Consider the following 115,343-nt stretch of genomic DNA (forward strand, 5'->3'; position numbering starts at 1 on the left):
ACAGCCGCGCGCCGTCGAGGTGGGTGGCCGCGCCGTGCTCGTGGGCCCAGCCGGTGTGCGCGACCAGCTCGTCCCAGGCGGGCAGCAGGCCGCCGAGGTCGCGTTGCGGGAGTTCGAGCAGCAGCGCGGCGAGCGGTTCGCCGATCTGCCGCAGGTCGTCGAGGGTGATCGGCCGGTGGTGGTCGCCGACCGGGCGGTGCACCAGGTGGTGCACGGCGGCGAAACCCTGTTCCTCCCACTTCGCGAGGTGGCTGTGCGGGTGGGCGGCGAACGTGCGGCGGTTGCGGCGGTCGGCGTGCACCCGCAGCGCGGTCTGCTGCGCCATCGTCCCGCTCGGGAAGTACAGGGCGGCGGGCTTGCCGAGCAGCCCGGCGATCCGCTCCTCCAGTTCGGCGACCGGCTCGGTGAGCTCCGTGCCGGGCGGCACCCGGTCGAGCATCCGGCGCAGCACCGCGTGCGGGTCGCGGCGCACCGAGGAGTGCAGGACGAGGGAACGACGGATCTCGGGGGCCATGGGCCGGAGTCTCGCCCGGTGGCGGTGCGCCCGGCAACGGGTTTCCGGTCACGTGCGTCCAATGATTGGGATTTCCTGTCCATCTTCCGGGAGCGGTGTCGATACTGGGGTCATGGGGAAGGTCTACGAGCGGATCGACGGTCGGTTGCGGGCGTTCATCGAGGCGCAACCGGTGTTCTTCACGGCGAGCGCGCCCCTGGCGGCGGACGGGCACGTGAACGTCTCGCCCAAGGGTCGCGCCGGGTCGCTGCGGGTGCTCGACGACCAGCGGGTGGCCTACCTCGACTTCGGCGGCAGCCACGCCGAGACGATCGCGCACCTGAGGGAGAACGGCCGCGTCACGCTGATGTGGTGCGCCTTCGACGGGCCGCCGAAGATCGTGCGGGTGCACGGCACCGGTGAGCCGGTGTTCCGCGACGACCCCCGGTTCGCCGACCTGGTGTCCGGCTTCGGCGACGCGGACGGCCCGGGGCTGCGCGCGGTCGTGGTGGTGACGGCGAAGCTGATCAGCGACACGTGCGGGTACGCGGTGCCGTTCATGGACTACCGGGAGGAGCGGACCTTGCACGCGGACTACTTCGGCCGGAAGTCGGAGGGGGAATTCGCCGAGTACTGCGAGAAGAAGGACCACAACCAGGAGAGCATCGACGGCCTGCCCGCCCTGCCCCTCCCCCTGCCCCGGCGTCCTCGCGGCTGACCCGGGGGCGCGGTCTGCAATCCTGGGCGGGTGACGCAGTTCGTGTTCTTCTGGGGCCACACGCCGCGCGCGGCCGACACCGTGGGCAAGGAGTGCCTGAGCCAGTGGTGGGAGGGCGACTTCGCGGTGGACGGCCGGACCTACCGCACCGCCGAGCACTTCATGATGGCGGCCAAGGCGGACCTGTTCGGTGACGCCGAGGCGGCCGGGCGGGTGGTGGCCGCGCGCACGCCGGGCGAGGCCAAGGCCCTCGGGCGGCAGGTCCGGGGCTTCGACGCGGAGACCTGGGCCGCGCACCGGCTCGACGTCGTCGTGCGCGGGAACCTGGCCAAGTTCGCCGCGCACGACGCCGCCCGGACCTTCCTGCTGGGCACCGGCGACCGGGTGCTGGTGGAGGCGAGCCCGACGGACCGGGTGTGGGGCATCGGGCTCGCCGCCGACGACCCCCGGGCCACCGACCCGCACGCCTGGCTCGGGCTGAACCTGCTGGGCGAGGCGCTGATGGAGGTGCGCCGCCGGCTCGCCGGGTGAGCGCGCGGCGGGTCCGGGCGGCCTCAGGGCACGACGCGGTAGTGCGTGGTGAGCCGCCCGTCGGCCAGGACGTGGAACGCCAGCGCGGGCGGCAGGTCGCGGTCCATGACCCGGTCGGACTCCCACGGCAGCGACAGGGTCGACACGACACCGGGCGCGACCAGCACCGGGCGGCCCGCGAAGGTGGTGGCCGCGCCGGTGTGGGCGTGACCGCACAGCACGGCCACCGCGTTGCCGTGCCGGGTCAGCACCTCGGCCAGCCGGTCGGCTTCGGTGAGCCGGATCCGGTCGAGGGTGGGCTCGTGCAGCGCGACCGGCGGGTGGTGCAGGCACACCACCGTGGGCGCGCCCTCGGCCAGCACGGTCTCCAGCCAGGCCAGCGTCGTCTCGTCGAGCAGTCCGTCCGCACGACCCGGGATGCTCGAATCGCACAGCGCGAACACCACCTCGCCCACCCGCGCCACCTGGTTGACCGGACCGTCGTCGGGCTCCTGGCCGAGCAGGGCTTCCCGGAAGTTTCCGCGCGCGTCGTGGTTGCCCGGGAGCAGCAGCACGGGGACCTTCGTGGACACCAGGTGTGCGCGGGCCAGTTCGTACTCGGAGGTGAGGCCGTGGTCGGCGATGTCGCCGGTGACCAGGATCGCGTCCAGCGGTCCGGGCAGCGCGTCGAGGTAGTCCACGACCCGGCGGGCCCGCTCGGTGGCGCGCGGGTCGCCGTCGAAGTGGGTGTCGCTGAGGTGGGCGATGACCATCATGGCGTCGAGCGTAGGTACGCGCCCGACCGGACGCGGCGGGACTCGCGCGAACGGCACCACCGCGCCCCTCCGACGATCTACGCTGACGGGGCGGCGAGTGGTGCCGATCACTCCGGAGAGGGGGCGGTCGTGCTGGCCGAAACGCAGCGCAACCGGGGAGCCGTGGGCCGGGTCACCGGGCTCGCCCGCAGCACGCCGGGCCGGTTGAGCCTGCTCGCGCTGCTGCTGATCGCGGCATCGCTGCTGGTCGGGGCGTTGACGGCGGTATCGGTGCAGCGCCGCTCGGACGCGCTGGAGGCGTTGGCGGACCGCAGCGAACCGCTCGCCTACGCCGCCCAGGAGGTCTACCGGTCCATGGCGGACGCGGACGCGACGGCGGCCAGCGCGTTCCTCTCCGGCGGCGTCGAGTCCCCGGGGCTGCGCGGGCGGTACGAGGCGGACGTGGCCAAGGCCGCCGCCGCGCTGTCCACCGCGACCGGCGAGATCACCCGCTCCCCCGAGCTCGCCGGGCCGCTGTCCACGCTGTCGGGTCAGCTCCCGGTGTACACGGGGCTGGTGGAGACCGCGCGGACGCACAACCGGCAGGGCAACCCGGTCGGCGCGGCCTACCTGCGCGAAGCCTCGCACCTGATGCGGTCGGCGCTGCTGCCCGCCGCGCAGGAGCTCTACCGGGCCGAGACCGGCAACGTGCTGCGCGACCTGTCCGGCGCGGGCACGTGGCCCTGGTCGGAGTTCCTGCTGGGCGCGGCGCTGATCGCGGCGCTGGTGCTCGCGCAGCGGTACCTGACCCGCAAGACGAACCGGGTCTTCAACGTGGGGTTGGTGGCGGCCACGGCGGCGTGCGCGGTGTCGTTGCTGTGGGTGGTCGTCGCGTCGTCGATCGTGGTCGCGCGGGCGTCCACGAGCGAGGACGACGCCAAGGTGACCGACATCGTCGCGCGGGCCCGGATCGCGACCCTGACCGCGCGCGGCGACGAGACGCTGACGCTGGTGGCGCGCGGCAGCGGCAAGGTCTACGAGGACCGGTTCGCCCAAGCCTCGCAGGAGCTCGACCGGCTGCTGGGCGAGGCCGCCGGGTCGGACGCGCCCCCGGTCGTGGCGGCGGCGACGACCCACCTCGGGCAGTGGCAGCAGGCCCACGCGCGGGTCCGCCAGGCCGACGACAGCGGGGACTTCACCGGCGCGGTGGAGTTGGCGCTGGGCGGTGGTGAGGCCGCCGTCGCGTTCGACGCGTTGGAGAAAGAACTGGTGGAGGCGCTGGACCGGTCTCGCGGCGAGCTGACGGACACCATCGCGGGAGCGCGTGGCGCGCTGTCGGGGGCGGTGCCGGCGGTGGTGCTGCTGGCGCTGATCGCGGCGGTGGCGTCCACGGCGGGGCTGTGGCAGCGGCTGAAGGAGTACCGGTGACGAAGCGGTTCGGACGGGGTCGGGGTGCGGTCGTCGGGGCGGCGGCGGTGCTCGCGCTGCTGGCGGGGTGCGGCGCGGTGCCGAGCAGCGCGCCGGAGATCGGCGGGGGCTCGGCGGTGCCGCCGCGACCGACCGGGGTGGAGGAGCTGACCGCGCCGCCGAGCGCACCGGCGGTGGCCGCCCCGTCCTGCGACGCGACGGCGAGCCTGCGGCCCTCCGGCCCGCTGCCGGCGGCGGGCCGGATGCCCGGGGGGTCGACCATGGCGCGGATCGCCGAGCGCGGCCGGCTGACCGTCGGCGTCGACCAGAACACCTACCTGATGGGGTTCCGCAACCCGTTCTCCGGCGAGCTGGAGGGGTTCGACGTCGACATGGCGCGGGAGGTCGCGCGGGCGATCTTCGGCGACCCGACTCGAATCCAGTTCAAGGTGCTGACCTCCGAGGAGCGGATACCGGCGCTGGAGAACCGCGAGGTGGACGTCGTGGTGCGCACGATGACGGTCAACTGCGAGCGGTGGCAGAAGGTCGCGTTCTCGTCGGTCTACTACCAGGCCGGGCAGCGGGTGCTGGTGCCCAGCACCTCGGACGTGACCGGGATCGAGTCGCTGGGCGGGCGGAAGGTGTGCGCCACCAAGGGTTCCAGCTCGCTGGCGAACGTGGCCGGCGCGCCGGCCGGGCCGATCGCGGTGTCGGTGCCGAACTGGACGGACTGCCTGGTGCTGCTCCAGCAGGGCCAGGTGGACGCGATCTCCACGGACAACACGATCCTGGCCGGGTTCGCCGCGCAGGACCCGTACACCAAGGTGGTCGGCCCGCAGTTCACCGCCGAGCCGTACGGGATGGCGTTCCCCCGGCCGGACGAGGACTTCGTCCGGTTCGTCAACGCGCTGCTGGAGCGGCTGCGGTCGGACGGCACGTGGGCGTCGATCCACGGCCGGTGGCTGGGCGCGCCGCCCGCGCCGCCCGTCGCGGCCTACCGGGACTGAGCGTGGACGCGGGTTCCGACGACGGCGCGGAGCTGGCCCGGCTCCGCGCCGAGAGCGACCGGGTGGCCCAGTCGCTGCTGGCCATGGACGACCACCCGGGCCACCGGCTGCTGCGCGGCACGACGCCCACCGGGGAGACCGCGCGGCGCTGGGAGTCGGCGAACACCGCGATGGTGGGGCTGTGGGAGTGGTTCGACGCCTACCGGGCGGTGCTGGCGCAGGCGACCGCGACCCGGGACGCGGCCGAGCGGCGACGGCTGCTGACCGGCCCGGAGGTGGTGCTGGCGGCGGCGGTGCCGGCGCGCACGCTGACCAGTCCGGCGGTGGTCGCGGAGCGGATCACGCTGACCGAGCTGGTGACCCGGATGAAGCACCGGTACGCGGAGTTGATGGCGTTGTTCGACGAGGTGCACGCGGCCTGGTCGACGCGGCTGGCGGTGCTCGACCCGGTGGCGGACCGGCTCGCCGGGCTGGCCGACTCCGCCTCGGTGCGGGCGTTGCGGGCGGAGGTGGCGGCGGCGCACGCGCGGGCGGTCGCCGACCCGCTGACCCCCGACCCGGCCGCCGCCGGGCTGCCCGACCGGGTCGCCGAGGCCGCCGCGCTGCTGGAGGGGTTCGCGGATCGGGTGGCCGAGGTGGTGGCGACGCTGGCCGAGGCGGGCGCGCTGCGCGCGGACGTGGCCGCGTTGCGGGCCGTGGCGGTGGCGCAGATCGCCGGCGAGCACCCCGGGACACCGGAACTTTCCGGTGCCTCGGCGGCACTGGCGGGGCTCCGGGTGCGTTTTCCTGATGTGCGGGAGCGGGAGCTGGCCGAGGTGGAGGCCGCGTCGGTCGCGGTGCTGGAGCGGATGAGGGCGGTGTCGGCGCAGTTGGCGGGGTCGGTGGAGCGACGGGCGGAACTGCGGGGGCGGTTGGACGCCTACCGAGCGAAGGCCACCGCGCGCGGGCACGCCGAGGACGCGGAGCTGGCGGCGCTGCACCGGGCGGCGCGGGACGTGCTGCGCGCCGTGCCGTGCGACCTGCGGGCCGGCACGGTGGCGGTGGCGCGCTACCAGCGCGCGGTGCTGGACCGGACGGAGGCTGTGCGATGAGGACGTGTGCGCGGGCGGCGTGCGGCGGCACGATCGAGCCGGACGGGTTCTGCGACCGGTGCGGGATGGAGGCCCCGGTGCTCGCGGGCACCGCCGCCACCGGACCGGGCGCGGCCCCCGACAGCGGCCGTGACACCGGCCGTGACACCGCTTCGGGCACGGCTCCGGATACCGGGCCGGGTACCGCGCCGTGGACGGCGTTGACGTCCTCGGGCGGGCGGTCGCGGCGCTCGTCGACCCGCTCGTCGGGGCGCGGCCGGCTGGGCGCGGGCCTGGTCGAGGTGCCGAGGGTGCCGGCCCGGGACCCGAAGACGGCGGTGCTGGTCGACCCGGAGGTGCCGGAGGCCAAGCGGTTCTGCTCCCGGTGCGGCAAGGAGGTCGGGCGCGGCCGGGACGGGCGGCCGGGCCGCGTGGAGGGGTTCTGCGCGCACTGCGGCCACCACTACTCGTTCACGCCGAAGCTCGCGCCCGGCGAGGTGCTGCACGAGCAGTACGAGGTGCTGGGGTGCCTGGCGCACGGCGGCCTCGGCTGGATCTACCTCGCGCTCGACCACGCGGTGAGCAACCGGTGGGTGGTGCTCAAGGGCCTGCTGGACTCCGACGACGCGGACGCCGTGGCCGCCGCGATCGCCGAGCGGCGGTTCCTGGCCGAGGTGTCGCACCCGAACATCGTGGAGATCCACAACTTCGTGCGGCACGCCGACCGGCAGTCCGGCGAACTGGTCGACTACATCGTGATGGAGTACGTCGGCGGCACCTCGGTCAAGGACATGATCAAGGCGCTGCGGGCGGAGGGCGCGGGCCGCGAGTCCCTGCCCGTGGCGCAGGCCATCGCCTACGCGCTGGAGGTGCTGCCCGCCCTGGGCTACCTGCACGGGGTGGGCCTGCTCTACTGCGATTTCAAACCGGACAACGTGATCCAGACCGAGGAGCAGTTGAAGTTGATCGACCTCGGGGCGGTGCGGCGCATCGACGACCGGCACTCCGCGATCTACGGCACCATCGGCTACCAGGCACCCGAGATCGGCACGGCCGGGCCGTCGGTGGCCTCGGACCTCTACACGGTGGGCCGGGCGCTGGCGGTGATGAGCTTCCCGTTCGACTTCCGCCGCGCCCACCGGGAGACGCTGCCCGCGCCGGCGGACCAGCCGGTGCTGGCCCGGCACGACTCGTTCCACCGGTTCCTGCGACGGGCCGCGCACCGCGACCCCGACCAGCGGTTCGGCTCGGCCGAGGAGATGGCCGAGCAGCTCACCGGAGTGCTGCGGGAGGTGCTGGCGCAGCTCGACGAGGTGCCCCGGCCGGGTCTGTCCCGCCAGTTCACGCCCGAGCGGCGGGCGTTCGGCGTGACCGGCGCGCCGGACGCGCAGTCCGCCGCCGCCGGTCTGCCGGTGCCGCAGGTCGACACCGCCGACGCGGCGGCCGGGTTCCTGGCCACGGCCACCACCGGTGACCCGGACCAGCACGTGGCGGCGCTGCGGGCGGCCCCGGTGCAGACCGTCGAGGTGCGGTTGCAGGTGGTGCGGGCGCTGATCGAGGGCGGCCGGGTGGGCGACGCGGAAGCCGAGCTGGAGGCGCTGGCGACACCGTCGGCGGCCGACCCCGACGACCCGCTGCTGGCCGCGCCCGACGACTGGCGGCCCGGCTGGTACCGGGGTCTCGCGGCGCTGGTGCAGGACCGCCCGGCGGACGCCCGCGCGGCCTTCGAGCAGGTGTACGACGTGGTGCCGGGCGAGACCGCGCCGAAGCTGGCGCTGGCGGTGTGCGCGGAGCTGGCGGGCGACCTGGACGCGGCGGCCCGGTTCTACCGGGTGGTGTGGCGCACCGACCACGCGTACGTGAGCGCCGCGTTCGGGCTGGCGCGGGTGCTGTTGGCCACCGACGGGCGCGACGCGGCGGTGCGGGTGCTGCACTCGGTGCCCGACACCTCCAGCCACCACCTGCCCGCCCAGGTGGCGGCGGTGCGGGCGCAGGCCGGTGGCGCGTTGGACGACGTGGTGGCGGCGGGCGTGCGGCTGTCCGGGCTGGCGCTGGACGTGGCGCGCCGCGCGGAGCTGACGGCGGAACTGCTGCGCACGGCGCTGGCCGCGTTGCCCGCCGGCGGTTCCGGCCCGACCGGCGGGCTGCTGGGCTGCGAGGTCAGCGAACCCGGGCTGCGGTCGGGCCTGGAGCGCTGCTACCGCCAACTGGCGCGGCTGGCGGACACCCCCGAGGAGCGCATCGCTCTCGTCGACCGCGCGAACGCGGTCCGGCCCAGGACGTTGGTGTGATCATGGAATCGTCGCCGCTGGAACCGATGCCGCTGGAGCCGATGTCCGGTGAACTGCCGACCGAGGGGATTTCGCCCGGGGAGGCCCTCTCCGGGGAGCTCCCGCTCGGGGGGAACCCGGTCGGGCGGGTGCCGGTCCGGGAGGTCCTGTCGCGGGAGTCGTGCCCGGCGTGCGCGTCCCCGGTGTCGGCGCAGGACCGGTTCTGCGAGGAGTGCGGTCGCAACCTGCGGGTCCAGCGGACCCCGCTGGGCGGGCCGGAGGCGGTGGCGGCCCCGGGGTGCGGCTGCGGCGGGGAGGTCGACGCGGACGGGTACTGCGGGCGGTGCGGCCGGGCCCGCCCGTCGGTGCGCGACCGGGTGGAATTCGTGCTGCCCGGCCTGGCCGGGGTGAGCGACCGGGGCCGGCGGCGGCAGCGCAACGAGGACTCGATGGCGTTCGGGCGGGCTCGCGGCCGGGGGGTGGCGGCGGTGGTGTGCGACGGCGTGGCGTCCTCGGAGCGCGCCGAGCAGGCCTCCCAGCTCGCGGTGGACGTCGCGCTGGACGTGCTGCTGACGGCCGTGCAGTCCGGCGGTGACCTGGAAGCGGCGACGGCGGACGCGGTGCTGGTCGCGGACGGCGCGGTGGGCCGGCTCGCCCGGCCCGGCGCGGAGGAGGTCGCGCCGTCGTGCACGTTCGTCTCCGCCGCGGTGACCGACGAGGTGGCGACGGTCGGCTGGGTCGGCGACTCGCGCGCCTACCTGGTGGGCGAGACCGGCGCGGCGCGCCTGACCAAGGACGACACCTGGGCGGCGCAACTGGTCGCCGAAGGGGTGCTGACCGAGGAGGAGGCGCTCACCGACCGCCGCGCGCACGTGCTGTCGCGGTGGCTGGGCGCGGACTCCGGGCTGGACGCGCCGCAGGCGGTGACCTTCCGGGTGGAGACGCCGGGGTTGCTGGTGCTGTGCAGCGACGGGCTGTGGAACTACCTGCCGGAACCGGAGGACCTGCTGGCCGTGCTGCCGCGCGGGGTCGCCCCGGTCGAGGTGGCGCGCGAGCTGGTGGAGGTCGCGTTGAAATCCGGTGGGCACGACAACATCACGGTCGTCGTCCTTCAACTGCGGGGTGGGCATGGCGCTTGAGTTCGCCGTCGAGGTGTTCCAGAACGAGTTCCTGCCGGAGGGCGCGGCGGAGGTGAACGCCATCCTCACCGTGTCGGCGTCCGGCGAGGCGGCCTCGGCCGCCGCGCCCGACGCCGCCCAGGTGGTCATCGTGGACACCTCCGGGTCGATGCGGTACCCGCCGACCAAGCTGGCCGCCGCGAAGCGGGCCACCGAGGCGGCCGTGGACACCCTGCGCGACGGGGTGAAGTTCGCCGTGATCGGGGGCACCGACCAGGCCGCGATGGTCTACCCGGCCTCGCCGGGGCTGGTGGAGGCGACGGCGGCGACCCGGTCGGCGGCCAAGCGCGCGGTGGCGCGGCTGCAAGCCGACGGCGGCACGGCGATGGGCCAGTGGCTGCTGCTGGCCGAGCGGGTGTTCGCCGGGCACGACAGCGGGCCCCGGCACGCGATCCTGCTGACCGACGGGCAGAACCAGCACGAGACGCCGCACCAGTTGACCAGGGTGCTGGACCAGGTCTCGGGCCGGTTCGCGGTCGACTGCCGGGGCGTGGGCACCGACTGGCAGGTGGCCGAGCTGCGCCGGATCTCCGAGGCGCTGCTGGGCACGGTGGACATCGTGGCCGAGCCGGAGGGGCTGGCCGAGGACTTCCGGGCGATGACGGCGACGGCGATGGACAAGGCGGTGGCGGACGTGTCGCTGCGGCTGTGGACGCCGGAGGGCGCGCGGGTCAGGTTCCTCAAGCAGGCGTCACCGGGCCTGCTCGACCTGACCGACCGCCGGGTGGAGGCCGCGCCGCGCACCGGCGACTACCCGACCGGGGCGTGGAGCGGCGTGGAGAGCCGCGACTACCACCTGTGCGTCCAGGTCAAGCCCGCCAACGTCGGCGACCGGATGCTGGCGGGCCGGGTGGGCCTGGTGGGTCCGGGCGGCGACGTGCTGGGCCAGGGCCGGGTGCTGGCGGTGTGGACCGACGATTCGGCGCTGTCCACCCGGATCAGCCCGGAGGTGGCGCACTACACCGGGCAGGCCGAGCTGGCGGGTGCGATCCAGGAGGGCCTGGAGGCGCGCAAGTCCGGCGACGTGGAGACCGCGACGGCCCGGCTGGGGCGGGCGGTGCGGCTGGCGCACGAGTCGGGCAACACCGGCACCGCGAAGCTGCTGGCCAAGGTCGTGGAGGTGCAGGACCCGGCGACCGGCACGGTGAAGCTGCGGGCGCGGGTCGCGGACGTGGACGAGATGACCCTGGACACCCGGTCGACGATGACCAAGCGGGTCGGGAGGGACCGGTGACGACGACCTGCCCGGCCGGCCACGCCTCGGCCACCGACGACTACTGCGACGTCTGCGGCACGCCGCTGGACGAGGCGGGCACGCCGGCCGCCGCCCCTGCCGCGTCGCCTGCCACGCCGGTGGAGGAGACGTGCGGTGCCTGCGGCTCGGCGCGGTCGGGCCGGTTCTGCGAGGAATGCGGGCACGATTCGCTGGCCCCGGTGTCCGCCGCGCCGGCGGTCCCTGTCGCGGCTCCTGTCGCCACCCCGGCCGGGGCGCGGTGGCACGCGACGGTGGAGGCGGACCGGGCGTACCACCGGCGGGTGGTGTCGGCGGGCGGACCGGACGCGGCGGCGGTGGAGTTCCCGGAGTTCTGCCCGCCCCGCCGGTTCGACCTGGTGGGACCGCAGGTGACGATCGGGCGGCGCAGCCGCTCACGGGGCGTCTTCCCGACCGTGGACCTGGTGGGGCCGCCGGAGGACCCCGGGGTGTCGCACAGCCACGCGCTGCTGGTGGTGGCCGACGGCGAGTGGTCGGTGGTGGACCTGGGGTCGACCAACGGCACCACGGTCAACGGCGAGGACGAGGTGCTCAAGCCGAACAAGCCCCGCCGGGTGGTCGACGGCGACCGCATCCACGTGGGGGCGTGGACGACGATCACGGTGCACCACTCGGCCTAACCGCGGTGACCGTCCGGTGCTCGCGACCGGGCCGGCGTTCACCTGGGAAGGTCATTTCCCGGCGCGGGGCGACCCCACGGGGTGATCGGGGTTTCCCCAGGTCATCGGCGCTGCCAGCCTGAGGGGTATGAGGAACGCCGCGTCGGTGCTGATCGCGCTGCTGGCACTGCTCGGGTCGACGGGCAGCGCCGCAGCGGACCCGCGCATCATCGGGGGTCGCGCGTCGACCGCCGCCTACCCGTTCATGGTGGCGCTGGACAACGGGTGCGGTGCCGCCTTGGTGTCGCCGTCGTGGCTGGTGACGGCGGCGCACTGCGGCCCGGCGGGCGCGGCCCGGATCGGGTCGCCGCGCACCGACTCCGGCGGCGAGGTGATCAGGATCGCCCGCAGGGTGACCCGGTCGGGCACGGACCTGACGATGATGAAGCTCTCCCGGCCGTCGACGCACCTGCCGGTGACGCTCTTCCCGGGCGTGCCCGGTGCGGGCACGCGGGTGCGGCTGCTGGGGTGGGGCTGCACGTCGTGGCCGGACTGCGTGACCCCGGCGACGTTGCAGGAGATCGACCTGACCGCGGTGGACCGCGCGCAGTGCGCGGGCGCGGGAGCGCGGGACGTGTGCGTGTCCGGCGACGCGGAGCACTCGGCGTGCCACGGCGATTCGGGCGGCCCGGCCCTGCTCTGGTACCAGGACGAGTGGCAGTTGGTGGGCGAGACGCGCGGCGCGGGCGACTGGAACGCCGAGTGCGCGGGCACCACCACCTACACCGGCACCCACCAGCACCGGTCGTGGATCGACGCGCAGGTGGCGACCTGATCGCCCTGTTCTCCGGTGCCGTGCGGTTCCCCTCCCGCACGGCACCCTTCGGGCGGGAGGCGGCGACCCGGCGACCAGGGAACCGGCCGGCGGCGAACTTACCCGCCATCGTCCACCGCACCGCCGGTCGGAGTTCGTGGCGGTGCGGGTGCCGCCGACCAAGGTCGCCTGACCGCGATCCGGTAGCGCGCGATCCGGACGGCTGGACCGGGCAGAGTGGTCGGCATGAGCGACGATCACGACATCATCGCCCGGCTGGAACGGGTCGAGGCCGAGTTGGCGTTGCGCAGGCTGGTGTCCGAGTACTGCGTGGCCGCCGACCACCGCGACCTGGAGCTGTGGCGCGCGGTGTGGACGCCGGACGCGGTGTGGGCGACCGGCTCCGCACCAGAGCGCGTCTTCAGCGGCACGGACGCCATCTGCGCGGCGGTCCGGTGGCAGTGGCGGGCGTACCCGGTCATGCAGCACGGCACGGTCAACCACGTGGTCGACCTCGACGGCGCGGCGGAAGGCACCGCGACCGGCCGCAGCGACGTGATCGTGCACGTCCGACTGGCCGACGGCACGTGGGTGACCGGCGGCGGAACGTACCTCGACCAGTACCGCCGGCACGACGGCCGGTGGCGGATCGCCCGGCGGACCGTGCACCGGCCGTTCGAGGTGGGCCCGCTGCCGAACTGGGTGCCCGAGCCGCCGGCCGACTAGCCCGGCGTCTCACACGTCCTGGTCTCCCGCCCGGGGTTCGTCGGGTCAGGTCTTCGTGGCGGTGACCCAGCGGTTGGCGGCCAGCGCGTCGTGGGGTTCGGGGAGTGGTCCGCGCCCGTACCGGCGGGTGAATTCGAACGGGGTGTGGACCCGGGTGTTCCAGCCACGGGCGGTGAGGGTGGCGGCCGAGTCGGGGCGGGGTTCGTGGTCGAACAGGGCGAGCAGGTCGATGCCGGTCTGGGCCTTGGTCGAGGCGTAGACGGGGTTGTCGCGCACCGCAGGATCTTCCCGGACCGGTTTGACCTCGTAGGCCAGCGTGCTGCCGGGTGCGGACAGGCGGTCCGCGGTGTCGATCAGTCGGCGCTCGACGTCTCCGGGCAGGTACAGCAACAGGCCCTCGGCCAGCCAGGTCGTGGGTTCGTCCGGTCGGAACGCGGGCAGCAGTCGCGCCCAGTCGTCGCGGAGGTCCGCGATCACCGCGTGGCGGGTGGCGCGGGGATGCGCGCCGAGGCTGTCCAGGACCTGTTGCTTGAAGGCCAGCACGGGGGCCCGGTCGAGTTCGAAGACGACGGAGTCCGGTGGCCGGTCCAGGCGGAACGCCCTGGTGTCCAGACCGGCACCCAGCAGCACGGCCTGGCGGTTGCCCGCGGCGAGCACGACGTCGTCCAACATCCTGGTGCGCAACCCGAAGTAGCGGGCGAGCCTGCCCCACAGGGGGTTCGCGTCGCCGTCCGGGACGTCGCGCGGGTGCACGGGCCAGTCGGCGGACGCGGGTGCGGCTCGCACGAAGTGCTCGGCGTAGTCGTCGCGGGCCAGGGAGTCCGGGCGGTGGGTCTCGATCGCGCGGGCCGCCGCGACCATCAGGGCGGTCAGCGCGACGCCGTCACCGAGCACCGTTCGTCCTCTCGTCCGAGCGGATCGCACCAGGTGTCGAGGCGGTCGTGGGTGGTGGTGCGGGCCCCGTACAGCTCGGTCATGAACCGCACGGTGTCCTCGTCACGTTGCAGCAGGCTGGTGGTGCAGTCGACCAACAGCGTGATGTGCCAGCCCTTCTGGAAGGCGGTGCGGGCGGTCGAGTCCACGCACACGTCCGCGTACACCCCGGCGAACACCAGGTGCCCGATGCCGCGTTCCAGCAGGTGTTGCTCGAAACCGGCGGCGAGGAACGCGTCGAAGCACGCGTGCTTGGTGACCACGACCTCTCCCCGCTTCGGTGCCACCTTGTGGAACTCCGCGCCCCAGGTGCCTTCGAGGCAGGTCGGTGTCCGGCCGTCACGTTCGTTGCGCCTGCGCCAGCCAGGGCCCTGGTGCTCGACGTCGCCGACGAAGCGGACGAACACCACCTCGACGCCGCGATCCCGGGCCAGTTCGACCGCGCGGGCGGCGTTGGTCGTCACCGAGTCGAGGCGTGCGGGGTCCTGGCGGTACCGGGCTGTGGCGACCGGTCCGGTGCAGAAGTCGTTCTGCACGTCCACGACGATCAACGCCGTCCGGGTCACGAACCGACCTCCAGCCTCGCCGACCGCCGGCGCGGGAGCTCGGTGAGCAGCGCGTCGACCACGGCGGTGGTCGAGTGCTCGCCCCCGAGGTCGGGCGTGCGCACGCCGCGTTCGGTCACGGCGGTGAGCGCGCGTTCGGTCGACTCGATCGCGCCCGTGCCGCCGCAGTGCCGTTCGACGATGACCGCCGCGGCCCGCACGGTGGCCGTCGGGTTGACGGTGTCGCGACCGGCCAAGTCGTCGGCGGAGCCGTGCACGGTCTGGTACTCCACCAGCCCGGCCAGGTCGGGGTGCAGGTAGACGTTCTCGGTGCAGCGGTTCTCCTGCCTGTCCGCGCCGTAGCGGTCCAGCAGGACGACGTGCATGATGTCGCCCACTCGTTGCCGGCCACGACGACCGTCCGCCTCGGCAACCCGTGCTGGATCAGGTTCCTGTTCACGGTGTCGGGTTGGCTCAGCTCGATCCGCACGCGGTGGTGTTCGGCCGCGATGTGCACCCAGTCGTCGAGGGCACCGTCGAGCAGGTGGTGCTTGTAGGCCATGACGATCCGGTCGGGACCGCCGTCCGGCCACTGCTGCCGGCCTCGTGCCAGGGCGTGGGTGATGACGGCGTCGGTGATCTCCTGGCTGAACTGCATCGTCCGGGTGAGCACCCCCGGCGTGTGCCGGTTCTCGCCGGTGTAGAAGCCCTGGGCCTCGTCCCGGACGAGCAGCAGCGCCGCGTCGGGCGACGACCCCGGTGCCGAGAGCACGTCGACCTTCACCGCCCGCAGGCGTTGCCTGACCAGGTAGAGCGACTGCGCGTTGACTGCCGTGCGGAACACCGCGGTGGTACCCCGCCGGGCCGAAGCCCGGCAGAACCGCTCGTAGTGCCCGGCGTCGTCCCCGGTGAGCCGACGCATGTCCGCGATCCCACCGGCCTCGGCGCGTAACGAGTGGTAGGAGTGGTAGACCCGGGGCGAGCGGGTGATGGCCGGCTCGACGCCGTGCAACCGGCCGAGCCGGTCCACCACCCGTTCGAAGACGGCCGCGAGTTCGGGACCCGTGCCCCGTCCCACGGCGAGCCCGATGTCCGCTGTCATCCGGCGACGCTCGACACCAGGTGGTCGCCCGGGATGCCGGCCGCGTCCGGTCGGTAGAAGTCCTTGATGCCGTCCACCCAGTTCGACACGGAGATCCGGCCGGTCCGGTCGGGCTCCAGGGCGTCGAAGAGCGTGTCGATGTTCTGCCGCTCGAACCCGATGGCCGACATCAGCGCGGTGAACACCGGCCGCTCGATCAGGCCGTCACCGTCCGGGTCGCCCAACCGGGCCAACGACCGGGCGAAGTCGTCGATCGTGGACTCGAACCGCTCCGGGGACAGCACGCTGTCCTCGAACTCCTCCCGGTTGATGCGGCCGTTGCGGTCGTCGTCCAACTCCTCGGCCAGCGTCTTCCAATAGCGGTGGAACGCCGCGGTCAGCGCTTCCTTCGCCTTCGCGTCGGACTGCGGTGCCGCCTCGACCACCCGGCGCGCCATGACCTCGAAGTCATGCGCGTCGATCGCACCGGAGTCGTTGGCGTCGAACAACTTGAAGATGAGATCGACCCGACCCAGCGCAGCCTGCGGATGATTCATGTTCCTTCTCTCCTCCATTGGCGACGCGACGTCGACTGAAATGTCGCCGTTGTCCCGTCGCCGTGTACGGTGCCAGACTTCCCATGATGTCGAAGGCCATGCCCGTTTGGCCGAAGGATTCGCGTGTTCACTGAAAAGTGTGAATTACCGGACGTTATGTGAAGCTATCCGCTGTACGGCTGTCGTCACCCGTTGGGGGTTGCCGTGGCAGGTCGGCGCGGCAGAGGGCACAGCGAGTCAGGAGCACCCGACCAGGAGGCGGCGGCTACAGCGGCGGCCGTGGGGCGTCGAGCCCAGGTCGGGTCGGGTCGATCGGGCGGTTGTCCGAGCGTCGAGTGGCAGGCAGGGCCGGAGTCCGGCCCACCGGCATCGGACAGTTCGACTGTCGCCGTTTCGCGCACGGCATTCTGTCATTTATTTCATCAAGCCGTCGATGCATTCTGGCACTGTTTTCGCCGACCGGGTCGGTACTTGCCCGACCGATCTCCGGTGGTTGTCGATCTTCAGGCGGTAGCTGTCATGTTCACTCCCCAGGGCGCGACGACCACCACGTACATCCCGCGCCATATCCGGGTACCGAGGAGGCAGACTCTTCCACCTCCACGCGCGCCGCTCCCGAACGTGCAACCGACCACATCGCCAGGTGAACTCCGAAGTGATCTTCCGCCCCAGTCCGGGCAGGGTGGTGACGAGCCACCATGTCGCGTGATCCTGCCCCGCCACCTTCGTTGAGAATCCGCCACATTCACCGCCACGTGCTGAATCGTCAGGTCATCGGCGAACCGACAGCGGCCCCTCTGGGCTTTTCGATAGCGCAGGCGGTGTGGATCGCCGTGTTCATGCCCGCCCAGGTGCGATCAGGGCGGCGGGGGTCAGCGGGCGACGCGCCCGCCCCTGCTGGTGACGCGGCGCAGTTCGGTCACCGCCGCGCGGGGTTGTCCGACGTGGTTGAAGACGAAGTTGCCCACCACCGCGTCGAAAGACTCGTCGGCGAACGGGAGATCGGGCAGGGCGGACACCCACACGTCGACTCCGGGCGCTGTCCGGGAGGCCGCCCCGCGACCATGCCCGGCTCGGCATCCACCGCTGTCACCAGCGCGCCCCGGTCGGCTGCGGCGGCTAACCCGCAAACGTGCGGTACTCGGCTGGACGGTCGGCCCGGCTGCGCCTTTCAGTGGTGAATCCCACATCTTGTCGACCGGTATTCGGCCGAATGCCTCCATTTGTCCCACGCCGAACGTCGTAGTCGCGTCGGCGGGCGCACCATCTGCGGGAAAACGGCCCGCGTGGACCCTTCTGATTGGAGCATGGGTGGGCGTCCGAATGGGTTTTCGCGCTGGCGCGGACGGGGAGGCCGGTGTCGGTCCGGTGGTAGTTTCGTGCGAAACTCACCGTGCCGATCCCATTCGACGTCGAATGTTGGGGCCACGGGGAGGGGTTTCGCGGTGGGCGACGCGGTCGATCTGGTGTTGGCGCAGTGGCGGGTGGAACGGCCGGACGTGGACACGTCCCCGGTGGCCGTCCTGGGGCGGGTGGCCCGGCTGTCGCGGCTGGTGGAGCGGGAGGTCAAGGAGTTCCTGGCGCACTTCGACCTGGAACCGGGCGAGTTCGAGGTGCTCACCGCCCTGCGGCGCGCGGGCGGTGAACACGGGCTGACCGCGGGCGCGTTCCTCGATGACGCGCTGGTCACGGCGGGTGCGATCACCAACCGCCTCGACCGGATGGCGACCAAGGGACTGGTGCGGCGGGTGCCGGACACCGAGGACCGGCGGGTGGTGCGGGTCCGGCTGACCGACGAGGGGCGGGCGCTGGTGGATTCGATGCTGGCCGCGCACATGGCGCGCTGCGCGACGGTGCTGGAGCCGTTGGACCCCTCGTCGCGGGAAACGCTGGCGGACGCGCTGCGGGTGCTGCTCGAACGGTTCGAGTAGCGGCCACCGACCCGAACACAGAACCTCCACCTGATCTCCACAGGGCGCACGGCAACGTCCCGCCGGCTCCACCCGTCCCCACAACAGGACGAGAGGAGCGAACGTGAACGCGTTCACCGAATGGGTGCGGGACTTCGAGGACCAGGAGCGCCGGCGGCGCGAGACCGGCGACCCGGATTTCGCGCGGGGAGCGGTGCTGCCGCCGGCCGTGGTGGCCGGTGTGCAGCGGTTCCAGGTCGGGGAGGCGGGCGACGGGGCGAACCTGATCGCCAAGGCGACCCGGGCCGGTGACGGCGAGTACGCGGCGGCGGTGCGGATGTTCGTCGCCGAGGAGCGCAACCACGCCCGGATGTTGGCGCTGCTGCTGCGGTCGGCCGGTGCGGAGACCATCGACGGCCACTGGAGCGACGCGGTGTTCGTGCGGCTGCGGCGGGCCTTGGGGCTGCGGCTGGAGCTGATGGTGCTGCTGATCGCGGAGGTCGTCGCGCTCGGCTACTACCGGGCGTTGCGCGACGGGACCGCCGACCCGCTGGTGTCCGACGTCGCCGGGCGCATCCTGGCCGACGAGCGCCGCCACGTGCCGTTCCACTGCCTGCGGTTGCGCGGGGAGCTCCCCCGCCCGGTGCACGGCGTCTGGTGGGTGCTGCTGGGCGGGGCGCTGGCGGCGGTGTGCTGGGACCACGGTCCCGCGCTGCGCAGCCTCGGCGTGACCCGGCGCGGGTTCGCCGTGGAGGTGGCGGGCCTGTTCAAGGCCGCCGTCGCCGCGACCCGCGACCACCGCGACGACCTGCTGCCCCGCCGCCCCGCCAAGCCGGGCGGGACCGTCAGCGGGGCACCGCGTCGAGCGCCTTGAACACCCGCTTGTCCGACACCGTGCCGCGAGTGGGGATGGTCTGGGCGAAGTAGCTCAGCCGCAGCTCCTCGATCATCCACCGCACCTCGTCCAGCTCGGGGTGCGGCTCGTCGGCGGGTAGTCGCGCCCGCAGGTCGCGGTACTCGGCGTGGACCTGGTGGACGCGGTCCATCCAGTCCCGGTCGCGGCGCACGTTCTCGGGCAGCTTCGCCACCCGCCGCGCGATCCCCTGGAGGTAGCGGTGGATGTCGGACAACCGCGCCGCGCCCGCCGCCGTGACGAACCCGTCGTGCACCAGGCCGGCGAGCTGGGCCCGGATGTCGGCCACGGAGTCCTCGTAGACCGCGCCGCGCACCCCGGCCAGGCTCAGCTCGACGTCCTGGGCGGCGTCGAGCACGTTGCGGACCTCGCGGACGACCTCGAAGACCGTCTCCCCCAGGTACTTGCGCACGTACTCGGTGAGCCGGGTGAAGCCCTTGGCGTTCCACGCGGGCCCGCCGGCCGAGGTGACCAGGTGGTCGACGGCGGCGGCGATGCAGTCGGCGAGCAGCGGGGCGACGCCGCCGTGCGGGTTGCGGGTGAGGGTGAGCTTCTCGGCGTTGCTCAGGCCGCGCTGGAGCAGCTTCACCGGCGACGGCACGGCCAGCAGCAGCAGCCGGCGGGTGCCCCGGCGCATCGCCGCCTCCTGCCGGCCGGGGGTGTCCAGGATCTCCACCGCGACGCTGTCGCCCTGGTCGACCAGCGCCGGGTAGGCGGTGACGACGATCCCGGACTGCCGGCGCTGCACGGTCCGGGGCAGCTCGTCGAGGTCCCAGGTGGTCAACCCGGTGCGGGCGAGGTTGGCCGCCGCCGCGGCGAGGGTCTCCCGCAGCCGCCCGCGCAACTGCTGCTTGAGCGCGGCGAGGTCCTTGCCCTGCGCGAGTTCCCGGTTGTCCTCGTCCACCACCTGGAAGGTGAGCTTGAGGTGCTCGGGCACCTGGTCGAGCTGCCACTCCTCGCGCGGCACGACCACGCCGGTCAGCGCGCGCAGCTCCCGTTCCAGCGCGGGCAGCAGCGGCTCGTCGGGGTCGATGCGCGACAGCGCGGCGGCGGCCACGTCCGGCACCGGCACGAAGTTGCGCCGCACCGGCTTGGGCAGCGACCGGATCAGCGCCACCACGAGTTCCGTGCGCAACCCCGGCACCTGCCAGGAGAGCGCGTCGTCGGGCACGGTGGTCAGGGCGGGCAGCGGCAGCCGCACGGTCACCCCGTCCACGGCCGCGCCGGGCTCGAACCGGTAGGTCAGCGGCAGCGCCACGCCGCCCCGGGTCAGCTCGTCGGGGTAGGCGTCGGGGCTCACCTCGGCCCGGTCGTTGACCAGCATCCCCTTGTCGAAGGTGAGCAGGTCGGGTTGTGCGTGCCGGGTCTTCTTCCACCAGGTGTCGAAGTGCCGGGTGGACACCACGTCCGCGCCGACCCGCCGGTCGTAGAACTCGAACAGGGTGTCGTCGTCCACCACGATGTCGCGGCGGCGCGCCCGGTTCTCCAGCTCGGCGACCTCGTCGAGCAGCGCCCGGTTGTGGTGGAAGAACCGGTGGTGGGTGGTCCACTCCCCCTGCACCAGGGCGTGCCGGATGAACAGCTCGCGGCACAGCTCGGGGTCGATCCGCCCGTAGTCGACCTTGCGCGCCGCGACGATCGGCACGCCGTAGAGCGTCACCCTCTCCAGCGCCACCACCGCGCCGCGCTTGAGCTCCCAGTGCGGCTCGCTGTAGGTGCGCTTGACCAGGTGCCCGGCGAGGCCCTCGACCCACTCCGGTTCGATCCGGGCCACGATCCGGCCCCACAGCCGGGAGGTCTCGACCAGCTCGGCGGCCATCACCCACTGCGGCGGCTTCCGGAACAGCGCCGACCCGGGGAAGATCGCGAACTTGGCGCTGCGCGCGCCCAGGTACTCGGTGGACTGCCGCTTGCCCGCGTCGCGCTTGACCACGTCCTTGAGCCCGACGTGGGACAGCAGCCCGGACAGCAGCGAGAGGTGCACGTTGCGCGGCTCGGCGGGCTGCTCGTTGACGTGCACGCCGAGGGTCTTCGCGACCTGCCGCAACTGGGAGTAGATGTCCTGCCACTCCCGCACCCGCAGGTAGTTCAGGAACTCCGCCCGGCACAGCCTGCGGAACTGGTTGGACGAGAGCGCCTTCTGCTGCTCGCGCAGGTACTGCCACAGGTTGAGGTAGGCCACGAAGTCCGAGTCGGGGTCCTTGAACCGGGCGTGCTGCTCGTCGGCGGCCTGCTGCTTGTCCGACGGGCGCTCGCGCGGGTCCTGGATGGACAGCGCGGAGGCGATCACCATCACCTCGCGGACGCACCCGTTGCGGTCGGCCTCGATCACCATCCGGGCCAGTCGCGGGTCGACCGGCAACTGGGCCAGCTTGCGGCCCAGCGGGGTGAGCTCCTGCTCGGCGGCCACGATCGCGCCCAGCTCTTCGAGCAGTTGCACGCCGTCGTTGATGTTGCGCGCCTCGGGCGGGTCGATGAACGGGAACGCGGCGATGTCGCCCAGCCCGATCGCGGTCATCTGGAGGATCACCGACGCCAGGTTGGTGCGCAGGATCTCCGGGTCGGTGAACTCCGGCCGGGCGTCGAAGGAGTCCTCGCTGTAGAGGCGGACGCAGATGCCCGCCGACACCCGCCCGCAGCGGCCCTTGCGCTGGTTGGCCGACGCCTGCGAGATCGGCTCGATGGGCAGCCGCTGCACCTTGAGCCGGTTGCTGTAGCGGGAGATGCGCGCGGTGCCCGGGTCGACCACGTACTTGATGCCGGGCACGGTCAGCGACGTCTCCGCGACGTTGGTGGCCAGCACGACGCGGCGACCCCGGTGCGCCTGGAACACCCGGTGCTGCTCGCCGAAGGACAACCGCGCGTACAGCGGCAGGATCTCGGTGTCCGGCAGACCCGACGCGGCCAGCGCGTCGGCGGTGTCGCGGATCTCCCGCTCGCCGGAGAGGAACACCAGCACGTCACCGGGGCCCTCGGCTTGCAGCTCGCGGACCGCGTCGCAGACCGCCTGGGTCTGGTCCCGGTCCGGGTCGGCCTCCGGGTCGTCGGGGTCCACGATCGGCCGGTAGCGCACCTCGACCGGGTACGTCCGGCCGGAGACCTCGATGATCGGCGCGTCGGAGAAGTGCCGGGAGAACCGCTCCGGGTCGATGGTGGCCGAGGTGATGACGACCTTGAGGTCCGGCCGGCGGGGCAGTAGCTGCTTGAGGTAGCCGAGCAGGAAGTCGACGTTGAGGCTGCGCTCGTGCGCCTCGTCGATGATGATCGTGTCGTAGCGCGACAGCGTCCGGTCGGTCTGGATCTCGGCCAGCAGGATGCCGTCGGTCATCAGCTTGACCAGCGTGCCGTCACCGGAGTGGTCGGTGAACCGGACCTTGTAGCCCACCGCCTGGCCCACCTCGGTGCCCAGCTCCTGGGCCACCCGCTCGGCGACCGTGCGGGCCGCCAGCCGGCGCGGCTGGGTGTGCCCGATCTGGCCCAGCACGCCCCGGCCGAGCTCCAGGCAGATCTTGGGTAGCTGGGTCGTCTTGCCCGACCCGGTCTCGCCCGCGACGATCACCACCTGGTGGTCGCGGATCAGCGCGGCGATGTCGTCCTTGCGCGCGCTGACCGGCAGCTCACCCGGATAGGTGATCTTGGGCACGGCGTCGCGGCGCAGGGCGACCCGCAGCTCGGCCTGCTCGATCTCGGCGGCGATCTCGGCGTGGACGGCGGCGCGGGCCTGCTCGTCGCGGACCCTGCGCGCCCCGTCGAGCCGACGGCCCAGCCGCCGCTGGTCCCCGGACATCAGGTCGGACAGGCGTCGGTGCAGGTCGGAGTGCGCGGTGGTGTTCATGCTGCCGACCAGAATAGTGGTGCGCCGCGCGCGGGGCCGCCGAATATCCGCCCGCCCGCGGCGCACGTCACGGCTCGTAGGGCGAAGCACCCTCCCGGATGGCCGCCACCAGCACCTCCAACCGGGCGGTGAGCAGGCGTTGCAGACCCGGCCCGAAGCTCACCCGCGCCACCCCGAGCGCACCCAGCCCGCCCGGCGCGGGACCACCGGGACCGTGCCCGACGTTCACCGGGCCCCCCACCGCCCGGCAGTACTCGGCGATCCCGTCGCCGGCCAGCCCGATCGGGTACACGCAGTCCGCGCCCGCCGCGAGGTAGGCCCGGCCGCGCGCCACCCCGTCCTCGAACGAGCCACCGGGACGCAGGAACACGTCCACCCGCGCGTTGAGCACCAGGTCCGGGTCCGCCGCGCGCACCGCCCCCAGGAACTCCACCTGCTCGGCCACCGGCACCAGCACACCGCTCGCCGGGTCGGAGTCCTCCAGGTTGCAGCCCACCGCCCCCGCGTCCGCCACCCGCGCGGCGATCTCGGCGGGCGGCAGCCCGTAGCCGCGCTCCACGTCGGCGGTGACCGGCACGTCCACCGCGCGCACCACCCGGGCCACCGCGGCGAACGCCTCGTCGACCGGCACCCCCTCGCCGTCCGGGTGGCCCAACGACGCGGAGACCGCCGCGCTGGCCGTGGCCACGGCCGGGAACGCGGCGGCGACCACCCGCGCGGACACCGCGTCCCACACGTTGGGCAGCACCACCGGATCACCCGGCACGTGCAGGGCGCGCAGCGCGGCGGCGAGTGCGGCGCGGTTCACCGGGCCACCTCCCAGGCGCGGGTGGTGGCGACCACCCGGTTCCAGGTGTTGACCGTGGCCACCACCCACAGCAGCTCGGCCAGCTCCCGCTCGTCGAACCACCCCGCCGCCGCCTCCCACACCTCGTCGGGCACCCCGGCGGACAGGTTCGTCACCGCCTCGGCCAGCGCGAGCGCGGCCCGCTCCCGGTCGCTGAAACCGGGTGCCTCCCGCCACACCGGCAGCAGGTCCAGCCGCCGCTGGTCCTCCTCGGCCGCCCGCGCCCGGCCGGTGTGCAGGTCCACGCAGTAGGCGCAGCCGTTGACCTGGGAGACCCGCACCTGCACCAGTTCCTGCAACCTCGGGTCCAGCGAGTTCTTCTTCGACGCGTTCGAGAGGCCGTACATCGCCTCCAGCGTCGTCGGCGTCAGGTCCGCCACCGACAGTCGGATCGTCATGCCCGCACCCTACGAAGCCGTTGGCACCTCGTTAAGGTCCAAACCCGTGACAGAACAGTGGGCCAACCTCGGCGTGGACCTCCACCTCGACCTCGACCCGACCACCGGCCGCCGCACCGGACTGGAGCACGCGCTCCGCGACGCCATCCGCACCGGACGGCTCACCCCCGACGCCCGACTGCCCGCCACCCGCCGGCTCGCCGTCGAACTCGGCCTGGCCCGCAACACCGTCGCCGCCGCCTACGGACAACTCGTCGCCGAGGGCTACCTCACCGCCCGGCGCGGCGCGGGAACCCGGGTCGCACCGCTGAGCCGACCCCGCACCACCACCCCCGTGACCGGCCCCGACGACACCACCCCGCGCTACGACCTGCGACCCGGCAGCCCCGACGTCACCACCTTCCCCACCGCCGACTGGCTGCGCTCCGCCCGCCGCGCCCTCACCTCCGCACCCGCCGAGGTCCACGGCTACACCGACCCGCGCGGCCGGATCGAACTGCGCCGCGCCCTCGCCGAGTACCTCGGACGCACCCGCGGCGTCCAGGCCGACCCCGCGCACATCGTCGTCACCGCCGGGTACGTGCAAGGACTCGCGCTGCTCGCGGGCGTGCTCGACGGCCCGATCGCGATGGAAGACCCCGGCCTGGCGTTCCACCGCGACGTCGTGCGCCGCGCCGGCCGCCACGTCGTGCCGCTGCCGGTCGACGGCCACGGCGCGCACTCGTTCCCCGACGTCGCCGCCGCCGTCGTCACACCCGCCCACCAGTACCCCACCGGCGTCACCCTGCACCCCGCACGCCGGCACGCCCTCGTGACCTGGGCGCGGACCACCGGCGCGATCGTCGTCGAGGACGACTACGACGGCGAGTACCGCTACGACCGCCAACCCGTCGGCGCGGTCCAGGGCACCGCCCCCGACCACGTCGTCTACGCCGGCAGCGCGTCCAAGACCCTCGGCCCCGGCGTCCGGCTCGGCTGGCTGGTCCTGCCGCCCCGGCTGGTCGACCCCGTCGCCGACGCGAAGCGGCACGCCGACCACCAGACCGAGGCGCTGGGCCAGCTCACCCTCGCCGACCTGATCACCCGCCACGGCTACGACCGCCACATCCGGGCCGGCCGCCTGCGCTACCGCCGACGCCGCGACCTGCTCGTCGACTGCCTGCGCGGACACACCCCGCACGGCGTGTCCGCCGGCCTGCACGCCCTGGTGCACCACCCCGACGAAGCCGCCGCGACCGCCGCCGCGACCGGGCACGGCCTCGCCTTCGGCCGGCTGGGCGACCACCGCCACCACCCCGACCCCACCGCCCCGCAGGGCCTGATCATCGGCTACGGCACCCCCGCCGAACACGCCTACCGGCCCGCCCTGCGGGCCTTGGCGCGGGTGCTCCGGACCTGAACCCCCGCAACACCCCTCTTCGCCCCAACCACAAACCGCCATCCAGCGGATACCGAAATCCCGAGGGACTGGTGAGGTGGAGCCTGCGAGGCGTCGGGGGGACACGTCGAGGGGGGACGAGCTTGTTCCGACCCGTGCCGGTGCCGGCACTGCCGCCCAGCACCGCACTGGCCGACCTGGCCACCACCGGGTCCGACCACGCCTGGCTCGCCGGCACCACCGGCGTGTTCACCAGCCGGCCCTCCACCCCCCTCGTGCTGCGCTGGACCGGCGTCGCCTGGACCGAGGAAACCCTCCCCGACCTCACCACCGCCGCCAGCCTCGCCGGCATCTCCGCCACCGCGCCCGACGACGTGTGGGCCGTCGGCAACAGCGCCGGCCACCCCCTCGTCCTGCACTACGACGGCACCCGCTGGCACACCGTCGACACCCCCGCCATCCCCTGGGCCAAGGCCGTCACCGCCATCACCCCCGACGACGTCCACGTCGTCGGCGCGGGCCGCGACACCCTGCACTGGGACGGCCACGAGTGGACCCGCACCACCACCCTCACCTCGGCGCGCGAAACCCTCCACACCATCACCGCCACCGCACCCGACGACGTGTGGGCCGGCGGCGGCGGGCTCACCGGGTCCGGAGCCGCCACCTACGAGTACCCCGTGCTCCTCCACTGGGACGGCGACACCTGGACCGACCTGCACGGACCCCGCCCCGACCACGGCCACGTCACCGGCCTCGCCGCCACCGCACCCGACGACCTGTGGCTCGCGCACACCCACGACACCGACGGCCTGCACATCCACCACCACGACGGCCGCCACTGGCACGCCGTGCCCCCACCCGACGACCACGACCGGCTCAGCCTGCACGGCGTCGCCCCCGGCTGGACCTGGGGCGTGCGCGCCGGCCGCCGCAGCTTCGAGACCCGCCCCTCCTACCACCGCTGGACCGGCCGCGACTGGACCCGCGTCCCGCTGCCCGACACCCTCGCGCGCACCTCCGCCTCACACGTCGGCCTCGCCACCGACGGCACCACCACCTGGGCCTACCTCAAGACCGCGGCGGGCGTCCACGTCCTGCGGCACACTGCCCCGTGACCTTCACCCTCACCGTCCTGGGCACCGCCACCCCCTACCCGCGGCCCGACCACGCCTGCTCCGGCTACCTGCTGCGCACCCCCACCACCGAGGTCTGGGTCGACGCCGGCCCCGGCAGCCTCGCCAACCTGCAACGCCACACCACCCCCGACCGGCTCGACGCGATCTGGATCTCGCACACCCACGCCGACCACGCCGCCGACCTGCTGCCCGCCTACTACGCCCTGCGCTACGCCGACCTGCGCCCCGCCCGGCCGATCCCGCTCTACGGACCACCCGGCCTCGCCGGACGCCTGGAGACCTTCCTGGCCGGCACCGGCCCCAACCCCGCGCACGCCGCCTTCGAGGTCCACGAGCTGCACGACGGCCACCGCGCCGACGTCGGCGACCTGACCCTCACCAGCCACGCCGTCGAACACGGCCTGCCCGCGTTCGGCCTGCGCGCCACCCACGGCGGCTCGACCTTCGCCTACTCCGGCGACACCGGCCCCTGCCCCGCCCTGCACGCCCTGGCCGCCGACGCGGACCTGTTCCTCTGCGAGGCCGACGGCACCCGGCCCGACGCCGCGCACTGCACCCCCGAGGACGCCGCCGACGCCGCCCGCGCGGCCGGCCGCCTCCTGCTCACCCACCTCGGCCACACCCTCACCGAAGCCGAGGCCACCGAGCGCGCGGGCGCACCCGCCGCGCACGACCACGAAACCCACCACATCGGCTGACCATCTCGCCGGGGTCTCCGCGTTGTGGCGTTGTAGAGGAGTTCTTGAGCTGGATCGTGACCATAGTAGATCATTGATTCCAGTTTGCACTGAAGGAATTTATTCCACTGATACTGATAGGATGATCAGCGTGACCCTGCCGGAACCGGTACGTGCCGAGCTGGACCGCGTCACCCACCCGGCCCTGGTCGACGTGGCCGCGCTGGAGCAGGTGCGCCGCCGCTTCGACGACGAGCAGGCCGCCGCGCTGGCCGGGTACCTGCACGCCGCCCAGTCCCCCAACACGCTGCGCGCCTACCGCTCCGACTGGGTGGCGTGGGCCGCGTGGTGCGACCGGGAGGGCCGCCAGGCGCTGCCCGCCGACCCGGTGGACGTCGCGGTGTACCTGGCCGTGGCGGCGCGGGGCGTCAAGCCCGACGGCTCCCCCGCGTTCAGCCCGTCCACGTTGGAGCGCAAGGCCGCGGCGATCGCGGCCGTGCACGCCGCCGGCGGCCTGCCCTCCCCCACCCGCTCGGACGTCGTCCGGCTGACCCTGCGCGGCATCCGGCGGACCCGCCGGGAGCAGCCCCGCCGCAAGCGCCCGGTGCTGCTGGACACGCTGGAGGCGCTGCTCGCCGAGCGCCCCGCGCCGGGCTGGCCGACCGGTCCCGCCCGGCGGCGGGACGCGCTGCTGCTGCTCGTGGGGTTCGCGGGCGCGTTGCGGCGCAGCGAGCTCGCCGCGTTGAGCCTGGAGGACGTCGTGGTCGACCTCGACCCGCGCACCCACGAACCGCTGCTGCTGGTCGAGCTGGGCGTCACCAAGACCGACCAGACCGGCGTGCACCGCCAGCGGGTGGTGCTGCCGCGCGGCGCGCGGCGGCCGACGTGCCCGGTGTGCGCGTACGCGGACTGGGTGGACGTGCTGGCCGCGGCCGACCCGAGGGCGCTGCTGGAGGACGAGCCGGACACCCCGCACACCCACCGCTGCCACTCCTACCGGCCCGGCCGGTCGACCGGGCCGCTGTTCCCGTCGGTGAGCCGGCACGGCCGGCTGGGCACCCGGTCGATGTCGGACAAGGCGGTCTCGGACCTGGTGAAGCGGTACGCGTCGAAGGCGGGGCTGGACCCCGCGCTGTTCGGCGGCCACTCGCTGCGCGCCGGGTTCGCGACCCAGGCCGCGCTGGGCGGGGCGAGCGACCGGGAGATCATGCGGCAGGGCCGGTGGACCAACGCGCGGACCGTGCACCGCTACATCCGGACGGCGAACCCGTTGGAGGACAACGCTGTCACCCGTCTCGGACTGTGACGCACAGCGCACGGGCGGTCGTTAACTGTAAACACGCCCCCTGCGTCCGGACGCAACCGGACGGCGTAGTGGAATACACCGTTGGAGCTCTTGCCAGGTTTTGTTTCCGTGGTGTTTCCACAGGGTTTGAGCTGCGGTTTTGCTGAATTTGCGAGTGATCCGCAGATGTCTGACCTGCGCGACCGGGCTAAACGCGAAATCGTCTCGTGTCTAAAGAGAGCATTTACCCCCGCGTTAACGCCCATACGATCAGTTCACTTGGTCGACCGCCCCGGCCGATGGCGTTCCGCCGCCCGACCGGTGGCCCCCGGACTACCCTGCACTGTCCGGGGGCCACACGTGAGTTCCTGTCGGGCGCGACGGAGGCCGCACGGCCCGGCCGAGCGCCCCGGGACGATCATGTGGTAGCCCCTGGGTTCCCCCTCAGGCACCCGTGGTGCCGCCGACCACCGCGTCGGAGGACGGCGGGTCCTGGCCGTGGGCCGGTGCCGGCACCACGCCGGACAGGTCGCCGCCGTTGTCGTTGACCCGCAGCACGAACGGCCGGGTCTCGGTGTACTGGACCACCGACACCGACGCCGGGTCGACCACGATCCGCTGGAAGCCGTCCAGGTGCACGCCGAGCGCGTCGGCCAGCACCGCCTTGATCACGTCGCCGTGGCTGCACGCCACCCACACCGCGCGCGGACCGAACTCGGCGGCGATCCGGGCGTCGTGGGCCCGGATCGCGGCCACCGCGCGGGCCTGCACGGCGGCCAGGCCCTCACCGCCGGGGAACACCGCGGCGGACGGGTGCTGCTGCACGACCTGCCACAGCGGCTCCTCGACCAGTTCCCGGAGCCCCCGGCCGGTCCACTCGCCGTACTCGACCTCGGCCAGCTCCGGCTCGATCGCGGCCTGGAGGCCGCGATCGGCGAGCAGCGGGGCCAGGGTCTGCCGGCAGCGCTCCAGCGGCGAGGTGACCACCGCGTCGACCGGCACCCCGGCCAGGCGGGCGACGAGCGCCGCCGCCTGCTCCTCGCCGCGCTCGGCGAGCCGGACACCGGGTTGGCGACCGGCGAGCACGCCCGATCCGTTGGCGGTGGAACGGGCGTGTCGGAGCAAGATCACGGTGGCCACCACCCCACCTTAGGTGGGGTTGAGCAGTCCCATCGACAGCAGGCCCATGAGCATGATGCCCAGCAGCAGCCGGTACCAGACGAACGCCGAGTAGCTGTGCTTGGAGACGTAGCGCAGCAGCCAGGCGATGGTGGCGTAGCCGACCCCGAACGCGACGATCGTCGCCACGATCATCTGCGGCACCGACGCGGCGTTCGGCTCGGAGCGGTCCAGCACGTCCGGGATGGAGAAGATGCCCGCGCCGAACACCGCCGGCAGCGCCAGCAGGAACGAGTAGCGCGCGGCGGCGGCCCGGTCCAGGCCGAGGAACAGGCCCGCGGTGAGCGTGCCGCCGGAGCGGGACACGCCCGGGATCAGGGCCAGCGCCTGCGCGAGGCCCATGCCGATCGAGTCCTTGAGCTCCAGCTTGGTGCGGAGGTGCTTGGCGAAGTGGTCGGCCAGACCCAGCAGCAGGCCGAACAGCACCAGCACGGTCGCGGTGATCCAGAGGTTCCGCAGCGAGCTGCGGATCTCGTCCTTGAAGATGTAGCCCAGCACGCTGATCGGGATCGACCCGATGATCACGTACCAGGCCATCCGGTAGTCCTCGGACCGCCGCGCGGCCTTGCTGAACAGGCCCTTGAACCACGCGGCGATGAAGTTTCCGATGTCCTTGGCGAAGTAGATCAACACGGCCAGCTCGGTACCGAGCTGGATCACCGCGGTGAACGACGCGCCGGCGTCATTGCCGAAGAACAACGTCGACACGATCCTGACGTGTGCCGACGAAGAAATAGGCAGGAATTCCGTCAGTCCTTGGACCAGTCCGAGAACCAGGGCCTGCAACCAGCTCAACTACCCACTCCTGCCAGATCCAGAGCTTCGGTCGCGGTACGGAGCGCCGCGATCCCCTGATCGAGATCTTGCAGCATGGGCGAAAGGGTGAGTGTGGTGACCCCCGCTTCGGCGTAGGCCCGCATCCGCTCGGCGACCCGCTCCCGGGGGCCGAGCAGCGACGTCGAGTCCAGGAAGTCGACCGGGAGGGCGGCCATCGCGCCGTCGTAGTCGCGGGCCAGGTACCTGTCCCGCACCTCGGCGGCCTCGGCGGCGAAGCCCATCCGGACCGCGAGATCGTGGTAGAAGTTCTTCTCCCGGCTGCCCATGCCGCCCACGTACAGCGCCGCGTACGGGCGCACGCGGTCCGCGCAGGCCCGCCAGTCCTCGCCGAAGAACAGCGGCACGGTCGGCACGACGTCGAACCCGTCGAGCGTCTTGCCCACTTTTCGCCGGCCCCGCCGCAGCGCGTCCAAGGAGGCCGCGGAGTGCTCCGGGGAGAAGAAGACGCCCAGCCAGCCGTCCGCGATCTCCCCGGTCAGCTCGACGTTCTTCGGCCCGACCGAGGCCAGGTAGACCGGGATGTGCTCGCGCACCGGGTGCACGGTGAGGGTGAGCGCCTTGCCGGGGCCGTCGGGCAGCGGCAGCGTGTAGTGCTCGCCGTCGTAGCGCAGGCGTTCCCGGCGCAGCGCGGTGCGCACGATGTCGACGTACTCGCGGGTGCGGGCCAGCGGCTTGTCGAAGCGGACGCCGTGCCAGCCCTCCGAGACCTGCGGCCCGGACACGCCCAGGCCCAGCCGGAACCGGCCGCCGGAGAGCGAGTCCAGGGTGGCGGCGGTCATCGCGGCCATCGCCGGTGTCCGCGCCGGGATCTGGAGGATCGCGCTGCCGACGTCGATGCGCTCGGTCTGCGCGGCCACCCAGGCCAGCACGGTCGGCGCGTCGGAGCCGTAGGCCTCGGCGGCCCACACCACCGAGTAGCCCAGGCGGTCGGCTTCCTTGGCCAGTTCGAGGTTCGCGGCGTCGTTGCCCGCGCCCCAGTACCCGAGGTTCAGTCCCAGTCGCACGGGACCGGACCCTACCGGCGGGTAACCGAGTGCGCCAGGCCGGTCGGGCCGCCGGTCGCCGTGCTCGCCGCCGCGACCGCGACCGGCGGCCACCGCGACCGACCGCACCTCCTGCGGCCCCGGTGCTCCCATTCTGTTCGCCGGGTTGTTCCACGGAATTCCCCTCGCGATTTCGGCGCGCCCCCGCCCGCCGCCCGCGAGGGTGCGGCAGGACCACCACTCCCCGGGCGACACCGGGAATAGCGGTGGACCGTCGTCGCTTTTCCGGGGAATACCGGAAATGTTTTCCGGGCCTACCCGTGCGGGTGAACCCGGCGGGGCCCCGGGCCACCGCGCGCCGCCGCCGAGTCGATCACCCTTTAGGCTCCCCCGTGTGGAACAGCGATACCTCGGCCGCAGCGGACTGCGGGTGTCCCGGACCGCCCTGGGGACGATGACCTGGGGCCGCGACACCGACGCGGACGAGGCCGCCACCCAGTTGCTGGCGTTCACCGAGGCCGGCGGCACGCTCGTGGACACCGCCGACGTGTACGTGGCGGGCGAGAGCGAGCGCATCCTGGGCGGTCTGCTGGGCGAGGTCGTGCCGCGCGAGGAGCTGGTCATCGCCACCAAGGCGGTGGCCCGGCGCAACGACGGCCCGTTCGGCGGCGGCGCGTCGCGCGGGGCGCTGCTGGGCGCGCTGGACGGTTCGCTGCGCCGGCTGGGCGTGGACCACGTCGACCTGTGGCAGCTCCACGCGTGGGACCCGGCGGTACCGCTGGAGGAGACGCTGTCCGCGCTGGACACCGCCGTGGCCTCGGGCAAGGTGCGCTACGCGGGCGTCTCGAACTACTCGGGCTGGCAGTTGGGCACGGCCGCCGCGCTGCCCGGCCACACCAGGATCGTCTCCACGCAGGTGGAGTACTCGCTGTTGGAGCGCGGCGTGGAGCGGGAGGTGGCACCGGCCGCCGAGCACCACGGGATCGGCCTGCTGCCGTGGGCCCCGCTGGGGCGCGGCGTGCTGACCGGCAAGTACCGCAACGGCACCCCGTCGGACTCGCGGGGCGCGTCGGCGCACTTCGCCGGGTACGTCGAGCAGCACCGCACGGAGCGCGCGGCGCGGATCGTGCAGGCCGTGGCGACGGCGGCGGACGGCCTGGGCACCTCGCCGCTGTGCGTGGCGCTGGCGTGGGTGCGCGACCGGCCGGGCGTGGTGGCCCCGGTGGTGGGCGCGCGGGACACCAACCAGCTCCTGGGTTCGCTGGCCGCCGAGGACCTGACCCTGCCGCCGGCGATCCGGGCGGCGCTGGACGACGTGAGCGCGGTCGAGTTCGGCTACCCGGAACGCCCGCTGGGCTGACCCGCCCCGGTCCCGCCCCCGATCGGCTCCTGTCACCGGGGGTAGCCGTTCGGGTGAGGTGCGTGGCCTCGCGCGGTCACCCGGCGACGGCGGGTCTAACGTTCGCCGACGTGCGCGATTCGAGTGACACCGCGTCGGTCTCCCGGCGGCGGATGTTCGGCATCACCGCCGCCGCCGGCCTCCTGGCACCCGCCTCGGCCGGGGCCGGTCGGCACGGCGAGGAGTCGTGGCACCGGCTCGTCGCGGGCAACCGGCGGTTCGTGGACGGCGGGCAGACCCACCCGCACGAGTCCCTGCGGTGGCGGGAGTCGCTGGTGCGCGGGCAGCGGCCGTTCGCGTGCGTGGTGGGCTGCGCGGACTCCCGGGTGCCGCCCGAGCTGGTGTTCGACGAGGGCTTCGGCGCGCTGTTCACCATCCGCGCGGCGGGCCAGGTGCTCGACAGCAGCGTGCTGGGCAGCGTCGAGTACGCCGTGGAGCACCTGGGCGTGCCGCTGGTGGTGGTGCTGGGGCACGCGGGCTGCGGCGCGGTGTCGGCGGCGATCGACGTGGTGCACGGCCGGGCGGCGGTCTCCGGCGACATCAGTTGCCTGGTCCGGGCGATCGAACCCGCCGTGCTGTCCACTCCCCCGGACCGCGACGACCGGGAGTTCCTGGCGCGCTGCGTCGACAGCCAGGCCCGCCGCACGGCGGCGCTGGTGGTGGAGCGCTCGGTGACCACCCGCACCGCCGTGCGCCACCACGGCCTGCTGGTGGTGGCCGCGAGCTACCGCCTCGACACCGGCGAGGTCACCCGGCTCGGCTGACCGGGTGCCGGCCGGCGGCGGCGAACACGCGGATGCCGTTCGCGGCGGCGGGCGCGCCGGTCGGCACGCGCAGCTCGTCGGCGAGCTGTTTCCGCCCGGTCCGCGACTCCTCGACCGTCCTCCGCGCCGCCTCCCCGGCCACCCGGGACAGTCGCGAGGAGGCCGGTGGGGGTACGGGTGGCGGCCGACTACCACCCTCCCGGGCCAACGACAACACCCTCCCCCCTGCGTGACGATGGTGGATTGGTGATGGATGCTGGGAGGACGATTCGCGTTCGGGTTAGCTGGAGGTTCGACGTTGCGCCGACTGGCCGCGGTAGTGCTCACCGGAACCGCGCTGCTCTCCGGCTGCTCCACCGAGGGGAACTCCGCCGACCCGCTCCAGGTGGCCAACTCGCTGGAACCGGCCCGGCCCGCGGCCTCCCCCGCGCAGCCCGGCACGCCCGAGGGGACGGTCCTGCCGCTGGGCCGCGCCACCGCGATCGCGGTGGCCGGGAACCAGGTGGCGGTGGCCGTCGCCGAGCCGCCCTCGGTGCTGCTCTACCCGCTGGACACCCTGGCCGGCCCGACGGTGGTGCCGCTGCCCGGCCCGGCCGAGCGGTTGACCGCGCGCGGTGACGGCGTGGAGGTCCCGGTGCCCGGCAGCGGGGTCGTGGTCACCGTCCGCGCGGACGGCACGACCGCCGAGCGCGCGGTCGACGGCGGTCCGGTGGACGTGGCCGTGGTGGACGGCAGGACCGTGGTGGCCCGCCGGGACGCGAAGCTGGTCGGCGTGGACGACCGGGTGGTGACCGGGGTGTCCAGCCCGGACCAGGTGGTGGGCGTGGGCGGCGAGGCGGTGGTGCTGGACCGGCCGCGCAGCGCCGTGTTCGACCTGCGCCTGTCGGCCGATCCCGACCCGGACCGCAGCGGCCCGCGCCTGGGGGCGGGGCTGCGCGCGGGCGACGGGGCGACGTCGATGGTGGCCGACCGGTACGGCCGGGTGCTCGTGGTGGACACCCGGGGCGGCGAGCTGCTGGCGTTCTCGGTGAACCCGCTGATCATGCGGCAGCGCTACCCGGTCCCGGGAGCGCCCTACGGCATCGCCTACGACCCGCGACGCGACCTGGTGTGGATCACGCTCACCGAGCTCAACCAGGTGGTGGCGTTCGACGTCGCGGGCGGGGAGCCGGTGGAAGCGCACCGGTTCGCCACGGTCCGCCAGCCGGATTCGGTGGCGGTTGATCCAGCCAGCGGGCGCGTGTTCGTCGCGTCCGGGGACGGCCAAGGGATGCAGGTGATCGGGATATGACCGATGGGGTGGTCGACGGGGATTGGGAGTACCGGCCGCTGCGGCTGCCGGCCGGCATCTCCCGTCGCACGGCGACGACGCAGCTCGCGATCCACGCCGAGTTCTCCGGGTGGGAGCTGTCCAGGACGCTGCTGTTCGGCGACGGCTCGCGGAAGGTGTGGCTGCGCCGCAAGCGGACAGCCGCCGTCCTACCGGACGTGATCACCTAGTCACCCGACGTCAGGATTCACCACGCCCGTGGTACCACAGGCGTGGTGGTGCTCAGCCGAGTTCGGCGAACGCGACCGCCGGGTCGCGTCCGGCGGAGCCGGCGGGCTCCCACCCGTCCGCCCGCGAGCGGTACGGGTACCAGCGGCCGTCGCGGCCGTAGCGCAGTTGCCGGTCGCGCACGGTCCACCGGTTGCGCCAGGTCTTCGCCTCGGGCAGGGCCCCGTCCCGCCACGCGGTGTGCGCGCGGTTCACCTCGGCCTTCGCCGGCGTCCACGCCTCCTCCAGCACGTCCAGCCCGGTCGGCCCGCCCTGCCGCCACGCGCCCACCTCGCGCGCGGTGACCGGCAGCCGGGCCGCGAGACCGGGGTGGCCGGCGGCCATCCGGATGCGGTCGCGGCGGTCGTCGAGCACCGGCAGGTGCCCCACGGCCAGCAGCTCCCGAGCCTTCGCGGCGGCGTCGGCCACGAGCAGGGACAGCGCCTCGACGTCGAGCCCCGGCGCGGGCTCGAACTCCGGCAGCGGGCCCAGCTCGCCCAGCGGCGGGTCCTCGGGCAGGTCGGCCGGCGGCGCGGCGTGGGCGTCGACCGCGCGGACCCCGGCGGCGGGCCGCGCGCCCGCGACCACCTCGTCCTGGTCCCGGCCGCGCAGCAGGAGCAGCACCCACGGGTCGGCGTCGAGCAGCCAGGCCGCCTGGTGGCACAGCGCGGCGGCGTGCCGGCAGGGCAGCTCCCACCCCGGGCAGGTGCACTCCGGGTCGAGGTCGCCGATGCCGGGCAGCAGGTCCAGGCCCGCGTCGGCGGCGGTCTCGGCGAGCTCGCGAGGCATCTCCCGGTCGAGCAGGGCGGCCAGGTGGCCCGCCTTGGCGGCGACCTGGCCGAGGAAGCGCCGCCACTCGGCGTCGGTGAACGGGGTCAGCCGCACGGTGGTGTGGTAGGTGTCCCCGGTGTCGTAGACGGTGGCCGAGAGCAGGCCGGGGCTGACCGTGATGGTGCCGACCAGCCCGGCGTGCGCGTACTTGCGGCCCTGCCGCAGCGGGGCCTGGTCCAGCGAGGTGTCCTCGACGGCCCGCACCCACGCCCGCCCCCACCAGGAGCGGGCCTGGCGCACGCCCTTGCCGAACGCCGGGAACCCCTTCACGCGCTCGGTCACGCCCCACCCCTCAGTTCGACCAGGTTGGCCAGTTCGTCGTCGGTGAGCTCGGTGAACGCGGCCTCGCCCCGGGTGAGGACGGCGTCGGCGAGGTCGCGCTTGGCGCGCAGCATCTCCGCGATCCGGTCCTCGATCGTGCCCTCGGCGATCAGCCGGTGCACCTGGACCGGCCGGGTCTGGCCGATGCGGTAGGCGCGGTCGGTGGCCTGGTCCTCCACGGCCGGGTTCCACCAGCGGTCGTAGTGCACGACGTGGTCGGCCCGGGTGAGGTTGAGGCCGGTGCCGGCGGCCTTGAGCGAGAGCAGGAAGACCGGGTCCTCCCCCGCCTGGAAGCGGCGCACCATCTCCTCGCGGGCGGGCACGGGCGTGCCGCCGTGCAGGAGCCGGCTGGGCACCCCGCGCGCGGTGAGGTGCTTCGCGATGAGCCGGGCCATCGCCACGTACTGGGTGAACACCAGCACCGCGCCGCCCTCGGCGAGGATCGTGTCGACGAGTTCGTCGAGCAGTTCGAGCTTGCCGGAGCGCCCGGCGAGGGTCGGCTCGCTCTCCTTGAGGTACTGGGCGGGGTGGTTGCACACCTGCTTGAGGGCGGTGAGGAGCTTGACGACCTTGCCGCGCCGGGCCATGCCGTCGGCTTCGGCGACCTCCGCCATCAGCTCGCGCACCACGGCCTCGTACAGCGCGGCCTGCTCGCGGGTGAGCGAGACCGGCTGGTCGGTCTCGGTCTTGGGCGGCAGCTCGGGTGCGATGCCGGGGTCGGACTTGCGCCGGCGCAGCAGGAACGGCCTGATCAGCGCGGCGAACCGGGCGGCGGCGGCCTGGTCGTGGTCGGCTTCGATCGGTTTGGCCCACCGGGCCTTGAAGCTCGACAGGGTGCCGAGCAGGCCGGGGGTGGTCCAGTCGAGCACCGCCCACAGCTCGGTGAGGGTGTTCTCCACCGGTGTGCCGGTGAGGGCGACGCGGGCCCGCGCCGGGATGCGGCGCAGCGCCTTCGCGGTGTCGGAGGCGGGATTCTTGACGTGCTGGGCCTCGTCGGCGACGACCAGGCCCCACTCCACCTCGGCGAGCCGGTCGGTGCTCACCCGCATGGTGCCGTAGGTGGTGAGCACGAACCCCTCGTGGGCGACTTCGCGGCCCGCGCCGTGGTAGCGGCGCACGGGCGTGCCGGGCGCGAAGCGCTCGATCTCGCGCTGCCAGTTGCCCAGCAGCGACGCCGGGCACACCACGAGGGTCGGGCCGGCCCCCAGAGGATCGCACGCAGTGGGATCGCCCGCCGGAGGATCACCCGCTGCGGGCTCGCCCGCCGGCGGGGCGGTGTGGCGCAGCAGGTGCAGGGCGATGAGCGTGATGGTCTTGCCCAGGCCCATGTCGTCGGCCAGGCAGCCGCCCAGGCCGAGCGAGGTCATCCGGTCCAGCCAGCGCAGGCCGCGCACCTGGTAGTCGCGCAGGGTGGCCCGCAGCGCGGCGGGCTGCTCGACGGGTTCGGTGTCGAGCAGGGACAGCTTGGCGCGCAGGTCGTCGAGCCACCCGGTCGCGGCGACCGGGACCTGTTCGCCGTCGATCTCGGTGACGCCGGTGAGGGCCGCGCCGAGCGCGTCGATGGCGGCCACCGGCTTGAGGTCGCGCTCCCGGGCCTTGCGGGCCAGCTCGGGGTCGACCAGGGTCCACCGGTCGCGCAGCCGCACGACGGGCCGGTGCGCTTCGGCGAGCTGGTCGAGCTCCTCGGGGGTCAGCGGGTCGTCGCCGAGCGCGAGCTGCCAGTTCACGCTGGTCAGCCGGTCGGGTCCGAAGAACGAGGGCCGGTCGCCGGTGTCGCCGCCGAGCACCACCCTCGCGGACAGGTCGCGCACCAGGTCCTTGGGCCAGTGCACGTCGACGCCGACGGCGGCCAGCCGGACCGCGCCGTCGCGCAGCAGGTGGTCCACGTCGGAGTCCAGCAGCGGCACCTCGTCGGGCACCGGCAGGTCGAGCAGGCGTTCCAGCGGCGGCCAGGCGCGGGCGGCGCGGCGGATGCCGACCATGGCGTCGGACCGCGCGCGGCGGTCCGACCCGGCCCACAGCCGCGCGGCGTCGAGCACGCTGGTCGGGTCGGCGAGGCTGTGCACCTGGACGACGGCGCGGAAGGACTCCAGGCCCTCCAGCCGCAGCGAGACGCGGACGCCCTGGTCGGCCCACTCGCGCAGGTGCGGCACCTGCTGCGGGGCGGTGGCGGCGAACGCGGGCCCGCCGGCGGCGCGCACGGCCGCCGCGCCGCGCGGCAGGGTGTCGGCGACGGCGTCGAGGAAGGCGCGCAGCAGCGGTTCGGCCTCGGCGAGTTCGAGCGGGTCGCGGCCGGGCAGCGGCACGGCGCGGGCGGGCGCGGGCATGGCGGCGGCGAGGTCGCGCACGCGGCGGGTGTCGTCCGGGTCGAACGGGCCCAGCCGCCACGCGTCGAAGTCGCCTTCGGTGACGGCGGGCCGCACCCGGCCGCGCGCGACCAGGTGCAGGGCCAGGACGACCGCCGCGCCCCAGAACGCGGCGGCGGGGTGGGCGCGCGGGTCGCGGCGCGCCCGCGACAGCAGCGGCACGGCCTCGCCGACCGGCAGGCGCAGGGCCGCGACCCGGTGCCCGGTGCCGTCGGGCGCGGCGGTCCGGAGCTCGCCCAGGACCTGCCCGGGACCGGGTTCGGGCAGGTCGTCACCGTAGAAGGCCATGGTCGAGGTGCGTGGCGGGTCGGCGGGTTCGAAGACGACCGCGCACCGCTCGAAACCTGTGTTCAGCACTCCCCCTCAGCTACTCAAGTTTGAGTATAGCCCAGGTGCCGGGCAGGCCGGGCGAGTTCCGCTCGCCCGCCATCGGGTACGCGCCCCCCTCCAGGCGCTCCACCAGCCCCCGGGTCCAGGTCACGCCGCTGTCCGCGGTGTGCTCCCACAGCCCGAACAGCTCCCGCACGTGCGGCGGCTCGGCCCACCCCGCCGCCTCCTCGCGCGCCTCGGCGCGCCGGACCTCCAGCGCGGCCAGCCGCTCGCGCAGCAGCGCCACGGCGTCCTCGCGGGTCAGCGACGGCAGCAGCGCCAGACCGGCGGCGAGGGTGTCCGGGCGGGTCTCCGGGCGGCGCAGCGCGTCGCGCAGCAGCCGCTGGAACTCCTGCTCGCCCTTGGCGGTGAGGGTGTAGTCGGTGCGCGCCGGCGGCACCGTCTCGTCGGTCAGGCAGCCGTCCTTGGTGAGCTGCTTGAGCGCGTGGTAGAGCGAGCCCCACTTGACGTTGGCCCACTCCCCCGCCCGCCACGACATCAGGTCGTTGCCGATCAGGTAGCCGTGCGCGCGGCCGTACCCGCGCACCACCCCGAGGACCAGCAGCCTCGTCGCCGACATGGGGTTCCTGTCCTGCCGTATTCCGTTTCCGCGATCAGGGTAGGCCGGGCGAGGATGACCGGGTGACCCTCGCCGTGCTCTCCGACGACCAGCGGCGCGCCCGGCTGGGCGCACGACATCTTCTCGCCGCCCCCGCCGCGACCGTGGAGGAGGTCGCCGACGCGGTGGTCGGCTTGCACGCCTCCGACCCCGCCTCGGTGTTCCTGTCCGCCCGCGCCCGCCTGGCCGAGCCGTCCGTCCAGGCCGTGGACGACGCGCTCTACCGGGACCGCAGCCTGGTGCGGCTGCTGTGCATGCGGCGCACGATGTTCGTCGTGACCGCCGCGTCCGCACCGGTCGTCACCGCCGCCGCCGCGCGGCAGGTCGCCGCCCGGGAGCGCGCCGGGCTGCTGAAGTACCTCGCCGAGGGCGTGGGCTGGGACGCGGCGCGGCTCGCCGAGGTCGAGCGGGCCGCGCTCGCCGCGCTGGCCGCCCGGGGCGAGGCCACCGCCGTCGAGCTCGGGCAGGACGTCCCGGCGCTGCTGGAGCAGGTGGTGGTCTCCCCCGGCAAGCCCTACGAGACGCGGCAGAACGTGTCCGGCCGCGTCCTGCGGGTGCTGGCCGCCGAGGGCCTGATGCGCCGAGGTCGCCCGCGCGGCACGTGGCTCAGCAGCCAGTTCCGGTGGGCTCCGGCCACCCCGTGGCCCGTGCTGGACGAGGCGGCGGCGCGGGCCGAGCTGGTGCGGCGGTGGCTCGCCGCCTACGGCCCCGGCACCGAGGCCGACCTGAAGTGGTGGACCGGGTGGGCGCTCGGCCCGGTCCGCAGGGCGCTCGCCGAGGTCGGCGCGCAGCAGGTGGCCCTGGCCGGGGGCACCGGGTACGTGCTGCCCGGCGACGTCGACGTGCCGGAGCCCGCGCCGTGGGTGGCGCTGCTGCCCGCCCTGGACCCGACCGCGATGGGCTGGCAGGCCCGCGACTGGTACCTCGCCCCGGAGCTGCGGCCCGCGCTGTTCGACTACTCCGGCAACGTCGGCCCCACCGCGTGGGCGGACGGGGTCGTCGTCGGCGGGTGGGCGCAGCGCGCGGACGGCGAGGTCGTCTGGAAACCCCTGGTCGACGTCGGTCGCGAGACGACCGCCGCGCTCGACCGCGAAGCCGCCCGGCTGACCGGGTGGATGGCCGGGACCCGCGTGGTGTCGCGGTTCCCCGCCCCGCTGGAGAAGGAGCTCATCCGATGATCACCGTGCGCCCGCTCGACGACGCCGGGCTGGAACGCCTGCTCGCCGTCGCCGCGACCGACACCGACCCGGCCGACGTGATGCCGCCCGGCTGGCGACCGGACCGCGCCGACGAGTTCCGCGCCTTCTACCGGGGCTTCCTGCGGCACGCCTACGAGATCACCGACGGCGACCGCACCGTGGGCATGATCCGGCTCACCGACGACGGCGAGACCGGCCTGTGGGTGGCCCGGTCGGCACGCGGCCGGGGCGTCGGCCTGACCGCGCTGTGCCAGGTCGTCCAGGAGGCACCGGGCCGGGGGATCACCACCGTCCGCGCCGAGACCACCACCGCCAACACCGCCGCCCTGGCCGTGCTCCGGCGGGTCGGCGCGGTGATCACCGCGACCGGCGACCGGGTGACCGCCGAGATCCGGGTGCCGGCCGAGCCGCCCACCGACCTCGCCGACCCCGCCCGCCTGGTGCTCGACTACCTGGACTTCTACCGCGACACGGTGCTGCGCAAGCTCGACGGCATGTCCGAGGAGGACCTGCGGACCAGCCGGGTGCCCTCCGGCTGGACCCCGCTCGTGCTGGTCAAGCACCTGGCCTACGTCGAACTGCGCTGGCTGCGGCTGCGCTTCGCCGGCGAGGAGGTGGTGAACCCGCGCGGCAACCCCGAGGTGCGCGACGCCGAGTGGGTGCTGGAAGAAGACGACACCGCCGAGGACATCCGGGCGTTCTACCTGGAGCAGTGCTCCCGCTCCCGCCGGATCGCGGCCTCCCACGACCTCGCCGACGTGGCGGAGTTCTGGGAGGACGTCCCCACCCTCCCGCCGCCCACGCTCGCGTGGATCCTGTTCCACCTGCTCCAGGAGTACGCCCGGCACGTCGGCCAGCTCGACGTGGTGCGCGAGCTCAGCGACGGGGTGACCGGGGCGTAGCCCGCCCCACCACCACCGTCGCGTCGACCTCGGCCGACCGCCGCACCTCCGCGTCGAACCCGGCCGCCCGGAACGCCGCCAGGGTGCCGGCGGCCAGCCGCTCGCCGGTCTCCACCAGCAGCGCACCGCCGGGCGCGAGCCACCCCGGGGCGTCCGCGACCACCCGCCGCTGCACGGCCAGCCCGTCGTGGCCGCCGTCCAGCGCCACCAGCGGCTCGTGGTCGCGCGCCTCGGGCGGCATGGTGCCGATCACCGAGGTCGGCACGTAGGGCGCGTTGGCCACCACCACGTCCACTCGGCCGCGCAACCGGTCCGGCAGCGCCGCGAACAGGTCGCCCTCGAACACCCGGGCCGGGTCCACGTTGCGCCGCGCGCACCGCACCGCCACCGGGTCCAGGTCCGCCGCGTACAGCTCCACCGCCGCCTCGGCGACCAGCGCCGCGCCGACCGCGCCCGACCCGCAGCACAGGTCCACCACCACCGCGCCCGGCCGCGCGACCGCCGCCGCGCACGCCACCAGGAACCCGGTCCGCCGGCGCGGCACGAACACGCCCGGCTCGACCGCGACCCGCAGCCCGCGGAACTCCGCCCACCCGAGCACCTGCTCCAGGGGCAGACCCGCCACCCGCCGCCGCACCAGCTCCGCCACCGCGCCGGGCGCACCGGCGGCGGCCAGCAGCAACCGGGCCTCGTCCTCGGCGAACACACAACCGGCGGCCCTCAGCCGCGCGACCACCAGGGGAAAATCGTCAACCGACAAGGGAACGCCTTCCGAACGTCCACGGGCGTCCGGCGCTCAGCGCGATTCCGGCACCGAGGGGGACGACCCGACCACCACCACGAAAATCGGTCCCACCTCCCCGCACCCGGACCCGACAGGCCCGGGAACCCTATCCCACCGACCGCGCGACGCTCGCCGCGATGCCGTCGAGCAGCACCCGCAGGCCCACCGCGAACGTCCGCTCGGCGTCGCGCTCCAGGTAGGGCGTGCGGTCGTCGGCGGCGGGCGGGTCGGCCTCACCGATCCACGCGGCCATCGGGTACCGCTCGTCCAGCCCCCCGGCGAACTCCTCCAGCAGCGGCGACCGGGTGAACCACCACTCTTCGTCGGACACCCCGGTCTCCCGCGCGGCCCGCCGGACGTCCGCGACCGCCCCGGCCGCGCCGCGCACGAACTGGGTGACCGCGCCGACCACCCCGCGCAGCTCGGCCGCGTCCAGCCCGGTCCCGCGCAGGATCCGCACCAGCGTCTCCAGCATCGCGAACTCGTGGGGCCCGAGCACCGGCCGCGCCTGCGACACCTGCAACACCCACGGGTGGCGCAGGTAGAACGCGCGCACGTCGGCCGCCCACGACGCCAGCGCCGGCCGCCACCCCGCGTCCGACGGGTACCCGCCGGGCAGCTCCCCCAGCACGTCGTCGTACATCAGGTCGACCAGCTCGGCCTTGTTCGGCACGTAGGTGTAGAGCGCCATCGCCGTGCGCCCCAGCCGCTCCCCCACCGCGCGCATCGACAGCGCCGCCATGCCGTGCTCGTCGGCGACCGCCACCGCGGCGCGCACGATGGCGTCGACGGTCAACCCCGGCTTCGGCCCCGGCCGGGCCGCCCCGCCCCCGGCCGAGCGCCACAGCAGCGACATCGACCGGCGCGCGTCCCCCTGTCCGGCGAAGACCACCACTTGCCACTCCTTACGCCATAAACTAATCTATCCGACTTTACGGCATAAACAAACCAGGGGGAAGTACGACATGGGCACCGCCGCCGACAGCCACGACATGATCCAGGTCCGGGGCGCTCGCGCGAACAACCTCAAGGACATCAGCGTCGACATCCCCAAGCGCCGCCTCACCGTCTTCACCGGCGTGTCCGGCTCCGGCAAGTCCTCGCTCGTGTTCGGCACCATCGCCGCCGAGTCGCAGCGCCTGATCAACGAGACCTACACCGCGTTCCTCCAGTCCTTCATGCCCAGCATCGGCCGGCCCGACGTCGACGGCCTGCGCAACCTCAGCGCCGCCATCGTCGTCGACCAGGAACGCATGGGAGCCAACTCCCGCAGCACCGTCGGCACCGCCACCGACGCCCACACCATGCTGCGCATCCTGTTCAGCCGCCTCGGCACACCCCACGTCGGCACCTCCGGCGCGTTCAGCTTCAACCTCCCCGAGGGCATGTGCGCCGAGTGCGAGGGGCTCGGCCGCGTCTCCACCATCGACCTCGACGAACTCGTCGACCGGGACAAGTCCCTCAACGAGGGCGCGATCAAGGTCCCCGGGTTCACCCCCGACAACTGGTACGTCCAGGTCTACGCCGCCTCCGGGTTCGTCGACCCCGACGCCAAGCTGCGCGACTACACCGACCAGCAGTGGGCCGACTTCCTGCACCGGGAGAACACCAAGGTCAAGGTCGGCAAGAACAACCTCAGCTACGAAGGTCTCGTGGTCAAGGTCCAGCGCCTCTACCTCGGCAAGGACCGCGAATCCCTCCAGGCCCACATCCGCGCCTTCGTCGACCGCGCCGTCACCTTCACCGCCTGCCCCTCCTGCGGCGGCGCGCGCCTCAACCAGGCCGCCCTGTCCTCCCGCATCGGCGACGCCAACATCGCCGACTGCTCCGCCATGCAGATCAGCGACCTCGCCGACTGGGTCGCCAAGATCGAGGACGAGTCCGTCGCACCCATGATCGCCGGCCTGCGCGACACCCTCGACTCCCTGGTCGAGATCGGCCTGGGCTACCTCAGCCTCGACCGCCAGTCCGCCACCCTCTCCGGCGGCGAGGCCCAGCGCGTCAAGATGGTCCGCCACCTCGGCTCCGCCCTCACCGACGTCACCTACGTCTTCGACGAACCCACCGTCGGCCTGCACCCCCACGACATCCAGCGGATGAACGACCTCCTCCTGCGCCTGCGCGACAAGGGCAACACCGTCCTGGTCGTCGAGCACAAGCCCGAGACCATCGAGATCGCCGACCACGTCGTCGACCTCGGCCCCGGCGCGGGCCGGCACGGCGGCGAGATCTGCTTCACCGGCGACGTCGCCGCCCTCCGCGCCGCCGACACCCCCACCGGCCGCCACCTCGACCACCGCGCCCGCCTGCGCCCCGAGACCCGCACCCCCACCGGGCAGCTCACCATCACCGACGCCACCCTGCACAACCTGCACAACGTCTCCGTCGACATCCCGCTCGGCGTGCTCACCGTCGTCACCGGCGTCGCCGGCTCCGGCAAGAGCTCCCTCATCCACGGCTCCGTGGCCACCCGCGACGACGTCGTCACCGTCGACCAGTCCGCCATCCGGGGCTCCCGGCGCAGCAACCCCGCCACCTACACCGGCCTGCTCGACGCCGTCCGCGCCGCCTTCGCCAAGGCCAACCGCGTCAAGCCCGCCCTGTTCAGCGCCAACTCCGAAGGCGCGTGCCCCGCCTGCAAGGGCCTCGGCGTCATCTACACCGACCTCGCCATGATGGCCGGCGTCGCCACCACCTGCGAGGAGTGCGGCGGCAAGCGGTTCACCGCCGAGGTCCTCGGCCACAAGCTGCGCGGCAAGGACATCAGCGAGGTCCTCGCCATGCCCGTCGCCGAAGCCCGCGACTTCTTCACCGAGAAGCAGGCCAGGACCGTCCTGGACCGGCTCGTCGACGTCGGCCTCGGCTACCTGTCCCTCGGCCAGCCCCTCAACACCCTCTCCGGCGGCGAGCGGCAGCGCCTCAAGCTCGCCATCCACATGGGCGAGAAGGCGTCGACCTACGTCCTCGACGAACCCACCACCGGCCTGCACCTGGCCGACGTGGACAAGCTCCTCGCCCTGCTCGACCGCCTCGTCGACGACGGCAACACCGTCATCGTCATCGAGCACCACCAGGCCGTCATGGCCCACGCCGACTGGATCATCGACCTGGGCCCCGGCGCGGGCCACGACGGCGGACGCGTCGTGTTCACCGGCTCGCCCGCCGACCTCGTCGCCGACGCCGATACCCTCACCGCCCGACACCTGCGCGCCTACGTCACCCGCCCCTGACCGGACCCGTGAGGAACACCCGAACCCGTGCCGCTCCTGCACGTCACCGCCGTCCACCCGGTCACGCCGCACGCCCTGCGCGTGCGGTTCACCGGTGACGGCCTCGACGACTTCACCACCTGGCCGGACCAGCAGCTCAAGCTGCTCTTCCCCCGGCCCGGCCACCAGGTCCCCGACCTGCCCGACACCCGGAACGACAAGTACGGCATGGGCTGGTACCAGGCCTACCGCGCGCTGCCCGAGGCCGAACGGCCCTGGCTGCGCAGCTACACCGTCCGCGCCCACCACCCCGACACCCGGGAGATCGACGTCGACTTCGTGCTGCACCCCGACGCCGGACCCGCCACCCGCTGGGCCGAGACCGCGAAACCCGGCGACACCCTGGGCCGCTACGGACCGTCGGCGGTCTACCGCAAACGCCTCGGCAGGTCCGACTGGCTGCTCCTCGCGGGCGACGAGACCGCGATCCCCGCCATCGCGACCCACCTCGCCGCACTCCCCGCCGGCCTCCCCGTCACCACCTACGTCGAGGTCCACGGTCCCGCCGACGAGCAGCACCTCGACACCGCCGCCGACCTCGACGCGCACTGGGTGCACCGCGCCGGCGTCCCCGCCGGTCGCGGCACGGCCCTGCTCGACGCCGTGCGCGCCGCCACCCTCCCCGAGGGCGTCGCCTTCGCCTGGCTCGCCGGCGAAGCGGGTGTGGTCCGCGCCCTGCGCCGCCACCTGATCGACGACCGGGGGGTCGACAAGCGCCGGATCGACTTCACCGGCTACTGGCGACTCGCCCTCGCCCAGGACGACGCACCCACCGACGACGACCTGGCCGAAGCCCAGGAACGCGTCGCGACCGACTGAGCGGACCGGGCGACCGCGTCCGGGCTGTGGGACGCGGTCGCCCCGCCGTGACGCGTCTTGGCGATCCTGGTGAGTTGGACCGGGCGTCGTGCGGGTCGATCACCAGGCGGAATGAATTCTTTTATTCCACACTGAAGTAATAAAGATCACTATTCCCCATATGATCAGCGGGCCGGCGGCCAAGGCGGACGTACCGCTCGTGAGGTAGGTTTTCGGGCGGGAGGCGCTCATGGCCGGACGTTCGACGCAGCCGGGGCGCGGGGTGATGGCGAAGGCGCTGGACGTGCTGACCGCGTTCGACGGCTCCCGCGACGGCCTCCCGCTCACCGACCTGGCCCGGCGCAGCGGCCTGCCGCTGTCCACCACGCGCCGGCTCGCCGAGGACCTCGTGGCCCAGGGCGTGCTGGAACGCCTCCCCGACCGCCGGTACGCGGTGGGCCGCAGGCTGTGGCGGCTCGGGCTGCTCGCGCGCGTGCAGGGCGACCTGCGGGACGTGGCCCAGCCGTTCCTCCAGGACGTCTACGAGGCGACGCGGGAGAACGTGCACCTGGCGGTGCGCGACGGCGGTGCCGCCCTGTACCTGGAACGCCTGCACGGGCGGTCGTCCGTGCCGCTGGTCAGCCGCGCGGGCAGCCGGTTGCCGCTGCACGCGACCGGGGTCGGCAAGGTGCTGCTGGCGCACGCGCCGCCGGAGGTCGTCGCCGACGTGGTGGCGGGCGCGGCGAAGGTGACGGCGTACACGATCACCGAGCCCGGCCGGCTGGCCCGCGAGCTGGCCGAGGTGCGGCGGCGCGGTTACGCCCGGACCGCGCAGGAGATGACGCTGGGCACCTGCTCGGTGGCGGTGCCCGTGGTCGACGCCGGAGGCGCGGTGGTCGCGTCGGTCGGCCTGGTGACGGCCACCCGCGCGGACCCGGTCCGGCACCTCGCCCCGCTCCGCGTCGCGGCCGGTGGCATCTCCCGCTCCCTGTGCTGACGGCCGGTCCGCCGGGGGTGCCGTCCGGACGGGTGCCGGCCAGGAGATTGCCACTCAGTGGCAGCGGGTGCTGTTCGTGACGCCGCCGCTCCAGCACGCTTCTCCCATGCGCACACAGGTCGCCATCGTCGGTGCCGGGCCGGCCGGGTTGTTGCTGTCCCACCTGCTCTCGCTGCGGGGCGTGGACTCGGTCGTGGTGGAGAACCGCTCGCGGGAGTACGTCGAGGCCCGGATCCGGGCCGGCGTGCTGGAGCAGGACACGGTGGACCTGCTGGTGGCGGCCGGGCTCGGGGACCGGTTGCGGGAGCACGGGATGCGGCACGACGGCATCCACCTCCAGTGGCCCGGCGAGCGGCACCGCATCGACTTCCGGGCGCTCACCGGGCGGTCGGTGTGGATCTACGGGCAGACCGAGGTGGTGAAGGACCTGCTGGGGGCGCGCGGCGACGCGGTGTGGTTCGAGGTGTCGGACACGGCGCTGCACGACGTCGACACCGATCGGCCGCGCCTGTCGTTCGTGGACGGCGACGGCGTGGCGCGGGTGGTGGAGGCGGACGTCGTGGTCGGCGCGGACGGCTTCCACGGCGTCAGCCGGCCGACCATCCCGGCGGGGCGGACGTGGGAGCGCGACTACCCGTACGCGTGGCTGGGAATCCTGGCCGAGGTGCCGCCGTCGACCGACGAGCTGATCTACGCCTGGCACCCGCGCGGGTTCGCGATGCACAGCATGCGGTCGCCGCGGTTGAGCAGGCTCTACCTCCAGGTGGACCCGGGCGAGCGGGTCGAGGACTGGTCGGACGACCGGATCTGGGACGAGCTCGGGGTGCGGCTGGGGCTGCCCGGCTGGTCGCTGGGCACCGGGCCGATCGTGGACAAGGGCGTCACGCCGATGCGGAGCTTCGTCAGCACGCCGATGCGGCACGGGCGGCTGTTCCTGGTCGGCGACGCCGCGCACATCGTGCCGCCGACCGGCGCGAAGGGGCTGAACCTGGCGGTGGCGGACGTGGCGGTGCTGACCGAGGCGCTGGGCGCGTTCTTCGCGGAGGGGCGGACCGACCTGCTCGACGGCTACGAGGAGCGGGCGTTGCGCCGGGTCTGGCGGTGCACGCACTTCTCGTGGTGGATGACCTCGATGCTGCACACGTCGGGCGACGAGCTGGACCGGCAGTTGCAACTGGCCCAACTGCGCTACGTCTGCTCCTCGGAAGCCGCCGCGACCAGCCTCGCGGAGAACTACGTCGGCCTGCCCCACGACACCGGCCGCACGCCCTGACACCGTGGTCAGCCGGCTTCGGCCAGGAGCTCGGGGCCGTGGCCGGCGAGGTTGGTGCCCTTGGGTGAGTACTGGCGCAGCAGCTAGCGGGTGGTGCGTTCGACCAGGGTGCCGATCGCGGAGCCGTTGTCCTCGCCGATGATCGGGTCGCCGTCCCGGTGGCCGGGGACGTCGCTGTCCGGCACGTCGTTGCGCGGAATGCGGCCGGCAGGCCCGGCGCGAGGCGTCGCCGCGCAGCGCCATGCCGTTGCGGCGGATCTCGCGGCTGACCGTGGACGGCGCGCGGCCGGTCGGCGATGTGGATGCGCTCCTCTTCGCCCAGCCAGCGGCCCGAGCCGGAGGCCGACACCCGCCTGAGCCGGCGCGCGGGGGCGTGTCCCGTCCCCACGCGCCGGGAGGGGTCACAGGCCGGCGGTGAACAGCAGGCGGTTGACCGTGCCGCCGGTCGTGCCGCCGCTGACCGCGTTCGGCGTGGCGTTGGCGTTGAGCCAGTTGTGGACGGTCGCCGGCGGCTGGTCGCCGTAGCGGGACTTGTAGAGCGCGGCGACGCCCGCGACGTGCGGGGTGGCCATGGAGGTGCCGCTCATGGAGCCGTTGCCGCCGCTGCGCAGGGTCGAGACGACCACGCCGCCGGGTGCGTAGAGGTCCACGCAGGCACCGGTGCTGGAGAACGACGAGCGGGCGTCGGTGCGCTCCGAGGAGGCGACCACCGTGGCGGTCTCCACCTTGCGGGGCAGCCGGTCGCAGGAGTCGCCGCCGGTGTTGCCCGCCGAGGTGGCCAGGAAGACGCCGGACGAGATCATGTTCCGGATCGCGGTCTCCAGGCCGGCGCTGGCCGGGTAGTTCCACGAGGTGTTGGCCACGGCGGGCTTCTGGGCGTTGCGGGTGACCCAGTCGATCGCGCCGATGGCGGCGCTGGTGGTGGTGCTGCCGGCGCAGTTCATCATCTTCACGCCGTGCAGCCGGACGCCCTTGGCCACGCCGTAGGACTTCGAGCCGATGATGCCGGCGACGTGCGTGCCGTGACCCTGGCAGTCGGTGTCGTTCGTGTCGACGGCGTTGTGGTCGAAGGTGGCCCGGCCGCCGTAGTCGGGGTGGTCTGGTGTGATGCCGGTGTCGATGACGTAGGCGTGCACGCCGGCACCGGTGGCGTGGTAGGTGAAGCCGGCCGACAGCGGCAGGGCCTTCTGGTCGATGCGGTCGAGGCCCCACGACGGCGGGTTGGCCTGGGTGATGTCGAGGGCGTCGGTGACGGCCACGTCCTGCTCGATGGCCCGCACCGACGGGTCGCGGCTGAGCGTGCGGAGCTGGGCCGGGGTGAGCTTCGCGGAGAACCCGGTGAACGCGGAGTCGTAGACGCGGGTCGGGGTGACGCCGGCCGCTGCGGCGGCGGTGGTCGCGCCGCGGGTCCGCCGGTCGAGGGTGACGATGTAACTCCCGGGGACGGGGGTGGCGGTCGCGGTGACCGCCGGGGTGGTGACCCGCACCTGGTGGGGCGCTGCGGACGCGACTCCCGCGGTGACGCCGGCCGTCGCGAGGACGGCGGCGAGCACAGCGGAGGTCGTGGGGAGAGGACGCACGGACGGCTCCTTCGGCGAACCCGGACGAGCGCGCCCCGGCGCAGGGTTGGCGGGGCGAACAGTCACTCGAACGGGTTCCACCCAGAAGCCTGACCAGCGGTTATGCCATGGTCAACAGGGGTCGGCCGATTGGCCGCGCGGTCCGTCACGCTCGGTGGACAAAACCGGCAACGGGCAAGGGCCGGACCCGTCTTGTGGCGGCTTGGCGGCGGCCGACCGGGTCATGGCGACGCCGACCAGCACCACGGCCATGCCGGCCACGACCCGGGGCGTCAGCGGCTCGCCGAGCACCAGAGCGCCGAGCCCGACCGACACGACGGGCAGCAGGTAGCCGACGGTGGCGGCGCTGGTGGCCCCCTCCTCCTCGATGATCCGGTAGTTCAGGACGAAGGTGAACCCGGTGCCGAAGATCCCGAGGACCACCACCGCGATCAACGCCGTGGGGTTCGGGTGGGCCGGACCGGACAGCGGCAGGCCGAGCGCGCTCAACCCGGTGGCGGCGGCGAGCTGGGACGCGGAGATCGCCATCGGCCCGGCCCGGCCGACCAGGGTGCGCCCCATGTAGGCGAACGCGAAGGCGTAGCTGGCCGCCGCGCCGAGCAGGGCGAGCGCGCCCCAACTGGCCAGGCCGTTGCGCTGCCACGGCGCGAAGATCAGCACGACGCCGGCGAAGCCGAGGACGAGTCCGCCGACGCGGACCGGGGTGAGCCGGCGTTCCGCGCGCAGGGCCAGGCCGATGAGCACCGACCACAGCGGGGTGGTGGCGTTCAGGACGCCCGCGACGCCGGAGTCCACGGTCTGCTGGCCGATGCCGAACAGCAGGAACGGCAGGGCGTTGCAGAACAGCGCCGCGACGACCAGGTGCCCCCAGGTCACCCGGTCGCGCGGCAGTCGCTGGCGGCCGAAGCCGGCGAGGACGAGCAGCACGGCCGTGCCGAGCGCGCACCTGATCACGGTGAGCTGGACGGGGGTCAGGCCGGTGAGGGCGAGCTTGATCCACAGGAAGACCGATCCCCACAACAGGGCCAGGAGTCCCATCCGCACCACGGAACGGTTCAGCACGCCTCCACCGTGCCCCACAGCTCTGTTTAAGAAAAGTGAATGATTGTTCACCTGCGTTAAGCAGAGCTTCATGGTTGAGGATGGGGGCATGCGCATCGTGTCCCTGCTGCCCGCCGCCACCGACCTGGTGGCCGAACTGGGGTTCGCCGGCTCGCTGGTCGGGCGGACCCACGAGTGCGACTGGCCCGCGTCGGTGGCGGCGGTGCCGGTGGTCACCTCGACCGGCGTCGACCAGGACCGGATGGGCAGCCGGGAGATCTCCGACGCGGTGCGCGGCGGGTCGCCGCACCGGGGGTCCTCGCTCTACGGGCTGGACGAGGCGCTGCTGGCCGACCTCGCGCCGGACCTGGTGCTGACCCAGGACCTGTGCGCGGTGTGCGCGGTGTCCTACCGGCGGGTGTCGGAGGCGGTGCGGGTGCTCGACGCCGGGCCTCGGGTGCTGAGCCTGGAGCCGGCCACGGTGGACGAGGTGCTGGACTGCCTGCGCCGGGTGGGCGACGTGCTGGGCGTGCCCGAGGTCGCGGCCCGCCGGGAAGCGGCGCTGCGGGACCGGCTGGCGGCGGTGCGCGCGGCGGTCGCCGACCGGGACCGGCCGCGAGTGGTGGCGATCGAGTGGCTGGACCCGGTGTGGCCGGCCGGGCACTGGGTGCCCGAGCAGATCGCGTGCGCGGGCGGGGAGCCGCTGCTCGCCGCGCCCGGCGAGCACACCTCGGCGGTGGCGTGGCAGGCCGTCGTGGACGCGCGGCCGGACGTGGTGCTGGTGCTGCCGTGCGGGTTCCCGCCGGACCGGACCGAAGCGGAACTGCACGTGCTGACCGCGCGCCCGGGGTGGGCCGCGCTGGGCGCGACGACGTGGGTGCTGGACGGGCCGTCGTACTTCAACCGGCCCGGCCCGAGGGTGGTGCGCGGCGCGGAGGTGTTGGCGCACGTGCTGCACGGGGTGCGGGTGGGCGCGCCGGTCGACCGCACGGAGGCCCGCCGGGTCGGGTGACTCCCCCGCCCGCCGAACCCGCCCGCCGAGCCCGCGCGTCGAACCCGCCCGCCAACACTGGCCGGTGGTCCGCACCGCCGTGTCCGGGCCGGAGCGGACCGGCCCGGACACGGCGGGAGGAGGTCAGCGGGTGTGGACCATGAGCGCGTCCACGCCGTGCACGATCGAAGCCGTGCGGTAGGTCGGCTTCTCCTCGGCGAAGCGCAGGTCCGGGAACCGGCGCAGCAGCGCCGGGTAGGCGGCGCGCAGCTCCAGGCGGGCCAGTTCCGCGCCGACGCAGCGGTGCGCGCCGTGCCCGAACGCCAGGTGCGTCGAGACCTTGCGGGCCGCGTCGAAGTCCATCCGGTCCAGGCCCTCGCGGTTGGCGGCGCTGAGCGAGACCGCCAGCACGTCGCCCTCCTTGATCTCGGTGTCGGCGATCACCAGGTCGCGCTTGGCGAACCGGGGGAACGCGACCTGCACCACGCTCAGGTGGCGCAACAACTCCTCCACCAGCGGAGCGGCGGCCTTGTCGTCGTCCTTCATCGCGGCCCGCGCGGCGGGGTCGCTCATCAGCACGATCGCACCGAGCGTGAGCATGCTCGCGGTGGTGTCGAACCCGCCGGTGAGCACGCCGTCGGCGAGACCGGCCAGCTCCGCGTCGGTCACGGCGTCGCCGTGCTCGCGGATGATCATGCCGATCAGCCCGTCGCCGGGGTCGCGGCGTTCCCGGCGGACGATCTTCTCCATGTACTTCAGCGATTCGGAGATCGCGCCCAGCGCCGAGTTCGCGCCGCCGAACAGGTCGAACCGGGCCACCGCGAGTTCCTGGAACCGGTCGCGGTCGGCGTAGGGCACGCCGAGCAGCTCGCAGATCGTCAGCGACGGGATCGGCAGCGCGAACTCCCGGACCAGGTCCACCGGCCCGTCGACGGCGGCCATCGCGTCCAGCCGCTCGGTGACGATCTCGTCGATCCTCGGCACCAGCCGCGACAGCCGGCGCATGGTGAACTCGGGCGTGAGCAGCTTGCGCAGCCGGGTGTGGTCGGGCGGATCGGCGAACCCGAGGCCACCTGGGGTCTGCTCGATGCCGACCGCCGCGCCGAGCCGCGCGTAGTCGTTGCTGAACGCATCTGTGTCGGAAAGCACTTTTTTCGCCTCGGGTTGGCCGGTGACCAACCACACCCGCACGCCGAACGGCACCGGCAGCCGGTGGATCGGACCGGCCTCCCTCATCCGCTCCAGCTCGACGCCCGGCTCCACCCCGTCCCGCTTCAACGGGACCAGCGCCCGGTCCGGGAGCAGCGACAACGCGCGCGAACCGACCCTCCCCATGAGCCAACGCGTGACCGAACGCCGTGCGACCCACGCCACCAAGCCGTCGCGCACCGACGCCAGAGTCGCCATTCCACACCCCTCTTCCCCAGGTTGATCTGATCGACGGTAACCGTAGGTACGCGTGAGGAGCATCGCGCCACAGGCGGATTGACACCTCAGGTCAGGTGACAGACGATCGGCTGCCGCGCCCGGTTCGGGGTGACGCCGGTCGGTACCCGGTGTCGACCCGCAACGGTAGCCCCCTCGCCGGGGCGGACCACACCGCCCGACGCGCGCGCACCGCTCCTGACAACCGTCGAGGTCAACGGGTCGGAGCCCGGGGGAGGTCGGTCACGGCTGCCCGGGGTTCGGCGGTGACCCCGCGCCCCCGGAAGGCTGTCGCCATGCCCACGAGACGGACCGCCGTCGCAGTCGCCGTCGCGCTGTCCGCGCTCCTCGCGGCACCCGCCGCCCAGGCCGCCCCGGTCACCGCGGCACCGGCCGAAGCCGCCGCCGGCTGGCTGTCCGGCCGACTCGTGGACGGCGAGCGGTTCGAGGCCGAGTTCGGCGGTGTCGTCTACCCCGACCAGGGCCTGACCATCGACGCGCTGCTCGCCTTCGACGCCGCCGGCGTGGCGCAGGACAGCGCCGCGAAGGCCCTGGCCTGGCTGAGCGAACCCGAGACCGTGGCCGGCTACACCAGCGACCCGCTGGGCGCGAAGTACGCCGGCTCGCACGCGAAGCTCGCCCTCGCCGTGCTCGCCCAGGGCGGCGACCCGACCAGCGTCGGCGGCGTGGACCTGATCGCCGGGCTCACCGCCCTCCAGACCGCGTCGGGCCGGTTCTCCGACACCTCGCGGGACGGCGACTTCAGCAACAACTTCTCCCAGTCGCTCGCGGTGATCACGCTGGCCCGGCACGGCGACGCGCCCGCCAAGGCGGTCGACTTCCTGGCCGGCACCGCGTGCCCGGACGGCGGATTCCCGCTCCAGATCGCCCAGCCGACCTGCACGTCGCAGGCGGACGCCACCGGGATGGCCGTCCAGGCGCTGCTCGCCGCCGGCCGCACCGCCGACGCCGCGAAGGGCCTGGGCTGGCTGACCGGGCGGCAGCTCGCCGACGGCGGCTTCCCCGACGACTCGCGGCCCGACCAGGGCGGCCGGGCCAACGCCAACAGCACCGGCCTGGCCGCGCAGGCGCTGCGCGTCGGCGGGCGGGACGCCGCCGCCGACCGCGCCGCCGACTACCTGACCGGTCTCCAGGTCGGGTGCGGCCACGCCGCCGCCGGGGCGATCGCCCAGGACGCCGGGGGCTTCGACGCCGCCACCGCCACCCGCGCCACCGCCCAGGCCGTGCTCGGCATCGTCGGCACCGGGCTCGCCGAGATCTCCTCGGCCGGCGACAAGCCCGCCGCGCCGGTCCTGGACTGCCCCACCGCGACCACGACCACGACGGTGACCACCACTGAGCCGACCACCACTGAGCCGACCACCACGACGGCCACGCCGCCGACCACGACCGCGCCGCCCGCCGAGGACACCGCGACGACCACGCCGACCCCGGTCGCCGGGTTCGTCGTGACGGGCTCGGGCACCCTGGCCCGCACCGGCGTGGAGGTCGCGCCGGCGCTGTGGATCGGCGCGCTGCTCGTCCTCGCCGGAGCGCTCACGCTGGTGGTGGCGCGCCGGCGGTTCGCGGCGGTGCGCCGGTGACCGGCCGCACCCGGCCCACGTCGTGAAGGCCGCCGCACTGCTCGCCGCCGCCGGTCTCGCGCTGGTCGGCGCGGCCGTGCCCGCGTCCCCCGCCCGAGCGGCCGACTGCCCGGGGGTGACCGTGGTCGTGGACTTCGGCGCGCTCGGCGGCGGGGTGCGCACCGGCTGCGCCGCCGGCGACCCGGCCAGCGGGCTCGCGGCGCTCGGCGCGGCCGGGTTCGGCTACCGGTCGGCGAGCCGGTCCGCCGGGTTCGTCTGCCGGATCGACGACCTGCCGGCGTCCGACCCGTGCGTGAACGCCGCTCCCACCAACGCCTACTGGTCGTACTGGCACGCCCAGCCGGGCGGGTCCTGGGTGTACAGCGCCGCCGGTGCCGGCGGTCGCGACCCCGCGCCCGGCAGCGTCGAGGGCTGGGCGTTCGGCGCGGGCGGGCGACCCGGCACCGCGCCGCCCGCACCGGTCCGACCCGAACCGCCCGCGCCACCGCCGGACCCGCGCCCGGCCCAGCCCGGCACGCCCGTCCCCCCGGGTCGACCCGCGCCGACCGGGCAACCCGGGCAGCCCGCCGCGACCACGACCGGCGGACCCGTCACGACCGACGCGGCCACGCCGACCAGCACCGCCGGCAGCACGACGGCGTCCGCGCCCACGTCCTCGTCCGCGCCCTCCGCACCGGTGTCCCCGTCCGCAGACGCGCCCACGACGGCCGCCACCACGCCGGTCGCCGAGCGGACCCCGACCTCGGGCGGCACCGCCGGGCTCGTCATCGGCGTCGCGGTGATCGCCGTGCTCGCCGCCCTCGGCCTGTGGACGGCCCGCCGCCGCGCTGCCGGGTGAAGGTCGCCGGGGGAAGGTCACCGGGTGAGGGCGGGCGCGCGGTGACGGCGGGACGGGCACCCCACCCCGGCGCGTGGTGGCTGTGGGCGCTGGCGCTCGCGGTCGTCGCGGGCCGCACCACCAACCCGGTCCTGCTGGGCCTGGTGATCACCGTGGCCGGGCTGGTCGCGGTCACCTGCCGCGACGACACCCCGTGGGCGAACTCCTACGGCGTGTTCCTCAAGTTCGGGCTCGTCGTGATCGGCATCCGGGTGCTGTTCCACGTGCTGCTCGGCGGGGTCGGCGGGCCGACCACCCTGATCACGCTGCCCGAGGTGCCGTTGCCCGGCTGGGCGCGCGGCATCCGGCTCGGCGGCCCGGTCACCGCCGAGGGCCTGGTGTTCGCGCTGTGCCAGGGCCTCCAGCTCGCGACCCTGCTGTGCTGCGTCGGCGCGGCGAACGCCCTGGCCAACGCCAAGCGGCTGCTCCGGTCCCTGCCCGCCGCGCTCTACGAGGTCAGCGTCGCCGTCGTGGTCGCCATGACCGTCGCGCCGCAGCTCGTCGCGTCCGCCCGCGCCGTGCGGCGGGCCCGCGCCCTGCGCGGCGACGTCCCGCGCGGCGTGCGCGCGGTCAAGGTGCTCATGGCCCCGGTCCTGGAGGACGCCTTCGAGCGGTCGCTGGTGCTCGCCGCCGCCATGGACTCGCGCGGCTACGGCCGCCACGCCGGCCTGCCCGCGCCCGCCCGGTTCCTCACCGGCGCGCTCGTCCTCGGCGGGCTCGTCGGGCTGTGCGTCGGCGCGTACGGACTGCTCGACAGCACGGCACCGCCCCTGGTCGGCACGCCGGTGCTGGTCCTCGGCGCGGCCCTCGCGGTCGCCGGGCTGCGGACGGGGTCCCGGCGGGTCCGGCGCAGCCGCTACCGGCCCGACACGTGGGGGCCCCGCGAACTGCTGATCACCGCCTCCGGCGTGGTCGCCACCCTGGCCACCCTGCTCGCCCCGGCCGACCTCGGCGGCACCGCGCTGATCCCGAGCACCGTCCCGCTGGAAGTGCCGACCCTCCCCGCGCTGCCCGCGCTCGGCCTGCTGTGCGCGCTCGCACCCCTGCTGGTCGTCCGACGGAAGAAGCCATGATCCGGTTCGAGAACGTCACCGTCACCTACCCGGACGCGCCCGCACCGGCGCTGGCGGGCGTGGACCTGCACGTGCCCGAGGGCGAGCTGTGCCTGGTGGTCGGCCGCACCGGGGCCGGCAAGTCCACCCTGCTGCGCGCCGTCAACGGCCTGGTCCCGCACTTCACCGGCGGCACCCTCACCGGCCGGGTCCTGGTGGCCGGCCGGGACACCCGGACGAACCCGCCACGTGAGCTCGCCGACGTGGTCGGCCTGGTCTCCCAGGACCCGCAGGCCGGGTTCGTCACCGACTCGGTGGAGGAGGAGCTCGCCTACTCCATGGAGTCCCTCGGCCTGCCCAACCCCGTGATGCGCAAGCGCGTCGAGGAGACCCTGGACCTGCTCGGGCTCGCCGACCTGCGCGACCGCCCCCTGGCCACGCTGTCCGGCGGCCAGCAGCAGCGCGTCGCCGTCGGCGCGGCCCTCACCGCGCACCCGCGCGTGCTGGTGCTCGACGAACCGACCTCGGCGCTCGACCCGGGCGCGGCCGAGGACGTCCTCGCCGCCCTGCACCGCCTCGTCCACGACCTCGGCATGACCGTCCTGATCGCCGAGCACCGCCTGGAGCGCGTCGCCCAGTACGCCGACCGCGTCGTGTGGCTGCCCGACGACGGGCCGCCCGTCGCCGGCGACCCCGGCGCGGTCCTCGCCGACGCCCCCGTCGCCCCGCCCGTCGTCCGGCTCGCGCGGCTCGCCGGCTGGCAGCCCGTCCCGGTGTCCATCCGCGACGCCCGCCGCCGCGCCGCGCCGCTGCGCGACCGGCTCGGCGAACCCACCCCCACGCCCGCCCCCGACCTCGGCCCCGACCTCCTGCACGCCCGCGACCTGCGGGTCCGCTACGGCGGCGTCGACGCGCTGCGCGGCGTCTCCCTGCACGTCCACGCCGGCGAACGCGTCGCGGTGATGGGCCGCAACGGCAGCGGCAAGTCCAGCCTCCTGTGGGCGCTCCAGGGCACCGGCACGCGGTCCGGCGGCACCGTCACCGTCGACGGCAGCGACCCCGCCGGCCGCAAGCCCGCGGCGCGGCGGCGGGCCGTCGGACTCGTCCCGCAACAACCCGCCGACCTGCTCTACCTGCACACCGTCACCGCCGAGTGCGAGCAGGCCGACCGCGAGGCCGAGCGCCCCGCCGGCACCTGCCGCGCCCTGCTCGACCACCTGGCACCCGGTGTGCCCGGCACCCGCCACCCCCGCGACCTGTCCGAGGGCCAGCGGCTCGCACTCGTCCTGGCGGTCGCCCTCACCCCGGAACCCCGCGTGGTCCTGCTCGACGAGCCGACCCGGGGACTGGACTACCCCGCCAAGACCCGCCTCGCCCAGGCGTTGCGCGACCTCGCCGACGACGGCCACGCCATCGTGCTCGCCACCCACGACGTCGAGTTCGTCGCCGAGTACGCCACCCGCGTCGTCGTCCTCGCGGCCGGCGAGACCGTCGCCGACGGCCCCACCCTCGACGTCGTCACCGCCTCCCCCACGTTCTCCCCGCAGGTCGCGAAGGTGCTGGGCCCGTGGCTCACGGTCGCCGACGTCGCCGCCGCCCTGGCCGGCCGATGACCCCGCCGACCCCCGGGCGGACCACTGGGCGGACCACCGCGCCGATCCGGCTGCGCCCCCGCGCCACCGCCGCCCTGATCGCGTCGGGCGTCCTCGGGGTGGCCGCGTTCGGCTGGCCCCTGCTGGTCGACCCGGACGCCGGCATCGCCCACGGCACCGACGCGCCGTGGACGTTCGCACTGCTGCTGCCCCTCGTGCTGGCCGTGGTGCTGGCCGAGATCAGCGAGGACGGCCTGACCGCCAAGGCCATCGCCGTGCTGGGCGTGCTGTCCGCCCTCGGCGCGGCCATCCGGCCGCTCGGCGCGGGCACCGCCGGCATCGAGACCGTGTTCTTCCTGCTGGTCCTCGGCGGCCGGGTGTTCGGGCCGGGATTCGGCTTCGTGCTGGGCAACACCATGCTGTTCGCGTCCGCGCTGCTCACCGGCGGCATCGGGCCGTGGCTGCCCTACCAGATGCTGGCCGCCGCCTGGGTCGCCCTGGGCGCGGGCCTGCTCCCCCGGCTGACCGGGCGCGCCGAACTCGCCCTGCTGGCCGGCTACGCCGCCGTCGCGTCGCTGGTCTACGGGCTGCTGCTCAACCTGTCGTTCTGGCCGTTCGCGCTGTCCGCCGGCAGCACCGGCCTGTCGTTCCAGCCCGGCGGTCCGATCGCGGACAACCTCGTCCGGCTCGTCGCGTTCAGCCTCGCCACCTCGTTGGGCTGGGACATCGGCCGCGCCATCACCACCACGGTCCTGGTGGTGGTCACCGGCCCCGTCCTGCTCCGCACCCTGCGCCGGGCGGCCCGCAAGGCCGCGTTCGACACCGCCTGAACCGCGTCCCGGGGGCCGGGCCGGTCAACCGACGACGAACGGCAGCTTCGCGGCGAGCTCACCCAGCGCGGCGGTCTCCGCGCCGGTCGGCGGACGGCGTCCGGTGCCGACCAGCAGCGCCTCCCGATCCGAGAACGAGCCCGGGAACACGACCCCGGCGACCTCCTCCAACGACCCGCGCGCCGCCGCGAGCGCCTCCACCGGCGGTCCGGCGGGCGAGGGCAGGTGCGCCACCAGGTCGAGGTGGTGCACCGTCCATTCGAGCACGTACGCCGACAGGTAGTCCCCCACCGTGAGCACCACGTCCCGGGTGCCGACGCGAACCGCCGGATCGGCGAGCACGGCCGCGCGTCCCGCCGCCGCGCCGACGTCGGCCAGGTGGGACTTCAGCAGCCCCGGATCGCCGTAGGCCGCCGCCAGCCGGGGGATCAACGCGTCCAGCGGGTCCTCGCCGGTCGGCGGGTCCACCAGGTTCCAGTAGGTGACCGCGTCCACCGTCGGCTCGGCGTCGACGGGCGTGACCAACGTGATCAGCACGTCCTGGGCGTCGACCACCAGGTGGCACACCAGGTCCCGGACGAGCCGGCCGGCGCAGCCGGAGGGGCGGTCGAAGTCCTCGTCCGGGGTGGCCGCCACCGCCGCGAGCAACGCCGTCCACGAGCGCGAGAAGAGGTCCACCCCGGCACGGTATTGCCGGGGTGGCCGGCGGACAACCGCAGGCACGACGGCCCCGGTTGGGCAGCACCGGTTCGAGCAGCACCGGTTCGAGCAGCACCGGTTGGGGCGGCACCGGTCAGGGCGGGGGCAGGTACGAGGCCACTTCCGCCAGCGCGTCCAACGTCTCCGCGTCCACCGAGCCCCCGATCCGCTCGGCCTCCGCGATCACGACCGTGTTCCCGTCCCGGTCCGACCCGTAGTTCAGGCCGCTGAACGACACGTCGGCCAACCCCAGCAGCGCGCCGCCCAACGGCGTCACGTCACCACTGCCGTGCCGGTCGATCAACGACTTGAAGTCCGCCGCGTCCCCGCGCGCCGCGAACCCCACCCACACCACCGACACCACCGCCGAGTTCCCGGCACCGTCCCCCACCGCGAACAACACCCGGTCCAGCGACGCGCACCGCGTTCCCTGGAAGAACTCCCGCACCCGCCCGAACGACGACACCACGCACTCGGCCTGCTGCTCGGCCGTCTGCCGCAGTCCCCGCATCCCCATCCGCTGCCACGCGCCCTCGGTGTCCCCCTTGCGCGCCGCCTGCTGCCCCTCCGCCTTCCGCGCCGACACGCCGCGCGCGCCCGCGCCACCCGCTCCCCCGGCACCACCACCGGTCACGCCCACCCCACCGGCACCGACCGCGCCCAACGCGACCAGGCCGGCCACCACCACCGCGCCCCCTCCACCTCGACCTTTGTCACTGCCGCCACCCGCGCCACCGATCCGCCGCCCGTCCGAACCCGGCATCGCACCCCCTCCTCCGAGAGCACAGGTCTAGCAACCGGAGCAGCCGCCGTCACCGCAAACAGCGGAATCGGCGAAATCGATCGGACGTCGCCGCGCGGCACCGCCCCACCCGACCACCCTGCCGACGAGCGGTCATTCCGGTGGTCGCGAACCGTTCACGCGGGTGTCGGCGAGGTGCGCCGGGGCTGCCGACGCCGGGCCAGCACCAGCAACCCCAGCCCCAGCGCCGACAGCACGAACCCGATCACGTACGCACTCCGGTACCCCAGCACCTGCGAGAGCGCCAGCAGCGGGCCCGCCATCATCGCGCTGGCCTTCGCCGTGTTCGTGAACATCGTCGTGGCGTACCCCGGCCGATCCGGCACCAGGTCCTGGAAGTACGAGATGCCCACGCCCATTACCGCCGAGATCACGATCGCGTGCAACGCCTGCGCCGCCGCCACCTGCCACGTCGCCGTCGTCAGCACCATCACCCCGTAGTAGGCCAGCGCCACCACACCGCCGGCCAACACCAACCGCCGGTAGTCGACGCGCATCGCCAACGCCCCGAACCCCAGCATCAACGGGATCTCCAACGCCGCGCACAACCCCAGCACCAGCCCCGCGTCCGCCGTCGTCCCGTGCAGCACGTCCGTCAGGTACAACGGCATCGCGTACACCCCCACCGACGTCGCGCCCTGCAACAACACGAACGCCGCCGCCGCGAAGAGGACCTCCCGGCGCACCCCCGGACCGGACGACGCCGGGGCCACCGGCGCGCCGCCGCCCAGCTCCGGCAACGTCAACCCGGTCACCAGCGCCGCCGCCAGGTACACCCCCGCCGCCGCCGCGAACAGCCCGGAGAACCCCCGGGCGTCGATCAGCAGCGCCGCCACCGGCGGACCCGCGACCCACGACACCGAGACCATCGTCCGGACCGCGCTGATCGCCAGCGGCGCGCGCACCGACCCCGACCGCTCCAACGACTGCCGCGCGTAGGCGAACGTCTGCGGCATCAGGCACGACGCCACCGCCGACAACGACAGCGCCACCACCAGCAGCAGCCAGTAGTTCCGCACCACCGCGAACAGCCCGAACGACGCCGCGCCGGCCAGCGACGCCCAGACGATCAGGTCGCGCCGCACCGCCCGCGCGTCCGACCACCTGCCGATCACGGTGCTCACCGCCAACGCCGCCAACGACGTCGTGAGCAGGAACGCGCCCACCGCGAACGGAGCCGCGCCCAGCTCCTTGATCAGGAACAGCGACAGGAACGGCCCGGCCAACGCGTACCCGACGCCGGTCAGCAGGCTGACCGACAGCAGGGGCAGGAACGACCGGGAGCCGGGCGGGACGGCGGTTTCGGACACAGCGACCACCCCGCCATCCTGCGCACCCGGGCGCACCGGGACGAAATCGATTCCCGGGGACTGGACGGTGAGAGCGATCACAAGGCCCGACCCGGCGGCCGTTTGGCCGCTCGCCCGGTCGGGTACCGCACCCCCGTGAACCCCCGACCCACCGATCCGGAGAGCGAAGTCGACCCAGCGGAGGTCGAGTCCAAGCTCCGCCTGGCCGTGGCCCGCCTGCGCGAGCGGCTCACCGCCGCGCGCAACCTCGTCCACTTCGAGGCGCTGCGCAGAGCTCCCGGCACGCGCCTGGCGCACCCGCCCGCCGGTCACGACAACCACAACGGCGGTCGCACCGCCGGCCGGGGCCATACCCGGTACGGCCGACCCACCGAAGCCTGACCGCCGAACCCGCTCTATTTATTCCACACTGAAATCATTAAGGGAATAAAATCAGCTACACCGCGCGGGCCACCAGCACCGCCATGTCCAGCGGCAGGGGCCGGCTCTCCACGAGCTCGAACCCGCCGGCGCACAGCAGGTCCCGGTACTCCCCCAGCGTCCGCTCGCGCCCGTGCACGTTGTTCACCATCATGTGCACGTCCCACGCCAGCGGTAACACTTCCAGGCGCGATTCCGGGATCGGCCGCTCCACCACCACCAGCGTCGAACCCGGTGCGGCGGCCGACCGGATGTTGGCCAGGATTGCCGCGCACCTCTCGTCGTCCCAGTCGTGCAGGATTCGCGACAGCAGGTAGACCGCCCCGCCCGCCGGCACCGGGTCGACGAAGAAGTCCCCCGCCACCAACCCGACCCGCTCGCCGCAGCCGTGGCCCGCGAGGACCGCCCGCGCCGAGTCCATCACGTGCGGCCGGTCGAACAGCACGCCGCGCAGCCCCGGGCGCTCCTGGAGCACGAACCCCAGCAGGTGGCCGTCCCCGCCCGCCACGTCCACCACCACGCCCTCGGCGGGCAGGTCCAGCACCCCCGGCACGATCCGGAGGAAGCTCGTGGCGGCGGCCATCGCGCTCTCGAACAGCCGCGCGTCCGCCGGGTTCGCCGCGAAGTGGTCGAACGGGTCCGCGCCGAAGACGTGCGTGAACGCCGACCCGCCGGTCCGCACGGTGTGCTCCAGGGCGCTGAACGAGCGGTAGAACATCCCGCCGTACAGCCGCGCCAGGTCGCGCTGCGACCCGTCCACGTCCCCGCGCAGCACCTCGCCCAGCGGGGTCAGCGACCAGGAGTCGCCGCGCACGCCGAACACACCCAGCGAAGCCAGGAACCGCAGCAGCCGCCGCAGGTTGTCCGGCACCGTCCCGGTCCCCGCCGCGAGTTCGGCGGTCGTGCGCGGCCCGTCGGCCAGCAGGTCCGCCACACCCAGCTCGGCGGCCACCGCCAGCGACCGGGTCCGCCACGCGCCGCTCATCAGGTGCAGCATGTCCCGCTCGGCCTGGTCGGGCCGGCCGAGGTGGCGCACCAGCAGGGGGTCCCGCCGTCCCGGCGCGATCAGCTCCATCCGGCGCTCGCCGCGGAAGTGCAGCACGGTCACGTCCTCGTGCTTGTCGTACCCGCCGCCGTCCGCGACCAGACCCGCGTCGAGCAACGTCCCGCACACGCCGCGCAGCACCACGTCGTCGTCGCCGATCGCCCGGAACGCCAGGTGCGCCCCGCCCTCCCGGCCCGACAGCTCCTCGACGTCGCCGCACAGCACGGAGAGCTCCAGTTCGCGCGTCCCGCCTCCGACCTCGCCGCGCACGACGCGCACGTCCAGGTCGTCGCGGCCCAGCTCCCGCGCCAACCGGCCGCGCACCACGGCGTTCGGCGACGACTCGCGCGGCACCACGCCCAGCGCCACCAGGTCCGCCACCACGGCGTCGGCCGACGGCGCGGCCACGAGTAACGCGCCGTGCGCGAACTCCAGGTGCCGGGCCAGGTCCGTGCCCGGCAGCACGGCGTCCAGCGCCTCGGCGGTCGGCGTGTCGCGGACGAACTCCACGGTCTCCGCGATCCGCCGGACGTCCCGCTCCGCCAACCTGAAACGCACCGCACTGTCCAATGTGGACATAGTCGTCCCTCCCCAGCGATGGCCGGGTCCCCGCCCGTGGTGGGGACCCGTGGTCGAACCCCGGTCCGGGGTCAGCGCGCGACGGCGTCGGAGGCCGTCGTCGGCCGGTTCCCGCGCTCCACGTCGCACCAGCGCAGCAGGCCCGCGATGCGCGGTTGCCCGTCGTGCCGCCACCGCATCCCGGCGCGGCCCATGGTGCCCGGTTCGGCCAGCCGGCTCGCGCCGAGCCGGGCCAGTTCCCCCGCCGCACGCCGGAACTCCGCGCCCGCCACGCCCCAACCGACGTTCTGGAGGTGCCGCGCGTACGGGCGCATCGCGTCCACCGCGGCGGTCACGTCGGGCACCGCGACGATCCGCGCGACGCGGTTGCCCGCGCCGCTGAGCGGGAGCAGCGCGTCGTCGAGCACGACCGTCCACTCCAGACCGTCCGAGGCCCACACCCCACCGGTGGGCGAGCTGGCCGCCCGCCACTCGGCGACGAGCCTGCGGTGTTGCAGCACGGTCGCGTCGTGGTCGCCGACCGCGCCGGGCGGGCAGTCCCCGGCGGCGGCGCGCATCGCGTGCGCGACGTGCTCCGCGACAACGCGGGCGTGCTCGGCGACGACCAGGTAGACCTGCGGGGACAGGCAGGCGTGCTGGTCGAAGTCGCTGCAATCCGCCGCGATCCGGCGGGCCACCTCGACGGGACCGTGCAACCGGAAGTACTCGTCGTCGATCACGCCGAAGGACAGCTTGTGGCCGTGCTCCTCGTAGACCTGGTGCGGTGCGACCCTGCTCCGGATCGCCGCGCACGCCTGGTCGCTGCCGTAGGCGACCACGGCGTCGGCCTGCTCCAGCGCGGCGGACAGCGCGGTGTCGTCGTCCCGGTCCCAGTAGGTCGCCACCACCGCGTCGGCGAGCAGCGGCTCCACCTCGTGCAGGGTGCGCAGGAACGCGGCCGTGAAGTTCGGTTCCCGGGCCGGGACCTTCGCGATCACCGCGGCCTTCACCAGCAGCGCCCGCACCAGGGACCGGGCGGGCAGGCCGGGGACGTTGCCGGAGAACACCGCCAGCACCACGCGGGGACCGATCGCGGTGGTGCCGCCGCAGAAGCCGTCGAGCACCTCGGGGTCGCCCAGCTCCCGCCGCAGGGCGGCGAACAGCGACGGCGCGCGCAGCGCGCCCAGCTCGGCGTCCAGCGCGCGGTCCACGGTCTCGGCGGACATGCCGGTCACCGCCGCCACGGCCACCGCCGCCGCGCGGCGCTCCGGGAAGTCGCGGTCGGCCCAGCGCCGCGCGGCCACGTCGACGGCGGCGACGATCCGGCGCACCGGCAGCTCGCGCAGCCGTTCGTGGGCCCGGCGCAGGTCGTCGCCGGTCGCCGCCCAGTCGACCGGGCGCAGGCCGGACCACGCGTGCGGCCCGGAGGTCAGGGTGAACGGCTCGGTCGCGCCGGTGACGTGCGCGGGAATCCAGGACACGCTCATCGGTCAGCGGCCTCCGGTCATCTCGTCCAGGGACAGCGAGCAGCCCCGGCTGGTGCTGCCCGAGATCCGCCCGGCGATCGCCACGCCGTCCGCCGTGGCGATGCCGACGTCGCCGGTGAGCAGCACGTGCGGGCGGTCGAGCAGGGACAGGTCGGTGATCTCCAGCAGGCCGGGCCCCGCCGCGAGGAACTCCCGGGTGCGCGGGTCGCGCACCCGGGGCCCGCCGCACAGCCGCCACGGCTTGGGGCGCTCGCCGAGCGGTCCCACCGGGACGTCCGCCGCGTCGTAGTGCTGGTTGGCCAGCTCGGTCATGCCGAAGATGTTGCCGAAGCGCTCGATGCCGAACACCCGGCGGACGGCGGTGCGCAGGTCGTCCACGCGCATCACGCGGGACCTGCCCTTGAACCCGCCGCCGTCGTACATGCGCGACCCGGGCGGCAGCTCCCAGCGCCTGCCCTCCGCCGCCAGCCGGTCGCAGATGTTGACGAAGGCGAAGCTCGCGCCGATCAGCACCACGGGCAGCCCCTCGACCACCGCCGCGTCGAGGGTCCGGGCCAGCAGCGGGTAGTCCACACCGGATTCGCCGATCACCGACGTGCTGAGCGCCGGGTCGCCGCACTCCTCCTGGATGCGGGCCATGTCGAACGCGATGGCCATGTCCGGCGCGGCCCGCTCGGTCGGCGCGAACCGGACGACCACCGGTCTGACCTCGTCGGGGATCAGGTCCCGGCGGGCGTGGGCCGTCACCGCCAACCCCTTGAGCACCAGGCCGAGCCGCGAGTAGCGGACCGCGCCGCGCACGGACCCGGTCGTCCCGCTGGTGCGGAACACCCGGACGGCGGGCTCGTCGGGGAACAGGTGCGGTCCCCCGTCCTTGTAGGCGGTGTCCGGCACGCCCACCCCGGTCCCGACCTGCTTCCAGTACCGCGCCACGTCCGGCGCGTTCGCCACGGCCAGTTCGGTGAGCTGCTCGTGGATCGCGGCCGGGTCGCCGGCCTGGTCGGTGATCAGGGCCGCCATCCGCTCGAAGAGCCGGGCCACGTGCGGGTCGTCGTGCGCGACGGTCATCGACTGCCTCCAGGGGTGGTCGAGAACGTCCCCGACGGAGGGAGAAGTCGGGGAGATGTGGTGCACATCCCCAGTGGTGCGCGGTAACGCACCACTGGTGTCCGTCCCGGCCGGGCAGCGACGTCGGCACGCTAGCAACGGGTGGTCTCGACCACCAAGGAACTTCCCCTGAACGCACTACCCCGGAAATTGCGGTCACGAAGGGTAGCGAAGGCGTCTCACATCGTCACGCAGAGCAAGGCACTGCGCCGGGTGCCCGCCCGGCGCTACGACAGTCGCCGGGGACCCCGGCGGCGGGTCCCCGGCCGTCCCAGGTCAGGCCGGGACGCTCGTGATGACGGCGAACTTGGCGCTGTGCTGGTCGGCCAGCCACGCGAGGCGGCCCACGCCCTCGAAGTCGACCGGCGGCAGCACGACCGTGCCGCCGAGCTCCTCGGTCTTCGCCGCCGCCGCGTCGACGTCGGTGACCTCGAAGTACGGCAGCCAGTGCGGCGGGTGCCCCTCCGGCACCTCGGCGACGCCGGCGATCTCGCTGTTCGCGCCGCCGTCCGCCGGGGTGAACAGGGTGTACTGGCCACCCGCGACCGGGGTGTCGGTGGCGGTCCAGCCGAAGACGTCGCGGTAGAACGCCCGCGCCGCCTCGATGTCCGGGCTCTGCAACTCCAGCCAGCTCACCGAGCCGGGCTCGGTGACCAGGTCCAGGCCGTCGACGTCACCGGGCTGCCAGATCGCGAACCCGGCGTCGCCGGGGTCGCTGAGCTGCGCGGTCCGGCCGTTGGTGAACACGTCGAACGGGTCCACCCGCACCTTGCCGCCCGCCTCGACCACGGCTTTCGCGGTGGCGTCGGCGTCACGGGTGTGGAAGTACACGGTCCACGCCGCGTTCGCGTCGCCGTCGGTCAGCGGGCCGATCGCGGCGACGGTCCTGCCGCCCTGCCGGAAGAAGCCGTAGCCGCCGGCGTCCGGGCCCAGGGACTGGAATTCCCAGCCGAAAACCCCGGTGTAGAACGACACCGTCCGGTCGACGTCGGGGCTGCCGAGGTCGATCCAGTTGGGCACGCCGGGGGTGTAGTTGGTGGTAAGCAAGATTCACCTTCTCTGCGAGAGGTTCCAGGCCGGCCCCACGGTAGTGCCGCGCGGCCCGGAGGACACCCGGCAACCGGCCGATGTGGACGCCGATGCGACCGCGCCCCGCTCGGCCGACCACCGGCCCCCGTCGTGCCGCGCTCCGCGAGCCGAATTCGGCGCGACTCCGGAGCGCTGACGGCCGGGCGGTGCCGAATCCGGCCGACCACCGGTCGTCGCGTCCACTGTGGACACCGCGTGACCCGGCGGAAAGCGGCGCGCCGGCGTGCGGGCAGCGCCGCGCCCTCCCGTGGCACGGGTCTGCCCGATCGGACGCGACCACGCGCCGGCAGCCGGACACCGGTGGGCGGACCGCCCCCACCTCGTCTGCGGGTTCGCCGTCCGGTCCGATGAACAGCGCACCCGCGTGGCCGACTTCGCCGGGGCTCCGCGCACTACTCCGTCGGGGTGGTCTCCGGTGATCACGTCGAACATGAGCAACAACCATGATAACCACATGCTGAACCCATGAATAATTCATAAGCGGCTTTCTCGCCGAGGTCCGCCGCCGGCACTCCCGACTGCCCGGTTCACGGACAGTGACAGGTGGGCCGAATCCACTCGGCATTCGCCGGACCCGGCAAGTGACCGCAGCGCTGGGCGAATGACCCCGTGCAGGGCAGACCGTGTGGGAGCGCTACCAATGCGGACCGTGGCAATCGCCCCGACCGCCCTTATCAGACCCCGGTGGTGAATAGCGGGGTGTTTCGTCCGCATTATTGCGGCCCCCGGCGAACGTCCGACCATTCCAACCGTAACGATGTCACCGGTCGGGCTAACGAAGCGCCATAGACCGCGATATCCGCGCTGTGGGGACCGATTCCACGCCGGCAGTACGAGTAGGCCCCCATGCCCCCCGGATGCAACCACCAGCCACCTGGAGTGCCGGAATGAACAGCCGAGTGGTCGAACTCGAAACCGTCCTGGCCCGGTCCGCACCGGATCGCCGGGAGGCGCGCCACCTGGCGGTCGAGCTCGCGGACACTCTCGACGCCATCACCGCCCGCCGCCACGTCGACCGGCTGCTGCGCTGCGTGGCCGCACTGGCCCGGATCGGCTCCGCCGACGCCGGCGAGGAACTGCTCGACGCGATGCTCGACCTGGTCGACCCGGGCAGCGACGAGGCCGCCAAGGTGCGCGACCAGCGGGCGCTGGTCGCCGTCGCGCGCGGCCGGTCCGACCTGGTCGGGCAGCACATCACCGGGCCGTGGACCGGCGGTGCCGCCCCCATGACCGGCGGCACGGCCGGCCGGCACGTCCGCCCCGAGGCCGGCAAGTGGTCCGGCGAGCCCGTCGCCGCGCCGCTGGCCGCCGCGATCGGCGTCGGCGTCGCGCGCGCCCACGCGGAGCGGCGGCCCACGGCGGTGGGCGAGCACGTCGCCGCCTCGCCGGACCTGCTCGCCGACCTCGGCGACGACCCGGACACCCTCGAAGACGACCTCCGCCGCACCACCGCCACCCTCGGCGCGGACCACCCGCAGACCCTGACCGTGCTGATCAACCTCCGCTCCGCGCGCTTCCAGATCGCCCGCGACCAGGGCGGGGCCGACCGCGTCGGCGAGACGCTGGCCGACCTGCGCGAGGCCACCGACCGGACGGTCTCCGCGCTCGGCCCGCACCACCCCCAATCCCTCGTCGCCCGCGCCAACCTGGCGTCCGCCGAGTTCGAGCTGGCCCGCGTGCGGCGGTCGGCGGCGCAAGCGCAGCTCGTGCTGCCCAGCCTGCGCGGCGCGGCCGACCTCGCGGTCGCCAAGCTCGGCCCGGACCACCCCAACGCCCTGGTCGCCCAGTCGAACCTGGCCGCCGCCGAGCTGGAGGTCGCCCGGGTCGAGGGCGCGCCGGCCCAGGCCCGGCGCGCCCTCGACACCGTGCGCACCGCCGCCGGCCGCGCCTTCGCGATCCACGGCAACTCCCACCCGGCGGCCCGGCTGCTGGCCCGCCAGTTGCGGGCGTGCGAGGCGCAGGCCGGCGAGTTCGGCGCGCGGCGCGCGCTGGAGGACGTGCACGTGCCGGTCGAGGAGGCCGCGCGGCTGCTCGCCCGGTCCAAGCCCGCGATCCCGCTGACCCGGGGTGCGGTGCCCCGCCAGCACCCGAACCGATTGGTCACGCCCGGCCCGCAGCTCGCCACCGACCCGCAGTGGCCCGACCACAGCCTGCTCGGCCGGCTGCGCGACCACACCCGCCAGGAGCTGCTCACCGTCGGCACGGTGGTGCGCTACGCCGCCGACCGGGAGCTGATCGAGCAGGACGCGCGCGACACGCACGCGTTCCTGCTGCTCGACGGGGTGGTGAAGGTCCAGGTCACCGACGAGGCCGGGGACACCGCCGTGCTGGCCATCCGGGTCGCGGGCGACCTGGTCGGCGAGATGGCGGCGCTGGACCACAAGCCGCGCTCGGCGACCGTCGTGACCTGCGGCGACGTCGTGGCGAAGCTGATCACCAGCGCCGAGCTGACGGCGTTCCTGCACCGCCGCAACGACATGTTCGTCGAGCTGATCAGCGTGATCGACGACCAGCTCCGGTGGGCCAACAAGCGCCGCCGGGACTTCCTGTCGCACACCGCCGCCGAGCGCGTCGCGCGGGTGCTCACCGAACTGGTCGGCTCCTACGGGCGGGAGGAGCGCGGCGGGTGGACCCTGGGCATCCCGCTGACCAAGGTCGAACTGGCCTCGATGGCCGGGATGAAGCCGCGCACCGCCGAGAAGGCGTTCAGCGACCTGCGCAAGGCCGGCGTGGTGGTCAGCCACTACCGGCGGGACGTGCTGGTGCCGGACCTCGACCAACTGCGGAGGTTCGCCCGGCTCACGTGACCTGATCCCCACCGGCTCCCGGAGGTGCGCCCCGGTTCCTGATCACTCCTCGGCGCGCACCAGGTCCGGCACCGGGGCGAAGGTGAGGCACAGGTGCAGCGGGTGCACGCCCCAGGTGTCCATCGCGTACATCGCGAGCAGGCCGCCGGTCCCGACCGACTCGGGCGTGGCCGGGCCGCTCACCGCCGACCGGCCCTCCCACATCGGCAGGTCGGCGGGCGGCGCGGGGGCGGTCCGCGCGACCGAGAGCCGCTGCCCCTCGTACTCCCGCTCGACCAGCAGCACGTAGGGCTCCTGGAGGTCGCCCTCGTGCTGACCGGGCTCGACCGCGAGGCACTCGCCGCGCCCGGCCGCCGCCGCGCTGATCCGGCCGACCCACTGGAAGGCGTCGACCAGGGTGGTCTGGGTCATCCCGTCGCTGGCCTCCTGGCCGCCGACCCGGCTCAGCTCGGCCACCCCGGCGGCGATGCCGCCGTCGTCGGCGCGGTAGCGGTCGAGGAGCACGATGCTGGAGGAGTCCGGGTCGAGCGCCACCAGCTCGCGGAACCGGCTCTCGCCCCACGGGCTGCGCGCGAGCAGGCCGCGACCGAGGAGGTCCAGCACCTCGGCCGGGTCGTGCATCCGCCAGAAGGTGCACTCCGCGCCGACCCACAGCGGGAGGTAGCCGCCGATCGGCAGGCCCGGCACGACCGTGGTGAGCGTCGAGCCCACCGCCGGCCCCGGCCCGTCCGCCGACGTCGCCGGAGGGGCGGGCTGCTCGACGGGCGGCTGCGGCGCGGGTGGTGACGGGGCCGGCGGGTGCGGAACCGGCGGCGGTGGGACGGGTGCCTGCTGAACCGGCGGGTGCGGAACCGGCGGCGGGGTGGCCGGGACCGGGCCGGGGAACGGCGGCAGGGCCGCGAACCTCGGGTCGACGGTGGCGGTCCGGATCACGTGGTGCGCCCAGGCCCGGACCCGGGTCAGCGGGTGGTCGGGGAACTCCTGGTCGAACCGGGGGTCGTCGCCCGCGTGGAACGGCAGCCGCCCCTTGACCTCCGGCGCGTACGGGTGCGGCATCAGCCACCGGTCGAACCCGACCCGGGCCGCCAGCACGGCCTCCCGCACCCCGGTCGTGCCGCGCTCGACCGCCTGCGTCATCAGGACCGCGCTCGACCCGGCGCGCGGCACGGTGAACGAGGCGACGAACACCTGCCCGGCCGGCTGGTTCGGGATGGGCACCTTGAGCACCTGGAACAACGCGGGCACGCCGCCGAGCAGCAGGGTGTGCGCTTCGATCAGGCAGCCGGACTCGCCGTAGACCACCGCCAGGTCGTGCCTCAGTCTCGCCAGGTCCTCCAGCGGCGCGGGCAGGTCCGGGACGAGGTCGAAGTACTGGAGGCTCACCCGGTCGCCGGTCACGGGGTTCGCCCAGGTGGTCGGGTCCTGCGGGTGGAGGCCGGTCGTGTCGAATGCGATGGGCACACCCGGAACCCTATTGGTGGACTACCCCGCCGCGCGGGCGGTGGCCCTCATCCGCAGCCGGCGCGGGCGGATCACCGAGGACAGGCCGGGCTTGAGGTCCCGGGGGCGCGAGAGGTCCTCCAGCCGCCACCGCGCGGCGATCGTCGCGAGGGCCAGGGTGGACTCGACGAGGCCGAACCGGTCGCCGATGCACTTGCGCGCGCCGTGCGCGAACGGCACGAACGCGGTGCGCGGCGGCACGGGCCGGCGGGCCGCGTCCCACCGGTCCGGGTCGAACCGGTGCGGGTCCGGGTACAGGTCGGGCCGGTGGTGGACGAGCTGCGGGCAGAACGCCACGACGGTGCCGACGGGCACCGGGTGGCCGGCCAGCTCGGTGTCGGCCGAGACCCGCCGGGTCAGCAGCCAGACCGGCGCGTACAGCCGCAGGGTCTCGGTGATGATCCGCCCGGCGAGCTCCAGCGCGGGCAGGTCGTCGTACCGCGCGGCGCGCCCGCCCAGCACCCGGTCGACCTCGGCGTGCAGCCGGCGTTCGACCTCCGGGTGGCGGGCGACCAGGTGCAGCGCCCACGCCAGCGCGGACGCGGTGGTCTCGGTCCCGGCCAGGTGGAACGTCATCACCTCGTTCACGATCTCCTCGTCCGACAGCGTGCGGTCCGTGCCGGCGGACTCGGTGTCGGACGCGGCGAGCAGCGCCGAGAGCAGGTCCCCCCGGTCGACGCCACCGGCCCGGCGGGCCGTCACGAGCTGCCGCAGGAGGTGGTGCATCCGGACGTTGGCGCGCTCGAAGCGCCGGTTGATCGGCAGGGGCAGGCGCAGCACCGCGTCCGGCATGACGACCCGGAACATGAAGTCGGCGGCCACCACGTCCGCGTCCTGCCGGACCTGGCGCAACTCGTCGGGCGACAGGTCGTCGGAGAACATCGTGGCGGTCAGCACGCTCGTGGTGATCACCGTCATCTCCGCCGGGACGTCGAGCACCTGGCCCTCCCGCCAGCCGCCGACGTGGTGGTCGATCCGCTCGGACATGATCCGCCCGTACTCGGTGAGCCGGTCGACGTGGAACGCGGGCTGGAGCAGGCGGCGCAGCCGGCGGTGCGGGGCGTGCGGGCAGAAGGCGACGCTGTTGCCCACCACCTCGCGGGCGCGCTCGCTGAACGGGCCGCCCTTGTCGAACGTCCGGTCGTCCAGGAACACCCGGTTGGCCAGGCCGGGATCACCGACCATGATCGCCTTGACCGGGCCGAACGAGACGCTCACCAGGTCGCCCTGGCCGGCCAGGGACGACAGGAAGCCGAGCGGGCCGCGCAGCACGGCCAGCGAGTGCCCGAGGAACGGCACGGCTCCCCGGGCGACGGGGATCGGGGACGCGGCGGCGTGGTCCATGGGCCTCCTCCGGTTCCGGGCACCGTCGTGCCCGTCTCGGACGGACCAAGGTTGACACCGTTCGGCCCGCCGTTTCGACGTCCGTTCGGGTGTGCCGGCGGTCCTGTCACCCGAACGCCGGGCCGGTCGGCACCGGGCCGGCCCCACCAGGCGATCGGTCGACGGCCGGAAATTTCTCGCGCGGTCGGGAACAACAAAGTTGAGTCGGTCGTTGGCAACTACGAGCGGCGGGGACCACCGCCGCGCCCCATGACCGATTGGTGTGGAAGGAACCCGTGACGATGTTGATGCGCACCGACCCGTTCCGCGAGCTCGACCGGCTCACCCAGCAGTTCTTCGGCGTCGACGGGACCTCCGCCCGTCCCGCCGCGATGCCGATGGACGCCTACCGCGACGGTGAGGAGTTCGTGGTCCAGCTCGACCTGCCCGGCGTCCGCGCCGAGTCGATCGACCTCGACGTGGAGCGCAACGTGCTGACCGTGCGCGCCGAGCGCGCGAACTCGGGTGACCGCGAGTACCTGGTGTCCGAGCGCCCGCGCGGGCTGTTCAGCCGGCAGTTGTTCCTGGGCGAGGGGCTCGACGCGGAGAAGATCCGGGCGAACTACGAGCACGGCGTGCTGACCCTGCGAATCCCGGTCGCGGACCGGGCGAAGCCGCGCAAGATCGCGGTCACCGCGGAGTCCGAGGTCAAGCCGATCGACGCCTGACCCCCGCGCGACGGCAGCGGCCCCGGCGGACGAGTTCGTCCGCCGGGGCCGCCGGATCGCGTCCGCCGGGCCTGGCCCGAGCCGACCGGGTCAGCCGGCGGCCGGCCGGAACACCGCGTCGACCCAGAAGTTCACCGCACCCGCCGGGGTGTCCGGCATGCCCTGCGGGTCGAGCGTGACGTACGAGGTCGGCTCCTCGGCCGGCGTCGTCAACGGCGGCGAGTCCACCCGGTGGCCGGAGAAGTAGGTCCTGTTCCGGGCCGGGTGGGTGTCGGGCGTGTAGCTCGCCAGGTAGGAGCGACCGGCGGTCACCGGCACCGGGGTCTCGAACGTCAGGGTCTGCCAGCCGGTCGCGGTCTCGCCGGTGAAGGTGCCCGTCGCGAGGCGCGTGCCGTCCACCGACCACAGCGACCCGGTGTGCGTGCCCTCGTTCCACCCGGTCTTGTAGAACCGCACGCCCGTGACCGTGCCGTCCACCGTGGGCAGGAACCTGACCCCGACGTGGTGGTAGGACGTGAACGGCTCCCACTCCAGTTCCGGCACGGCCGCGTCGCTGAACAACGTGCACGGGCACGCCTGCGTCGCGGTGGTCGTGAACCGCCAGGTCGTCGCCGCGGGCTCGTGGTTCGCCGTCTCGTCGGCCGCGCGGACCGTGACCGTGTGCCGGGTGTTCGCCGAGAGGCGCGCGTCCGGCGTCCACACGACGGTGTGCCCGTCCGGGGTGCGGCTGATCCTGCCCGTGAGGCGCGCGCCGCCGCCGTCGGTGACCGTGACGGTGGTGTCGGTCAGGTCGACCGGCTCGTCGAACGACGCGGTGACCGGGCCGTCGAGGTCGACCTCGGTGGCGTCGTCGAGCGGTGTGTGGCTGCGGTGCGCGGGGGGCGTGGTGTCGCCGCTGAACGTGAAGACCACGTCCACCCAGTACTGGTTGCCGCCGTAGTTCGTCGTCGGGAACGCGCCACCGGTCGCGTAGACGCCGTTGGGGCTGTCCCCGGTGTTCTGGCCGGCCGACAGCGGCGGCGAGGTGACGCCACGGGATTGGAAGTAGCCCGACCCCAGGGCGTACTGGCCGTTCGGCGCGGTGTAGGACGCCACGTAGACCTGTCCGGCCCGGATGTCCACCGGGCTCGCGAAGGTCAACGTCTGCCACCCGGTCGCGGTCTCGTGCACGAACGTGCCGACGGCCAGCCGGGTGCCGTCGGCGGCCCACAGGGTGCCGGTGTGCGTGCCGGTGTTGGCCGCGCCCTTGTAGAACCGGACGCCGGACACCTGGCCGTTGTAGGCCGCCGTGAACCGCACGCCGAGCTCGGACGACGCCGAGCTCCCCGCCGATTCCGTCGTCGGCACGGTCGCCGTGCTGAACAACGAGCACGGGCAGGCCGCTCCGGCCGCCGTGGTGAACGACCACGTCTCCGTGGTGGCGGTGGTGTTGCCGTTGACGTCGGCCACGAGCGCGTTCACGGTGTACTCCGTGGCGGGGGCCAGCCGCCCGTTCGGTTTCCAGACCACCGTCTGCTGGTCGTCGGACAGCGTCGACGCGCCGAGCAGGCGCACGCCGCCCGGATCGGTCAGCCACACCTGCGGCGACGCCGGGTCGACGGGCTCGCTGTAGGTCAACGACACCGGCCCGCCGACCGGTACGGCCGTGGCGTCCCGCCCCGGGGTGCCGGAGACCAGGGTGGGCGGGGTCCGGTCGCCGTTGAGGCCGCTGCGGTAGACCACGTCCACCCAGTAGTTGTTCCGGTTGTGGCTGGCCGACGGGAAGCCGCCGCCGTAGCGGAACACGCCGTTGCCGCCGTCCACGCCGGCCGCCAGTGCGCGGATGCCGCCGTAGGACGCCTGGGCGCGGAAGTGGTCGACGTCCACCGCGTACCGGCCGTGGGGCGCGTAGTAGGACACGACGTAGGTCGTGTTCGCCTGCACGGCCACCGGGTTGAGGAACGTCAGCGTCTGCCAGCCGGTCGTCGTCTCGTCGGTGAACGTCCCGGTCGCCAGCAGCAGGCCGGTGGACGACCAGAACGAGCCGGTGTGCGTGCCGGTGTTGGCCGCGCCCTTGTAGAACCGGACGCCCGACACCTCGCCGCGACCGTCGAACCGGACCTTCGTCCCGAGTTCGACGGCGTCGGTGTCGCCGGTGGACACCTCGGTCGGGGTGGTGGCGTCGTCCCACACCGTGCACGGGCAGGCGGCCGGGCGCGGCGATCCCGTGGTGAACGCCCAACTGTGCGAGTGGGCCTGGTTGCCCACGGCGTCACGCGCGCTCACCCGCGCCGTGTAGGTCGTACCGGGGGTCAGCGCGGCGGACGGTTCGAACAGCACGGTCACGCCACCGATGGTCACCGACGCCGTGCCCGCGACCGGGCCCGCCGGTCCGGTGAGCGCGAACTCCACCGAGGACGGGTCGACCACCTCGTCGTACACGGCGTTCACCCCCGTGCGCGGCACCACGCTGCCCGCGCCGGCGACCGGGGTGGTGGTCACGAGCTGCGGTGCCCGCGCGTCGGGCCCGGTGGAGGTCGCCCACAGCACGTCGACCCAGTAGTTGGTGTTCTCCGCGCTGCGGTCGGGGAAGCCGCCGCCGGGGCGGAACACGCCGTTGCCGCTCTCCAGGGAGGACCGCTCGCCGGTCAACGGCTCCAGGTGGCGGGCGGACTGGGCGAAGTAGCCGGTGTCGGCGGAGAAGTGCCCGGTGGGCGAGAGGTAGGACACGACGTAGGTCCGGTCGGCGTCGACCGCGACCGGCGACGGGAACAGCAGCGCCTGCCACCCGGCGGCGGTTTCGCCGACGAACGTGCCGGTGGCCAGGCGGGTCCCGGTGGTGCTCCACAGGCTCCCGGTGTGGGTGCCGGTGTTGCCCGGCCCCTTGTAGAACCGGACGCCGCGCACGTACCCGGGCGCGGAGGACCGCCACTTCACGCCGAGTTCGACGGCCGAGCCGTCGCTCAGGTCGGCGACGCGCGGAGTGTCGTCGTCGCCCCACAGCCCGCACGGGCACGCGCGGGGCGCGACCGAGGGGGTGGCCGACGCGGTGCTCAACGGGTTCCGCGCGGCGTCGAGCGCGCGAACCCGGAGCTGCGCCCGACCGGACGCGGTGGGCGTGTAGGCGGCGCTCCAGGCGGCCGAGCCGGCGGTCCACCCGGCGGGCCGCCACAACGCGCCGCCGTCCGTGGACACCTCCACCGCCGCGACCGCCGCCGGTTCGGCGACCGTGCCGGAGAACGCGTAGCGCGCGCCGACCACGGCCCCGGCGGGGACCCCGGTGATCTCGACCGCCGGAGCCGCCGCCGTCGGTTCCGCGACGGCGCGGGGCCCGGCCACCACCGGGACCAGGAAAGCGGCGACGACGACGACCACGAGCAGTCGCGCCGACACCGCGGTGGATCTGTGCCGTAAGGCACCGGACAAGGGCATGGCTTTCCCGCCTCTCCCCCGAGGCGGAATGGCCTCGGTTTCACGCCGGGCATCGGTGGCGCGCGGCGGGCCGTTACCGCGACCGCCCGGTGGGCCGAAGGACGGCAGGCGACGGGAACACTTGCGGCACAACAACTTGGGCCATCTCCCCGCAGTGCGCGGGACCGTGTGCCCCAGCGGGCACTGGCTCCGACGGCCCTGTGCGCCCGGCACACGGGCGATCCCGGCGGTGCGACCGCAGGTGGGACGCGGGCACCCGATTCATGCGGACAGCGCCGAACTGCGGTCCCGCGCGGACGCGTTCCTCAGAGCGGGTAAGGAGAAGTCGCGAGGCGCATGATCGGAAAACAGCGCTCGCACCGGACGCGGCCCGGACGAATCCAGTGCAGGGCGGTGTCGCATTCCACGCACCGCAGCGCGGAATGCGAGACCTTTTCAGGCAGGTACCGGGCGGGACGACCGGTGACCGACTCGTAGAACCCCAACCCCTCCGGCGGCACCAGGAAAATCCGGTCCTTGACGGTAACCAGCGGCACCGCCCGCCCGGACGGCACCAGGTACGCCACGTGGTCCAGCGTCACCCCGGGCCAGGGCACGAGGGTCGGGTGCTCCTTCCCGCAGTGGTTGCGGTTGCCCTCCGGGCAGACCGGGAAGTCGTGCACGGTGCACCGCGCGACGCCGACCTTGCGCAGACCGGTGGCCACCGCCGAACCGCGCGGTGGCAGGTCGTCCCAGGCGATGTGGTTGCAGCCCACGGACGGCACGCGGTGCAGCCACCTCGGATCGCGGTCGGCCGCCGTGAACCACAGCGACAACCACCCGGCGCGGTGCGACCGCCCGGTGCTGCGCCGCGCGGCGGCGGCGGTGACCCGGGGCCGTGACACCGCCACCCCCGTGCGCGTCGGTCCGTGGATGGCGATGTCGAGGAGGTTCCCGGCGCTCGTGCGGAGCGAGCTGTCACTGCGGAACTCGGCGTCGTCCCCGGCCCGCTGCCAGTACTCCCGCTGCCGCTTGTGCTCGTCGGGCTCCGGCCGGATCTCGTGCGCGCCGTGGCCGCCACCCGCGAAGTGGCTCGCGAAGTACCGACCACCGACCTCGCGAACGAACATCTCGTCGTGATCGGGCTGGTCCACGCACAACAACACCCGATCACCGCGCCGCACGGTGCCGCGCAACGCGGTGATCGCGGCGTAGTCGGACGCGGACAGGCGGTCCAGGTCCACTTCGCGGTCACCCGGCACGAACCGCACACGCGTCATGACGCCCCCGGCCTCGTCGGCGGCAGTGGTTGCCGCTTCGACCATCCCGCACCGGCCCCCCGTTTTCCACCGGGTCGCACCGATGGAGCAGCGGTGTCGGACGAGCCGGCGCGGCGGTCCCTTCGTGGCCGGACCGACCGGTCGACCAACCACCTGGTCGGCCGTTGCCCCGCCCGAACCGCTCCGGTGATCCTGACCGGGGCGACCCGAGGAAGGTGGCGCAGGTGGGCAGACCGGTCACACCGCAGCAGACGGAGTTCCGCATCCCGTTCCCCCGCGCGATCAGCCCGGACGTGTCCGCCGTGCACCCGGACTCGATGGCGTGGCTGCGCGGGCACGGGATGCTGCGCAGCGACGCCGCCGCCCGGCGGGTGGACGGGTGGCGGCTCACCGAGCTGGCCGGCCGGTTCTTCCCCGACGCACGCGGTGCGGACCTGCGCCTGGGCGCGGACGTCATGGGGTTCTTCTTCCTGTTCGACGACCAGTTCGACCACCCCGGCGGCCTGCGCGCCGAAGCGGTCGCGGTCAGCAAGGAGTTGCTGCGCCTGACGTCCCGACCCGCCGGACCCGCGCCGGCCGGGGCCGGCCCGGTCGTCACCGCGTGGGCGGATCTCTGGGACCGGTCCTGCCGGGGGATGTCGGCGGCGTGGCGGGTCAGGGCGGCCCGCGAGTGGCGGCGGTACTTCGTCGGCAACCTGGAGGAATCCGTCGCGCGGGAAGCCATGCCCGGCGATTCCGTGGAGGACTACCTCCGGCTGCGCGCGACGAGCATCGGCACCACGCCCGTGTACGACCTGTGCGAGCGCACCCAGCACTTCGAGATCCCGGACGAGGTGTTGCACAGCCACCACGTCCAGGCGATGCGGGACCTGGCCACCGAGATCGTCGTCCTGTGCAACGACGTGGCCTCCACGATCAAGGAGAGCGCCCGGGACGACGCCCTCAACGCCGTGCTCTTCCTCGAACGACGCGGTGCGCGGCGCGGACCGGCGGTCGCGCGCGTCCGGCGGATGGTCGACGACCGCCTGGCCGCGTTCCAGCGGCTGAGCGGTCGCACCTCCCGGATCTGCGCGGCGCTCGACCTCACCGCCGAGCAGCGCGACCGGGTCGACCGGTACGTGCGCACCGCCCTGGTGTCGGTCGTGCGCGGCAACTACGACTGGCAGCGGCGGAGCGCGCGCTTCTCGGTCGGCGACGCCCGCCCCGGCACGCTTCCCGGCTACCTCAACGACCTCGTCGGTCCGCACCTCGACGCCGTGGACGACTCCTGACCCCGTTCGCGGATTCGCCGGCGGCGACTCCGGTGACAGCGACTCCTTCGGCCGCTTGTGCCCGATGACCGTGCGTGGTCGAGTGATTACCGCTGGTTCGTCCTCGACCTGGGAGCAGGCACATGACGAGACATCTGGGAACGAGCACGCGGAACCGGCTCAGGGCCTGGGCCGTGGCCGCCGCGTCCCTCCTCGCGCTGGGGTCCGCCACGGCGGTCGCGCCGCCGGCCGGAGCCGAGGTCGCCGCGCTGACCTGCACCGTGAACGTGCAACTCAGCTTCAGCCCATCCCTGACCGCCGTGCAGACCACGGCGTCGGTGGTCGCCGTCGCCAGCCTGTCGAACTGCCTGTCGCCCGACGGCTCCCACCCGCACCTGGCGGGTGGCACGGCCAGTCCCGTCTCCGGCACCGTCACCAGCCTCGGCGGCATCCCGTGCAACCTGCTGCTCACCATCACCGGCTCGGGGACCATCGAGTGGTCCCCCGGCGACGAGCGGACGGCGTTCGACTTCACCGTCCGGACCAACGTGCTCGACGGGACCGTGCAACTGACCACCTGGCAGACCGCCGGCACCCTGGCCGGCACCACCTCGCAGACCGTCGGCGTGGCCAACCCCAACCTCGACTGCCTGCTCAACGGCCTGTCGGGCCTGGCCGTGCCGGTCGCGCTGACGACCTTCCTGTGATGCGCACCGGGCCGGCGTGACGGATTCCGCCCGCCGGCCCGCGTGACGGGCGGGCCGCGAGACCGGGCGGATGACGATCACTTCCGCATGGGGGCGCTGACCGCCGGTGAGCCGGAACGGGCGCGGGAGGTGGCGGCGGGGGTCGGTTCCCGCTCGGGCCGGCGTCGACGTGGCCCGGTCGACGTTCGCGCTGCACACCCTCCCCCACGACGTCCGCGACGACGTGCCGGCCGCCCTCGCGCCGCACGTCGGGACGCTCGCCGTGGACGAATTCGAGGTCCCCGACCTCTCCCCCGGGCAGCGCCTGGGTTTACTGGCCGAGACCTGCGATCGCGGCCCGGCCGAGTACGTGGGAGCAACCCGCCACGGCGCGGGCCGTGCAGGTCGCCCGCGCCGGGTTCGCCGACGTGGTGGTCACGCCCCTGTTCGACCACTGGTCCTCGCCCGCGTTCCCGCTCACCGCCGCCGGGGCGGCCTGACGGGTGCCGGCCGTCGGCGGACGGACGTTCCCGGTACGGCGAACGGGTGTGACGGACCGTGCGGGTCCGCGTCCTGCCGAAGCCGGCTCGACTACCCGGGGTGACGAACCGACGCGGCCGTCCGGGCGGTCCCGGTCCGGCGACCGGCGGTGGCGGCGTTCCCGCACCGCCTCGCGGGCGCGGCGAATACCGTCCGTCCCGCGCGAATCGCGGCGTCGACCGAATCGGCGCGTCCCGGCGTACCAACCGGACCAGTCACCCTGTTCGACCCACCGCCCTACCCATTCGGGCGACTGTACACGGTCAAATAGCCGATGCTAGCGTCGACCACGGTCGCGACCGCGGAATAATCCGCCTCACGGCAATCTGGTGCATTCATATACGCCGGCAATGGAGTTCGCGCCGGCGCGTGCGTAAAAGGAGAACACCCGCCCATGACCACTGTCGCTCCCGGCGTGCTGCGCACCGATTACCAGCGGTCCGTCGCGGCGTACTGGAACGCCGAGCGGGACCCGGTGAACATCCGGCTCGGCGAGGTCGACGGGATCTACCACCACCACTACGGAATCGGTCCGTACGACGAATCCGTGCTGGCCGGTCCCGAGGAGACGCGGGACGCCCGGGTGATCGCCGAGCTGCACCGCCTGGAGACCGCGCAGGCCGACTTCCTGATCGACCGGTTCGCGGGCACCGGCCCGGACGACCGCCTGCTGGACGGCGGTTCGGGGCGCGGCGGCACGAGCATCATGGCCAACCGGCGCTACGACTGCCGGGTGGACGGCGTGTCGATTTCCGAGAAGCAGGTCGAATTCGCGAACAACCAGGCCGCCAAGTGGGGGGTCGCGGACCAGGTCCGGTTCCACTTCCGGAACATGCTCGACACCGGTTTCGAGACCGGCGGTTTCACCGGCGTGTGGACCAATGAGACGACCATGTACGTCGACCTGTTCGACCTGTTCGGCGAATTCTCCCGACTGCTCGCCCACGGCGGTCGGTACGTCTGCATCACGGGCTGCTACAACGACCTGACCGGCGGCCGGTCGAAGGCGGTCAGCCAGATCGACGAGCGGTACACGTGCAGCGTCCACCCGCGCAGCGCGTACTTCAAGGCGATGGCGGCGAACAACCTGGTGCCGATCGAAGTGGTCGACCTGACGCCGCACACCATCCCGTACTGGGAACTGCGGGAGAAGTCGTCCGTGGCGACGGGCGTCGAATCGTCGTTCCTGACCGCGTACCGCGAGAACAGCTTCCACTACCTGATGATCGTCGCGGACCGGGTGCAGGGCCGGCGGTGACGTGAGCGGGTGACCGGGGCCGGTGTCACCGCCGCCCCCGGTCACCCGGGGTGAATGGCGCGGTCCGGGTCGCGGTGGTCGGCGCGTGGCGGGGCGATCCGGTCCTCCAGCAACTGGCCCGGCCAGTCCCCCACCAGGAACTCCCGCACCCGCGTGAAACCGTTGCCCTCGTAGTAGCGCACCAGTCGGCCGTCGCCGCCCGCGTAGCAGTCCACCCGGACCAGTCCCACGCCCAGCAGCCGGGCCTGGTCGCGGGCGTGGTCGAGCAGCGCGCCGCCGACCCCGAGGCCGGTGAAGGCGCGCGAGGTGACCAGCATCCGCACGTACAGCTCGGGCTCGTCGATCGCCGGCACGTACTCCGGGGCCTGCGGCGCGTGGGTCAGCACGCCGGCGGGCTCGCCGTCGACCTCGGCGACCCACACCGCGTCCTCCCGGACCCGCGCGGCGACGCGCGCGGCCCGCTTCTCGTCGGCGGACCACGGCTCGCTGCCCCACTGCCCGGTGCGCCCGGACGCGTCCAGCCACGCCACCGCGCCGTCCAGCATCGCCATCAGCACGGCCAGGTCGGCCGGTCCCCCTCGCCGAATCCGCACCACGTCCCCCTCCGCCCGGACAGTCCCGCCGGGACTCTACGCCCCACCTACCGTCCACAAAGGACACGATTCCGCCCTCGTCGGCGGAGAACAGCGGATCTCCCGGGACACCTCGGCGGAAAAGCCTTGCGGGGGCGGCCGGCCGGCTGCGACCATCACCACCATGCCAGAACGAAAGGGCGGCGACGCCCCCGCGCTGTGAGCGCACGTCGCGGGCGTCGGTCCCGCGTCTCCCCGGTCCCGTCGGACCGCGTTCCCGTCAGCACCCCGCGCAGCGAGTGGCCGGACCGGCCACCACCGTCCTTGCGGTGGGCCGATTCGCCCGCGCCGGGCGCGGCAGCCCTGTCCGACATCTCCTCGCACGCCTCGTCGCGGCGGCGGATCGGAACACCCGCGTGCCGTTTCGGGTGATCGCCCCCGGGGTCCGGTCGGTGGCGTCCGGGACCGGGTCAGCGTCCGGGCAGTGGCGGGTTGCCGCGCGGGCGCAGGCGGCCCCTCGGGAGGGGCGGGGCGGGCAGGCGCGCCCCGGGGTAGCCGGCGACCTGGCCGAAGCGGTCGGTTCCGGCTTGCCACTCGTCGCGGTACCGGACGATCTCCTCGTGGTCGCGGGCCACGAAGTTCCACCACATGACGATCTGCTCGCCGAACGGCTCGCCGCCCAGCACCATCACCCGGGCGGGCGAGCCGCCGGGGTTCGTCAGGCGCAGCGTCCCCACCTGCGGGGCCGTGTACCCGAGTTCGGCCCGGGACAGCCGGACGCCCGCCAGCTCCACCTCGCCCCGGTCCACGAGCACGCCGTGCTCGTGGACCGGGTCCACCGGCAGTTCGAGGGCCGCGCCGGGCTCCAGCACCAGCTCCGCGCCCAGCAGCGGGGTGAACGCCCGCACCGGCGAGGTGTGGCCGGCCAGCGTGCCGAGGAACACCCGGGCGGTCGCGCCGGGCAGCCGCACCGGGTCCGGGCGGTGGTGCTGGAAGTCGCGGGGCGCGTCGCGGTGGGCGGCGGGCAGGGCGATCCACAACTGCACGCCGTGCAGCACGGAGGTCCCCGGCAGCGACACCTCCGAGTGGCAGATCCCCCGGCCGCCGGTCATCAGGTTCAGCTCGCCCGGCCGCACCACGGCGTGCACGCCGTGGCTGTCGCGGTGCTCGATCCCGCCGCTGAACAGCCAGCTCGCGGTCTGCAAGCCGGTGTGCGGGTGCGGCGCGACGTCCATCCCGCCGGTCGAGGACACGTCGTCGGGGCCGTAGTGGTCGGCGAAGCACCACGCGCCGATCATGGACCGGCCGCGCTGCGGCAGGGTGCGGCGGACGGTCATCGCGCGCGGACCGCCGAGCGGCACGGCCCGGGGTGCGAGGACCTCGACGCCGGACCCCGCCGTCGCCGCGCACACCACCTCGGCGGGACTGGTCTCGGTGTTGCTCATCGGGTCGCCCCCGGCCGCCACGTCACCCACCCATGGTAGTTGCGGGGGGAAGCACCTCGCGGCACCTCCACCCGTCCCGGTCGCCGCACGGTCGTCCCCTCCTCCAGCAGGAGGGCCGACGCCCGGTCCGCCGACACCCCGCCGGGGGCGGGCTCCGTCCGCGCCGCGACCATCCCGCTCACCACGGCGGTGGCGATCGACGTGCCCTTCCACCGCGCGAACCCGCCGAACTCCACGACGTCCTGCCGCCGTCGCACCCGCCCGTCGAGGAAGGTGCTGACCACGTCGCCGGGTGCCGTGCAGGTCACCCACGGCAGTCGCGGGCTGTACGCCGCGAGCTCCCCTTCCGCCGGGTGGCCGCCGACCGCGACCACCCGGCCGCCGCCGGGTTCGGGTGCGTCGGCGCGGGCGGACCACCCGTCAGGGTGTGGCCCGCCACGGGCCGAACGCGCCCCGCGCCGCTGCCTGGACCGACGTGTGCAGCCGCCCGTCCGGACCCACCAGCACCACCACCACCCGACCCGCCGAATCCACCGCCGCCGCCGGGTAGTCCAACGGGGTGCCGCCGATCCCGGCCCACGTCCCGGACGCGTCCGTGGTCACGCCGCCGTCGCCGGACCGCCCGACGACGACCACCGCGCCGTGCGCGACCACCGCCGCCGGACCACCGGGACCACCCGGGCCCGGCCCGCGCACCGGAGCCGACCACGAATCACCCGAACGGGTGGCGCGCAGCACCTCCCCCGTGTCCGCCACCGGCACCACGACCGTCGTCCCCCCGGCACCGGCCACCGCGACCGGCGGACCGCCGGGTGCCACCGCCGGGAAGGACGCGTCCCAACCGCCCGACCACCGCACCACCGACGTGGCCGTGCTCGCGTACACCTCGGGCACGCCGTCCGGACCGGGCACCGCGCTCACCCCGTCCCGCACGTCGGTGCCGCCGAGCCGGTCCCACGCACCCCAGCGGCCCCCGCCGTCCTGCTCGACCCGGCTCACCCCGCCCCGCGCGTCCCGCACGAACAGCGCCAACCGCCCGTCCCGGTGCGCGGCCACGGCCGGCCGGCCGACCCGCGCGTCACCCGGGTCCGGGCTGCCCACGCCGACCCAGCCCCGGTCGTCGCGGCAGGCGAGCTCCCGGTGGTCCAGCCGCCGGCCGCACACGGTGAGCCCGCCGACGCCCGTGCCGACGGCCAGCCCGGCCGCCAGGAGGCCGTCCGGGCGGTCCGGTGCCAGGCTTTCCCAGCCGTCGCCCGACTGCCGCCACCCGACGACGTCCCGGCCGCGCACGGCGAACGCGTGCAGCCGCCCGTCCCGCGCCCGGCCGACCCACGACGTGCCGGGGTCCCACCGGTAGTACATCCGGCGCGGCCAGCGGTCGTAGGACGCCGGGCCGTGGGCCAGCCGGTCGTGCCGCTGGTACGCGGCGAAGTGGTCGACCTTGTCCTGCTGCTGCTCCGGGCTCAGGTTCACCGGGGCGGTCTCGGTGTTGTAGTCCCGGTAGCCGACCACCGACAGCGCCGGGCGGTCCGGCGACCGCCGGTAGACCCGGGCCGCCGCCTCCGCGAACCGGGCGCTCATCACGTGGTCCGGGTGGTCGTGCAGCGGCTGCCAGAACGGGTAGTCGGGATCGGGGTCGGCGTCCTGGGTGCGCAGCACCGTCGGCCGGAACCCCTCCATCAGCTTGACCAGCGTCCTGATCAACCCGTTGCCGGTGTAGCGCGACGGCTCCGACACCTGGCCGCCGGTCGGCACCAGCGTCGTCACCGACACCCAGCCGCCCCGGTCCCGCCACAGCCGGCCCAGCGCGCCCCGGCCGCCCTCCGCACGCGGGTCGGCGTCCTCGGGGAGGTTGAGGAAGACCAGCTCGACCCGGGGTCGCGACCTCAGCGAGTAGCGCTCGGCGGTGCGCCCGCCCGCCAGCACCAGGGCCGAGCCGGACCATTCATCGGGTGCTCCCGCCATCCGCGCATAGGCGGCGCGAGTGCCCGCCTGACGAGCCGCCGAGTAGTCGTTCGCATCCGGTTCTCCGGCTTCGCCCGCGGTGAGGAACACCGTCATCAGGCGGTTTCCGGAACGGACACCATCGCGTACATCCGGATTCATGAACAACAGGTCGTCATCGTGGTGCGCGACCACCTGGAGGTGTGCGACCTCGCCGGCTCCCGCGGGCTGTGCGGTAGGGTCCCCGCAGGCCACCAACACCGCCAGCGTCAACGCCACGAGCAGTGCTAACGGCCGTGCACGCGCCATGAACCCAGTGCCCCCAGTCGCATTCCACCCCTGCTGCGACCGACAGGCTACCGACAGGAAGGCGACCTCGCAGAAACGGTGACCAACGCGACGCCTGACAACGAAACCGCGGTGCGGAGCGTCGTTGACAGGTGGGATTCCACGTCGATGGGCCAGTTCGGCACAGCAGTGTCTTGAGGGGTTTCGAGGGGACTTGTGCGCATATCGGTAGTGGTCCCGTGCTTCAACGAGGAAGCCGGGTTGGAAGAGCTCTACGCCGCGCTGATGCGCACGCTCCCGGCGGTGGGCGGGGACTTCGAGGTCCTGCTCGTCGACGACGGCAGCACGGACGGCACCCTGCCGCGACTGCGCCTGATCGCGGAGCGCGACGAGCGCTTCAAGTACCTCGCGCTGAGCCGGAACTTCGGCAAGGAGGCCGCCATGCTGGCGGGCCTGGGCCACGCGACCGGCGACCTGGTGGCGATCATGGACGCCGACCTCCAGCACCCGCCCGAACTGCTGGAGCGGATGGTGGCGCTGATCGGCACCGGCTACGACCAGGTGATCGCCCGGCGCACCCGGCGCGGCGAGGCCCCGGTGCGCAAGCTCGTGTCGAACCTGTACTACAAGGTGATCAACAAGGTGGTCGACGTCGAGTTGCAGAACGGCGTCGGCGACTTCCGGGTGCTCAGCCGGCGCGCGGTCCAGGCGCTGCTCTCGCTGGGCGAGTACAACCGGTTCTCCAAGGGCCTGTTCTCCTGGATCGGCTTCGACACCGCCGTCGTCGACTACGACAACGTCGTCCGCCGGAACGGCAACAGCAGTTGGACGCCGCGCAAGCTGTTCAACTACGGCATCGACGGGGTGGTGTCGTTCAACTCCAAGCCGCTGCGGATCGCGATCCACCTCGGCGCGCTGGTCACCGCGATCGCGTTCGGGTACGCGATCTGGGTGCTGGTCAACGCCGTGTGGCACGGCGTCGACGTGCCCGGCTACGTCACGCTGATGTGCGGCGTGCTCGTGCTGGGCGGTCTGCAACTGCTGTTCCTGGGCGTGATCGGCGAGTACGTCGGCCGCATCTACTCCGAGTCCAAGCGCCGGCCGCACTTCCTGGTCAAGGAGTCCGCCGGCACCGGACCGACCCCGGTGACCCTGCCGCTGGGCCGCGAGGTGGCCGAGCACGCGGCGGAGATCATGGGCGACGTCGTGGCCGGGCCCTTCACCGAGCGGACGACGCGGTGACCGGGCGGCTCGGGCGGATCGTCCGCTTCGGACTCGTCGGCGTGGTCAACACGGGCGTGTACTACGGCCTGTACCTGCTGCTCGGCCTGGTCTTCCCGTACCTGGTGGCGCACGTGACGGCGTTCGTGCTCGCCATGGTCGGGTCGTACTTCCTCAACTGCTACTTCACCTTCCGCACGCCACCGTCGGTGCGCAGCTTCCTGCTGTTCCCGCTGTCCAACGTGACCAACTTCGTGGTCACCACGGCGGGCCTGTACGCGCTGGTCACGTGGCTGCACGTCGACCAGGGGATCGCGCCGCTGCTCGCGGCGGTGGTGGCGATCCCGTTCACGTTCATCATCGCGCAGCTCGTGATCCTGGGACGTCCCGGGCCGGCCGCGCCACTGGTCAGGGAAGAGGAACGGACGTCGTGACGACGCTCGTCCGACGATCGGCGCGGGGTCCGCTGGTCGCGTCCGGTGTGTGTGCGGCGGTCGCGCTGATCGCCCAGATCCCGTTCCTGCGCAACCGGTTGTTCTACGTCTGGGACGACAGCGCGGTCCAGTTCCTGCCCACCTGGCACCACCTGGGCGGGCGGCTGCTGGACGGCGACTGGCCGCCGCTGCTCGACGTCGACAACTGGATGGGCGGCAACTTCGCCGCCGAGGCGCTGTTCGGCATCTGGAACCCGGTCAACCTCGCGAGCTTCGTGCTGGTGTCGCGGTTCGACGACCTCGCCGTGGCCGCCGTGGTGGTGAAGACCGGGTTCCTGGTCCTGCTGGCGCTGGGCACCTACCTGCTGTGCCGGGAGTACGGCGCGGGGCGCGGGCCGGCCGCGGCGATCGCGGTGGCGCTGCCGTTCAGCGGGTTCACCCTCTACTACGACGCCGCGACCTGGGCGGCCGGGCTGATGGCGTTCACCTGGCTGCCGTTCACCTGGTGGGCGGCGCGGCGGGTGGCGCGCGGCGCGGGCAGCCCGCTGTGGGCGTTCCTGTTCGGGGCGCTCGCGGTGACCACGGGCAACCCGTACGGGCTGCTGGGCGTGTGCGTGGTGATGGCGGCGCTGCTGGTCGAGTCGTGGCTCGCGCACGACCGGGCGGCGCTGGTCCGGCTGCTCGTGGTGGGCGGCCTGGTGGCGCTGCTGGTGCCGTTGGTGTACCTGCCGCTGCTGGGCAGCTCGGCGGTGACCGCGCGGGCGGGCCAGGGGTTCGGCAGCGACGGCGTGCTGATGCCGAGGCTGTCCGACCTGTTGAACCTGAGCATGGCCAGCCACCAGCCGATGGTGCGCGGGTTCGGGCCCAGCATCCGGATGATCACGCCGTCGGTGTACTTCGCGTGGTTCGTCGTGCCGCTGCTGCCGTGGCTGCACTGGAACCGGCTGCGCGCGCGGTGGCGTCCGCCGGCGGCGGTGTTCGCGGTGGCGGCGGCCTACCTGCTGTTCGCGGTCGGGCCGTCGAACCTGTGGATGTTCCGGTTCCCGTTGCGGCACCTGGAGGTCGTGTACCTGGCGCTCGGCGTGCTGTTCGCGGTCCTGCTCACCGGCGGGCCGAGGCTGGACCACTTCCGGCGGCGGGCGCTGGTCACCGGGGGCGCGCTGGCGCTCACCGCGTACCTCACGTTCTCGGCCGGGCCGTGGCAGTGGCGGCACCACCTGGTCGCGCTGGGGCTGCTGGTCGTCGGGGTCGTGCTCGTGATCTGGCTGGCACGGCGGCGGCGGGTGGCGGCCGTGTACGGCGTGCTGGTGGCCGGCGTCGCCGCGGGGCTCGTGGCGCAGACCGCGTGGTTCCCGTTCAACGGGGACGTGGCGGTGCACAACCACCCCCGGTCGATCACCGAGCTGCGCGCGCAGACCCCGCCGCACGAGGGCACCACGTTCCCGGTGGGCACGGTGCTGCCGGGAAACGTCGGACTGGTCGTCGGGCTGTCGTCGGTCGGGTCGTACACCGGGATGCAGTTCCGCGACTTCGCGAACGCGACGTGCATGGTCTACCACGGCGGCACGTGCGCGGGCAGCCTGGACCGGATCTTCGCGCCGACCGATCTCGACGGGCGCACCCTGGCCGACCTGATGCGGGTGGGCAGCGTCGTGGTGGAGAACGAGATCCGGCCGGACGCCCGGCCGCCGGAGGGGTGGCGGGTGTCGTTCCGGTCGGGCAAGGAGACCGTGCTGACCCGTGACCAGCCGCTGCCGTGGCCGGACGGGCGGCTCTCGCACGCCACGGCCGGCGTGCGGGTGGTCGAGGACATCGCGCCGGACGACCGGGAGGAGGCCGTGCGGTTCACCAAGCCGCGCGGCCGGGCGGGGTCGCTGGTGTTCGCGCGGCTGGCGTGGCCCGGGTACCGGGTGGAGCTGGACGGGCGGGAGCTGACCGCCCGGTCCGGTCCGGCCGGGCTGCTGGTGGTGGACCTGCCGGCCGACGTCGACGCCGGACGGGTCGCGCTCCGGTGGACCCCGCCCGGCCTGCCGCTGGGCGGCGCGCTGGCGCTGCTGGGCCTGCTCGGCGCGGTCGCCTGCGCCGGCGTCCTGCGGTGGCGGGCGCGCCGGCCCGAGGTGCCCTCCCCCGTCGAGGTCGACCGCGAACTCGCCAACGCGTGACCGGCGGCTCGGGGCTGAGCGGTGGGGGGGGGGGGGGGGGGGGCCCCCCCCCCCCCCCCGGGGGGGGGGGGGGCGGCGGGGGGGCGGGGGGGGGGGGGCCCGCGCGCGGGGGGGGGCGCTGCGGGGGGGGGGGGGGGGGGGGGGGGGGGGGGCGGGGGGGCCCCCCCCCCCCCCCCCCCACCGCTGCGGCCAGGGGCGGCCGGACGTTCAGGCGCAGGTGCCGAGCGCCGCGCGCAGTTCGTCCCGCCCGGTGATCCCGAACTTGTCGTAGATGCTGGAGAGGTGGGATTCGACCGTGCGCAGCGCGAGGGACAGTGCCGCCGCGATTTCCTCGTCGGAGTAGCCCGCGACGGCCAGTCGCGTGATCCGCGCCTGTTGCCGGGTCAGCGGCCGGCGGCGGGGTGGCGCGAGGTCCGCCAAAGCCCGCGCCGCCTGAGCGGCCCGGTCCACGTCGCCCACCCGGCCGGCCAGCGCGCGGGCCCGGTCGAGCTGGTGGCGGGCCGCCGCCACCTCACCGCGCCCGGCCAGTCGCACGCCCAGCTCGTAGCCGACCCGGCCCAGTTCCGGCCACGCGTGCGCGAGTTCCAGCAACCGCCCGGCCTCGCCGAGCAGCTCCACGTCGCGGCCGTCGGCGGCCACGATCGCCACCGCCGACAGCGCACGCCCCACGGTCCGCGACTCGCCCCAGGACACCGCCGCCGAGTACTCCTGGCGGGCCAGCGCGGACGCCACCCCGCGCCGCCCGGCGGCGTGCGCGCCCAACGCGGCCTCGCTGCGCCACGGCAGCACCGCCGGGTTCACCACGCCCCGGGCGATCAGCTCGCGCCCGCACACCAGGTAGTCCGCCACCGCGTCGGCGAACCGGCCCGCCGCCATCGCCACCGCGCCGCGCGCGGCGAGCAGCACCGGGCGGCACCCGGCGGCCTCGGCCGGTGCCCGGTCCAGCCCGTGGCGCACCGCCAGCGCCCGCGCGCCGCCCACGTCCCCGCACTCGGCCAGCAGCTCGACCGACCAGCCGGCCGCCACCAGGCGGATGCCGGGTCCGGCGGCCGACTCGGCCAGCGCGCCGAGCAGGTGGTGCGCCCGGTCGACGTCACCGCACAGCCGGGCCACCCGGGCGCGCAGCAACGTGACCACGCCCGTCGTCCCGTCCCGGTCGGCGAGCCTCAGGCCCTGCTCGTCGGCGGCCACCAGCTCACCGCCGTAGATCAACGTCGTCAGCGCCCGCGTCACGCACCACGCGTCCCGCCGGCACACGTCGTCTTCGAGCGCGTCCTCCGCGCACCGGACGGCGGCCACCCGGTCGTGCCCCGACACCAGCAGGCGCAGCGCCCGGTCGGCGGGACACCGGCGCGGCGGGGTCGACCCGGCCGCCGTGCCGTCGTGGTAGCGGCTTCGCGCCGGGGGGAGGAAGACCTCGAACGGTGGAGTCGCGCCGCCACCCGACAGCGGTGGCCGTAAGTCCGGATCACCCATGCCGCTCCCCTCGCGCCCGTCTGGCCGGCCGTGCCGTCCCCGGGTCGAGCGACCCGCTCACCCGGGAAGGTCACTGCCAGTCAACACCGCCGCGCGCACCCGGACGCCGACTCCGTGCCTGGAGCAGATGCGCACCACCACCGGCCGACAACGCCGCCGGAAACCGCTCCGTGCTCCTGCTCCGCAGTTCGGCAGGGTGGTGCGCCCTGCTCTCAGGCCATGTGACGGAAGATTACGGCGGCTCCGAGCGCCGACCGGGCCGGCACGAACATGTCACCCGAATCGGCTATCTCGAACGGGAGCCCGTGCTCGTGGAAGTAGCGGGCGGTGACCGCCCGATCGGTCACGCCGACGGTGAACGCCACCAGCGCCGGTACCGCCACCGCCCGTTCGCCGGGCAGGAGCGCACCGAGATCGCGGTCCGCGACCAGGGTCAGCCGCGCCGACCCCACGGCGAACACCCGCGTGACGCCCTCGTCCACCGGGTCGACGTCGAGGTAGCGCCGGTAGCGCGCCTCGACCTCGGCCAGGTCGGCGACGGGCACGCACAGCACGGCCTCCAGCAGCGCCACCGCGCCGTTGGGGTGCGCCGGCACGCGGGTCGCCTGGATCTCCGGGTCGAGGTCGGCCACGACGCCGATCCGGCCTTCCGCCACCACACCGGCCCGCTCGCCGTCGACCTCCAGGTAGCGGACGGTCTCCACCAGGTCGGGCCGGACCGGGCGGCGCACCGCGTTCACGCCGCCGTGGCGCACGCCGGCGGCGGTCAGCCGCGCGGCCGTGCCGTCCACGTCGGAGGAGGAGAACATCAGGATGTGCAGGCCCTCGAAGCGGTCCAGGCACGTCGCGAGGTTGGCGCTGGTGGCGGCGATCCGTTCGAGGAGGACGGGCAGCACGTCCGGCGGGGCGTGCAGCGGGACGAGTGTCGCGTCGTCGGGCAGACGCGCACCCGGATCGACCGGTGTCGCCAGCTCCACGAAGTCGCGGGCGAAGTCGGCGTGCGTGTTGGCCGCGCCGAACGGCTCCGGCGCGGCCCCTTCGCACGGTGCCATCGCCGGGTAGGCGGGCGGCGGCACGACGAAGCCGAGGCGGCGGTAGAGGGCCAGCGCCTCGGCCAGGTCTCGGACGACGTGCCCGACGTGGTGCAGTCCGGTGATGTCGGAACCCATGCTGATCAAGGTAGCCCGCCACCACCGCTCGGCGGGGCTACCCGCAGGTCTTGCGCAGCACCGTTCCCGACGTGCCCGCCAGCGTCACGGTGGACACCCGCGAGCCGCGCTCGTTGGTGAGGTCCGCGCCGAGGCCGAGCCGCACGGGGCTGCTCTGGTCACCGTTCGCGTTGACGATCACCGTGCCGCAGGTGAAGTCCCGTCGGAACACGTTGGTCGCCACCGAGCGGTACGCGCCGGTCGGCGTGCCCAGGTTCCAGCGGTACATGGGGCTGCGCGCGGTCGGGTCGCCGTAGTCGTCCGTGGTCTCCACCTCGGCGATCGCGGCCTTGTCGCCCGTGCCCAGGAAGTAGCCGGCCATCGCGTAGCGCTGCGGCTTGTCCTGCCCCGGGCTGAAGTGCGGCTGGACCCAGGTGATCTTGCCGCGCGCCTCGTTGGAGGTGATCTCCGCGACCTGGCGGCTCCAGCCCTCGGCGTACTCGGGCAGCAGGTTCGTGTTGTCGAAGGCCAGCCACCACTCGTCGAACCCGCCGTCGAGGTGCTCGGTGTAGGCGTCCCACGCGCCGTTGTGCAGGCGTGCGTTGGAGAGGTTCGCGACCGTGGTCAGCCCCGCCTCCGCGAACCGGCCCTTCATCGCGGCCAGCATCGCCTTGTAGGCGTCCTGGAACTGGGCGTCGGTCGGGTACTTGGCCGGGCAGACACCGGAGTGGTAGGCGTCGCACGGGAACAGCGCGTTGTCCATGAAGACGCCGTCGAACCCGGTCGCCCTGCTGTCCGCGATGACGTTGCCCGCCCAGGCGTCCTGGTAGGCGGTGTTGCCGATGTCCATCTGCCAGTGCCCGCTGTACCCGCCGTACTCGAACCGCCGGCCGTCCGGACCGAGGAGGAACCAGTCCGGGTGGTCGCGGTCGGCGGCGCAGTACCCGACCCCGGCCGGGAGGTGCTGGTCGTCCACGCCGTTCTTGCACGCGTAGCCACGGGTCGAGGAGAGGTCTTTGTAGACGAACACCTGGACCTGCGGATCGCTCGCCTTGAGCTTCTTGAGCAGGTCGCCTTCCCAGGCGTTGAGCACGATGTACGCGTGCCGCTTCGCCTCGGAGGCCGCCATCGCATCACTCACCGGAGTGCTGTTCAGGTGCAGCCAGAACGATCGCGCGGTCCCGGTCCCGGCGGCCCGAGCGCCTGTTCCGGCGTCCGCCGTGGAAGGTTGTGCCGCATTCGCCGACGAACCGGGGACGATCATCAGCGCCGCCGCGACGCCCAGTGCGCCGAGCGCGCCGGTCATCCGCCTACGGATCTGCCGCGCGCCCACTGCCTCGGAGGGAAAAATGGTCATGGTTCACCTCGCCGAACCTCCGCCGCACGATTCCACGACCTCGGTCGCCGACCGTGAGGCTGTGCCAGTCCTCACTGTTGACGCAGGTCAGACGGGCGGGACGCGTGGTGGTGCGCACGTTCCGGCGGGCCGAACCTGCCCTGTCCTCACTGGTTCGGGTACCCGTTCGGTCTGGCGTGGAATCAACTTCGAGGCCCTGCGGAGCTATTACCCCCGACCGTGGGCGTGTTGAGGAATGTGGTTTGAACCGCCGATTCCCGGGATTATTCGGATTGACCTGGAAAACGCCTGGCATGAGCCGGTGTGGATCTTCCGGTGACGATCACCCGAAATCGGCCGGGGTTGCCCGGAGTGGTCCCGAAAACCGAGCCGGAGCCGGGCCACCACGTTTGGTCCACTGACGTGTTACCCGACAGTGAGTCCCGTGAGGACGTCCCCTGTGGACGTCCTCCAGGGACGTCCACAGGGGACGTTCGGGGCTCTCCGGCGCTCCGGCTCTCCGGCTCTCCGGCTCTCGGCACGCGGGCCGAGCGCCGACCGGGTCGCGGCGGACCCGCTACGACGGACTCACCACGTCCAGCCACGCCCGCCGGGCCACCGCGCGGGTGAACTCGCGGACGTGCAGGCCGGCCCGCAGCCACGCGGTCGGGAACGCGTCGCCCGCGTCCCGCACCACCCGGCCGAACGCGTCGCGCTCCCGGTCGCGGGAGGACAGCGCCAGGTCGGCCAGGAGTTCGGCGGTCGTGGTCAGGCCCGTGCGGGACAACGCGGTGACGTCGCGCGAGGCGGACGCGACGGCCGCCACCGCCCGGCCGCCCAACGTCACCCGGTGCAGGACGTTCTCCAGGGGCCGCAACGGCGGCGGCACCCGGTCGGCCGGCGCGGGGCGCGGCGGCAGGGCGTGCGCGCCGCCCGCCACGTTCGAGCGCTGCAACCGGTCCAGGCCCAGGTCGACGTGCCCGTGCAGGCCCGAGGGCAGCGCCAGGTCGCCGGCGACGGCCAGCGCCACGGCGGTGCCCGGCCGGTCCGGCCGCAGGCGGGCCACGACCCGCAGGTCGACCCCTTCGGCGGTGGCCAGCACCCGCAGGTTCTCCCGGGTGCGGTCGCCGTCGCCGATCAGGTCGAGCGCGCCGGAGCCGGTCGCCAGCCGGAGCGCGCTGCCCGCCGCGCCGAGCACCTCGCCCTCCACGAACAGCAGGTCGGCACCGGCCGGCCGGTGGGTGTCCGGCCGGGTGCCGGCGTGGAAGGCGCGGGCCACCTGGTCGGCCACCGGCTCGGCCCACAGCCGGGCCAGCGGGTCGGCGTCCCACGCCGCCCCGGAGGCCCGCACCGCCCGGACCGCCTTGCCCGCGCCGAGCCTGCGGTCGGGCGAGGCCGTGCCACCGGACAGCAGCAGCCCCAGCCGGCCCAGCTCGTGGTGGGAGAGACCGGACTCGCCGATCGCCACCGGACCCCCGGCGGCGGCCCGCACCCGTTCCGGGCCGCCCGGCATGATCGCCGGGACGGTCCAGAGGCCGCCCGCGTCGTCCACCAGGTGCGTGACCACGCCGCCGTAGCCGGACGTGGTGACCACGGCCTCGGTGCACAGCCCGTAGAGCCGCAACGAACCGATCGGGCGGTACTCGCGCCGCGCGGTGCCGCGCAGTTCGGACGTGGCCTCGGGTGCGGTGCGCAGGTCGTGGCACAGCAGCAGCAGGTCCACCAGTTCGGCGGTGAGGATTTCGCGGTCGAAGGTCGAGTCCCCCGCCCGCGCCCCGGCCAGCGCCGACGCGATCCGCAGACCGGCCGCCGACGCCCGGTGCAGGCCCGCGACCCGCGCGGTGTGCACGGCCCGCAGCAGTTCGGCCCGCACCACCGCGCCGCTGCCCTGCGCGCCCGCGCGGAGGACCGTCGTGCACGCCTCCCACAACGCCGCCGCCGCCCGTTCGCCGGCGGCCACCGTGACGGGGGGTTCGGGCAGTGCGTCGGCCACCCCGGCGGTCGGACCGGCTGGCCCGCCACGACCGACCGGACCGTCGTGGGCGGCCGGACCGGACGCCGTGCCCTCGGGGGTTGTCCGGTCGCCGGGCGTTGCCCCGTTATCGGCCGTTGTCTGCTCGTGAGCCGTTGTCTGCTCGTCGGGCGGCGCGGTGTCGGCTACGGGGGCCGCCGCCACCGCCACGCCACGGTGCAGGCAGCGGGGTGCGAGCAGGCAACTGCACACCAGGTCGTCGGCATCGGCGAGGATACCGCCGACGAGGTGCCAGGTGAGGGCGGTGTCGGCGTCCAGCTCGGCGCGGGCCGAGTCGTCGGACGACGTCACCTCCCACGTCGCCGCCTTGTCGAGCGCGGTGTCGATCCGCTTGCGCAGCCGGGGCGGGAGCGCGTCGAGCACGTCCGCCACCACGGCGGGTGCCACCGGGGGCAGGGTCATCCGCGCACCTTCTCCCCCACCCAGCGGGCCAGTTCCAGCGGGCTCAGCGCGGCGACCGGCATCCCGGCCGCCACCAACGCGCCCGCCACGGACGTCGAATAGCGCGCGCTGCCCTTGTCGTCCAGGCTCGCGCAGCCGAGCACGGTCACCCCGGACGCCACGAGCTCGCGCACCTGCCCGACCAGCGACGACACCGGCCCTCCCTCCTCGAAATCGCTGACCAGCACGACCATCGTCCGTTCCGGCACGGTCACCACCGAGCGGGCGTGCCGCAGCGCGCCCGCGATGTGCGTGCCACCGCCGACGCGCACCTCCAGCAGCAGGGACAGCGGATCGGCCACCCGGTCGCTCAGGTCCACCACCTCCGTGGAGAACGCCAGGAAGTGCGTCGACAGCGACGGCACCCCGGCGAACACGGCGGCGGTGAGCGCCGACCAGACCGTGGACGCCTCCATCGAGCCCGACACGTCCACCACGAGCACCAGCCGCCAGTCCGCCGACCGCCGGCCCCGGGTGCGGAACACCGGGCGTTCGGGCACGACCAGCACGCGGCCGTTCCGATCGCGGCGGGCCGTGGCCAGGTTCGCCCGGACGGTGCGCGGCAGGTCCAGCTTCCCGCCGGGGCGGCGGGTCGGCGTCGGCAACTGGATGCCGGTCAGCGCCGGGCGCACCCGGTTGGCCAACTGCGCGGTGAGTTCCCGGACCAGCCGCTCCACCAACGGGCGCAGACGGGCCAAGGCGTGTTCGGACAACCCGCCGGCCAGCGACAGGACGTTGCGCAGCAGCTCGACGGACGGGCGCACCGAACCCGCGTCGATCTCCAGCGCGGCTTCGAGCCGGCCGCCTTCGGCGGCGGCGGCCAGGACCTCTTCGCGCACCCGGTCCCCGAACAGGGTGACGAGCTCGTCGGACCACTCCCGGACGTCCGGGAACGGCGACGACAGGTCCGCCCCGAGCCCGCCGCCGGTCGCCGCGCCCTCGCCCCGGTCCCGCCCGTAGAGCTCGTCCAGTGCGGCGGCGTACCGCGCGCCCCCGGCCGGGCGATCGCCGCGCGCGCCGAGGACCAGCCGCCAGCGCACGGTCGCGGCGAGCGGACCCGCACCGGTCTCGACCGGCGCGTCCGCGACCGGCGCGTCCGGTTCGACCGGGTCACCCACGCCGCCCGCCGCCGAAGCTGGTGCCGCGTCGGGTGTGGCTTTGTCGAGTGGTGCCGCGCTGGGTGGTGCCGCGCCGACCGGCGATGTCTCGGGTGACGACGCGTCGACCGACGATGTCTCGGGTGACGACGCACTGCCGGACGGGGTCGGGTGCGTCGTCGGGTCGTCCACTGTGGACAGCGCGGGACGGCCGAGGCCGTGGCATCGCAGGGCTTCCAGCGCGGTGTGCTCCGCGTCCAGCCAGACGGCGAGCAGTTCCGGGTCCGGAGCGCCGGCCGCGTCCACGCGGTCGCCCGTGCGCTGCTCCACCACCGCCAGGACGCGGGCCCGCGCCGCCGGGCCGACCGAGGTGAACGCCCCGCGCAGGGCGGGTAGGCGTTGCAGGAAGTCCTTGTCCCCCAACGCTTCCACCCGGGTCAGCAGCGGTTCCAGGGCTTCCGTCGTCTCCAGCAGCGGGGTCGCCGCCGCCAGGACTCCGGTGAGCCCCTGCTTGAGCACCGACCGCCGGTCCGGTGTGGTGGCGGTGTCGATCCAGGACGCGATGCGCTCGCCCAGCTCGGCGGGCGTCGTGAGCCCCAGCAGGACCCGGACCGCGCCGGCCGCGCCCGCGATCAGCGGGACGCCCTCGTCGGCCAGGTGCCGCAGGGTGGAGGACAGGCGGATGCCGGTGCCGTGCGTGTCGTGCCGCTGGCCCAGTTCGACCAGCGCGTGGGCGTCCGCCGGGTCCTCGGAGCCGGCCAGGCCCGCCACCTGGGCGACGGCTGCCGTCTCCAGCTCCCGCGCCAGCAACGGGTGCCCGTCGAGCACGTCCGGCGGGGTGCCGGGCACGTGCCCGGCGCGCAACCGGTCGAGCAGGTCCAGACCCGCCAGCAGGTCGCGCAGCGTCCCGGCGGCCGGCAGCACCGCCCCGACGTCGGTCAGCACCTCGCCGACCAGGTCGGGCAGGCCGCACGCGGCGGCGTCCGCCAGGTCGGCCAGCGCTTCCGCCGGGGTGTGCCCGCCGGCCCGCTCCCGCTCCGCGCGCCGGGCCCGCAACCGCCCGAGAGCGGCTTGCGGGAGCGTCGCGCCCCACAACCCGGCCACCGGCAGCGTCGCCGCCGTAGACGGGGTCCAGGTCGCGGTCCACCGGGTGGTCAGCGCGTCACCGCCGCCGACACCCGTGGTCGCGGTCCGCTCGGCGTAGGGCACGCCCAGCACGGCCAGCCGGCGCAGGGTGATCTCGCGCCGCGCGTCCAGGTCCGAGCGCAGCGGGTCCAGGCGGAGCACCGCCGGTTCCCGCGCGTCCGGACCGGGCAACCGCAGTTCGGTCAGCAGCGCCTCGACCGCCGGGGCCAGGCCGGAGCGCGGCGTGCCCGGTGCGAGCACGCCGGACCGGCGGCCCACCAGGACGTCACCGGCGGCGCGGGCGACGACCCGCCCGCGCCCGAGCGGTTCGGCGTGGGTCAGCACGCTCTGCACGGCCTCCACCACCTCGCCCCGCCCCGGTGCGGGCAGCCCCCGCAGCCGGGCCAGGTCGACGGCCAGCCGCAGCGCCTCGCGGGCCTCGCCGGGACCGGCCGGGTGGCCGAGTTCGCGGACCCGCGAGCAGATCCGGACGATCACCGACGCGGCGGCGTGCTCGATCGCGGCGGGGTCACCCCGGGCTTCCAGCACCGCCTGCTGCCACTCCGGGTCGCGGATGCCCGCCGGGTAGCCCGAACGCTCGTCCAGCAGCGCGAAGCCGTACGGGACGAGGGAGGTCACCACGTCCGCGTCGGTGCGCACGACCTCCGGCACGTCATCCGGCACGTCGGGACCGCCCAGGAGGGCCGCCGCGTGGAACGACCCGATCACGGCGGCGACCCGGCGGCCGTCCGCGCGGGCGACCGCCCGCCTCATCCACTCTTCGCGACGCAGGTCGAACCGGTCCACCCCGGGACCGCCGGACGCGTCCCGGCGCAGCGCCCAGCCGACCAGCAGCGCCGCCCGCCGGACCGCCTCCGCCGTCTGGCCGGGGGCGCACGCCTCCACCAGGCGGTCCCACAGGTCGTCGCCGTCGCGCCCGGTCACCGCCCGGCGCAGGGCGTCAGCCAGCGGCGACGCACCCGCACGGGAGCCCGGGTAGCCGCCGGCGCGGACCGCCAGCGGCAGGTCGCACGGCCGCACCTCGACGCCGTTGCGGCGGGCCCAGCGGATCGCGGCGAGCTCGGGCGAGAAGTCCGCGAACGGGTAGAACGCCAGGCTCCCCCCGTCCCGCCGCGCACCGGACAGCGCGACCGGTGCGGTCAGCTCCGGGTCCGCCAGGTGCGGCAGCCACTCGCCGAGCTCCTCGGGGAGCTCGATCAGCAGCACCTCGGGGTCGGCCGCCGCGAGCAGTTCGGGCATCACGGCCGCCAGCGCCGGCGAGTGGTGCCGGACCCCGATCAGGAACGGCTCGCGGTGGCCCGCCAACCGCTCGGCGACGGCCAGGTCGTCCTCCGCCGAACCGTCCAGGAACGACTCGACGGCCGCTGCGGACGACCCGGCACCGCGCGCGGGACCGGACGCCCGGTCCGGCTCGGTGGTTGGCTCGGCGAGATCAGGTGCCGTGGGATCGGGTGCCGTGGGATCGGGTGCGGTGGGTCCGGGTGCCGGCGGGCGGCCCGCCGACGCGGGGTTCGCGTCGGCGGGCCGGCGGCCGTTCCGGACCGCGTCGGGGTCACGCGTCGAGGACGTCACGGAGCTCCCACAGCCTTCGCCAGGTGCGTGCGCCGCTCTCGGCGCGGCGGCGCACCGCGCCGTCCCAGTAGCCCAGCAGCCGGGCCGCGTCGGCGGGGTCGTCCTTGCGGACCACGCCCAGCAGGTGGCCGGGCAGCAGCGACAGCGGGTCGCGGTCGCCCGGGAAGTAGGCGTCCGCGAGGCCCAGCGACGTCGCCACCGACACCGCCTCGGCGGTGCTCATCACGGTGGAGGGCCGCTCGACCGCCCAGCCCTCCTCCGACACCCCGTTGCGCAGGTCCCGGAAGGCGGTGACCAGCACCTCCAGCACCACGTCGTCCACCGCGAACGGTGCCTGCACGCGGTCCAGCGCCGCCCTCGCCTGCCGCCGGACGAGGGCGGTCTCGGCGGCCAGGTCGCCGATCGGGCCGACGGCCTCGAAGTTGAACCGGCGCTTGAGGGCGGCCGACATCTCCGACACGCCCCGGTCCCGCAGGTTCGCCGTCGCGATCACGGTGAAGCCCGGCGCGGCGTGCACCGTCGCGCCGTCCGTGCCGGACAGCTCGGGCACCGCGATCCGCCGGTCGGACAGGATCGACACCAGGGCGTCCTGCACCTCCGGCAGGCAGCGGGTGACCTCTTCCACCCGCACCACGCCGCCGGTCCGCATCGCGGTGAACACCGGCGACGGGACCAGCGCTCGCGGGCTCGGCCCCTCGGCGAGCAGCATCGCGTAGTTCCAGCCGTAGCGGAGCTGGTCCTCGGTGGTGCCCGCCGTGCCCTGCACCACGAGCTGGCTGCTGCCGCACACGGCGGCGGCGAGCAGTTCGGACAGCATCGACTTCGCCGTGCCGGGCTCGCCGACCAGCAACAGGCCGCGCTCGCCGGCGAGGGTGACCACGGCGCGCTCCACCAGCGCCCGCTCGCCGACGAACTTCGGGCTGATCGCCAGCCGGGTCGGCAGGCCCGCCACCGGCTTGGGCAGCGCCAGCGCGTCGCCGCCGCTGCCGGCGATGAACGTGACGACGGCGCGCGGCGTGAGCCGCCAGCCGGGCGGCTTGCGACCGTCGTCGAAGGCGGCCAGAAACGCCAGCTCCTCGGCGTGGGCGTCCTCGGCCGGGTCGATCTGCCGTGCGGCGGTCACCTGCGTCCTCCGGTCTTGAGCTCTTCGTAGGCGGGCGTGTCGCCGTCCAGCACGCGCTGCCAGGCGCGGGCGAACAGGGCGGCGACGGGCTCGCGGGCCACCACCACGCCGTGGGGCTGGCGGGTGAAGCCGAACATCGGTGCCTTCCACGACTCCAGCGGGAGGTGCGGGCTCGCCAGCGCGAGCCAGCCGCCGGGCAGGAACAGCGACCGGCCCGCGCGGGCGCGCTTCGCGGTCAGCACCAGGTCCGTCCCGGCCAGTTCCGCCCGCGCCTTGCGCAGCCGCGCGGGCTTCCACCCGGTCCACCGGGTCACGTTCGCGTCGGTCGGGTCGGGCAGCGCCAGCAGTTGGAGGTAGAGGAGCGCCGCGTCCTCGCCCAGCCCGGACTTCGCGACGACCTCGGCCACCAGCTCCGGGCCCGGCACCTGGTGGTAGGACTCCGGGTCACCGGTCGGCGGCACCGCGCACGCCGCCGTCAGGCCCGGGTCGGCCAGCAGCTCCAGCGCACGCCCGGTGCCCTGCGAGCTGGTCAGCTCGACCAGGGCGTGGAACACGTCGCGGTCCTCCGGCCCGACCAGGCCCGGCCGCGCCACCACCCGGCAGAACCCCTCGTGGGTGCCGAGCAGGTGCAGCCAGCCCCGGTGGTCGACGGCCACCCCGACACCCGGCGGTTCGACACCGAGCAGCGACCGGAGCGGCTCGTTGCCGACCCAGCCGCCCAGGTCGACCGCGAAACCGGGATCGGCCACCCGCTGCCGGGCCAGTGCCAGCGCCTCGGGCAGTTCGGCGCGCAGCGGGGAGCCCGCCGGGAGCCGCTGGGCCAGCCACAGCAGCACCTCCGGCACGGTCCGCAAGGTCGACTCGGTGAACCCGGACCAGTTCCGGGCCTCCAGCGCCGTGCCCTTGACCCGCAGGTCGGCGTTCTCGGTGAGCCACGCGGTGGTGCCCGGGTTGAGCACACCGGTCACGTACTCGCCCGAGGTGGTCAGCGGCAGCAGCTTCGCCGCGTCGGACAGCACGTCGTCCGGGGTGGGGTTGCGCCGACCGAGCTCGGCCACCCACACCTCGGCGACCGCCGCCGCGTCGGGGCCCGTGGTCCAGAGGTCGGCCGGGTCGGCGGGCAGCGAGGCCGCCAGCAGCCGGCGGCGGAAGCGGTCGTCCATCCGGCGCAGTCGTTCCTTGGCCGTCTTCGCGCCCGCCGGCGACAAGCCGAGCAGCTTGCGGTCCTCGGTGCTCAGGTAGTGCGCGTCCCACCGGTCGACGCCGACCATGCCGGCCAGCACCACGGTCGCCTCGGCGGTGCCCAGGCCCGTCGCGGCGGCCAGCGCGGGCACCGACTCGGCGTGCCACGGCGCGGGACCGCGTTCGGCCAGCACCGCGAGGAACCGGTCGACCTGGGCGCGGCCGAACGCCGGGCGGATCTCCTCGGAGCGTTCGAGCTGCCACTTGCGCGGCAGCTCGAACCGGCCGGGGGTGCGGGTGAACTGCACGCCCTCGTACCGGTTGAACGCATCGCGCCGCCGCCGCTCGAAGAACAGGGCGAGGAACCCGTCCTTGACCGGGGTGACGCGGTGGGTCGGCGGTGGGTCGCCGACCGGCACCGTCACGGCGACCGTGCGCCAGTGGCCGGTGCCGTCGACCAGGCCGCTGTCCGCGACCGACCGCAGCACCAGGACCGCCGCCTGGCGGACCTCGGCCGGGGTGAGCGGAGACGCCGCGCGGTGCGCGACCGCACCCAGCACGGGCAGCAGGTCGCACCACCCCGCGTTGCCCGCCTCGGGCAGGGCGCGGGCTTCCGGCTTCGCCTGGGCCGCCGTCCCGGCCAGGGCCGCGATCAGCTCGGGCAGCGTGGTGCGGAGCTGGTTGCGGCTGACGCGCAGGTTGCCGAACCAGCTCAGCGCGGCGGTCACGTCGTCCTCGACCACCACGGGCCCGGCCGGGGCGAAGACCGACGAGTCGACCTTGCGCGCCTCCGCCGCGATCCCGGCGTAGTCCCGGTAGCCGCTGAGCAGCCTCGCGGCCCGCCGGACGACGTCCAGCACGCCCGCGAGCAGCGCGGGATCGGTGAGGCCGGGCAGGGCGGACGCGACGGCCGAGGCCAGGTCGTCCTGCTCGCCGCGAACCAGCGCGAGCAGCCGCTTGCGGCGGTTCGGCTTCTCGCCGTTCTCGGCCAGGGCCGCCGTGAGCACCGCGTCCACGGCCTCGCGCGTCACGGCGCGCAACGCGGCGGAACCGGCCTCGTCCCGTGGTCGCAGCAGGTGCCACCAGTGCAGCGGGGGCACCAGCGGCGTGCCGGCCGCGTACCTCTGGTGCCGGTCGCCGAAGCCCACCACGCCGAGCACGACGCCCTCGTCGTCCAGCAGCGTCGCCGCGTTGTCGTTGGTGGCGAGCACCAACCGGCTGCCGGGCAGGTCGAGCACCCCGGACGGCGCGCGCGAGCCCCGGGGCAGCCGGACCCGGCGGCCGTCGACGCCCTCACCCAGCCAGGAGCCGTCGGCCTCTGTCCGGAGCCGCCAGCCGTGCAGTCCGCCGGCCGCGCCGAGCGGGCTGTTCGCCGTCCCCTCGACGACCGGCCGCAGGGCGCAGCGCGGGAGGTCGAGCTTCGCGCCGTCGGCCGCGAAGTCCTCCAGGAACCGGGGCAGGCTCGCCCGGCCGACCTCGCCGGTGGCCGGGTCGACCTCGCTCCAGCGCCACTCGCCGTCGCGGTGGAAGCAGGCCCACAGGGACGTGCCGTCGCCGTGGGCCGGACGCCCGTCGTCGATCTGGGTGTCGCCCGGCCGCACCGCGCGGCGACCCGCGAACCGCGACCCGTCGGGCAGGCCGATCGACGGGTCGCCGGCGGTGGGCCGGTGGTACGGGCCGGAGCCGGACGTCGGGACGAAGACGTGGTCGGGCGCGTCGCTCCAGTACGCCCGCGCCTCGTCCTCGCCGCGCCAGCGGACCAGCAGCCTGCCGTCGAACCAGGACCCGGCCGGGCGGTAGGACCACGCGCGCCGGTCGTCGGCCGGGATGCGCGCCACGTGCTCGGCGAGCACGCCGTCCGGACCGGCCACCACGAACGTCTCGCCGCGCCGCAGCACCAGCGCCGGCCAGCCCTCGCCGGCCAGGCTCGGCTCCTCGCCCTTCGGCGGGTTCTCGGTGGTCAGGCGGGCGACCGCCTCCTCCAGCGCGGGCCAGCCCAGCTCGTCCAGCAGGCCGGTGCGCAACGTGTGGTGCAGAGCAGCGGCGACATCGGTCGCGGACACCGCGTCGGCGGCCTCGGGGACGTCGGCGAACGCCTCGGGCAGCTTCAGCACGGCCAGGTCGTCCAGGTAGCCGCCCAGCGCGGGCAGCCCGGCGGCGGGCTGCCCGGCCTTGCGGGTGATCCAGTCGCGCAGCGCGCGCCGCAGGCCGGGCACGGACACGGCCGAGGTCAGCACGTCGGCGGAGACGACGCCCTGGCGCGAGGTACCGCGGAAGTAGTCGACCAGGCCGTTGCCCAGGCCCCGGCCGAGGAAGTCGTCGGCGGCGAGCGCGGCGAGGTCGCGGCGGCCCTCGGCGTCGTCGGCCAGCCAGCCCGCCACGTTCACCGTGATCACGGCGCGGTCGATCGACTTGATCGGCACGGCGTGGGCCACCAGCACGTCGAGCAGGTCCAGTTCGGCCTGCCGGTAGGCGGTCAGCGCCCGCACCGGCACACCCTCCGCCGCGAGCCTCGGGGCCATCGCCTCGACCAGGTCCAGCACGACCGTCGACCGGCCGGTGGCGCGCCAGCCACTGGCGCGGACCGCGATCATCGAGGCCAGCCACTCCGCGGCGTCCGCCGCGCCGCCGGGCTCGACGAGTTCGCGGGTCGCGCCGCACGCGCCCAGGATCTCCAGCCAGGTGTCCAGCACGGCGACCGACGCGGGCACGAAGGTCAGCAGGCGGGCGCGGACCTGCTCGTCCCGCGTCGCCAGCCGCACCAGGGAGTCCCGGTAGGACTTCCAGAAGGCGAGGCCCGCGCGGGTGACCGAGGAGCTCTCCAGGACCGCGCGCAACAGCCGCTCGTCCTCCTCTGCGAGGTCGCGCTTCGCGGCCTTGGCGAGCCGGCGCAGGTCCTCCGGCATCCCGGTGTACGGGGGCAGGCCGCCGCGCGTGCGCTCCACGCACAGCGTCACGAACAGCTCGTAGGCGGCCACCGGCTCGTACTTGCGGGCCAGGCCCTTGGAGTGCGCGGACAGCGCCTTCGCGGTCAGCGCGCCGGCGAAGGCGAATTCCAGGAACACCTCGCGGATGCGCTCCGGGTCGACGCCGAGGTCGTGCACCTCCTCCGCCTCGCGCGCCTTGCCGAACATGGTCGCGGCGTAGGTGTGGTTGCCGTGCTGGAGGAAGATGCGGCCGGCCTGCTCGTAGAACGTGGGCAGGAAGTGCGGTGCGGAGCGGCCGAGCATCTCGCCCAGCGCGGTGAAGCCGTCCTTGGCCGCGCCGGCCCGGGACTTCGCGGTGCGGGCCAGCCGCTCCACGTCCTTGACCAGGTTGAGCGCGTGGTGGGCGTTGGCCGGGTCGTTCACCAGCGCCCACGCCGGGAAGCCCAGGGCCTCGCGCCGGCCGGTGCCGACGTCGGCGACCCTGGCCGGCTCGCCGAACCCGAGGTACTCGCAGGTCAGGTCCTCGGCGCGGCCGAGGACGGCGGGTACCAGGCGGACCACGACGCGGTCTTCCAGCGCCGCGTGCCGGTATTGGCGGGCGGTGATCGTGTCGCGGTCCTGCCCGACGGCCGTCGTGCCCGGCAGCACCGCGCCCGCGCCGATGAGCGCCTTCTCGTCGTACTCGCTCACTGGGCCACCGCTTCCTCGACGACGCGCCCGGCGTGGACCGCCGAGGCCATGCGCATTCCCTCGGACCACGCGACCGGACCGACCTCGGCGAGGGGCAGCCCCGTCCCGTCCTCCAGGGTCCAGCTCAGCCCGCCGGTCCAGGTCTCGCCCTCGGGGTAGTCCGAGCCGATCCAGAACCGCGCCTCGACCACCCGGCCGTCCTCGAACGCCGAGTACACCGCGTCGCCGCCGCGCACCGGGTACCCGAGCGTGCGGCACCGGCCGAGCGCGTGGGTGAGCTGCTCGAACCTGCCGCCGGAGAAATCGTCCACAGAGGTCTTGCCCGCCGCGTGCGGGCGGCGCGCGAAGGTCTGCCGGAAGAGCTGCTGGACCTTCTGCTCGACGCCGAGCTCCGCGCCGAACTCGCGCAGCTCCTCCAGGTCCTCCAGCAGCACCGGGTGCGGGATGGACACCGACTCCGGGCGCAGCCGCACGGTGTCACCGTCCAAAGTGACCACGCCGAGGCCGCGCTCGGCGTCCGCGTCGCGCAGGAACCCGACCTGGCCGTCCGCCACGACCACCAGGTCGCGCAACGCCGACGCCCACGCCTCGTCCGGCCACACCTCGACGACCAGGGCGGCGGGCACCGGCAGCGACCGCACCATCCAGCCGTCCACAGCGGACAGGCACTCCGCACCGTGCCGCACCAACCACTCGGCGAGCTGGCGCAACTGCACCACCTGCGGGTCGTCCTTGAGGGACGCGGGCACCGAGGACAGCAGCTTGCCCTTGGCGTTGCGGGCTTGTACGCGCCCGCCGTCCCCCAGCCGCACCTGGTACCCGGCCCCGGCGTCCAGCCAGCCCACATTTCCTCCTGCGAAGTCGTGTTCGAAGTTGTTGCCCGGAGGCTAACGACGAGCACCGACAAAAACCGCGTACCTGCTGTTTCGCAACCCTGCCGTGATCCCGGGGGCCGGTTTCGGGGGACCGTCGCGCCGCCGCCGGACACGCTCTGCCGACCGGGCGTGCGCGGACGGGCACCGCCCCGACGGCAATGCGCGGACCCGTGAATTCGGACGGACGGGCGGCAACTCGTGGCGCGCGGCGGTTCCCGGTCGGTCGGGAAACGGAATCCCCGGCGAGTTCCGCGGGCCTGCGGACGCCATCGCGACAAGCGCCGGTCCACAAAACCGGAACACCACTGCGAAAGGTCACACGAAGGGGTGAACTGTATCCGGGGCAGGACCGTGGACCCGCTCCGACCTGCGCCGGCGCGCCCGGGGCCCACACGCCCGACGAACACGCGATCGGGCGACGTCCGCCGCGCCGCGCCCGCTCGCCCGTCCCGCCGAACAGGGAAAACACCCCCGTCGATAAATGCATGTGCACCTGCACGCGCAGATGCACGTTCACCGACGACCGGAACCGGTTTCGGAGCCGCATTCCGGAATTTGATGCGGTGACTCCACTTAGGCCAGTCTGCGCGAGATGCGCGCCGCCTACCTGCCGAACCCGCTACCGACGGACCTCGAACTGCCGACCCGGACCCACCGGGCGCTGGCCGAAGCCGAGCACGCACTGGGCAACCTCAACGGGAACGCGCAACGGATCGCGGACCGCTCCACGCTCGTGCTGTGCGGTCGGATCCGCGACGCGCGCGACACCGGCGCTCCACCGGACGACGACCACGAACCGGTCGAGGCGCTGATGTTCCACCTGCTGTCCCACCGCGCGCCCGACGACCGGGCCGCGCTGACCGACCTGCTCGGCCGGCACCCGGTCGGCCGGTTCATCCTCGCCTCCGCGCACGGGGCCGAGCGGGTCGCGGCGGGCGCGCCGATCGGCCCGGAGCTGCTCGGCGAGATCGGCGCGATCCTCACCCGCTCCGGACCGGGCGGCACCGGTCGGCCGGCGCTGGCCGCGTGGGCCGACGGCGTGCGCGCGCCGGGCCCGCTGTCCCGGGTGGCCCGGATCGCCCTCGCCCACCTGCACCTGGAACTGCTGCGCCCCTACCCCGAGGTCGAGGGGCACGTACCCCGTTTGTTCACCTCGCTGGAGATGGTGCGCACCGGGTTGCTCCGCGACCAGGTCCTCCCGCTGTCGCGCCGGCTCGGCACGCACCACCACGAGTACCACGAACAGATCCGGGCGGTGGTGCGCGGCGGCCCGCTGCACGAGTGGATCGGGTTCTTCGCCGACGGCCTGCGCGCCCAGGCGCTCGCGCAGGTGGGCCTGGTGGACGAGCTCGTCGGGATGCGCCGCGCGCACCTGGCCGCCGCCCCCGCACCGCCGAGCCTGTACCGGGTCGCGGGAGACCTGGTCACCACTCCGGTGCTGACCCACCGGACGCTGATCGCCCGGTACGGGATCACCGTCAAGACGGCCATCCAGATCACCCGGCGGCTGGTCGGGCTCGGGCTGCTCACCAGCCTGGACGACCGGCTGTACAACAAGGTCTTCGTGTGCCGCCCGGTGATCCGGCTGCTTACCGGGCAGCGGCCGGCCGGGCAGTCCGAACGGGACGGTCGTGGCGTCCGCGCGGCGCTGACCGCTCCGTGACCCTCCTCCACCGGGAAGCACCGCCGCGACGAGCTGTCCGGACCGGATCGTCCGAACACCGCCGGGATTCGCGGTCCGCACGGGATACTCGGGCGGGACGAGCGGGGAGGTCTGACGTGGCGGAGTACCCGGACGTGCCGGAGGAGATCCTGGCGCGGGTGCGGACGAGGTGCCTGGCGCTGCCGGAGGCGGCGGAGGAGCAGGCGTGGCGCGGTACCCGGTGGCGGGTCGGGCAGCGGCCCTTCGCGCACCTGCTGGAGATCGACCGCGGCAAACCCGCCTCCTACGCCGAGGCGTCGGGCCTGGACGCGGGCAGCGTGCTCACCTTCCGGGCAGGCGGGCCGGAGCTGGTCGCGCTGAGCGTCGCGCCGCTCCCGTTCTTCAAGCCCCGCTGGTCGGCGACCGCGATCGGCCTGGTCCTCGACGCCGGCACCGACTGGGACGAGGTCGGCGAACTGCTGGTGGAGAGCTTCTGCGCGTCCGCGCCGAAGAGGCTGGCCGACCGGGTGGTCCGGCCGGCCTGACGCGTCGACCCGCGCCGGGGCCTGACCGAGGGGCATCCGGCGGCGGGCCGGGCCTGGACCGGCGACAACACCCCGGCCGCGCATTACCGTCGATAAGCCTACGACCGTAGACTCTCGGCGGGAACCGCAGTGCCGGAACGGGCGGGCGCTACGCCGGACGGTGGACGCCACGACGTACGGTGGGCACCGAGAGTGTTTTCACGCACAGAAGCAGGAGAACCGATGGCCGAGCGATCCCGGGTGAAGAGCGGTCGTGTGGTGCGCACCGAGCAGATCTCGCCCGACATGGTCCGGGTCGTGCTCGGCGGGGACGGGTTGGCCGAGTTCACGGTGGGTCCGTACACCGACGGCTACGTGAAGCTCCAGTTCCCGCAGGAGGGCGTCGACTACCCGGAGCCGTTCGACCCGGACACCATTCGGGAGACCATGCCGCGCGAGCGGTGGCCGCGAACCCGCACCTACACGATCCGCCGTTGGGATGAACAGGCCCGCGAGCTGTGGATCGACTTCGTCACGCACGGTGATTCCGGTGTGGCCGGCCCGTGGGCGCAGAAGGCGCAGCCCGGCGACGTGCTGCACTTCGCCGGCCCCGGCGGCGGTTACGCACCGGACCCGACCGCCGACTGGCACCTGCTGGCCGGCGACGAGAGCGCGTGGCCCGCCATCGCCGCCGCCCTGGAGTCGCTGCCCGCCGACGCCGTGGTGCGGGTGTTCGCCGAGGTCGAGGGCCCGGACGACGAGCAGGACGCGCCCTTCGACGTGGTGTGGCTGCACCGCGCCGGCGGCCCGCGCGGCGAGGCCGTGGTGGCGGCCGTGCGCGAGCTGGAGTTCCCGCCCGGCCGGCCGCACGTGTTCGTGCACGGCGAGGCGAACATGGTCAAGGGCCTGCGCGGTCACCTGCGGCTGGAGCGGGGGTTGACGCGCGACCAGTTGTCGATCTCGGGCTACTGGCGGCTGGGCAAGGACGAGGACGGGTGGCAGTCGACCAAGACGGACTGGAACCGGCAGGTCGAGCAGGAGCAGGAGAAGCCGGCGTGAGCGAGGCGGTGACCGGTCCCGCGAGCTACTTCCCGTCGATCGAGAAGAAGTACGGCAAACCGATCTCCGAGTGGCAGGACCTGATCCGGTCCTCTCCGCTGACCAGGCACGGCGAGCTGGTGGGCTGGCTCAAGACCGAGCACGGACTGGGCCACGGCCACGCCAACGCCCTGGTCGCGCACACCCTCTCCCAGGGTGCGTAGCACCGGACCGGCTCCCGCCGCTCTCGGCGGGAGCCGGCGCGAACGCGCAGGTCTGACAGCACACGGCGACCGGTAGGGCCCAGTAGTGCGCTCCGGGGTCAGTGCGCCAGGACGTTGACGACGTGCCCGTCCGGGTCGCGCACGAAGAACCTCCGCACGCCCCACGGTTCGTCGGTCAGCTCGTGCACGATCTCCGCGCCCGACTCGACCGCCGCGCGGTAGCAGGCGTCCACGTCGTCCACCTGGATCGACGCCACCGGCACGACCGGGGCGGTTTCGTCGTGCGTCATGAGGCTGAGCTGGACCTCCGGCCGCGTCGGGTCGGCCAGCGTCACGATCCACCCGTGGTCCATCACCACCCGCAGCCCCAGCACCCCGGTGTAGAACGCGATCGCGTCCGGCAGCGACGCGCTCCTCAGATCCGGCACCACCCTGTTGACCGCCATGCCCCGATCATCCCCTGCCCGGCCCCGGCGGGGCGCACCAGGCCGGTCTCGTGGGCGACGGTGCCGAACGCCCCCGAGACTGTCCACAGAGGACAGACCGGATAATCGATCGCCCCGACCACGGGCACTGGGGCAGCATGGACGGGTACCAGCCGCTGACACGTCCTGGAGGACGCGGATGGCCGTGCCCGGAGCATCCGGAGCCGATCGTGCATCCCCGACCCGCCGCAAGGCGGTGCTGCTGGCGCTGCGCCACTACAACCGGGAGTTGGTGCGCCAGCGGCGGAACTCGATACCGGGGCTGCTGCTGCCCGCCCTGGGCAACACCGCCCAGCAGTACCTGGCCCCGCTGGTGGTGGCCTCGCTGGTGGGCGCGCTGGCCACCGGCGGGTCGAGCGACCTGGCGACCGTGCTGCCCCACGTGCTGGGCTTCGCCGGCCTGCTGCTGCTCGCCGAAGCCCTGTGGCGGGTGGGCCTGCACTGCCTCAACCGCACCGACGGCCGGGGCATCGAGCGGCTGTGCGTGGACGGCATGGACGAGCTGCTGGCCAAGGACGCGGCCTTCTTCCACGACAACTTCGCGGGTTCGCTGACCAAGCGGGTGCTGGGCTTCTCGTCCCGGTTCGAGGAGTTCGTGGACACGCTGGCGTTCTCGGTGATCGCCAACGTGATCCCGCTGGCGTTCGCGTCGGTGGTGCTGTGGCGCTACGAACCGCTGCTGGTGGTCGTCCTGGTGGGCCTGATCGCGTTGACCGGCCTGGTGATCGCGCCGCTGGTGCGCCGCCGCCAGAAGCTGGTGGACGACCGGGAGGCCGCGATCGCCCGGGTGTCCGGGCACGTCGCGGACACGTTGACCAACATGGAGACGGTCCGCGCGTTCGCCGCCGAACCCCGGGAGGCCGGTGAGCACCGCGTCCGCGTCGCCGAGCAGCGCGCGCTGGCGGTCCGGTCGTGGGACTACGGCAACCTGCGCATCGACACGGTGGTCGCGCCGATGTCGGTGCTCACCAACGCGCTCGGCCTGCTGGTCGCGGTAAGTCTGACCGACGGCCGGCTGGGCATCGAGGCGATCATGGTGACCTTCGCCTACTTCGCCAACGCCACCCGGATCATGTTCGAGTTCAATCAAACCTACCGGCGGCTGGAGAGCTCGCTCACCGAGGCCGCGCAGTTCACCGAGCTGCTGCTGACCCCGCCGACGGTGGTGGACCCGCCCGCGCCGGAACCGTTGCGGCCCCGGGGCGCTGACGTCCGGTTCGACGGGGTGACGTTCGCGCACGCTCCCGGCCGGCCGCTGTTCGAGGACCTGCGGCTGGAAATCCCCAGCGGCCACCGGGTCGGCCTGGTCGGCCGGTCCGGCGGCGGCAAGAGCACGCTGACCCGCCTGCTGCTGCGGCTGATGGACGTCGACGGCGGTCGAATCCTGGTGGGCGGCCAGGACATCGCCCGCCTGCGGCAGGCCGACCTGCGCAGCCTGATCGCCTACGTGCCCCAGGAACCCGCCATGTTCCACCGGACGCTGCGGGAGAACATCGCGTTCGCCCGCCCCGGCGCGACCGAGGACGACATCCGCCGCGCCGCCGAGGCCGCGCACGTGACGGAGTTCGCCGGCCGGCTGCCGGACGGCTTCGACACCCTGGTCGGCGAGCGCGGCGTGAAGCTGTCCGGCGGCCAGCGGCAGCGGGTGGCCCTGGCCCGCGCGATCCTGCGCGACGCCCCGATCCTGCTGCTGGACGAGGCCACCAGCGCCTTGGACTCGGAGAACGAGCTCCTGGTGCAGGACGCGCTGTGGCGGCTGATGGAGGACCGCACGGCGATCGTGGTGGCGCACCGACTGAGCACCGTCGTCCGCATGGACAGCCTGGTCGTGCTCGACGAGGGTCGCGTTCTGGAACAGGGCACGCACGACGAACTCCTCCGCGCACGCGGCCCGTACGCCCGGCTGTGGCACCACCAGTCGGGCGGCTTCCTCGCCGGGGACGACGAGCTGACGGAGGTCGTGACGTGACCTGAACCGGCCGCGCGGCGGCGTCGGACGGCCGAGCGGGCGGACCGGCGGGCGCTTCGGGTCCCGGGTGCGGTCAGGTCGTCCCGCCGGACGCCGGACGGTCCGGGGGCGGGTCGGCGAGCGCGGTGCGCATGGTGTCGCGCAGGCGTTCCAGGAAGTCCTCGACCAGGTCCAGTTGCCCCGGCGGGTACTGCGCGACCAGGGCGTCCAGGTGTCCGGCCAGGGGCCCGAAGAACGCCCGCGCGGGCGTCTCGATGTCCGGGCCGCTGCGCAGGGTCACCACCCGGCGGTCGGCGTGCTCGCGGGTGCGCACGACGTGGCCGAGCTTCTCCAGCCGGTTGAGCAGGTTGGTGGTCGCGCCCGTGGTCAGCGACAGGCGTTCGCTGAGCCTGGTCGGGGTCAGCGGAGCGCCCTGGTCCTCCGCGTAGAGGATCTCGGCGAGGGCGGCGGCGTCGGTCGAGTGCAGGCCGAGCCAGCTCGCGAAGCGGCCGGTGAACTCGGTGTAGTTCGCGCCGAACGCCCGCAGCCCGTCCAGCAGTCGCGCGGCCCGTTCGCCGGCCTCGTCCATCGCCACTCCCCTTGATCGCGTGCGTTGACAACCTACCCACCCTCGATTTAGCTTCATCATGAAGCTACTTTATTCTGAAGCCAACTCGGGGGATCTCGTGCACCACTTCGCCGCCGTCGACCTCGGCCTCACCGAAACCGACGACCGCGCACCGGGCCGCGCCGATGGACCGGTGGTCCGCGTCGAGGCACCGGCGGGCGGGCCGGTCTGGATCGTCACCGATGCCGACCTCGCCCGGACCGTGCTCACCGACCCGCGCATCGTCAAGGACCCCGCGTCCGCGCCGCCGCACTGGGACCCGCAGCGGGCCGGCCTGGAGCAGACCGCCGCCGAACAGCCGTCGCTGACCACCCTGGACGGACCCGGGCACGCCGAACTCCGGCGGGCCCACGCCCCGCTGCTGAGCGCGAAGCGGGTGCGGGAGAACGCCGACCGCGTGCGCGCCACCGCCCGCCGGCTGCTCGCCGAGCTGCCCCGCGAGGTCGACCTGATGGCCGACTTCACCACCCGCTACCCGCTCACCGTCCTGCTGGACCTGCTCGGCATCCCCCCGGTCCACGTCGACCGGGCCGCCGCCGCGTGCCGGCTGCTGGTCGGGGGCGACCCGGCGACGGCCATCGCGGAGCTGGCAGCCGTGGCGGAACACGGGGTGGACGGTGCCGGCCTCGCCGCCGAACTGCGCGACCGCGTCCCGCCCGGCACCACGCGGGCCGACCTGCGCTACCACCTGTTCAGCCTGATCTTCGCCGGGCAGCTCACCACGGAC

96 protein-coding genes and 1 pseudogene (2 of these 97 only partly in view) are annotated in these 115,343 nt (G+C 74.2%); 49 read left to right on the forward strand and 48 right to left on the reverse strand.

The genetic code is table 11. From position 1 onward, the window contains the following. Window positions 1–514 carry the beginning of a beta-eliminating lyase-related protein gene (locus tag AB0G01_RS16225; RefSeq protein ID WP_360945660.1) on the reverse strand. The gene continues 530 nt to the left of window position 1, outside the view, so 514 of the gene's 1,044 nt are visible here — the first part of the coding sequence; the start codon lies at window positions 512–514; its stop codon lies beyond the left edge, outside the window. A gap of 112 nt (window positions 515–626) precedes the next feature. Here AB0G01_RS16225 and AB0G01_RS16230 point away from each other — a divergent pair, with 112 nt between their 5' ends. Together AB0G01_RS16230 and AB0G01_RS16235 are read left to right on the forward strand one after the other, a co-directional pair. Continuing rightward, a complete protein-coding gene (locus tag AB0G01_RS16230; RefSeq protein WP_360945663.1) occupies window positions 627–1,211 on the forward strand; it encodes a pyridoxamine 5'-phosphate oxidase family protein in 585 nt (194 codons plus the stop codon). A 30-nt stretch (window positions 1,212–1,241) separates the two neighbouring features. After that, entirely contained in the window at window positions 1,242–1,742 is a 501-nt protein-coding gene (locus tag AB0G01_RS16235) for an NADAR family protein (RefSeq protein WP_360945666.1), read from the forward strand. A gap of 23 nt (window positions 1,743–1,765) precedes the next feature. Here AB0G01_RS16235 and AB0G01_RS16240 read toward each other — a convergent pair whose 3' ends face one another. Further along, window positions 1,766–2,497 (reverse strand): metallophosphoesterase, encoded by a 732-nt coding sequence (locus tag AB0G01_RS16240; RefSeq protein ID WP_360945669.1) that lies wholly within the window; start codon window positions 2,495–2,497, stop codon window positions 1,766–1,768. Between the two features lie 129 nt (window positions 2,498–2,626). On the opposite strand from AB0G01_RS16240, the gene AB0G01_RS16245 reads away from it, so the two are divergent. The 9 genes from AB0G01_RS16245 (at window position 2,627) to AB0G01_RS16285 (ending at window position 12,820) form a co-directional block, all read left to right on the forward strand. Then, entirely contained in the window at window positions 2,627–3,904 is a 1,278-nt protein-coding gene (locus AB0G01_RS16245) for a hypothetical protein (protein WP_360945671.1), read from the forward strand. After that, window positions 3,901–4,890, forward strand: a complete 990-nt coding sequence (locus tag AB0G01_RS16250; protein ID WP_360945674.1) for a glutamate ABC transporter substrate-binding protein — start codon at window positions 3,901–3,903, stop codon at window positions 4,888–4,890. Before AB0G01_RS16245 ends, AB0G01_RS16250 begins: the two co-directional genes overlap by 4 nt. Window positions 4,891–4,892: 2 nt before the next feature. Next, the gene (locus tag AB0G01_RS16255) at window positions 4,893–5,981 is read left to right on the forward strand and encodes a hypothetical protein (protein WP_360945677.1); all 1,089 of its coding nucleotides are present in this window, start codon (window positions 4,893–4,895) and stop codon (window positions 5,979–5,981) included. Then, complete coding sequence (locus AB0G01_RS16260; protein WP_360945680.1) at window positions 5,978–8,251, forward strand: tetratricopeptide repeat protein; 2,274 nt, start codon at window positions 5,978–5,980, stop codon at window positions 8,249–8,251. Before AB0G01_RS16255 ends, AB0G01_RS16260 begins: the two co-directional genes overlap by 4 nt. A 2-nt stretch (window positions 8,252–8,253) precedes the next feature. After that, window positions 8,254–9,369 carry a PP2C family serine/threonine-protein phosphatase gene (locus tag AB0G01_RS16265; protein ID WP_360945683.1) on the forward strand — a complete coding sequence of 372 codons (1,116 nt, stop codon included), beginning with the start codon at window positions 8,254–8,256 and terminating at the stop codon, window positions 9,367–9,369. Then, on the forward strand, window positions 9,359–10,642 hold the full coding sequence (locus AB0G01_RS16270) for a VWA domain-containing protein (protein WP_360945686.1): 1,284 nt from the start codon (window positions 9,359–9,361) through the stop codon (window positions 10,640–10,642). The genes AB0G01_RS16265 and AB0G01_RS16270 overlap by 11 nt, the downstream gene beginning before the upstream one ends. Then, on the forward strand, window positions 10,639–11,301 hold the full coding sequence (locus tag AB0G01_RS16275; RefSeq protein ID WP_360945689.1) for an FHA domain-containing protein: 663 nt from the start codon (window positions 10,639–10,641) through the stop codon (window positions 11,299–11,301). The genes AB0G01_RS16270 and AB0G01_RS16275 overlap by 4 nt, the downstream gene beginning before the upstream one ends. 127 nt (window positions 11,302–11,428) lie before the next feature. Further along, complete coding sequence (locus AB0G01_RS16280) at window positions 11,429–12,115, forward strand: trypsin-like serine protease (protein WP_360945692.1); 687 nt, start codon at window positions 11,429–11,431, stop codon at window positions 12,113–12,115. Window positions 12,116–12,340: 225 nt separating this feature from the next. Beyond that, window positions 12,341–12,820 (forward strand): nuclear transport factor 2 family protein, encoded by a 480-nt coding sequence (locus AB0G01_RS16285; protein ID WP_360945695.1) that lies wholly within the window; start codon window positions 12,341–12,343, stop codon window positions 12,818–12,820. Window positions 12,821–12,865: 45 nt separating this feature from the next. On the opposite strand, the gene AB0G01_RS16290 is transcribed toward AB0G01_RS16285, so the two are convergent. The 3 genes from AB0G01_RS16290 to AB0G01_RS16300 are packed head-to-tail and all read right to left on the reverse strand — an operon-like array spanning window position 12,866 to window position 14,684. Continuing rightward, entirely contained in the window at window positions 12,866–13,714 is an 849-nt protein-coding gene (locus AB0G01_RS16290) for an SAM-dependent methyltransferase (RefSeq protein WP_360945698.1), read from the reverse strand. Then, window positions 13,690–14,319, reverse strand: a complete 630-nt coding sequence (locus tag AB0G01_RS16295) for a cysteine hydrolase (RefSeq protein WP_360945701.1) — start codon at window positions 14,317–14,319, stop codon at window positions 13,690–13,692. Before AB0G01_RS16295 ends, AB0G01_RS16290 begins: the two co-directional genes overlap by 25 nt. Beyond that, window positions 14,316–14,684 (reverse strand): isocitrate/isopropylmalate family dehydrogenase, encoded by a 369-nt coding sequence (locus AB0G01_RS16300; protein ID WP_360945704.1) that lies wholly within the window; start codon window positions 14,682–14,684, stop codon window positions 14,316–14,318. The genes AB0G01_RS16295 and AB0G01_RS16300 overlap by 4 nt, the downstream gene beginning before the upstream one ends. 83 nt (window positions 14,685–14,767) lie before the next feature. On the opposite strand from AB0G01_RS16300, the gene AB0G01_RS16305 reads away from it, so the two are divergent. Then, the gene (locus AB0G01_RS16305; RefSeq protein ID WP_360945707.1) at window positions 14,768–15,250 is read left to right on the forward strand and encodes a hypothetical protein; all 483 of its coding nucleotides are present in this window, start codon (window positions 14,768–14,770) and stop codon (window positions 15,248–15,250) included. 146 nt (window positions 15,251–15,396) lie between these two features. On the opposite strand, the gene AB0G01_RS16310 is transcribed toward AB0G01_RS16305, so the two are convergent. Both AB0G01_RS16310 and AB0G01_RS16315 read right to left on the reverse strand, forming a co-directional pair. Then, on the reverse strand, window positions 15,397–15,936 hold the full coding sequence (locus AB0G01_RS16310; RefSeq protein ID WP_360945710.1) for an EF-hand domain-containing protein: 540 nt from the start codon (window positions 15,934–15,936) through the stop codon (window positions 15,397–15,399). A gap of 872 nt (window positions 15,937–16,808) precedes the next feature. After that, window positions 16,809–17,159, reverse strand: a complete 351-nt coding sequence (locus AB0G01_RS16315) for a methyltransferase domain-containing protein (protein WP_360945713.1) — start codon at window positions 17,157–17,159, stop codon at window positions 16,809–16,811. Between the two features lie 222 nt (window positions 17,160–17,381). Between AB0G01_RS16315 and AB0G01_RS16320 the strand changes: the two genes are divergently transcribed. Continuing rightward, window positions 17,382–17,867 carry a MarR family transcriptional regulator gene (locus AB0G01_RS16320; RefSeq protein ID WP_360945716.1) on the forward strand — a complete coding sequence of 162 codons (486 nt, stop codon included), beginning with the start codon at window positions 17,382–17,384 and terminating at the stop codon, window positions 17,865–17,867. A gap of 103 nt (window positions 17,868–17,970) precedes the next feature. Continuing rightward, a complete protein-coding gene (locus AB0G01_RS16325; RefSeq protein WP_360945719.1) occupies window positions 17,971–18,720 on the forward strand; it encodes a ferritin-like domain-containing protein in 750 nt (249 codons plus the stop codon). On the opposite strand, the gene hrpA is transcribed toward AB0G01_RS16325, so the two are convergent. The 3 genes from hrpA to AB0G01_RS16340 form a co-directional block, all read right to left on the reverse strand. Continuing rightward, complete coding sequence (gene hrpA / locus AB0G01_RS16330; RefSeq protein WP_360945722.1) at window positions 18,692–22,594, reverse strand: ATP-dependent RNA helicase HrpA; 3,903 nt, start codon at window positions 22,592–22,594, stop codon at window positions 18,692–18,694. The genes AB0G01_RS16325 and hrpA overlap by 29 nt on opposite strands. Before the next feature lie 67 nt (window positions 22,595–22,661). Then, on the reverse strand, window positions 22,662–23,402 hold the full coding sequence (locus AB0G01_RS16335; protein ID WP_360945725.1) for an isocitrate lyase/phosphoenolpyruvate mutase family protein: 741 nt from the start codon (window positions 23,400–23,402) through the stop codon (window positions 22,662–22,664). Then, a complete protein-coding gene (locus tag AB0G01_RS16340; protein WP_360945728.1) occupies window positions 23,399–23,839 on the reverse strand; it encodes a carboxymuconolactone decarboxylase family protein in 441 nt (146 codons plus the stop codon). The genes AB0G01_RS16335 and AB0G01_RS16340 overlap by 4 nt, the downstream gene beginning before the upstream one ends. A gap of 46 nt (window positions 23,840–23,885) precedes the next feature. Between AB0G01_RS16340 and AB0G01_RS16345 the strand changes: the two genes are divergently transcribed. The 4 genes from AB0G01_RS16345 to AB0G01_RS16360 all read left to right on the forward strand — a co-directional run bounded on the left by AB0G01_RS16345 (window position 23,886) and on the right by AB0G01_RS16360 (window position 28,339). Next, a complete protein-coding gene (locus tag AB0G01_RS16345) occupies window positions 23,886–25,238 on the forward strand; it encodes a PLP-dependent aminotransferase family protein (protein ID WP_360945731.1) in 1,353 nt (450 codons plus the stop codon). A 122-nt stretch (window positions 25,239–25,360) separates the two neighbouring features. Next, a complete protein-coding gene (locus AB0G01_RS16350; protein ID WP_360945734.1) occupies window positions 25,361–26,335 on the forward strand; it encodes a hypothetical protein in 975 nt (324 codons plus the stop codon). Continuing rightward, entirely contained in the window at window positions 26,332–27,054 is a 723-nt protein-coding gene (locus AB0G01_RS16355) for an MBL fold metallo-hydrolase (RefSeq protein WP_360945737.1), read from the forward strand. The genes AB0G01_RS16350 and AB0G01_RS16355 overlap by 4 nt, the downstream gene beginning before the upstream one ends. A gap of 121 nt (window positions 27,055–27,175) precedes the next feature. Next, the gene (locus AB0G01_RS16360) at window positions 27,176–28,339 is read left to right on the forward strand and encodes a site-specific integrase (RefSeq protein WP_360945740.1); all 1,164 of its coding nucleotides are present in this window, start codon (window positions 27,176–27,178) and stop codon (window positions 28,337–28,339) included. A 423-nt stretch (window positions 28,340–28,762) separates the two neighbouring features. Here AB0G01_RS16360 and AB0G01_RS16365 read toward each other — a convergent pair whose 3' ends face one another. The 3 genes from AB0G01_RS16365 to AB0G01_RS16375 are packed head-to-tail and all read right to left on the reverse strand — an operon-like array spanning window position 28,763 to window position 31,338. Then, window positions 28,763–29,458, reverse strand: a complete 696-nt coding sequence (locus tag AB0G01_RS16365) for a histidine phosphatase family protein (RefSeq protein ID WP_360945743.1) — start codon at window positions 29,456–29,458, stop codon at window positions 28,763–28,765. 9 nt (window positions 29,459–29,467) lie between these two features. Further along, window positions 29,468–30,292: an undecaprenyl-diphosphate phosphatase gene (locus AB0G01_RS16370; RefSeq protein ID WP_360945746.1), complete on the reverse strand. Its 825-nt coding sequence runs from the start codon at window positions 30,290–30,292 to the stop codon at window positions 29,468–29,470. Then, window positions 30,289–31,338 (reverse strand): LLM class F420-dependent oxidoreductase, encoded by a 1,050-nt coding sequence (locus AB0G01_RS16375; RefSeq protein ID WP_360945749.1) that lies wholly within the window; start codon window positions 31,336–31,338, stop codon window positions 30,289–30,291. The genes AB0G01_RS16370 and AB0G01_RS16375 overlap by 4 nt, the downstream gene beginning before the upstream one ends. 373 nt (window positions 31,339–31,711) lie before the next feature. Here AB0G01_RS16375 and AB0G01_RS16380 point away from each other — a divergent pair, with 373 nt between their 5' ends. Continuing rightward, complete coding sequence (locus AB0G01_RS16380; protein WP_360945752.1) at window positions 31,712–32,677, forward strand: aldo/keto reductase; 966 nt, start codon at window positions 31,712–31,714, stop codon at window positions 32,675–32,677. Between the two features lie 110 nt (window positions 32,678–32,787). After that, a complete protein-coding gene (locus AB0G01_RS16385) occupies window positions 32,788–33,480 on the forward strand; it encodes a carbonic anhydrase (protein ID WP_360945755.1) in 693 nt (230 codons plus the stop codon). Here AB0G01_RS16385 and AB0G01_RS16390 read toward each other — a convergent pair. After that, window positions 33,464–33,622 (reverse strand): hypothetical protein, encoded by a 159-nt coding sequence (locus tag AB0G01_RS16390; protein ID WP_360945758.1) that lies wholly within the window; start codon window positions 33,620–33,622, stop codon window positions 33,464–33,466. The genes AB0G01_RS16385 and AB0G01_RS16390 overlap by 17 nt on opposite strands. A gap of 156 nt (window positions 33,623–33,778) precedes the next feature. Between AB0G01_RS16390 and AB0G01_RS16395 the strand changes: the two genes are divergently transcribed. After that, a complete protein-coding gene (locus tag AB0G01_RS16395; RefSeq protein WP_360945761.1) occupies window positions 33,779–34,771 on the forward strand; it encodes a hypothetical protein in 993 nt (330 codons plus the stop codon). Next, window positions 34,768–34,980 carry a DUF5703 family protein gene (locus tag AB0G01_RS16400; RefSeq protein ID WP_360945764.1) on the forward strand — a complete coding sequence of 71 codons (213 nt, stop codon included), beginning with the start codon at window positions 34,768–34,770 and terminating at the stop codon, window positions 34,978–34,980. Before AB0G01_RS16395 ends, AB0G01_RS16400 begins: the two co-directional genes overlap by 4 nt. A 52-nt stretch (window positions 34,981–35,032) precedes the next feature. Here the strand turns inward: AB0G01_RS16400 and AB0G01_RS16405 are convergent, their stop codons facing one another. The 3 genes from AB0G01_RS16405 to AB0G01_RS16415 form a co-directional block, all read right to left on the reverse strand. Beyond that, window positions 35,033–36,130 carry an SWIM zinc finger family protein gene (locus AB0G01_RS16405; RefSeq protein ID WP_360945767.1) on the reverse strand — a complete coding sequence of 366 codons (1,098 nt, stop codon included), beginning with the start codon at window positions 36,128–36,130 and terminating at the stop codon, window positions 35,033–35,035. Next, window positions 36,127–38,823 carry a DEAD/DEAH box helicase gene (locus AB0G01_RS16410; RefSeq protein ID WP_360946490.1) on the reverse strand — a complete coding sequence of 899 codons (2,697 nt, stop codon included), beginning with the start codon at window positions 38,821–38,823 and terminating at the stop codon, window positions 36,127–36,129. The genes AB0G01_RS16405 and AB0G01_RS16410 overlap by 4 nt, the downstream gene beginning before the upstream one ends. Window positions 38,824–38,902: 79 nt before the next feature. Next, window positions 38,903–39,484 (reverse strand): PadR family transcriptional regulator, encoded by a 582-nt coding sequence (locus tag AB0G01_RS16415; RefSeq protein ID WP_360945770.1) that lies wholly within the window; start codon window positions 39,482–39,484, stop codon window positions 38,903–38,905. A gap of 62 nt (window positions 39,485–39,546) precedes the next feature. Between AB0G01_RS16415 and AB0G01_RS16420 the strand changes: the two genes are divergently transcribed. Together AB0G01_RS16420 and AB0G01_RS16425 are read left to right on the forward strand one after the other, a co-directional pair. Beyond that, window positions 39,547–40,701, forward strand: a complete 1,155-nt coding sequence (locus AB0G01_RS16420; RefSeq protein ID WP_360945773.1) for a winged helix DNA-binding domain-containing protein — start codon at window positions 39,547–39,549, stop codon at window positions 40,699–40,701. Continuing rightward, window positions 40,698–41,624 (forward strand): GNAT family N-acetyltransferase, encoded by a 927-nt coding sequence (locus AB0G01_RS16425; RefSeq protein WP_360945776.1) that lies wholly within the window; start codon window positions 40,698–40,700, stop codon window positions 41,622–41,624. The genes AB0G01_RS16420 and AB0G01_RS16425 overlap by 4 nt, the downstream gene beginning before the upstream one ends. Here AB0G01_RS16425 and AB0G01_RS16430 read toward each other — a convergent pair. Further along, the gene (locus tag AB0G01_RS16430) at window positions 41,599–42,384 is read right to left on the reverse strand and encodes a putative protein N(5)-glutamine methyltransferase (RefSeq protein ID WP_360945778.1); all 786 of its coding nucleotides are present in this window, start codon (window positions 42,382–42,384) and stop codon (window positions 41,599–41,601) included. The two genes, AB0G01_RS16425 and AB0G01_RS16430, sit on opposite strands and share 26 nt — an antisense overlap. Before the next feature lie 130 nt (window positions 42,385–42,514). Further along, complete coding sequence (locus tag AB0G01_RS16435) at window positions 42,515–43,303, reverse strand: TetR/AcrR family transcriptional regulator C-terminal domain-containing protein (RefSeq protein WP_360945781.1); 789 nt, start codon at window positions 43,301–43,303, stop codon at window positions 42,515–42,517. A gap of 70 nt (window positions 43,304–43,373) precedes the next feature. Here AB0G01_RS16435 and AB0G01_RS16440 point away from each other — a divergent pair, with 70 nt between their 5' ends. From AB0G01_RS16440 to AB0G01_RS16455, 4 genes are all read left to right on the forward strand, one after another. Further along, entirely contained in the window at window positions 43,374–45,638 is a 2,265-nt protein-coding gene (locus tag AB0G01_RS16440) for an excinuclease ABC subunit UvrA (RefSeq protein WP_360945784.1), read from the forward strand. Window positions 45,639–45,665: 27 nt separating this feature from the next. Continuing rightward, window positions 45,666–46,496, forward strand: a complete 831-nt coding sequence (locus tag AB0G01_RS16445; RefSeq protein ID WP_360945787.1) for a siderophore-interacting protein — start codon at window positions 45,666–45,668, stop codon at window positions 46,494–46,496. Between the two features lie 229 nt (window positions 46,497–46,725). Further along, window positions 46,726–47,472 (forward strand): IclR family transcriptional regulator, encoded by a 747-nt coding sequence (locus tag AB0G01_RS16450; RefSeq protein WP_360945790.1) that lies wholly within the window; start codon window positions 46,726–46,728, stop codon window positions 47,470–47,472. 106 nt (window positions 47,473–47,578) lie between these two features. Then, on the forward strand, window positions 47,579–48,745 hold the full coding sequence (locus AB0G01_RS16455; RefSeq protein ID WP_360945793.1) for a 4-hydroxybenzoate 3-monooxygenase: 1,167 nt from the start codon (window positions 47,579–47,581) through the stop codon (window positions 48,743–48,745). A gap of 86 nt (window positions 48,746–48,831) precedes the next feature. Here AB0G01_RS16455 and AB0G01_RS16460 read toward each other — a convergent pair. From AB0G01_RS16460 to AB0G01_RS16470, 3 genes and pseudogenes are all read right to left on the reverse strand, one after another. Next, a pseudogene (locus AB0G01_RS16460) lies at window positions 48,832–48,933 on the reverse strand (IS30 family transposase); the annotation flags it as partial. 213 nt (window positions 48,934–49,146) lie between these two features. Then, on the reverse strand, window positions 49,147–50,325 hold the full coding sequence (locus AB0G01_RS16465; protein ID WP_360945796.1) for a S8 family peptidase: 1,179 nt from the start codon (window positions 50,323–50,325) through the stop codon (window positions 49,147–49,149). Between the two features lie 111 nt (window positions 50,326–50,436). Beyond that, a complete protein-coding gene (locus AB0G01_RS16470) occupies window positions 50,437–51,363 on the reverse strand; it encodes a DMT family transporter (protein ID WP_360946493.1) in 927 nt (308 codons plus the stop codon). Between the two features lie 112 nt (window positions 51,364–51,475). On the opposite strand from AB0G01_RS16470, the gene AB0G01_RS16475 reads away from it, so the two are divergent. Next, window positions 51,476–52,378 carry an ABC transporter substrate-binding protein gene (locus AB0G01_RS16475; RefSeq protein ID WP_360945798.1) on the forward strand — a complete coding sequence of 301 codons (903 nt, stop codon included), beginning with the start codon at window positions 51,476–51,478 and terminating at the stop codon, window positions 52,376–52,378. 123 nt (window positions 52,379–52,501) lie between these two features. On the opposite strand, the gene AB0G01_RS16480 is transcribed toward AB0G01_RS16475, so the two are convergent. After that, entirely contained in the window at window positions 52,502–53,692 is a 1,191-nt protein-coding gene (locus AB0G01_RS16480) for a cytochrome P450 (RefSeq protein WP_360945801.1), read from the reverse strand. 386 nt (window positions 53,693–54,078) lie between these two features. Here AB0G01_RS16480 and AB0G01_RS16485 point away from each other — a divergent pair, with 386 nt between their 5' ends. Genes AB0G01_RS16485 through AB0G01_RS16505 form a run of 5 tightly spaced genes read left to right on the forward strand, consistent with a single transcriptional unit; the run spans window position 54,079 to window position 59,737 of the window. Continuing rightward, the gene (locus AB0G01_RS16485; RefSeq protein WP_360945804.1) at window positions 54,079–55,386 is read left to right on the forward strand and encodes a prenyltransferase/squalene oxidase repeat-containing protein; all 1,308 of its coding nucleotides are present in this window, start codon (window positions 54,079–54,081) and stop codon (window positions 55,384–55,386) included. A 22-nt stretch (window positions 55,387–55,408) separates the two neighbouring features. Beyond that, window positions 55,409–56,224, forward strand: coding sequence for a hypothetical protein (locus AB0G01_RS16490; protein ID WP_360945807.1), 816 nt, complete (start codon window positions 55,409–55,411; stop codon window positions 56,222–56,224). 41 nt (window positions 56,225–56,265) lie between these two features. Then, window positions 56,266–57,336 carry a CbiQ family ECF transporter T component gene (locus tag AB0G01_RS16495; protein WP_360945810.1) on the forward strand — a complete coding sequence of 357 codons (1,071 nt, stop codon included), beginning with the start codon at window positions 56,266–56,268 and terminating at the stop codon, window positions 57,334–57,336. After that, window positions 57,333–58,928: an ATP-binding cassette domain-containing protein gene (locus tag AB0G01_RS16500; RefSeq protein WP_360945813.1), complete on the forward strand. Its 1,596-nt coding sequence runs from the start codon at window positions 57,333–57,335 to the stop codon at window positions 58,926–58,928. The genes AB0G01_RS16495 and AB0G01_RS16500 overlap by 4 nt, the downstream gene beginning before the upstream one ends. After that, window positions 58,925–59,737 (forward strand): ECF transporter S component, encoded by an 813-nt coding sequence (locus AB0G01_RS16505; RefSeq protein ID WP_360945816.1) that lies wholly within the window; start codon window positions 58,925–58,927, stop codon window positions 59,735–59,737. The genes AB0G01_RS16500 and AB0G01_RS16505 overlap by 4 nt, the downstream gene beginning before the upstream one ends. Window positions 59,738–59,761: 24 nt before the next feature. Here the strand turns inward: AB0G01_RS16505 and AB0G01_RS16510 are convergent, their stop codons facing one another. The 3 genes from AB0G01_RS16510 to AB0G01_RS16520 all read right to left on the reverse strand — a co-directional run bounded on the left by AB0G01_RS16510 (window position 59,762) and on the right by AB0G01_RS16520 (window position 62,548). Next, window positions 59,762–60,415, reverse strand: a complete 654-nt coding sequence (locus AB0G01_RS16510; protein ID WP_360945819.1) for a maleylpyruvate isomerase N-terminal domain-containing protein — start codon at window positions 60,413–60,415, stop codon at window positions 59,762–59,764. Between the two features lie 115 nt (window positions 60,416–60,530). Continuing rightward, the gene (locus AB0G01_RS16515; RefSeq protein ID WP_360945822.1) at window positions 60,531–61,199 is read right to left on the reverse strand and encodes a hypothetical protein; all 669 of its coding nucleotides are present in this window, start codon (window positions 61,197–61,199) and stop codon (window positions 60,531–60,533) included. Window positions 61,200–61,354: 155 nt separating this feature from the next. Beyond that, window positions 61,355–62,548 (reverse strand): sugar efflux transporter, encoded by a 1,194-nt coding sequence (locus AB0G01_RS16520; RefSeq protein ID WP_360945825.1) that lies wholly within the window; start codon window positions 62,546–62,548, stop codon window positions 61,355–61,357. A 135-nt stretch (window positions 62,549–62,683) separates the two neighbouring features. On the opposite strand from AB0G01_RS16520, the gene AB0G01_RS16525 reads away from it, so the two are divergent. Further along, a complete protein-coding gene (locus tag AB0G01_RS16525; RefSeq protein ID WP_360945828.1) occupies window positions 62,684–62,929 on the forward strand; it encodes a hypothetical protein in 246 nt (81 codons plus the stop codon). Window positions 62,930–62,984: 55 nt separating this feature from the next. On the opposite strand, the gene AB0G01_RS16530 is transcribed toward AB0G01_RS16525, so the two are convergent. The 4 genes from AB0G01_RS16530 to AB0G01_RS16545 form a co-directional block, all read right to left on the reverse strand. Then, complete coding sequence (locus tag AB0G01_RS16530; RefSeq protein ID WP_360945831.1) at window positions 62,985–64,571, reverse strand: methyltransferase; 1,587 nt, start codon at window positions 64,569–64,571, stop codon at window positions 62,985–62,987. Between the two features lie 92 nt (window positions 64,572–64,663). After that, window positions 64,664–66,058, reverse strand: coding sequence for an acyl-CoA reductase (locus tag AB0G01_RS16535; RefSeq protein WP_360945834.1), 1,395 nt, complete (start codon window positions 66,056–66,058; stop codon window positions 64,664–64,666). Window positions 66,059–66,061: 3 nt separating this feature from the next. Further along, a complete protein-coding gene (locus AB0G01_RS16540) occupies window positions 66,062–67,126 on the reverse strand; it encodes an acyl-CoA reductase (protein WP_360945837.1) in 1,065 nt (354 codons plus the stop codon). A gap of 315 nt (window positions 67,127–67,441) precedes the next feature. Next, entirely contained in the window at window positions 67,442–68,212 is a 771-nt protein-coding gene (locus tag AB0G01_RS16545; protein WP_360945840.1) for a VOC family protein, read from the reverse strand. Between the two features lie 929 nt (window positions 68,213–69,141). On the opposite strand from AB0G01_RS16545, the gene AB0G01_RS16550 reads away from it, so the two are divergent. Continuing rightward, entirely contained in the window at window positions 69,142–71,061 is a 1,920-nt protein-coding gene (locus AB0G01_RS16550) for a Crp/Fnr family transcriptional regulator (RefSeq protein ID WP_360945843.1), read from the forward strand. A gap of 42 nt (window positions 71,062–71,103) precedes the next feature. On the opposite strand, the gene AB0G01_RS16555 is transcribed toward AB0G01_RS16550, so the two are convergent. Next, window positions 71,104–72,522, reverse strand: a complete 1,419-nt coding sequence (locus AB0G01_RS16555) for a hypothetical protein (protein ID WP_360945846.1) — start codon at window positions 72,520–72,522, stop codon at window positions 71,104–71,106. Between the two features lie 21 nt (window positions 72,523–72,543). Then, window positions 72,544–73,905, reverse strand: coding sequence for a cytochrome P450 (locus AB0G01_RS16560; protein ID WP_360945849.1), 1,362 nt, complete (start codon window positions 73,903–73,905; stop codon window positions 72,544–72,546). A gap of 281 nt (window positions 73,906–74,186) precedes the next feature. Here AB0G01_RS16560 and AB0G01_RS16565 point away from each other — a divergent pair, with 281 nt between their 5' ends. Next, the gene (locus tag AB0G01_RS16565) at window positions 74,187–74,612 is read left to right on the forward strand and encodes an Hsp20/alpha crystallin family protein (RefSeq protein ID WP_360946496.1); all 426 of its coding nucleotides are present in this window, start codon (window positions 74,187–74,189) and stop codon (window positions 74,610–74,612) included. A 90-nt stretch (window positions 74,613–74,702) separates the two neighbouring features. On the opposite strand, the gene AB0G01_RS16570 is transcribed toward AB0G01_RS16565, so the two are convergent. Beyond that, complete coding sequence (locus AB0G01_RS16570) at window positions 74,703–77,984, reverse strand: DUF4082 domain-containing protein (RefSeq protein ID WP_360945852.1); 3,282 nt, start codon at window positions 77,982–77,984, stop codon at window positions 74,703–74,705. Window positions 77,985–78,328: 344 nt separating this feature from the next. After that, window positions 78,329–79,282, reverse strand: a complete 954-nt coding sequence (locus tag AB0G01_RS16575; RefSeq protein WP_360945855.1) for a hypothetical protein — start codon at window positions 79,280–79,282, stop codon at window positions 78,329–78,331. A gap of 224 nt (window positions 79,283–79,506) precedes the next feature. Here AB0G01_RS16575 and AB0G01_RS16580 point away from each other — a divergent pair, with 224 nt between their 5' ends. From AB0G01_RS16580 to AB0G01_RS16590, 3 genes are all read left to right on the forward strand, one after another. Beyond that, window positions 79,507–80,553, forward strand: coding sequence for a hypothetical protein (locus tag AB0G01_RS16580; protein WP_360945858.1), 1,047 nt, complete (start codon window positions 79,507–79,509; stop codon window positions 80,551–80,553). A 122-nt stretch (window positions 80,554–80,675) separates the two neighbouring features. After that, window positions 80,676–81,239 carry a hypothetical protein gene (locus AB0G01_RS16585; protein ID WP_360945861.1) on the forward strand — a complete coding sequence of 188 codons (564 nt, stop codon included), beginning with the start codon at window positions 80,676–80,678 and terminating at the stop codon, window positions 81,237–81,239. A gap of 913 nt (window positions 81,240–82,152) precedes the next feature. Beyond that, window positions 82,153–83,016: a geranyl diphosphate 2-C-methyltransferase gene (locus tag AB0G01_RS16590; protein ID WP_360945864.1), complete on the forward strand. Its 864-nt coding sequence runs from the start codon at window positions 82,153–82,155 to the stop codon at window positions 83,014–83,016. Window positions 83,017–83,057: 41 nt separating this feature from the next. Here AB0G01_RS16590 and AB0G01_RS16595 read toward each other — a convergent pair whose 3' ends face one another. The 4 genes from AB0G01_RS16595 to AB0G01_RS16610 all read right to left on the reverse strand — a co-directional run bounded on the left by AB0G01_RS16595 (window position 83,058) and on the right by AB0G01_RS16610 (window position 87,286). After that, window positions 83,058–83,609 (reverse strand): GNAT family N-acetyltransferase, encoded by a 552-nt coding sequence (locus AB0G01_RS16595; protein WP_360945867.1) that lies wholly within the window; start codon window positions 83,607–83,609, stop codon window positions 83,058–83,060. 449 nt (window positions 83,610–84,058) lie between these two features. Continuing rightward, a complete protein-coding gene (locus AB0G01_RS16600) occupies window positions 84,059–85,033 on the reverse strand; it encodes a pirin family protein (protein WP_360945870.1) in 975 nt (324 codons plus the stop codon). Further along, the gene (locus tag AB0G01_RS16605) at window positions 85,030–85,407 is read right to left on the reverse strand and encodes a S8 family serine peptidase (protein ID WP_360945873.1); all 378 of its coding nucleotides are present in this window, start codon (window positions 85,405–85,407) and stop codon (window positions 85,030–85,032) included. Before AB0G01_RS16605 ends, AB0G01_RS16600 begins: the two co-directional genes overlap by 4 nt. A gap of 46 nt (window positions 85,408–85,453) precedes the next feature. After that, complete coding sequence (locus AB0G01_RS16610) at window positions 85,454–87,286, reverse strand: PIG-L family deacetylase (RefSeq protein WP_360945876.1); 1,833 nt, start codon at window positions 87,284–87,286, stop codon at window positions 85,454–85,456. Between the two features lie 195 nt (window positions 87,287–87,481). Between AB0G01_RS16610 and AB0G01_RS16615 the strand changes: the two genes are divergently transcribed. Genes AB0G01_RS16615 through AB0G01_RS16625 form a run of 3 tightly spaced genes read left to right on the forward strand, consistent with a single transcriptional unit; the run spans window position 87,482 to window position 91,082 of the window. Beyond that, window positions 87,482–88,507: a glycosyltransferase family 2 protein gene (locus AB0G01_RS16615; protein WP_360945879.1), complete on the forward strand. Its 1,026-nt coding sequence runs from the start codon at window positions 87,482–87,484 to the stop codon at window positions 88,505–88,507. Next, window positions 88,504–88,920, forward strand: a complete 417-nt coding sequence (locus AB0G01_RS16620) for a GtrA family protein (RefSeq protein ID WP_360945882.1) — start codon at window positions 88,504–88,506, stop codon at window positions 88,918–88,920. The genes AB0G01_RS16615 and AB0G01_RS16620 overlap by 4 nt, the downstream gene beginning before the upstream one ends. Beyond that, complete coding sequence (locus tag AB0G01_RS16625; protein ID WP_360945885.1) at window positions 88,917–91,082, forward strand: hypothetical protein; 2,166 nt, start codon at window positions 88,917–88,919, stop codon at window positions 91,080–91,082. Before AB0G01_RS16620 ends, AB0G01_RS16625 begins: the two co-directional genes overlap by 4 nt. A gap of 207 nt (window positions 91,083–91,289) precedes the next feature. Here the strand turns inward: AB0G01_RS16625 and AB0G01_RS16630 are convergent, their stop codons facing one another. The 8 genes from AB0G01_RS16630 to AB0G01_RS16665 form a co-directional block, all read right to left on the reverse strand. Continuing rightward, on the reverse strand, window positions 91,290–92,558 hold the full coding sequence (locus AB0G01_RS16630) for a helix-turn-helix transcriptional regulator (RefSeq protein WP_360945888.1): 1,269 nt from the start codon (window positions 92,556–92,558) through the stop codon (window positions 91,290–91,292). 212 nt (window positions 92,559–92,770) lie between these two features. Beyond that, the gene (locus AB0G01_RS16635; RefSeq protein WP_360945891.1) at window positions 92,771–93,727 is read right to left on the reverse strand and encodes a VOC family protein; all 957 of its coding nucleotides are present in this window, start codon (window positions 93,725–93,727) and stop codon (window positions 92,771–92,773) included. Between the two features lie 37 nt (window positions 93,728–93,764). After that, on the reverse strand, window positions 93,765–95,063 hold the full coding sequence (locus AB0G01_RS16640; RefSeq protein ID WP_360945894.1) for a putative glycoside hydrolase family 15 protein: 1,299 nt from the start codon (window positions 95,061–95,063) through the stop codon (window positions 93,765–93,767). 556 nt (window positions 95,064–95,619) lie between these two features. Continuing rightward, a complete protein-coding gene (locus AB0G01_RS16645; protein ID WP_360945897.1) occupies window positions 95,620–97,476 on the reverse strand; it encodes a hypothetical protein in 1,857 nt (618 codons plus the stop codon). Further along, window positions 97,473–101,330: a DUF5682 family protein gene (locus AB0G01_RS16650; protein ID WP_360945900.1), complete on the reverse strand. Its 3,858-nt coding sequence runs from the start codon at window positions 101,328–101,330 to the stop codon at window positions 97,473–97,475. The genes AB0G01_RS16645 and AB0G01_RS16650 overlap by 4 nt, the downstream gene beginning before the upstream one ends. After that, the gene (locus tag AB0G01_RS16655; protein WP_360945903.1) at window positions 101,311–102,453 is read right to left on the reverse strand and encodes an AAA family ATPase; all 1,143 of its coding nucleotides are present in this window, start codon (window positions 102,451–102,453) and stop codon (window positions 101,311–101,313) included. Before AB0G01_RS16655 ends, AB0G01_RS16650 begins: the two co-directional genes overlap by 20 nt. Then, complete coding sequence (locus AB0G01_RS16660) at window positions 102,450–107,252, reverse strand: hypothetical protein (RefSeq protein WP_360945906.1); 4,803 nt, start codon at window positions 107,250–107,252, stop codon at window positions 102,450–102,452. Before AB0G01_RS16660 ends, AB0G01_RS16655 begins: the two co-directional genes overlap by 4 nt. Then, on the reverse strand, window positions 107,249–108,097 hold the full coding sequence (locus tag AB0G01_RS16665) for a DUF4132 domain-containing protein (RefSeq protein WP_360945909.1): 849 nt from the start codon (window positions 108,095–108,097) through the stop codon (window positions 107,249–107,251). The genes AB0G01_RS16660 and AB0G01_RS16665 overlap by 4 nt, the downstream gene beginning before the upstream one ends. A 622-nt stretch (window positions 108,098–108,719) precedes the next feature. On the opposite strand from AB0G01_RS16665, the gene AB0G01_RS16670 reads away from it, so the two are divergent. The 4 genes from AB0G01_RS16670 to AB0G01_RS16685 all read left to right on the forward strand — a co-directional run bounded on the left by AB0G01_RS16670 (window position 108,720) and on the right by AB0G01_RS16685 (window position 111,555). Next, complete coding sequence (locus tag AB0G01_RS16670; RefSeq protein ID WP_360945912.1) at window positions 108,720–109,790, forward strand: hypothetical protein; 1,071 nt, start codon at window positions 108,720–108,722, stop codon at window positions 109,788–109,790. A gap of 116 nt (window positions 109,791–109,906) precedes the next feature. After that, window positions 109,907–110,314 carry an MmcQ/YjbR family DNA-binding protein gene (locus AB0G01_RS16675; protein WP_360945915.1) on the forward strand — a complete coding sequence of 136 codons (408 nt, stop codon included), beginning with the start codon at window positions 109,907–109,909 and terminating at the stop codon, window positions 110,312–110,314. A 222-nt stretch (window positions 110,315–110,536) separates the two neighbouring features. Then, window positions 110,537–111,352: a siderophore-interacting protein gene (locus AB0G01_RS16680; protein WP_360945918.1), complete on the forward strand. Its 816-nt coding sequence runs from the start codon at window positions 110,537–110,539 to the stop codon at window positions 111,350–111,352. After that, window positions 111,349–111,555 carry a DUF4287 domain-containing protein gene (locus AB0G01_RS16685; RefSeq protein ID WP_360945921.1) on the forward strand — a complete coding sequence of 69 codons (207 nt, stop codon included), beginning with the start codon at window positions 111,349–111,351 and terminating at the stop codon, window positions 111,553–111,555. Before AB0G01_RS16680 ends, AB0G01_RS16685 begins: the two co-directional genes overlap by 4 nt. 98 nt (window positions 111,556–111,653) lie before the next feature. Here the strand turns inward: AB0G01_RS16685 and AB0G01_RS16690 are convergent, their stop codons facing one another. Continuing rightward, entirely contained in the window at window positions 111,654–112,001 is a 348-nt protein-coding gene (locus AB0G01_RS16690; protein ID WP_360945924.1) for a VOC family protein, read from the reverse strand. Between the two features lie 178 nt (window positions 112,002–112,179). Here AB0G01_RS16690 and AB0G01_RS16695 point away from each other — a divergent pair, with 178 nt between their 5' ends. Next, window positions 112,180–114,009: an ABC transporter ATP-binding protein gene (locus AB0G01_RS16695; protein WP_360945927.1), complete on the forward strand. Its 1,830-nt coding sequence runs from the start codon at window positions 112,180–112,182 to the stop codon at window positions 114,007–114,009. A gap of 73 nt (window positions 114,010–114,082) precedes the next feature. Here AB0G01_RS16695 and AB0G01_RS16700 read toward each other — a convergent pair whose 3' ends face one another. After that, a complete protein-coding gene (locus AB0G01_RS16700) occupies window positions 114,083–114,577 on the reverse strand; it encodes a MarR family transcriptional regulator (RefSeq protein ID WP_360945930.1) in 495 nt (164 codons plus the stop codon). A gap of 58 nt (window positions 114,578–114,635) precedes the next feature. Between AB0G01_RS16700 and AB0G01_RS16705 the strand changes: the two genes are divergently transcribed. Beyond that, on the forward strand, window positions 114,636–115,343 hold the 5' portion of the coding sequence (locus tag AB0G01_RS16705) for a cytochrome P450 (RefSeq protein ID WP_360945933.1). 420 nt of this gene lie beyond the right edge of the window; 708 of the gene's 1,128 nt are visible here — the first part of the coding sequence; it begins with the start codon at window positions 114,636–114,638; the stop codon falls past the right edge of the window.

This window comes from Actinosynnema sp. NPDC023587, assembly GCF_040640215.1.
Classification (GTDB): domain Bacteria; phylum Actinomycetota; class Actinomycetes; order Mycobacteriales; family Pseudonocardiaceae; genus Actinosynnema.

What these genes read in the sequence shown, in the direction of transcription:
- AB0G01_RS16230 (WP_360945663.1), top strand. Translation starts at nt 627, where the DNA reads ATGGGGAAGGTCTACGAGCGGATCGACGGTCGGTTGCGGGCGTTCATC.
- AB0G01_RS16240 (WP_360945669.1), bottom strand. Translation starts at nt 2,497, where the DNA reads ATGATGGTCATCGCCCACCTCAGCGACACCCACTTCGACGGCGACCCG.
- AB0G01_RS16260 (WP_360945680.1), top strand. Translation starts at nt 5,978, where the DNA reads ATGAGGACGTGTGCGCGGGCGGCGTGCGGCGGCACGATCGAGCCGGAC.
- AB0G01_RS16265 (WP_360945683.1), top strand. Translation starts at nt 8,254, where the DNA reads ATGGAATCGTCGCCGCTGGAACCGATGCCGCTGGAGCCGATGTCCGGT.
- AB0G01_RS16270 (WP_360945686.1), top strand. Translation starts at nt 9,359, where the DNA reads ATGGCGCTTGAGTTCGCCGTCGAGGTGTTCCAGAACGAGTTCCTGCCG.
- AB0G01_RS16280 (WP_360945692.1), top strand. Translation starts at nt 11,429, where the DNA reads ATGAGGAACGCCGCGTCGGTGCTGATCGCGCTGCTGGCACTGCTCGGG.
- AB0G01_RS16285 (WP_360945695.1), top strand. Translation starts at nt 12,341, where the DNA reads ATGAGCGACGATCACGACATCATCGCCCGGCTGGAACGGGTCGAGGCC.
- AB0G01_RS16300 (WP_360945704.1), bottom strand. Translation starts at nt 14,684, where the DNA reads ATGCACGTCGTCCTGCTGGACCGCTACGGCGCGGACAGGCAGGAGAAC.
- AB0G01_RS16310 (WP_360945710.1), bottom strand. Translation starts at nt 15,936, where the DNA reads ATGAATCATCCGCAGGCTGCGCTGGGTCGGGTCGATCTCATCTTCAAG.
- AB0G01_RS16315 (WP_360945713.1), bottom strand. Translation starts at nt 17,159, where the DNA reads ATGGAGGCATTCGGCCGAATACCGGTCGACAAGATGTGGGATTCACCA.
- hrpA (WP_360945722.1), bottom strand. Translation starts at nt 22,594, where the DNA reads ATGAACACCACCGCGCACTCCGACCTGCACCGACGCCTGTCCGACCTG.
- AB0G01_RS16340 (WP_360945728.1), bottom strand. Translation starts at nt 23,839, where the DNA reads ATGACGATCCGACTGTCGGTGGCGGACCTGACGCCGACGACGCTGGAG.
- AB0G01_RS16360 (WP_360945740.1), top strand. Translation starts at nt 27,176, where the DNA reads ATGATCAGCGTGACCCTGCCGGAACCGGTACGTGCCGAGCTGGACCGC.
- AB0G01_RS16400 (WP_360945764.1), top strand. Translation starts at nt 34,768, where the DNA reads ATGACCGATGGGGTGGTCGACGGGGATTGGGAGTACCGGCCGCTGCGG.
- AB0G01_RS16410 (WP_360946490.1), bottom strand. Translation starts at nt 38,823, where the DNA reads ATGGCCTTCTACGGTGACGACCTGCCCGAACCCGGTCCCGGGCAGGTC.
- AB0G01_RS16415 (WP_360945770.1), bottom strand. Translation starts at nt 39,484, where the DNA reads ATGTCGGCGACGAGGCTGCTGGTCCTCGGGGTGGTGCGCGGGTACGGC.
- AB0G01_RS16425 (WP_360945776.1), top strand. Translation starts at nt 40,698, where the DNA reads ATGATCACCGTGCGCCCGCTCGACGACGCCGGGCTGGAACGCCTGCTC.
- AB0G01_RS16440 (WP_360945784.1), top strand. Translation starts at nt 43,374, where the DNA reads ATGGGCACCGCCGCCGACAGCCACGACATGATCCAGGTCCGGGGCGCT.
- AB0G01_RS16450 (WP_360945790.1), top strand. Translation starts at nt 46,726, where the DNA reads ATGGCCGGACGTTCGACGCAGCCGGGGCGCGGGGTGATGGCGAAGGCG.
- AB0G01_RS16455 (WP_360945793.1), top strand. Translation starts at nt 47,579, where the DNA reads ATGCGCACACAGGTCGCCATCGTCGGTGCCGGGCCGGCCGGGTTGTTG.
- AB0G01_RS16470 (WP_360946493.1), bottom strand. Translation starts at nt 51,363, where the DNA reads ATGGGACTCCTGGCCCTGTTGTGGGGATCGGTCTTCCTGTGGATCAAG.
- AB0G01_RS16475 (WP_360945798.1), top strand. Translation starts at nt 51,476, where the DNA reads ATGCGCATCGTGTCCCTGCTGCCCGCCGCCACCGACCTGGTGGCCGAA.
- AB0G01_RS16480 (WP_360945801.1), bottom strand. Translation starts at nt 53,692, where the DNA reads ATGGGGAGGGTCGGTTCGCGCGCGTTGTCGCTGCTCCCGGACCGGGCG.
- AB0G01_RS16485 (WP_360945804.1), top strand. Translation starts at nt 54,079, where the DNA reads ATGCCCACGAGACGGACCGCCGTCGCAGTCGCCGTCGCGCTGTCCGCG.
- AB0G01_RS16500 (WP_360945813.1), top strand. Translation starts at nt 57,333, where the DNA reads ATGATCCGGTTCGAGAACGTCACCGTCACCTACCCGGACGCGCCCGCA.
- AB0G01_RS16505 (WP_360945816.1), top strand. Translation starts at nt 58,925, where the DNA reads ATGACCCCGCCGACCCCCGGGCGGACCACTGGGCGGACCACCGCGCCG.
- AB0G01_RS16515 (WP_360945822.1), bottom strand. Translation starts at nt 61,199, where the DNA reads ATGCCGGGTTCGGACGGGCGGCGGATCGGTGGCGCGGGTGGCGGCAGT.
- AB0G01_RS16535 (WP_360945834.1), bottom strand. Translation starts at nt 66,058, where the DNA reads ATGAGCGTGTCCTGGATTCCCGCGCACGTCACCGGCGCGACCGAGCCG.
- AB0G01_RS16540 (WP_360945837.1), bottom strand. Translation starts at nt 67,126, where the DNA reads ATGACCGTCGCGCACGACGACCCGCACGTGGCCCGGCTCTTCGAGCGG.
- AB0G01_RS16550 (WP_360945843.1), top strand. Translation starts at nt 69,142, where the DNA reads ATGAACAGCCGAGTGGTCGAACTCGAAACCGTCCTGGCCCGGTCCGCA.
- AB0G01_RS16560 (WP_360945849.1), bottom strand. Translation starts at nt 73,905, where the DNA reads ATGGACCACGCCGCCGCGTCCCCGATCCCCGTCGCCCGGGGAGCCGTG.
- AB0G01_RS16565 (WP_360946496.1), top strand. Translation starts at nt 74,187, where the DNA reads ATGTTGATGCGCACCGACCCGTTCCGCGAGCTCGACCGGCTCACCCAG.
- AB0G01_RS16575 (WP_360945855.1), bottom strand. Translation starts at nt 79,282, where the DNA reads ATGACGCGTGTGCGGTTCGTGCCGGGTGACCGCGAAGTGGACCTGGAC.
- AB0G01_RS16585 (WP_360945861.1), top strand. Translation starts at nt 80,676, where the DNA reads ATGACGAGACATCTGGGAACGAGCACGCGGAACCGGCTCAGGGCCTGG.
- AB0G01_RS16590 (WP_360945864.1), top strand. Translation starts at nt 82,153, where the DNA reads ATGACCACTGTCGCTCCCGGCGTGCTGCGCACCGATTACCAGCGGTCC.
- AB0G01_RS16600 (WP_360945870.1), bottom strand. Translation starts at nt 85,033, where the DNA reads ATGAGCAACACCGAGACCAGTCCCGCCGAGGTGGTGTGCGCGGCGACG.
- AB0G01_RS16610 (WP_360945876.1), bottom strand. Translation starts at nt 87,286, where the DNA reads ATGGCGCGTGCACGGCCGTTAGCACTGCTCGTGGCGTTGACGCTGGCG.
- AB0G01_RS16630 (WP_360945888.1), bottom strand. Translation starts at nt 92,558, where the DNA reads ATGGGTGATCCGGACTTACGGCCACCGCTGTCGGGTGGCGGCGCGACT.
- AB0G01_RS16635 (WP_360945891.1), bottom strand. Translation starts at nt 93,727, where the DNA reads ATGGGTTCCGACATCACCGGACTGCACCACGTCGGGCACGTCGTCCGA.
- AB0G01_RS16640 (WP_360945894.1), bottom strand. Translation starts at nt 95,063, where the DNA reads ATGACCATTTTTCCCTCCGAGGCAGTGGGCGCGCGGCAGATCCGTAGG.
- AB0G01_RS16645 (WP_360945897.1), bottom strand. Translation starts at nt 97,476, where the DNA reads ATGACCCTGCCCCCGGTGGCACCCGCCGTGGTGGCGGACGTGCTCGAC.
- AB0G01_RS16670 (WP_360945912.1), top strand. Translation starts at nt 108,720, where the DNA reads ATGCGCGCCGCCTACCTGCCGAACCCGCTACCGACGGACCTCGAACTG.
- AB0G01_RS16680 (WP_360945918.1), top strand. Translation starts at nt 110,537, where the DNA reads ATGGCCGAGCGATCCCGGGTGAAGAGCGGTCGTGTGGTGCGCACCGAG.
- AB0G01_RS16690 (WP_360945924.1), bottom strand. Translation starts at nt 112,001, where the DNA reads ATGGCGGTCAACAGGGTGGTGCCGGATCTGAGGAGCGCGTCGCTGCCG.
- AB0G01_RS16695 (WP_360945927.1), top strand. Translation starts at nt 112,180, where the DNA reads ATGGCCGTGCCCGGAGCATCCGGAGCCGATCGTGCATCCCCGACCCGC.
- AB0G01_RS16700 (WP_360945930.1), bottom strand. Translation starts at nt 114,577, where the DNA reads ATGGACGAGGCCGGCGAACGGGCCGCGCGACTGCTGGACGGGCTGCGG.